Annotated in this window: 98 protein-coding genes, 1 tRNA gene and 5 pseudogenes (1 of these 104 running past the window's edge); 60 read left to right on the top strand and 44 right to left on the bottom strand. The window is 71.1% G+C overall.

The genetic code is table 11. From position 1 onward, the window contains the following. Positions 1-321: 321 nt before the first annotated feature. The 3 genes from QP939_RS03610 to QP939_RS03600 all read right to left on the bottom strand — a co-directional run bounded on the left by QP939_RS03610 (position 322) and on the right by QP939_RS03600 (position 2,390). Entirely contained in the window at positions 322-1,518 is a 1,197-nt protein-coding gene (locus tag QP939_RS03610) for a tyrosine-type recombinase/integrase (protein ID WP_285455090.1), read from the bottom strand. A 119-nt stretch (positions 1,519-1,637) separates the two neighbouring features. Further along, a complete protein-coding gene (locus QP939_RS03605; protein ID WP_285455089.1) occupies positions 1,638-1,958 on the bottom strand; it encodes a helix-turn-helix domain-containing protein in 321 nt (106 codons plus the stop codon). A 359-nt stretch (positions 1,959-2,317) separates the two neighbouring features. Beyond that, a tRNA-Ala gene (locus QP939_RS03600) sits at positions 2,318-2,390 on the bottom strand. Between the two features lie 280 nt (positions 2,391-2,670). On the opposite strand from QP939_RS03600, the gene QP939_RS03595 reads away from it, so the two are divergent. The 6 genes from QP939_RS03595 to QP939_RS03570 all read left to right on the top strand — a co-directional run bounded on the left by QP939_RS03595 (position 2,671) and on the right by QP939_RS03570 (position 11,084). Then, the gene (locus QP939_RS03595) at positions 2,671-4,851 is read left to right on the top strand and encodes an RICIN domain-containing protein (RefSeq protein WP_285459632.1); all 2,181 of its coding nucleotides are present in this window, start codon (positions 2,671-2,673) and stop codon (positions 4,849-4,851) included. A 149-nt stretch (positions 4,852-5,000) separates the two neighbouring features. Continuing rightward, on the top strand, positions 5,001-5,570 hold the full coding sequence (locus QP939_RS03590) for an HdeD family acid-resistance protein (protein ID WP_285455088.1): 570 nt from the start codon (positions 5,001-5,003) through the stop codon (positions 5,568-5,570). A 13-nt stretch (positions 5,571-5,583) separates the two neighbouring features. Next, positions 5,584-6,510: a ribonuclease Z gene (locus QP939_RS03585; RefSeq protein ID WP_285455086.1), complete on the top strand. Its 927-nt coding sequence runs from the start codon at positions 5,584-5,586 to the stop codon at positions 6,508-6,510. A 10-nt stretch (positions 6,511-6,520) separates the two neighbouring features. Next, complete coding sequence (locus tag QP939_RS03580) at positions 6,521-8,173, top strand: response regulator (protein WP_285455084.1); 1,653 nt, start codon at positions 6,521-6,523, stop codon at positions 8,171-8,173. Continuing rightward, a complete protein-coding gene (locus tag QP939_RS03575) occupies positions 8,170-9,591 on the top strand; it encodes an ATP-binding protein (protein WP_285455083.1) in 1,422 nt (473 codons plus the stop codon). The genes QP939_RS03580 and QP939_RS03575 overlap by 4 nt, the downstream gene beginning before the upstream one ends. Then, the gene (locus tag QP939_RS03570; RefSeq protein WP_285455082.1) at positions 9,591-11,084 is read left to right on the top strand and encodes a carboxylesterase/lipase family protein; all 1,494 of its coding nucleotides are present in this window, start codon (positions 9,591-9,593) and stop codon (positions 11,082-11,084) included. The genes QP939_RS03575 and QP939_RS03570 overlap by 1 nt, the downstream gene beginning before the upstream one ends. Positions 11,085-11,191: 107 nt before the next feature. Here the strand turns inward: QP939_RS03570 and QP939_RS03565 are convergent, their stop codons facing one another. The 3 genes from QP939_RS03565 to QP939_RS03555 all read right to left on the bottom strand — a co-directional run bounded on the left by QP939_RS03565 (position 11,192) and on the right by QP939_RS03555 (position 13,823). Continuing rightward, positions 11,192-12,010, bottom strand: a complete 819-nt coding sequence (locus tag QP939_RS03565; protein WP_285455081.1) for an LmeA family phospholipid-binding protein — start codon at positions 12,008-12,010, stop codon at positions 11,192-11,194. 58 nt (positions 12,011-12,068) lie between these two features. Further along, positions 12,069-12,320: a hypothetical protein gene (locus tag QP939_RS03560; protein WP_285455079.1), complete on the bottom strand. Its 252-nt coding sequence runs from the start codon at positions 12,318-12,320 to the stop codon at positions 12,069-12,071. A gap of 609 nt (positions 12,321-12,929) precedes the next feature. Beyond that, entirely contained in the window at positions 12,930-13,823 is an 894-nt protein-coding gene (locus tag QP939_RS03555) for an ornithine cyclodeaminase family protein (protein WP_285455078.1), read from the bottom strand. A 44-nt stretch (positions 13,824-13,867) separates the two neighbouring features. Here QP939_RS03555 and QP939_RS03550 point away from each other — a divergent pair, with 44 nt between their 5' ends. From QP939_RS03550 to QP939_RS03540, 3 genes are read left to right on the top strand one after another with little or no spacing between them, the layout of a single operon-like run. Continuing rightward, positions 13,868-14,476 (top strand): pentapeptide repeat-containing protein, encoded by a 609-nt coding sequence (locus QP939_RS03550; RefSeq protein WP_285455077.1) that lies wholly within the window; start codon positions 13,868-13,870, stop codon positions 14,474-14,476. 28 nt (positions 14,477-14,504) lie between these two features. After that, positions 14,505-15,104, top strand: coding sequence for a sulfite oxidase-like oxidoreductase (locus tag QP939_RS03545; protein ID WP_285455076.1), 600 nt, complete (start codon positions 14,505-14,507; stop codon positions 15,102-15,104). Continuing rightward, positions 15,074-15,817, top strand: a complete 744-nt coding sequence (locus QP939_RS03540) for a ferredoxin reductase (RefSeq protein ID WP_285455075.1) — start codon at positions 15,074-15,076, stop codon at positions 15,815-15,817. The genes QP939_RS03545 and QP939_RS03540 overlap by 31 nt, the downstream gene beginning before the upstream one ends. A 4-nt stretch (positions 15,818-15,821) precedes the next feature. Here the strand turns inward: QP939_RS03540 and QP939_RS51755 are convergent. Further along, a pseudogene (locus QP939_RS51755) lies at positions 15,822-18,510 on the bottom strand (helix-turn-helix transcriptional regulator). Further along, entirely contained in the window at positions 18,507-19,637 is a 1,131-nt protein-coding gene (locus QP939_RS03525; RefSeq protein ID WP_285455073.1) for an Hsp70 family protein, read from the bottom strand. Before QP939_RS03525 ends, QP939_RS51755 begins: the two are co-directional and overlap by 4 nt. Before the next feature lie 302 nt (positions 19,638-19,939). Here QP939_RS03525 and QP939_RS03520 point away from each other — a divergent pair, with 302 nt between their 5' ends. The 4 genes and pseudogenes from QP939_RS03520 to QP939_RS03505 all read left to right on the top strand — a co-directional run bounded on the left by QP939_RS03520 (position 19,940) and on the right by QP939_RS03505 (position 25,570). Next, on the top strand, positions 19,940-20,968 hold the full coding sequence (locus QP939_RS03520; RefSeq protein ID WP_285455072.1) for an IniB N-terminal domain-containing protein: 1,029 nt from the start codon (positions 19,940-19,942) through the stop codon (positions 20,966-20,968). Between the two features lie 1,880 nt (positions 20,969-22,848). Beyond that, positions 22,849-24,051 (top strand): GTPase, encoded by a 1,203-nt coding sequence (locus QP939_RS03515; RefSeq protein ID WP_285459631.1) that lies wholly within the window; start codon positions 22,849-22,851, stop codon positions 24,049-24,051. A gap of 75 nt (positions 24,052-24,126) precedes the next feature. Next, the gene (locus tag QP939_RS03510) at positions 24,127-24,735 is read left to right on the top strand and encodes a TetR/AcrR family transcriptional regulator (RefSeq protein WP_285455071.1); all 609 of its coding nucleotides are present in this window, start codon (positions 24,127-24,129) and stop codon (positions 24,733-24,735) included. A 74-nt stretch (positions 24,736-24,809) separates the two neighbouring features. Then, positions 24,810-25,570: pseudogene (locus tag QP939_RS03505) on the top strand (alpha/beta fold hydrolase). Positions 25,571-25,577: 7 nt separating this feature from the next. Here QP939_RS03505 and QP939_RS03500 read toward each other — a convergent pair. Further along, a complete protein-coding gene (locus QP939_RS03500; RefSeq protein WP_285455070.1) occupies positions 25,578-26,117 on the bottom strand; it encodes a dihydrofolate reductase family protein in 540 nt (179 codons plus the stop codon). A 122-nt stretch (positions 26,118-26,239) separates the two neighbouring features. Between QP939_RS03500 and QP939_RS03495 the strand changes: the two genes are divergently transcribed. Further along, on the top strand, positions 26,240-27,793 hold the full coding sequence (locus QP939_RS03495; RefSeq protein ID WP_285455069.1) for an acyl-CoA synthetase: 1,554 nt from the start codon (positions 26,240-26,242) through the stop codon (positions 27,791-27,793). Then, positions 27,793-28,335, top strand: a complete 543-nt coding sequence (locus tag QP939_RS03490) for a TetR/AcrR family transcriptional regulator (protein WP_285455068.1) — start codon at positions 27,793-27,795, stop codon at positions 28,333-28,335. The genes QP939_RS03495 and QP939_RS03490 overlap by 1 nt, the downstream gene beginning before the upstream one ends. Positions 28,336-28,378: 43 nt before the next feature. On the opposite strand, the gene QP939_RS03485 is transcribed toward QP939_RS03490, so the two are convergent. Further along, positions 28,379-28,774, bottom strand: coding sequence for a TIGR03618 family F420-dependent PPOX class oxidoreductase (locus tag QP939_RS03485; RefSeq protein ID WP_285455067.1), 396 nt, complete (start codon positions 28,772-28,774; stop codon positions 28,379-28,381). A 158-nt stretch (positions 28,775-28,932) separates the two neighbouring features. Between QP939_RS03485 and QP939_RS03480 the strand changes: the two genes are divergently transcribed. Together QP939_RS03480 and ybiA are read left to right on the top strand one after the other, a co-directional pair. Next, positions 28,933-30,138, top strand: coding sequence for a family 8 glycosyl hydrolase (locus tag QP939_RS03480; protein ID WP_285455066.1), 1,206 nt, complete (start codon positions 28,933-28,935; stop codon positions 30,136-30,138). Positions 30,139-30,207: 69 nt separating this feature from the next. After that, entirely contained in the window at positions 30,208-30,789 is a 582-nt protein-coding gene (gene ybiA / locus QP939_RS03475; protein ID WP_285455065.1) for a riboflavin biosynthesis intermediates N-glycosidase, read from the top strand. Here the strand turns inward: ybiA and QP939_RS03470 are convergent. Then, positions 30,750-31,733 (bottom strand): Gfo/Idh/MocA family protein, encoded by a 984-nt coding sequence (locus QP939_RS03470; RefSeq protein WP_285455064.1) that lies wholly within the window; start codon positions 31,731-31,733, stop codon positions 30,750-30,752. The two genes, ybiA and QP939_RS03470, sit on opposite strands and share 40 nt — an antisense overlap. A gap of 97 nt (positions 31,734-31,830) precedes the next feature. On the opposite strand from QP939_RS03470, the gene QP939_RS03465 reads away from it, so the two are divergent. From QP939_RS03465 to QP939_RS03440, 6 genes are read left to right on the top strand one after another with little or no spacing between them, the layout of a single operon-like run. Then, a complete protein-coding gene (locus QP939_RS03465) occupies positions 31,831-32,778 on the top strand; it encodes an ABC transporter substrate-binding protein (protein WP_285455063.1) in 948 nt (315 codons plus the stop codon). Further along, a complete protein-coding gene (locus QP939_RS03460) occupies positions 32,765-33,643 on the top strand; it encodes an amino acid ABC transporter permease (protein WP_285455062.1) in 879 nt (292 codons plus the stop codon). The genes QP939_RS03465 and QP939_RS03460 overlap by 14 nt, the downstream gene beginning before the upstream one ends. After that, positions 33,636-34,403: an amino acid ABC transporter ATP-binding protein gene (locus tag QP939_RS03455; RefSeq protein ID WP_285455061.1), complete on the top strand. Its 768-nt coding sequence runs from the start codon at positions 33,636-33,638 to the stop codon at positions 34,401-34,403. The genes QP939_RS03460 and QP939_RS03455 overlap by 8 nt, the downstream gene beginning before the upstream one ends. Further along, complete coding sequence (locus tag QP939_RS03450) at positions 34,400-36,118, top strand: aminotransferase class V-fold PLP-dependent enzyme (protein ID WP_285455060.1); 1,719 nt, start codon at positions 34,400-34,402, stop codon at positions 36,116-36,118. The genes QP939_RS03455 and QP939_RS03450 overlap by 4 nt, the downstream gene beginning before the upstream one ends. Positions 36,119-36,171: 53 nt before the next feature. Continuing rightward, entirely contained in the window at positions 36,172-36,555 is a 384-nt protein-coding gene (locus QP939_RS03445) for an effector-associated constant component EACC1 (protein WP_285455059.1), read from the top strand. Then, complete coding sequence (locus QP939_RS03440) at positions 36,548-37,879, top strand: caspase family protein (protein ID WP_285455058.1); 1,332 nt, start codon at positions 36,548-36,550, stop codon at positions 37,877-37,879. The genes QP939_RS03445 and QP939_RS03440 overlap by 8 nt, the downstream gene beginning before the upstream one ends. Here the strand turns inward: QP939_RS03440 and QP939_RS03435 are convergent. Continuing rightward, positions 37,867-39,039, bottom strand: a complete 1,173-nt coding sequence (locus tag QP939_RS03435; protein WP_285455057.1) for a macrolide family glycosyltransferase — start codon at positions 39,037-39,039, stop codon at positions 37,867-37,869. The genes QP939_RS03440 and QP939_RS03435 overlap by 13 nt on opposite strands. Before the next feature lie 271 nt (positions 39,040-39,310). On the opposite strand from QP939_RS03435, the gene QP939_RS03430 reads away from it, so the two are divergent. The 6 genes from QP939_RS03430 (at position 39,311) to QP939_RS03405 (ending at position 45,043) form a co-directional block, all read left to right on the top strand. Then, the gene (locus QP939_RS03430; protein ID WP_285455056.1) at positions 39,311-40,879 is read left to right on the top strand and encodes an alpha/beta hydrolase; all 1,569 of its coding nucleotides are present in this window, start codon (positions 39,311-39,313) and stop codon (positions 40,877-40,879) included. A 248-nt stretch (positions 40,880-41,127) separates the two neighbouring features. Then, positions 41,128-42,027, top strand: a complete 900-nt coding sequence (locus QP939_RS03425) for an ABC transporter ATP-binding protein (protein ID WP_285455054.1) — start codon at positions 41,128-41,130, stop codon at positions 42,025-42,027. Beyond that, the gene (locus tag QP939_RS03420) at positions 42,024-42,755 is read left to right on the top strand and encodes an ABC transporter permease (protein ID WP_285455053.1); all 732 of its coding nucleotides are present in this window, start codon (positions 42,024-42,026) and stop codon (positions 42,753-42,755) included. The genes QP939_RS03425 and QP939_RS03420 overlap by 4 nt, the downstream gene beginning before the upstream one ends. Before the next feature lie 44 nt (positions 42,756-42,799). Then, positions 42,800-43,426, top strand: a complete 627-nt coding sequence (locus QP939_RS03415; RefSeq protein WP_285455052.1) for a hypothetical protein — start codon at positions 42,800-42,802, stop codon at positions 43,424-43,426. Continuing rightward, a complete protein-coding gene (locus QP939_RS03410) occupies positions 43,423-43,734 on the top strand; it encodes a transcriptional regulator (protein WP_285455051.1) in 312 nt (103 codons plus the stop codon). The genes QP939_RS03415 and QP939_RS03410 overlap by 4 nt, the downstream gene beginning before the upstream one ends. Position 43,735: 1 nt before the next feature. Next, entirely contained in the window at positions 43,736-45,043 is a 1,308-nt protein-coding gene (locus QP939_RS03405; RefSeq protein WP_285455049.1) for a DNA polymerase IV, read from the top strand. 93 nt (positions 45,044-45,136) lie between these two features. On the opposite strand, the gene QP939_RS03400 is transcribed toward QP939_RS03405, so the two are convergent. The 5 genes from QP939_RS03400 to QP939_RS03380 all read right to left on the bottom strand — a co-directional run bounded on the left by QP939_RS03400 (position 45,137) and on the right by QP939_RS03380 (position 50,455). Beyond that, positions 45,137-46,216 carry a glycoside hydrolase family 88 protein gene (locus QP939_RS03400; RefSeq protein ID WP_285455048.1) on the bottom strand — a complete coding sequence of 360 codons (1,080 nt, stop codon included), beginning with the start codon at positions 46,214-46,216 and terminating at the stop codon, positions 45,137-45,139. Positions 46,217-46,286: 70 nt separating this feature from the next. Continuing rightward, positions 46,287-46,955, bottom strand: coding sequence for a FadR/GntR family transcriptional regulator (locus tag QP939_RS03395; protein WP_285455047.1), 669 nt, complete (start codon positions 46,953-46,955; stop codon positions 46,287-46,289). 2 nt (positions 46,956-46,957) lie between these two features. Next, on the bottom strand, positions 46,958-47,983 hold the full coding sequence (locus QP939_RS03390) for an ABC transporter permease (RefSeq protein WP_285455046.1): 1,026 nt from the start codon (positions 47,981-47,983) through the stop codon (positions 46,958-46,960). Beyond that, a complete protein-coding gene (locus tag QP939_RS03385) occupies positions 47,980-49,518 on the bottom strand; it encodes a sugar ABC transporter ATP-binding protein (RefSeq protein WP_285455045.1) in 1,539 nt (512 codons plus the stop codon). The genes QP939_RS03390 and QP939_RS03385 overlap by 4 nt, the downstream gene beginning before the upstream one ends. A gap of 73 nt (positions 49,519-49,591) precedes the next feature. Further along, complete coding sequence (locus QP939_RS03380) at positions 49,592-50,455, bottom strand: substrate-binding domain-containing protein (RefSeq protein ID WP_285455044.1); 864 nt, start codon at positions 50,453-50,455, stop codon at positions 49,592-49,594. Between the two features lie 460 nt (positions 50,456-50,915). Here QP939_RS03380 and QP939_RS03375 point away from each other — a divergent pair, with 460 nt between their 5' ends. Then, entirely contained in the window at positions 50,916-52,037 is a 1,122-nt protein-coding gene (locus QP939_RS03375; RefSeq protein ID WP_285455043.1) for a CapA family protein, read from the top strand. A gap of 55 nt (positions 52,038-52,092) precedes the next feature. Here QP939_RS03375 and QP939_RS03370 read toward each other — a convergent pair whose 3' ends face one another. From QP939_RS03370 to QP939_RS03355, 4 genes are read right to left on the bottom strand one after another with little or no spacing between them, the layout of a single operon-like run. Further along, complete coding sequence (locus tag QP939_RS03370) at positions 52,093-53,103, bottom strand: family 2 encapsulin nanocompartment cargo protein polyprenyl transferase (protein WP_285455042.1); 1,011 nt, start codon at positions 53,101-53,103, stop codon at positions 52,093-52,095. Next, on the bottom strand, positions 53,100-54,491 hold the full coding sequence (locus tag QP939_RS03365; protein WP_285455041.1) for a family 2B encapsulin nanocompartment shell protein: 1,392 nt from the start codon (positions 54,489-54,491) through the stop codon (positions 53,100-53,102). Before QP939_RS03365 ends, QP939_RS03370 begins: the two co-directional genes overlap by 4 nt. Further along, the gene (locus QP939_RS03360; RefSeq protein WP_285455040.1) at positions 54,488-54,652 is read right to left on the bottom strand and encodes a hypothetical protein; all 165 of its coding nucleotides are present in this window, start codon (positions 54,650-54,652) and stop codon (positions 54,488-54,490) included. The genes QP939_RS03365 and QP939_RS03360 overlap by 4 nt, the downstream gene beginning before the upstream one ends. Beyond that, a complete protein-coding gene (locus tag QP939_RS03355) occupies positions 54,652-56,073 on the bottom strand; it encodes a family 2B encapsulin nanocompartment shell protein (protein ID WP_285455039.1) in 1,422 nt (473 codons plus the stop codon). The genes QP939_RS03360 and QP939_RS03355 overlap by 1 nt, the downstream gene beginning before the upstream one ends. 387 nt (positions 56,074-56,460) lie before the next feature. Between QP939_RS03355 and QP939_RS03350 the strand changes: the two genes are divergently transcribed. The 3 genes from QP939_RS03350 to QP939_RS03340 all read left to right on the top strand — a co-directional run bounded on the left by QP939_RS03350 (position 56,461) and on the right by QP939_RS03340 (position 60,127). After that, the gene (locus QP939_RS03350; protein ID WP_285455038.1) at positions 56,461-57,225 is read left to right on the top strand and encodes a bestrophin-like domain; all 765 of its coding nucleotides are present in this window, start codon (positions 56,461-56,463) and stop codon (positions 57,223-57,225) included. Continuing rightward, positions 57,222-58,466 (top strand): DUF6923 family protein, encoded by a 1,245-nt coding sequence (locus QP939_RS03345; protein WP_285455037.1) that lies wholly within the window; start codon positions 57,222-57,224, stop codon positions 58,464-58,466. Before QP939_RS03350 ends, QP939_RS03345 begins: the two co-directional genes overlap by 4 nt. 92 nt (positions 58,467-58,558) lie before the next feature. Continuing rightward, on the top strand, positions 58,559-60,127 hold the full coding sequence (locus QP939_RS03340) for an esterase-like activity of phytase family protein (protein ID WP_285455036.1): 1,569 nt from the start codon (positions 58,559-58,561) through the stop codon (positions 60,125-60,127). Between the two features lie 3 nt (positions 60,128-60,130). Here the strand turns inward: QP939_RS03340 and QP939_RS03335 are convergent, their stop codons facing one another. Further along, positions 60,131-61,147 carry an autoinducer 2 ABC transporter substrate-binding protein gene (locus QP939_RS03335; RefSeq protein WP_285455035.1) on the bottom strand — a complete coding sequence of 339 codons (1,017 nt, stop codon included), beginning with the start codon at positions 61,145-61,147 and terminating at the stop codon, positions 60,131-60,133. A 357-nt stretch (positions 61,148-61,504) separates the two neighbouring features. Between QP939_RS03335 and QP939_RS03330 the strand changes: the two genes are divergently transcribed. After that, a complete protein-coding gene (locus QP939_RS03330) occupies positions 61,505-61,960 on the top strand; it encodes a DUF4396 domain-containing protein (RefSeq protein ID WP_285455034.1) in 456 nt (151 codons plus the stop codon). 45 nt (positions 61,961-62,005) lie between these two features. Here the strand turns inward: QP939_RS03330 and QP939_RS03325 are convergent, their stop codons facing one another. The 5 genes from QP939_RS03325 to QP939_RS03305 all read right to left on the bottom strand — a co-directional run bounded on the left by QP939_RS03325 (position 62,006) and on the right by QP939_RS03305 (position 70,289). Beyond that, positions 62,006-62,908, bottom strand: coding sequence for an IS5 family transposase (locus QP939_RS03325; protein ID WP_285449251.1), 903 nt, complete (start codon positions 62,906-62,908; stop codon positions 62,006-62,008). Between the two features lie 130 nt (positions 62,909-63,038). After that, on the bottom strand, positions 63,039-64,274 hold the full coding sequence (locus tag QP939_RS03320) for a glycoside hydrolase family protein (protein WP_285455033.1): 1,236 nt from the start codon (positions 64,272-64,274) through the stop codon (positions 63,039-63,041). 95 nt (positions 64,275-64,369) lie between these two features. Then, complete coding sequence (locus tag QP939_RS03315) at positions 64,370-65,758, bottom strand: FAD-binding oxidoreductase (RefSeq protein ID WP_285455032.1); 1,389 nt, start codon at positions 65,756-65,758, stop codon at positions 64,370-64,372. Positions 65,759-65,917: 159 nt separating this feature from the next. Then, a complete protein-coding gene (locus QP939_RS03310; RefSeq protein ID WP_285455031.1) occupies positions 65,918-67,141 on the bottom strand; it encodes a DUF8814 domain-containing protein in 1,224 nt (407 codons plus the stop codon). A gap of 205 nt (positions 67,142-67,346) precedes the next feature. After that, complete coding sequence (locus QP939_RS03305; protein WP_285455030.1) at positions 67,347-70,289, bottom strand: AfsR/SARP family transcriptional regulator; 2,943 nt, start codon at positions 70,287-70,289, stop codon at positions 67,347-67,349. Positions 70,290-70,399: 110 nt separating this feature from the next. Between QP939_RS03305 and QP939_RS03300 the strand changes: the two genes are divergently transcribed. The 4 genes and pseudogenes from QP939_RS03300 to QP939_RS03285 all read left to right on the top strand — a co-directional run bounded on the left by QP939_RS03300 (position 70,400) and on the right by QP939_RS03285 (position 75,041). Next, entirely contained in the window at positions 70,400-71,056 is a 657-nt protein-coding gene (locus QP939_RS03300) for a hypothetical protein (RefSeq protein ID WP_285455029.1), read from the top strand. 31 nt (positions 71,057-71,087) lie between these two features. Then, positions 71,088-72,658: pseudogene (locus tag QP939_RS03295) on the top strand (alkaline phosphatase D family protein). 142 nt (positions 72,659-72,800) lie between these two features. Continuing rightward, positions 72,801-73,310, top strand: a complete 510-nt coding sequence (locus QP939_RS03290) for a TetR family transcriptional regulator (RefSeq protein ID WP_352250216.1) — start codon at positions 72,801-72,803, stop codon at positions 73,308-73,310. A gap of 276 nt (positions 73,311-73,586) precedes the next feature. Beyond that, complete coding sequence (locus QP939_RS03285; RefSeq protein WP_285455028.1) at positions 73,587-75,041, top strand: glycoside hydrolase family 28 protein; 1,455 nt, start codon at positions 73,587-73,589, stop codon at positions 75,039-75,041. 53 nt (positions 75,042-75,094) lie between these two features. Here QP939_RS03285 and QP939_RS03280 read toward each other — a convergent pair whose 3' ends face one another. Both QP939_RS03280 and QP939_RS03275 read right to left on the bottom strand, forming a co-directional pair. Further along, the gene (locus QP939_RS03280; protein ID WP_285455027.1) at positions 75,095-76,282 is read right to left on the bottom strand and encodes a glycoside hydrolase family 88/105 protein; all 1,188 of its coding nucleotides are present in this window, start codon (positions 76,280-76,282) and stop codon (positions 75,095-75,097) included. A 362-nt stretch (positions 76,283-76,644) separates the two neighbouring features. Next, positions 76,645-77,859, bottom strand: coding sequence for an amylo-alpha-1,6-glucosidase (locus tag QP939_RS03275; protein WP_285455026.1), 1,215 nt, complete (start codon positions 77,857-77,859; stop codon positions 76,645-76,647). Between the two features lie 59 nt (positions 77,860-77,918). On the opposite strand from QP939_RS03275, the gene QP939_RS03270 reads away from it, so the two are divergent. Together QP939_RS03270 and QP939_RS03265 are read left to right on the top strand one after the other, a co-directional pair. After that, a complete protein-coding gene (locus QP939_RS03270) occupies positions 77,919-79,067 on the top strand; it encodes an ROK family transcriptional regulator (RefSeq protein WP_285455025.1) in 1,149 nt (382 codons plus the stop codon). Between the two features lie 305 nt (positions 79,068-79,372). Next, positions 79,373-81,304, top strand: a complete 1,932-nt coding sequence (locus QP939_RS03265) for a S53 family peptidase (protein WP_285455024.1) — start codon at positions 79,373-79,375, stop codon at positions 81,302-81,304. Positions 81,305-81,350: 46 nt separating this feature from the next. Here the strand turns inward: QP939_RS03265 and QP939_RS03260 are convergent, their stop codons facing one another. Next, on the bottom strand, positions 81,351-82,898 hold the full coding sequence (locus QP939_RS03260) for a sensor histidine kinase (protein WP_285455023.1): 1,548 nt from the start codon (positions 82,896-82,898) through the stop codon (positions 81,351-81,353). Positions 82,899-83,049: 151 nt separating this feature from the next. Between QP939_RS03260 and QP939_RS03255 the strand changes: the two genes are divergently transcribed. From QP939_RS03255 to QP939_RS03245, 3 genes are read left to right on the top strand one after another with little or no spacing between them, the layout of a single operon-like run. Beyond that, positions 83,050-84,411: a purine-cytosine permease family protein gene (locus QP939_RS03255; protein WP_285455022.1), complete on the top strand. Its 1,362-nt coding sequence runs from the start codon at positions 83,050-83,052 to the stop codon at positions 84,409-84,411. A gap of 44 nt (positions 84,412-84,455) precedes the next feature. After that, on the top strand, positions 84,456-85,127 hold the full coding sequence (locus tag QP939_RS03250) for an SDR family NAD(P)-dependent oxidoreductase (protein ID WP_285455021.1): 672 nt from the start codon (positions 84,456-84,458) through the stop codon (positions 85,125-85,127). Next, a complete protein-coding gene (locus QP939_RS03245) occupies positions 85,124-86,137 on the top strand; it encodes an S-adenosylmethionine:tRNA ribosyltransferase-isomerase (RefSeq protein WP_285455020.1) in 1,014 nt (337 codons plus the stop codon). The genes QP939_RS03250 and QP939_RS03245 overlap by 4 nt, the downstream gene beginning before the upstream one ends. A 17-nt stretch (positions 86,138-86,154) precedes the next feature. On the opposite strand, the gene QP939_RS03240 is transcribed toward QP939_RS03245, so the two are convergent. The 3 genes from QP939_RS03240 to QP939_RS03230 all read right to left on the bottom strand — a co-directional run bounded on the left by QP939_RS03240 (position 86,155) and on the right by QP939_RS03230 (position 88,306). Further along, positions 86,155-86,574 (bottom strand): FAD-dependent oxidoreductase, encoded by a 420-nt coding sequence (locus QP939_RS03240; RefSeq protein WP_285455019.1) that lies wholly within the window; start codon positions 86,572-86,574, stop codon positions 86,155-86,157. A 22-nt stretch (positions 86,575-86,596) separates the two neighbouring features. Continuing rightward, positions 86,597-87,474, bottom strand: a protein-coding gene (locus tag QP939_RS03235; RefSeq protein ID WP_285459629.1) for an IS5 family transposase whose coding sequence is annotated in 2 segments (ribosomal slippage) — positions 86,597-87,081 and positions 87,081-87,474 — 879 coding nt in all. Because the reading frame shifts where the segments join, the coding sequence is not laid out codon by codon here. 136 nt (positions 87,475-87,610) lie between these two features. Next, a complete protein-coding gene (locus QP939_RS03230) occupies positions 87,611-88,306 on the bottom strand; it encodes an FAD-dependent oxidoreductase (RefSeq protein WP_285455018.1) in 696 nt (231 codons plus the stop codon). Positions 88,307-88,392: 86 nt separating this feature from the next. Between QP939_RS03230 and QP939_RS03225 the strand changes: the two genes are divergently transcribed. After that, positions 88,393-89,112, top strand: coding sequence for a TetR/AcrR family transcriptional regulator (locus QP939_RS03225; RefSeq protein ID WP_285455017.1), 720 nt, complete (start codon positions 88,393-88,395; stop codon positions 89,110-89,112). 6 nt (positions 89,113-89,118) lie between these two features. Here the strand turns inward: QP939_RS03225 and QP939_RS03220 are convergent, their stop codons facing one another. Beyond that, positions 89,119-89,514: a hypothetical protein gene (locus tag QP939_RS03220; RefSeq protein WP_285455016.1), complete on the bottom strand. Its 396-nt coding sequence runs from the start codon at positions 89,512-89,514 to the stop codon at positions 89,119-89,121. A gap of 306 nt (positions 89,515-89,820) precedes the next feature. Between QP939_RS03220 and QP939_RS03215 the strand changes: the two genes are divergently transcribed. The 5 genes from QP939_RS03215 (at position 89,821) to QP939_RS03195 (ending at position 94,102) form a co-directional block, all read left to right on the top strand. Further along, positions 89,821-90,873: an ABC transporter substrate-binding protein gene (locus QP939_RS03215; protein ID WP_285455015.1), complete on the top strand. Its 1,053-nt coding sequence runs from the start codon at positions 89,821-89,823 to the stop codon at positions 90,871-90,873. A gap of 13 nt (positions 90,874-90,886) precedes the next feature. Next, positions 90,887-91,678, top strand: a complete 792-nt coding sequence (locus tag QP939_RS03210) for an ABC transporter ATP-binding protein (RefSeq protein WP_285455014.1) — start codon at positions 90,887-90,889, stop codon at positions 91,676-91,678. Continuing rightward, a complete protein-coding gene (locus QP939_RS03205; protein ID WP_285455013.1) occupies positions 91,665-92,618 on the top strand; it encodes an ABC transporter permease in 954 nt (317 codons plus the stop codon). The genes QP939_RS03210 and QP939_RS03205 overlap by 14 nt, the downstream gene beginning before the upstream one ends. A gap of 78 nt (positions 92,619-92,696) precedes the next feature. After that, complete coding sequence (locus tag QP939_RS03200; protein WP_285455011.1) at positions 92,697-93,074, top strand: DUF1761 domain-containing protein; 378 nt, start codon at positions 92,697-92,699, stop codon at positions 93,072-93,074. Between the two features lie 98 nt (positions 93,075-93,172). Continuing rightward, a complete protein-coding gene (locus QP939_RS03195) occupies positions 93,173-94,102 on the top strand; it encodes an acyl-ACP desaturase (protein ID WP_285455009.1) in 930 nt (309 codons plus the stop codon). 68 nt (positions 94,103-94,170) lie between these two features. On the opposite strand, the gene QP939_RS03190 is transcribed toward QP939_RS03195, so the two are convergent. Further along, positions 94,171-95,745 (bottom strand): DEAD/DEAH box helicase, encoded by a 1,575-nt coding sequence (locus QP939_RS03190; RefSeq protein ID WP_285455007.1) that lies wholly within the window; start codon positions 95,743-95,745, stop codon positions 94,171-94,173. A 236-nt stretch (positions 95,746-95,981) separates the two neighbouring features. Between QP939_RS03190 and QP939_RS03185 the strand changes: the two are divergent. The 4 genes and pseudogenes from QP939_RS03185 (at position 95,982) to QP939_RS03170 (ending at position 99,328) form a co-directional block, all read left to right on the top strand. After that, a pseudogene (locus QP939_RS03185) lies at positions 95,982-97,689 on the top strand (acyl-CoA dehydrogenase family protein). Further along, positions 97,689-98,135, top strand: coding sequence for a nitroreductase family deazaflavin-dependent oxidoreductase (locus QP939_RS03180; RefSeq protein WP_285455006.1), 447 nt, complete (start codon positions 97,689-97,691; stop codon positions 98,133-98,135). Before QP939_RS03185 ends, QP939_RS03180 begins: the two are co-directional and overlap by 1 nt. Beyond that, positions 98,132-98,893, top strand: coding sequence for a 2-keto-4-pentenoate hydratase (locus QP939_RS03175; protein WP_285455005.1), 762 nt, complete (start codon positions 98,132-98,134; stop codon positions 98,891-98,893). Before QP939_RS03180 ends, QP939_RS03175 begins: the two co-directional genes overlap by 4 nt. A 24-nt stretch (positions 98,894-98,917) precedes the next feature. Beyond that, a complete protein-coding gene (locus QP939_RS03170) occupies positions 98,918-99,328 on the top strand; it encodes a hypothetical protein (RefSeq protein WP_285459628.1) in 411 nt (136 codons plus the stop codon). 2 nt (positions 99,329-99,330) lie between these two features. Here the strand turns inward: QP939_RS03170 and QP939_RS03165 are convergent, their stop codons facing one another. From QP939_RS03165 to QP939_RS03155, 3 genes are all read right to left on the bottom strand, one after another. After that, positions 99,331-100,209: an SAM-dependent methyltransferase gene (locus tag QP939_RS03165; RefSeq protein ID WP_285455004.1), complete on the bottom strand. Its 879-nt coding sequence runs from the start codon at positions 100,207-100,209 to the stop codon at positions 99,331-99,333. Between the two features lie 68 nt (positions 100,210-100,277). Beyond that, the gene (locus QP939_RS03160) at positions 100,278-101,159 is read right to left on the bottom strand and encodes a helix-turn-helix domain-containing protein (RefSeq protein ID WP_285455003.1); all 882 of its coding nucleotides are present in this window, start codon (positions 101,157-101,159) and stop codon (positions 100,278-100,280) included. 110 nt (positions 101,160-101,269) lie between these two features. Then, positions 101,270-101,506, bottom strand: a complete 237-nt coding sequence (locus QP939_RS03155) for a DUF397 domain-containing protein (RefSeq protein WP_285455002.1) — start codon at positions 101,504-101,506, stop codon at positions 101,270-101,272. A 637-nt stretch (positions 101,507-102,143) separates the two neighbouring features. Between QP939_RS03155 and QP939_RS03150 the strand changes: the two genes are divergently transcribed. From QP939_RS03150 to QP939_RS03135, 4 genes are all read left to right on the top strand, one after another. Then, positions 102,144-102,677 carry a hypothetical protein gene (locus QP939_RS03150; RefSeq protein ID WP_285455001.1) on the top strand — a complete coding sequence of 178 codons (534 nt, stop codon included), beginning with the start codon at positions 102,144-102,146 and terminating at the stop codon, positions 102,675-102,677. Continuing rightward, complete coding sequence (locus QP939_RS03145; RefSeq protein ID WP_285455000.1) at positions 102,674-103,111, top strand: hypothetical protein; 438 nt, start codon at positions 102,674-102,676, stop codon at positions 103,109-103,111. The genes QP939_RS03150 and QP939_RS03145 overlap by 4 nt, the downstream gene beginning before the upstream one ends. Positions 103,112-103,663: 552 nt before the next feature. Continuing rightward, on the top strand, positions 103,664-103,789 hold the full coding sequence (locus QP939_RS03140; RefSeq protein ID WP_285454999.1) for a hypothetical protein: 126 nt from the start codon (positions 103,664-103,666) through the stop codon (positions 103,787-103,789). A 152-nt stretch (positions 103,790-103,941) separates the two neighbouring features. Beyond that, the gene (locus QP939_RS03135) at positions 103,942-104,232 is read left to right on the top strand and encodes a hypothetical protein (protein ID WP_285454998.1); all 291 of its coding nucleotides are present in this window, start codon (positions 103,942-103,944) and stop codon (positions 104,230-104,232) included. A 58-nt stretch (positions 104,233-104,290) separates the two neighbouring features. On the opposite strand, the gene QP939_RS03130 is transcribed toward QP939_RS03135, so the two are convergent. Next, complete coding sequence (locus tag QP939_RS03130; protein ID WP_285454997.1) at positions 104,291-106,699, bottom strand: Tex family protein; 2,409 nt, start codon at positions 106,697-106,699, stop codon at positions 104,291-104,293. A 103-nt stretch (positions 106,700-106,802) separates the two neighbouring features. Between QP939_RS03130 and QP939_RS03125 the strand changes: the two genes are divergently transcribed. Beyond that, entirely contained in the window at positions 106,803-108,275 is a 1,473-nt protein-coding gene (locus QP939_RS03125) for a chitinase (protein WP_285454996.1), read from the top strand. A gap of 82 nt (positions 108,276-108,357) precedes the next feature. On the opposite strand, the gene QP939_RS03120 is transcribed toward QP939_RS03125, so the two are convergent. From QP939_RS03120 to QP939_RS03110, 3 genes are all read right to left on the bottom strand, one after another. After that, entirely contained in the window at positions 108,358-110,016 is a 1,659-nt protein-coding gene (locus tag QP939_RS03120) for a GMC oxidoreductase (protein WP_285454995.1), read from the bottom strand. Further along, positions 110,016-111,479, bottom strand: coding sequence for a flavin-containing monooxygenase (locus tag QP939_RS03115; RefSeq protein ID WP_285454994.1), 1,464 nt, complete (start codon positions 111,477-111,479; stop codon positions 110,016-110,018). Before QP939_RS03115 ends, QP939_RS03120 begins: the two co-directional genes overlap by 1 nt. Before the next feature lie 75 nt (positions 111,480-111,554). After that, a complete protein-coding gene (locus QP939_RS03110; RefSeq protein ID WP_285454993.1) occupies positions 111,555-112,649 on the bottom strand; it encodes a winged helix DNA-binding domain-containing protein in 1,095 nt (364 codons plus the stop codon). A 79-nt stretch (positions 112,650-112,728) separates the two neighbouring features. Here QP939_RS03110 and QP939_RS03105 point away from each other — a divergent pair. Further along, a pseudogene (locus tag QP939_RS03105) lies at positions 112,729-113,785 on the top strand (AraC family transcriptional regulator). On the opposite strand, the gene QP939_RS03100 reads toward QP939_RS03105, so the two are convergent. Then, positions 113,706-114,377: a TetR/AcrR family transcriptional regulator gene (locus tag QP939_RS03100; RefSeq protein ID WP_285454992.1), complete on the bottom strand. Its 672-nt coding sequence runs from the start codon at positions 114,375-114,377 to the stop codon at positions 113,706-113,708. The pseudogene QP939_RS03105 and the gene QP939_RS03100 sit on opposite strands and share 80 nt — an antisense overlap. 191 nt (positions 114,378-114,568) lie before the next feature. On the opposite strand from QP939_RS03100, the gene QP939_RS03095 reads away from it, so the two are divergent. Beyond that, positions 114,569-114,880 (top strand): hypothetical protein, encoded by a 312-nt coding sequence (locus QP939_RS03095; protein WP_285454991.1) that lies wholly within the window; start codon positions 114,569-114,571, stop codon positions 114,878-114,880. A 53-nt stretch (positions 114,881-114,933) separates the two neighbouring features. Here QP939_RS03095 and QP939_RS03090 read toward each other — a convergent pair whose 3' ends face one another. Then, a protein-coding gene (locus tag QP939_RS03090) for a TetR/AcrR family transcriptional regulator (RefSeq protein ID WP_285454990.1) crosses the window boundary here: on the bottom strand, positions 114,934-115,343 show its 3' portion. Its footprint extends 184 nt past the window's final position; only the last 410 of its 594 coding nucleotides appear in the window; its start codon lies off the right edge, out of view — the gene reads right to left on this strand; its stop codon occupies positions 114,934-114,936.

The following is a 115,343-nucleotide window of genomic DNA, read 5'->3' as shown; positions in this document are numbered from 1 at the left end:
GCCAGGGTCCGCGTGGGCACCTCACGGGCCATCAGGTCAAGGAGCACTTCCAGGCGCAACTCATCGCTGTCGAGCTGCTGGCGACCGCATCGATGGCCGCTGGTGGATATACACCAGCTCCGCGCGCAACCTCGTTGAACGCTAACAATGCGAGTTCTACGCCGCGGGGGAGGCGTGAGTATCCAGACGCGCCGGCGCCGCACAATACGGTCACTCCCGAAGGGAGACGTGGCATGAATTCATTATGCTCCGCGTTGGCCTAAACCACGATCATTCTTCAAGGCCTCGTCGGCTACTCGGGGTGACAGCTAGTTGCACGACTCATGCGCAGGTGCGCCACAGTGCGTCTGCAGCTGTGGTCTTGGAGTCGGCGACTGCTTTGTCCCATCGTGCTTGCAGGCTGTCGAGGAGGCGTTGTTCGACTGCGGCGGCGACGTGGGAGTAGGTCTCTTGGACTTTGTCTTGGAGGACGTGGCCGAGGCGGAGGGCCTGGGCGATTTCGGGGATGCCGTCGTCGATCATCCAGGTTTTGTGGCTGTGGCGGAGGCCGTGGAAGGTGAGGCCGGGTTTGGTTGGTTGGAGGCGGATGGCGGGGTTGGGGATGTGGAGGTTGCCGTCGGCGGCGGGGCGGAAGGCTCGGCGGGAGAAGTTGCTGCGTCGGTGCCATTCGAGGTTGGGGGTGACGAAGACCTGGCGGTGGTTGTGGGTGGTCAGGTGCCAGCGGAGGAGGCGGACGAGGAACGGGGGCAGGCTGATGGTGCGTTCGGACTCGTCGGTTTTGAGGTGGCCGAGGTAAAGCGGGCCGCTGCAGGGTTCGTGGAGGGCGCCGATGTCGGGGTCGAGGTAGATGGAGCCGGTGTCGTCGTCGTAGAGGTGGACGTTGGCTCGGTCGAGGCCGGTGAGTTCGCCCCAGCGGGCTCCGGTCCAGCCGCCGGTGACGACGAGGATCGCTCCGCATGGTCCGTACTTGAGGGCGACCTGGTCGGCAACGTGGAGGACCTCGGCTGGTTCGCCCCAGATCTTGCGCGGGGTGCGCTGGGCGCGGCGGCGGCGCCCGCGGCGGCGGGCGACGAGAGGGTTCGCGGCGATCAGCTTCTCCGGCACGGCGTCGGAGAGCAGAAGCGAGAAACACTTGATGATGCTGTCGACCGTGGTCTTCGCCAGCCCGGAGGCGCGGAGCTTCTTCTCCCAGGTGCGGATGCCGAGGTTGGTGAGTTCGCCGAAGCCGGTGGTGCCCCAGCGGGGGAGGATGTGGACTTTGAGGAAGCTGCGGTAGTTCTCTTCGGTGCGTTGGTCGATGTCGAGGGAGTCGAGCCAGGCAGGGGCGAATTCGGCCACAGTTATGCGGCTGTCTTCGGGGTCGATCCAGGTTCCGGTGCGTTGTTCGTGGAGCATGGTGCTGATGTGGTCTTCGGCTGCGGTGGCGTCGGCGAAGCCGGAGATGGCGCCTTTGGTGCCGTCGGTGCGGCGGTAGCGGACTCGCCAGGTGTCGTCGCCGGCGGGTTCGGTCCAGGGCACGGTGAACTCCTGCGCTGTGGTGAGGGGGTCGCGTGGTGGTGCGTGTCCAGGACCGCTCCATAGGCGACAGAGGGGAAGCGTGTTCGGCGAAGAACCTCGTCGTGGTACCGGAACGGGTGTCAGCGACGGGTGCGGCGTCGGCGTCCGGGGCGGCCGGTCTGGTCGCGGTTGCTCGGTCCGCGGTGGCCGGCGGCGACGATGGAGCGGAGGTCGTCTTCGGTGAAGCGCAGGTGTTTGCCGACGAAGGTGCAGGGAATGAGGCGCTGGCCGGCTTTGCGGCGGAGCCAGGACTCGCCGACGGTCAGTCGCTCGGCCGCGGCTGTCGGCGTGTAGAGAAGCCGGCCCACTTCGTCGGTGGAGGAGTTGGTGGGCTGGGAGTGGCTCGGTGGCTCGAGTGCTATGGGGTCGGATCGCCGCAGGGCTTCATCGTCGGTCTGCATGGCTGCCTCGCAGTGAGCGACGGGTCGTGGTCGCTGCTAACTCCGTCCAGCCGCAGCGGAGGAGACAGGACTGCGCTGATGCGCGGCGAACCGCTTCGAGCCGAGACTCGACGAGGGAGCTGAGCTTGCCGCCGGCGGCACGAAGGTGCGCGCAAAGAACCTCTGGCGTCCACCCGTCCGGGGGACGCTACTGGGGCACTTTTCGTGACCCCATTTCTCCGCCATCCGGCCTGTGCCCCAGTTTTGCCCCAGCTACTAGCCGGTAGCTGGACTTGTCCTTGACGAAACTCAAGATCCGGCACAACGAAAAAACCGCCCTACCTGGATCTTCGGAACCGGTGGGCGGTGTTTCGTCACGGTGGAGCTAAGGGGACTCGAACCCCTGACCCCCTCACTGCCAGTGAGGTGCGCTACCAGCTGCGCCATAGCCCCGGAGCGAAGTTCAACTCCGCATCTCGTGTGTCCATACATTACACCCCGCCCAGAGCCCCTCCACACGGGGGTCCCCTCCGTCGCGCCCAGCCCCTGACCTGCGGTTTTACACCTTATTTTTAGTCGTGTATTGACTCCGGGTGTGGTCGCCGTTACATTTTGCGCGGTTGTGACGCCGAGGTCCCCGCCCGTTACGCCGCGTCTACCCCCAGACCGGGCACGCCTCTGCCGTTTCCTGCTCTACGCACGCCGCGATGCGCGGCAGAGGAGGTTTCGCATGATGACGAGACGGCGGGCGGTGGTGCTGCTCTCCGCGGCATCCGCCCTGGTCGCGGGCCTGCTGACGATGAGTCAGGCCCAAGCCGCGGTCACCCCCGACGGTTGGTACACCGTCACCGCCGCCAACAGCGGCAAGTGCGTCGATGCCCGGGCCGCCGGGACGGCGAACGGCACCGTCGTGCAGCAGTACTCCTGCAACCAGACCGCGTCGCAGGAGTGGCAGTTCCAGTCCACCGGTGACGGCTACTTCCGGGTGAACGCCCGCACCAACCCGGCCGCCGCCTGGGACGTCACGAACGTCTCCACCGCCGATGGCGGCCTCGTGCAGCTCTGGACCTACGGCGGCGGCGCCAACCAGCAGTGGCAGGCCGTCGACGAGGGCAACGGCCGCTACCACTTCGTCAGCCGCAACAGCGGGAAGTGCCTCGACGTCCCCGGCGCGTCCACCAGCGATGTCCAACTCCAGCAGTACGCCTGCAACGGCACCGCCGCGCAGTCCTTCACCCTGAACCCCGTGAACACGACGCAGCCCGGCCAGCCCGACTTCGGCCCGAACGTGGTCGTCTTCGACCCCTCCATGCCGAGCTCCACCATCCAGAGCCGGCTCAACAGCATCTTCAGCCAACAGGAACGCAACCAGTTCGGCGGCCAGCGCTACGCCGTCATGTTCAAGCCGGGCACCTACGCCAACGACGTCAACGTCGGCTTCTACACGCAGGTGCTGGGCCTGGGCTTGAGCCCCGACGCCGTCACGATCAACGGCGCCGTGCACGTCGAAGCCGACTGGTTCCCGCCGCAGAACGCGACGCAGAACTTCTGGCGCGGCGCCGAGAACCTGTCCGTGAACCCGAACGGGGGCACCGACCGGTGGGCCGTCAGCCAGGCCGCGCCGTACCGCCGCATGCACGTCCGCGGCAACCTGCAGCTCGACGACGGCGGCTGGGCCAGCGGTGGCTGGATCTCCGACACGAAGGTCGACGGCCAGGTCCGCTCCGGCTCGCAGCAGCAGTGGATCTCGCGCAACTCGCAGTTCGGCAGCTGGTCCGGCTCGAACTGGAACATGGTCTTCGCGGGCGTCCAGGGTGCTCCGGCCAACACCTTCCCGACCCCGCCTTACACCACGGTCGCCCAGACGCCGGTCGTGCGCGAGAAGCCGTTCCTCTACATCGACGGCTCGGGCAACTACCAGGTGTTCGTCCCCGGCGTGAAGACCAACGCGTCCGGCGCGACCTGGGCGGGCGGCGCCGCACCCGGCACCTCGATCCCGATCGACCAGTTCTACATCGCCAAGCCGGGCGCCACCGCGGCGGACATGAACGCCGCGCTCGCCGCGGGCAAGAACCTGCTGGTCACGCCCGGTGTCTACCACCTGAACCAGGCGCTGCACGTGACGCGGCCGGACACCGTCGTGCTCGGCCTCGGCATCGCGACCCTGGTGCCGGACGGCGGCGTCACCGCGATGAACGTCGACGACGTCGACGGCGTCAAGGTCGCCGGCCTGCTGATCGACGCCGGCACGACCAACTCGAACACCCTCATGCAGGTCGGTGCCGCGGGCTCGAGCGCGGACCACGCGGCGAACCCGACGTCGCTGCACGACGTCTTCTTCCGGATCGGCGGCGCCAACGTCGGGAAGGCGACGAACAGCCTGGTCGTCAACAGCAACAACGTGATCGGCGACCACATGTGGATCTGGCGCGCCGACCACGCCGACAACAACGCCTACGTCGGCTGGAACACCAACACCGCCGACACCGGGCTCATCGTCAACGGAAACAACGTGACGACGTACGGGTTGTTCGTCGAGCACTACCAGAAGACGCAGGTCGTCTGGAACGGCAACGGCGGCCGGACGTACTTCTTCCAGAACGAGATGCCCTACGACGTGCCGGACCAGGCGGGCTGGATGAACGGGTCCACGAAGGGCTTCTCCGCCTACAAGGTGGGCCCGAACGTCACCACCCACGAGGCGTGGGGGCTGGGCAGCTACTGCTACTTCAGCACCAACCCGTCGGTCGCCAGCGCGCACGCGTTCGAGGCGCCGAACACGCCGGGTGTCCGGTTCCACGACATGGTGACCGTGTCGCTCAACTACCAGGGCACGATCACGCACGTCATCAACACCACGGGTGACACGACCCCGACCGGCACCAAGCCGGTCAACCTGGTCAGCTACCCCTGAGCAACCGGCGTGCGCCGTGGTGGCGGCCGCGGCGCACGCCGGTCCTAAGTGTCCGGACACAAAGGACGCATGGCCCGAACGGGTGGTGAACCGCGCCAACCAGGCGTTTTGCCGCGATACTGGGTGCCCCGTCACCCGAGGAGCGGCGCATGACCTCCTTCGCAGCGTTTTCCGTCGTCGAACCCCGCAAGGCCTGGCCGATCGCCGCCGTCCGCGGCGTGTTCGCCGTGCTCTTCGGGCTCTTCGCGCTGATCTGGCCCGGTGCCACGGTGCTCGTCCTGGCCATCCTGTACGGCGTGTACGCGATCGTCGACGGCATCGGCGGCCTGATGCAGGCCTTCCGCCCGGGCGACGCCGCCCACCGCGCCGCCTACGGGATCCTCGGCGCGCTCGGCATCATCGCCGGGATCCTCGTCCTCGTCTGGCCCGGCATCACGGTGCTGCTGCTGGCCCTGCTCGTCGGCCTGTGGGCGATCGTCACCGGCATCGCCGAAATCGCCGCCGCGGTCCGGCTGCGCAAGCAGATCCGAGGAGAAGCGTTCCTCATCGCGGCCGGCGCCATCTCGGTGCTCGCGGGCATCCTGATCGTGATCAACCCGATCGCCGGCGCGTACGGCATCGCGCTGCTCGTCGGCATCTACGCCCTGCTCTACGGGATCATGCTGCTGGTGCTGGCCTTCCGGTTGCGCAAACTGGGGGACACCACGCCCGCCGCCTGAGTAGCGTGCGGGGGTGTCGACCCGCGAACTGGTGGTGCTGGGCACCGCGAGCCAGGCGCCCACGCGCCACCGCAACCAGAACGGCTACCTCCTGCGCTGGGACGGCGAGGGCATCCTCTTCGACCCCGGCGAAGGCACCCAGCGCCAGATGCTGCGCGCGGGGGTGGCGGCCACGGACCTCACGCGGATCTGCGTCACCCACTTCCACGGCGACCACAGCCTGGGCCTGCCCGGGGTGATCCAGCGGCTGTCCCTCGACAAGGTCCAGCACCCGGTCCACGCCCACTTCCCGGCGTCGGGCGCGCACTACTTCGCGCGGATGCGGCACGCGACGGCGTTCTACGAGCAGGCCGACCTGCGCGAACACCCGATCACCGACGACGGCCCGATCGCCACCGGGAAGTTCACCCTCGAGGCCCGGCGGCTGAGCCACCCCGTGGAGGCGTTCGGCTACCGGCTGGTCGAGCCGGACGGCCGCACGATGCTGGCCGAGCGGCTGCGCGAGCACGGCATCGAGGGCCCGGACGTCGGCCGGCTGCAGCGCGAGGGACGGTTGGGCGACGTCCGCCTCGAGGACGTCAGCGTCCCCCGCCGCGGCCAGCGGTTCGCGTTCGTCATGGACACCCGCCTCTGCGACGCGGTGTACGCCCTCAGCGAAAACGCCGACATGCTGGTGATCGAGTCGACGTTCCTCGCCGAGGACGCCGCCCTGGCGAAAGACTTCGGGCACCTGACCGCGCAGCAGGCGGCCCGTGTCGCGGCCGAGAGCGGCGTCCGCCAGCTCGTGCTGACGCACTTCTCGCAGCGCTACCCCGAGTCGGAGCGGTTCCTGGCCGAGGCCAAGGCCGAGTTCGACGGCGAGATCGTGGTGGCCGAGGACCTGGAGCGGGTCCAGGTGCCGAAACGCCGGTCCTCCCCAGCCGGCCACCGGGCGCCGTAGGCTGCACGTCGTGAGCCAGCCGATCCTGATGACCGTCGACGACGATCCCGCCGTGTCCCGCTCGGTCGCCCGAGACCTGCGCCGACGCTACGGGAAGGACTACCGCGTCATCCGCGCCGACTCCGGCCCGGACGCCCTCGACGCGCTGCGCGAGATCAAGCTGCGCGGCGACGCCGTCGCGGCCATCCTCGCCGACTACCGGATGCCGCAGATGGACGGGATCGCCTTCCTCGAGAAGGCGATGGACCTGTTCCCGCACGCCCGCCGCGCCCTGCTGACCGCCTACGCCGACACCGATGCCGCCATCCAGGCGATCAACGTCGTCGACGTCGACCACTACCTGCTCAAGCCGTGGGACCCGCCGGAGGAGAAGCTCTACCCGGTGATCGACGCGCTGGTCGAGACGTGGAAGGCGGTCGGCGACCGGCCGGTCGAGGAGGTCAAGCTCATCGGCCACCGGTACAACTCGCCGTCGTTCCAGATGCGCGACTTCCTCGCGCGCAACGCCGTGCCGTACCGCTGGTTCTCCGTCGACGACGAGGAGGGCGCCCGGATCCTGCAGGCCGCGGAGGCGACCGACAAGGACATCCCGGTCGTCGTCACGCCGGACGGCACCGTCCTCAAGAACCCCTCCGGCAGCGAGATCGCCGACGCCGTCGGGTTGTCGACCCGGCCCGCGCAGGAGTTCTACGACCTCGTCGTGATCGGCGGCGGGCCCGCCGGGCTGGGCGCCGCGGTGTACGGCGCGTCCGAGGGCCTGCGCACGGTGCTCGTCGAGAAGAAGGCCACCGGCGGCCAGGCGGGCACGAGCTCGCGCATCGAGAACTACCTGGGCTTCCCCGACGGCGTCTCCGGCGCGCAGCTGACCGACCGGGCGCGGCGCCAGGCGCAGAAGTTCGGCGCCGAGGTGCTGACCGCGCGCGACGTCGTCGGCCTGGAGGCCCGCGGGTCGCAGCGCGTGATCACCTTCGGCGACGGCAGCGAGATCGCCGCGCACTCGGTGATCCTGGCCAGCGGCGTCACCTACCGCGCGCTGGAGGCCGAGGGCATCGAGGAACTGACCGGCCGCGGCGTCTACTACGGCTCGGCGGCGACCGAGGCCCCCGAGTGCAAGGGCGAGCACGTCTACATCGTCGGCGGCGCGAACTCCGCCGGGCAGGCCGCGGTGTTCTTCTCCCGGCACGCCAGCGACGTCACGATCCTGGTGCGCGGCGCGTCGCTGGAGGCGTCGATGTCGCACTACCTGATCGAGCAGATCGCCGGCATCGAAAACATCCACGTGCGCACGCACACCACCGTCAAGCAGGCCCACGGCACCGAGCACCTCGAGCGGCTCACGCTGTGCGAGAACGGCGTCACCGAGACGGTCGAGACCGGGCACCTGTTCATCTTCATCGGCGCCGCCCCGCGCACGGACTGGCTGGGCGAGGGCATCCACCGCGACGACCACGGCTTCGTGTGCACGGGGCCGGACCTGCTGAGCGGCGGGCAGCGGCCGGCGGGCTGGCCGCTCGACCGTGATCCGCACTACCTCGAGTCGTCGATCCCCGGCGTGTTCGTGGCCGGTGACGTGCGGTCGCAGTCGGTCAAGCGGGTGGCCTCGGCGGTCGGCGAGGGCGCGATGGCCGTGACGCTGGTACACCGGTACCTGGAGGAACAATGAGCGCACTGCCGCGGGAGGAGCTTCGCGGGCTCTTCCTGTTCGAACACCTTTCCGAGGAGCAGCTCGACTGGGTCGCCGCCAACGGCGTCCTCGAGCGGTACGACGGCGACACCTTCGTCATCCGCGAGGGCGACGAGGCGACCTGCTTCTACGTGATCCTGTCCGGCGCCGTCCGGATGACGCGGCTGGTCAGCGGCACCGAAGTCGAGACGAACCGGTCCGACCAGCGCGGTGCCTACTTCGGTGCGACGCAGTTCTTCGTCCACCAGGAAGCCGAGCACCGCTACGGCGCTTCGGTGCAGGCGTTGAGCGACCTGACGCTGCTGGCGCTCCCGGCGAACGAGTTCGCCGTCGAGTTCCGCCAGTGGTTCCCGATGGCCACGCACCTGCTGGAGGGCATGTACCTCGGCTGGCGCAACAGCGACACGGTGATCGGCTCCCGCCGCCGCCTCCTGGCTCTGGGTGAGCTGTCGGCGGGCCTGACGCACGAGCTGAACAATCCGGCCGCGGCCGCCGTCCGGGCGACGTCCGCCCTGCGCGAGCGCGTCGCCGGGATGCGCCACAAGCTCGCCTTCCTGGCCAAGAAGGACATCGAACCCGAGCTGCTCTACCAGCTCATCGACGTCCAGGAACGCCTGGTCAAGCAGGTCGCGCAGGCCGAGAAGCTGACGGCGATGCAGCAGGCCGACCGCGAGGACGAGATCGGCGACTGGTTCGAGGACCGCGGCATCGACGGCGGCTGGGACCTCGCCGACATCTACGTCCGCGCCGGGCTGACCACGGCCGACCTGGACAACGTGCTGGAGCAGGTCGGCGACACCTTCATCGACGGCGCCGTCCGCTGGCTCGCCTACGCGCTCGAGACCGAGATGCTGATGGGCGAGATCGAGGACTCCACCACGCGGATTTCGGCGCTGGTCGGCAAGGCCAAGCAGTACTCCCAGATGGACCGCGCGCCGCACCAGTGGGTCGACGTCCACGACGGCCTCGACTCCACGCTGGTGATGCTGTCCGGCAAGATCGGCGACGGCGTCCGCGTCGTCAAGGAGTACGACCGGAGCCTGCCGAAGGTGCCGGCGTACCCGGCCGAGCTGAACCAGGTCTGGACGAACATCATCGACAACGCCCTCGGCGCGATGAAGGGCGAGGGCACGCTGACGCTGCGCACCTGGCGCGTCAACGACCAGATCCGCGTCGAAATCGGCGACACGGGCCCGGGCATCCCCGCCGACATCAAGCCGCGGATCTTCGAGCCGTTCTTCACCACGAAGCCGGTCGGCGAGGGCACCGGGCTGGGCCTGGACATCTCGTGGAAGATCGTCGTCGAGCGCCACCAGGGTGACCTGCGCGTCGAGTCCGAGCCGGGGAACACCCGGTTCGAGGTCTGCCTGCCGACGGTCGAGCAGGCCTCGCTCTGATGGCGGCCGTCCCGACGGTCACGACCGAGCTCGGGGCGCTGGTGGGGCTGGCGGGCGACGGCGTCCGCGTCTGGCGCGGGATCCCGTACGCCCGCCCGCCGGTGGGGGAGCTGCGGTGGAAGGCACCGCAGCCGCCTTCGCTGCCCCGCGGGGTGCACGTCGCGACGGAGTACGGCCCGCACGCGATGCAGGCGCCGGACCCGATGAACCCGACCGCGGTGTGCGACGAGGACTGCTTGTACCTCAACGTGTGCACGCCGGAAGGGCCCGCGCCGGAGGGCGGCTGGCCGGTGCTGTTCTGGTTGCACGGCGGCGGTTACCGCGTCGGGCACGGCGAGCAGCTGGGCGACGGCGAGGAGTTCGCGCGCGCCGGGATCGTCGTCGTCACGATCAACTACCGGCTCGGCTCGCTCGGGTTCCTGCACCTCGCCGGGATCTTCGGTGACGCCGAGGCGGACGCCGGGGTGTGCGGGCTGCTCGACCAGATCGAGGCGCTGAAGTGGGTGCGCCGCAACGTTTCCGCGTTCGGCGGCGACCCCGCGCGGATCACTGTTTACGGCGTTTCCGCGGGCGCGAAGAGCCTCGGGAACCTGATGGGCAGCCCGCTGGGAGCGGGGTTGTTCGCGCAGGCGATCAGCAGCTCCGGCGGCGCGGACCACGTCGCGACGCCGGAAGCCGGGACGGCGCTGGCGCGACGGCTCCTGGACGAAGTCGGCTGCCACGACCTCGAGGCGCTGCGGGCGTTGCCCGCCAAGGAGTTCGTCGAGGCGCAGGAGCGGATCCTGACGGGGTTCCAGGCGCTGTGGCTGTGGCGGCCGACGGTGCACCCGCGCGTGCTGCCCGAGGTGCCGATCGAGCCGATCCGGCGGGGGAGCGCGGCCGGGATCCCGCTGCTGATCGGCTGCAACAGCAACGAAGGCAGCACGTACGCCATGATGCTCGGCGACGACGTCGCGACGGCCCCGGCGTCCGGTGTGCTGACGGGCATCCTCGGCGTGGACGGGGCTTCGCACCTCCTCGACACTTATCTTCGCCGCGTGCCGGATTTGCGGGCCGCGAAGATCGCCGCGATGGGCGATGAGCGCTACGGCGTCCCGACGCAGCGGCTCGCCGACGCGCAGTCCGCGCACGCGCGGGTTTACCGCTACCGCATCGACATCGCCGCGCCCGGCGTGCCCGAGCAGCTCGACGGCGGCCACGGCACCGAGACGACCATGGCGTGGAAGACGCCGTTGCCGCTGTACGCGCAGGCCGCCGACGTCAATCCCGCGCGGGAGCGGGCGGCGTTGCTGATCCACCGCTGCTGGGTGCGGTTCATCCGGGACGGCGTCGCCTCCGCCGATGGTCCCGAGTGGCCGCCGTACGGGCCGGAACTGCGGCCCGTGATGGTGTTCCGGGAGGACACGGACCTGGTGCTGGATCCGCGGGCGGACGAGCGGAAGGCTTGGGGCGACACGGAATGGGCGTCCGGGACCTGGTTCCCGGTGGGCTGATCGTCCGTCCCTTGTGGACATACCTGTGTGGGTGATGATGTTCGAACGCGCGTTCGAGTAGCTTGGTCTGTGCGGGCCGGTCCGGGTCCGCGTGGACGGAGGGGAAGCTATGGACGCGTACCGAGTTTCGGCAGGGTCAGGGTCATGGCCGCGGTGGTCAGCCAGCTCAGCAGGTCGGCCAGCGGAATGCGGGAAAGCCGTTCCGGCCATTCCTCCGCCACTGTGTGCAGCACGAGCTCGTCGTGGCGCGGTTCGACCTTCGTCAGCTTTATCCCCGGCGGGAGTTCCGGCAGGGGGAGCACGATGGGGCGGAAGCGCTTCGGCGGCCGGAGTGACTTCTGTCCGATGTGGAGGGTTCGCGGTTCGAGCACGACGGCGTCGTCCGCCACGTGCGGCTCGAGGGTCAGGTGGCCCCAGTGCGGGCGCTTGGCCCAGTGGATCCGCAGCAGACCGTTTTCCGCCGGGGCCGCGACGATCCCGGGGCGGACCGCCGCCACCCGTTCCCGCAGCACGTCCGCGGACACCGCGATCCGCAGTTCGACCCGCGCGGGGATGGCGGCAGGCGTGGGCAGCGAGCGGAGGCGGACGTCTTCGGCGAGCACGGTGACCCGGCGCAGGAGGATGCTCCCGCCGTCGGGTTCGGGCTCGGGCCAGTCGACGTCCTCGGCGACGATCCGGACGTCGCCGACCCGTCCGGTGGCCAGCCGGAGGCTGTCGGCCGGGTAGTCGAGTTCGGCGAGGGTGAGGCCGACTTCGCGGTCCCCGACCTTGGCGGTGAGGCGGCGCCCGACGAGCTGTTCGGTGACGGTGCGCACGAGGGCCGCGGGCGTCACCGGGACGTTCGGGAGCAGCGAACGCCCGGCCGCGGCCAGCCCAGCCAGCTCAGGCCAGGGCGCCCAGCCGTCGAACCACCTGCCGTCGCTCATCCGTCCAGTGTCGCCGAAGAACACTGAAGGCGGCGACGGCGGGTGGTCCCGCGGGTCATCAACCCGCGAAGCGGGCGATGATGCCGGTGATGACCAGCCAGAACACCGCGGCCAGGCCGAAGTCGAGAATCACGGCCAGGCTCGGGTTGTCCACCGGGAACAGGCCCGGGAAGAACAAGGCGAGAGGAACCGCCAGTGACTTGATGAAAACGAAGAAGGCGTTCCCGGCGTTGGCACCGGCAAGCACCATGATCATGTAGAGCACTTCGATCCCCGCGAAGATCGCGCCGATCGCCGTGATGACCCGCACGGCCGTGTTCCGTCTGGTGGTGGTTCGCCAAGGAGACATGTCCAGAAAATTCCCGGATCGGGTGACCGATCAAACGCGCCAAGCCTCAGATTGCGCCGTTCGGCCGCTTCCGTTGCTCTCCGACGCCGGGATCGGAACGCTCAGTGAGCTGTCGCTCGCACTTGGGCGCCAGTTTGGCGGGGCTCGCCTCTACCGCTCGCGTGCGGCTGACGGCCGGGCGGAAGGCGGCCGGGGTGGGCGGGCGCCGATGCGGAGGTGTGCGCTCCGCGGCCGGAGGCGGCGCGGCGCGCCACGCGCGGCGGTTGGCCGCCCGCGCCTCGCGCACGCGTACCGGGTGCCGCGTGCCGCGCGCCATGTGCGGCAGTTGCCGCCCGCGCCCAGCACACCGCGCCAGCGCATCGCGGACCGCGCCGCGTGGCGCCCGCGATGTACGGCGGTTGGCCGCCCAGCGCTCCGCGCCCGCGGACCGCGCGGCCCGAGCGCCACGTGCGGCGGTCGGCCGCCTGCGGCCAGCGCACCGCGCCCCCGCAGACCGCGCGCGCCTGCACCCCGGTCGGCCGCGCATTACGTGCAGCGGCTGGCAGTCCGCACCGCAACCCCGACCGTCGCCTAGACACGGGCCTCGCCGAGTAACCGGGCGACAGCCCAGTCCTGCACGGCGAGCCCCACCGACTTGAACACCGTCCGCCCACTCACGACAGGAGGTTTCCGCAACGCATCCCCAAGCTCGATGAGCGAGTCCCGCGCCACCAACCCGTTCTCCACGGCATGGATCACCTCACCGGCTTCCTCGAGCACGGCGCTCACCTGATCCACCACCAAACACCCCGCGCTGGCGAGCAACTCCGCGGGAAGCTCCCGCATGGAGGGCAGATAAGACCCGATCGCGTTGACATGAACCCGCTCAGGCAACGCATCCACGTCGAAGAGAGGAGTACTCGACGAGGTAGCACAGCAAACGACCTCGGCATCAGCCACGGCATCCGCGGCGGAGGGAGCCACCACAACGTCCACCCCGGGAAACTCAAGCCGAATCCGCGAGGCGAAAGCGGAGGCACGAGCCCGATCGCGCCCGAACACCGCCAAGCTACGCACCGGCCGAACGGCAGCCACGGCACGCACCTGATCGGCGGCCTGCGCACCGGTACCCAGCAAGGCGAGCCGCGAGGCGGACGGCGGGGCCAGGAGATCAGTCGCCACACCCGAAGCAGCTCCAGTGCGCAGAGTGGTCACCTCGACGGCGTCAGCCACCACCTGCCCCTCGGCGGTGTTCCACACGAGCGTCCCCAGGATCATCGGCGTCCGGCCGGGGGCCAGGTTGAGCGTCTTCACCACCGTCGTGGATGTCGGCGTGTGACAGGCGCTCATCACCAATGTCGTGCCGCCGCCGAAGGACAACCGTTGGGGCACCTCGAAATGGCCCAACTCGAGAAATGCCTCGCGCACCGCGTTGACGGCGGCCGTCATCGGTACGGCCTTGCGGACGTCTTCGGCGTCGAGCATGCGCTGGCCCTCCGGGGTCGGGAACTTGCCGCTAGCCTGGCCGGGTGTCCGATGCCACGCAAGATCCCGTCGAAGAGCAGCGGTTCGTCCGTGACGACTGGTACGGGGAGGAGATCACCGGACGGCACTACCTGCGGTGTGAGTTCCACGAGGTCGACTTCTCCGAAGCCGTCACGCGGAACTCGACCTTCACCGACTGCGTGTTCGGCAACGTGCGCTTCAACGCGTCGCGGCACACGGACTCGGCCTTCACCGGGTGCTCCTTCAAACGGTGCAACTTCTTCGACGCCGAGTTCACCGGGTGCAAGCTCGTCGGCGCCTCGTTCAGCGAGTGCGAGCTGCGGCCGCTCCGGGTCACCGGGGGCGACTGGTCCTTCGCCGGGCTGGCGGGCGCCGACCTGCGGTCCGTCGCCTTCCACGGCGTGCGGATGCGCGAAGCCGACCTCGCCGGGGCGAACTGTGCCGACGCCGTGTTCGCGGACGTCGACCTCTCGGGCGCGGTGCTGCACGCCGTCAAGCTGGCGCGGGCCGACCTGCGGGGCAGTGACCTCTCTGCGCTCGACCCGGTGAACGCCGAGCTGGCCGGGGCGATCGTGTCACCCGAACAGGCTGCGGTGCTCGTCACGTCGCTCGGGCTGCACGTCCGGGCGTAGGCTCGACCGCGACCGGGAGGAGTGCCGCATGGGTGTCGTGACGCCGGGTTTCCAGGGCCGGTCCCGCGGGGGCGACCCGCGCCTGCCGCCCGGGCAGTACCTGGCGCAGGACTTCCCCGTTCTCTCCGCGGGCCCGACCCCGCGCGTGCGCACGGAGACGTGGGAATTCACCGTCACCACGGAGACCGGCGAGAAGCACTCCTGGAGCTGGGCCGACCTGATGGCCCTGCCCAGCGAGAAGCCCACAGTGGACATCCACTGTGTCACCCAGTGGTCCAAACTGGACACGCGGTGGCGGGGCGTCCCGGTGGACACGTTCGTCGGCGGGCTCGCCACCGAGGCCGACTACGTCATGGTGCACGCCTACGGCGGGTACACCACGAACCTGCCGCTCGCCGACCTGCTCGACGGGCAGGCCTGGGTCGCCTACGAATACGACGGCAAGCCGCTCACCCCCGAGCACGGCGGGCCGGCGCGGCTGCTCGTGCCGCACCTCTACTTCTGGAAGTCCGCGAAGTGGGTTCGCGGACTCGAACTGAAGACCCGGGACGAGCCGGGCTTCTGGGAGAACGTCGGCTACCACGACTACGGGGATCCATGGCGCGAACAGCGGTATCAGGGCGACTAGCCTGGCGGGTCGCCCGCCTGGCCGACATCCGCGACGAGACCCCGACGGCCCGCACGCTCGTCTTCGACCTGCCCGGCTGGCCGGGGCACCTGGCGGGCCAGCACGTCGACGTCCGGCTCACCGCCGCTGATGGCTACCGGGCGCAGCGCAGCTACTCGCTCGCCGCGCCCGCCGACGGCGACCGGGTCGAACTCACCGTCCAGCGCGTCGCCGGCGGGGAAGTCTCCGAACACCTCACGGGCCCGTACGCGATCGGGGACCCCGTCGAGATCCGGGGCCCGGTGGGCGGCTGGTTCGTCTGGCGGCCGACGGACCCGGCGCCGGTGCTGCTCGTCGCCGGTGGCTCGGGCATCGTGCCGCTGATGGCGATGATCCGCGCCCGGCGGGCGGCGGGCGTCCGGACGCCGTTCAAGCTGATCTACTCGCTGCGCACCCCGGCGGAGCTGTACTACGCCGAGGAGCTGCGCAAGCCGGTGGCGGGCTTGGACGTCACCTACGTCTACACGCGGGAGCTGCCGGAAGGCCGCCCCGGGATTCCGCGGCGCATCGACGTCGCCACGATCAACACCGCCGGGTGGCCCGCGGAGTTCGGCGCGTCGTGCTTCGTCTGCGGGCCGACGGGGTTCGTGGAGACGGTCGCGGACATCCTCGTCGCGCTCGGGCACGACCCGCACCGGGTCCGCACCGAACGGTTCGGCCCCAGCCGGGACTGAGCGGCTACGGGGCGTCCGGGCGGGACAGCAGCTCCCGCAGCGTGGCCAGCAGCTCCCGCCGGTCGGCCGCACCGAGCTTGCCGCGGATGCGGGCCATGTGGTGCTCGACCGTCTTGCCCGAGATGAACAGCTTGCTGCCGGCCTGCTTGTAGGTCAGCCCTTCGACGACCAGGCGGGCCACCTCCAGCTCGCGCTCGCTCAGCGCCGCCAGGCCCGTCCCGGCCGCCGCCGGCTCGGCGGTGCCCGGGTCGCGGCGGGCCGCCGTGCCCTGGAACTGGCGGGCCGCCTCCAGCAGCTGGACCATCGCCTTGCGGTCCGATGTCCGGATCGCGGCTTGGCCGGCCAGCCGGGACGCGTCCCAGCGCAGGCCGAGGTCGTGCAGCTCGGCCGCGGCCGCGGAGATCGTGTCCGGGTCGAACGAGCCGCTCAGCACGGCCAGCCAGCTCTGGGCCGCCGTCGCGAGTGCGCGTGGGTGGCGGCCGCAATGGGCGTGTGTCATCAACGTCGCCAGGTGGGCCTTCGCCGCGTCCGCGTCCTCCAGCGTGATCGCCGCGTGGAGCTCGTGCCAGACCAGCCACACCGTCCACAGTGGAGGCTCGCCGAGCCGGGCGAGCAATCCGTGGGCGCGTTCGAGCTGGCCGGAGAGTTTGGCGAACGCTCCTGTGCGGGCCGCCGCGATCGCCAGCTCGCCCAGCGGCAGCAGGGTGAACAGGTCCGTCTGCTGCCGCATCGAGGCCTGGTACGCGCGGTTCCACGACCGCTGCAGGCCGACCAGGTCGCTGGCTCGTCGTGCGAGGCCGAGTTCCAGCGTCGCGAAGAACAGCTCGTCGCGGGCCTCGAGTGGCTGTCCGGCGACGGCGTCGTGGTGCTCCGCGGCCGCGGCGAGATCGCCGGCCGTCATCGCGACCCAGCCGAGCAGCAGCCGGTGGCGGGCTTCGAGGAGGTCGCCACCGATCCGGCCGTCCAGTGCGCGCGTCAACACGGACTCCGCCAGCGCCAGCTCGCCGGTGTGCAGGGCGGCGAGCCCGGCGAGCGCCGCCGGGCTGTCCGGGAGCAGGGTGCCGCCCAGCGCGGGCTCCAGCATCGCGGCCGCGCCGAGCAGGGTGGACAACGTCTCGGTCGCGCAGCCGGACACGGAATCGGCGATGCCGCGGGCCATCCGGGTGGCCGCGCCCGCGAACAACGTCGGGGCGACGCCGGGCGCGGGCGAGTCGAGCAGCCGCCGGGCACCGTCGAGATCACCGGTGCCGAGCAGAGCGATCGCCGCGAACGCATCGGCGCCCGCCCAAGTGCCCGCCCAGGTGCCCGCCGAAGCGGCGCTACTCGCCCAGGCGCCCGCCAGGTTCGCGGGAGCGCTGCCCGCCCAGGTACCTGCCGAGGCTGGAGCGGCGCCGCCCGTCCAGGTGCCCGCCGCAGGGTTCGCCGATGCAGTGCCGCCCGTCGAAGGGTTCGCCGAGGCTGCGCTTCCCGACGCATCCGCGGCGGCCCACAGGTTGCCCGGCGCGCTGGCACTGCCCGGCGCCCCGCCACCGCCCGGCGCTCCACCGTTGCCCGGCGCGTTCGCGGCACCCCAACCGTTGCCCGCGGCGGCGCTACTGCGCGAAGCCCAGTGATACAGCTCCGCACTCCGCGCCAGCTCGCCCCGGTGGGCCAGCACGGTCGCCGCGATCGCCGCGCCTACCGCGCGGGTTGCCGGGTCCGCCGCGCCGAGCATTCCGTCGCCCAGGCGCAGTGCCGTGTCCAGGTCGCCGGACAACGCCGCCGCTCGGGCCCAGCCCGCCGTCACCACCGCTGACCTGTCGCCCGCCTCGGCCGCCGCTTCGAACAGCCTGGTCGCCAGGCGGGCGTCCGTCGGCAATGCCTCGGCCGCCGCCGCTGCGAACGCCGCCGCCGCCGATGTTCCCGAGCTTCCCGTGCCGAGCAGCGCTTGGGCCAAGTCCAGCACCGGCAGGCCGTTCGCCAGCTGGAAGCTCGACCAGCCGCTGCAGCGTCGTGAGCCGACGGGCGGGTGGCCCGAAGTCGCGGACCGCCACCGCCGCCAAGGGGAGGAGCGTGTCGTCCGGGGCCAGCAGGCCCGTTGCGCGGGCGCCCTCGACGATCGTGGGCAGCTGGTCCGGGCCTCGGTCCAGCAGCGCGCACAGCAGGTCGAGATTGCGGCCCGCCCCCGCTTCGGCCGCTATCAAGTAGCGGAGCACGTCGTCGTCCAGCTCGTCGAGCTCCGGGCGGAACTCCTCCAGCCGCCCGCGCAGCGCGCGCTCGGCCAGCCTCGGCACGCCGCCACTGCGGGCGTGCAGGTCGGCCGCCGCGGTGGGGTCGGCCGGCTTTCCCGACACCGTTGTCATCAGCCGGGCGATGTCCTCGACGCCCAGCGGGCCGAGCTGCAGCAACGTCCAGCCCGGGGCCACCGCCGCCGGCCGGTGCGCGACGACGATCGGCCCGTCCGCGCCGGTGAGCAATTCCTCGAGCTGGTCGGGGCCGAGCCGGTCGGCGTCGTCGACGAGCAGGGCCTCGATGCCGGCTTCCCGGTACCGCTGGTCGAGCGCGGCGAGCAGCACGCTCTTGCCGTACCCGCCGGGCGCGACGACGGCGAGCCGCAACGGCGTGGCCGGGGCGGCCGCGACCTGGTCGAGCAGCTGCCGGGCGGCCGGGTGCACGGGGACGAGCGGGGAGACCTGCGTGAGCAGTGTGTTCAACAGTGACCTTCACCGGAGGGGGCGCCGGACTGGGCGCAGTGGCTCGGAGCGGGGGACTGGTCGGGGCCGGCGGTGGCTTCGCGGGCGGTGACGGTGATCAGCACGGCCGAGACGGCCGCGGCGAGCACCAGGATCGCGGCGGCGAGGGGGCGCCGCCGCCGGAACAGGTTCAGCGGGCTGCTGCGCTCGGGCAGTTCGAACGGCGTGATGTCGACCGGCGGCCGGGGTGGCCGCTCGCCGAGATCACCGAGCGTGTCCACCTTGGGCAGCAAGGTGGTCTCGACCGGCGGGGGCTCCTGCGGGGTGCCCCGGTGGTCCGCGCGCAGGGCCGCGAGGGCGGCCGCGCCGAGCGCGGTGGTCGCCGGCGGAACCGGTCCCGCGAACACCGGGCACGGCGGGCGGGCCGGCAGCGCGTGCGGGGGGACGTCGCCGCAGAACACGACACCGGCGAGCCCGGCAGGCGACGTCGACGCCGCTCCCGCCAGGGCGAAGAGGGTGCTGAGCGCCGCCGCGGGGGCGACGCCTTCGGCGCTCGCGCCCGGCTGCCAGCCGCTCGCGCCGGTCGCGGTGGCCAGTGTCACGTTCACGCCGTCCGCGCCGAACTCGCACACCCCGGCCGCCGTCGCGCCCGGGCCGGGCTGGGGCAGGTGCGCCCCGAGTGCGGCGACCGAGCCCGGGACCAGCGTGACCGCGGTGAACCCGGCGTCGGCGAGCGCGCGCCGCAGCACGTCGCGGCGGTAGGCGCCCCAATCGCCGGGGTGGGTCAGCACCAGGTGGTGCGGGGGTCCGCCGAACAGGTTCGCCGCGTGCTCGGCGATGCCTTCGACGAGCACGGTGGTGAGCGTCTCGGGCGGGAACGCCTCGCCTTCGACGAGCATCGGGACGTCGTCGCCGATCCGCCGGTGGAAGCCGGTGAGCAGCCGCGACGGCACCCGGGCGCCCGCCTGCGCGGCGGCGTCGCCGGTGAGCAGGTACCCCTCGTCGTCCAGGAACAGCGCGGACGCCGCGGCCGGGGAGCGCTCGCCCAGCCAGAGGGGTTCCGGGTCACCCCAGCCGGGGCCCTGTCGACGGCAGGTCGCGGCGTGGGTCCGTCCCTGTGCCACATCGATCCCGAGGACGTAGGGCAACGGCGCTTCCTCCTCACCTCGTGGGGCCGAACAGGGGAACGAAATCCCCCTAGGGCTCGGGGCATCCTCACCCAAACGGGTTAGTCAGGCAAGGGGTTGGAGGGATTTAACCCAACTGAGCGCGTCTCGGATGAGCCCCTAACTCCCTAACGATGACATATCGATCCCCTATCGGCTGATCGGAGTGCGACTCGGAGTGATCCCCGATGTGCGCTGGGGGACGGTCTCCCTACCTTGATCACGGAGCACCGGTCCCTGCGGCCGATGCTGTCCCCCGAACCACCGGACCAGGAGAAACCCCCATGGACTCCGTGCAGACCTTGCACGACTTCGCCCTGAACCTGCTCAACGACCCGACCGCGCTCGCGGCCTTCGGGACGGACCCGCAGGGCGCCCTCGCGGCCGCCGGCCTCGGCGACGTCAGCGCCGCCGACGTGCACGAGGTCATCCCGCTGGTGCTCGACTACGTGCCGGTCGACAGCCTCCCGGCCGTCGGCGGCCTGCCGCAGGCCGGCGACCTGTCCGCGCTGGGCACCGACGCCCCGCAGGCCGGGATCCAGGGCGCGATCGACCAGCTCACCGCCCTCACCGCGGGCCTCGGCCTGCCGGCCACCCCGGCGCTGCCGGGTGTCGGCGACCTCGGCGTCGGCGAGCTCCCGGCCGTGGGCGACCTGCCCGCCGTCCCGGGCGTCGGCTCCCTGCCGGGCGTGAACGACATCACCAACGCCGCCAACGTGACCGCGCTGGCCGGCAACGCGACCGGTGCGCTCCTCGGTGGCGACCTGGCGAACGGCCTCGACTCGGCCGCGCTGTCGAACCTGACCGCGGCGCCGGCGTACCTGACCGACGCCAACCAGCTCGCGCAGGTGACGACGCTGGCCGAGCAGCCGCTCGTCGGTGGCGTGGGCACCGCCCACACCGTCGGCACCGAGGTGCTGGGCGCGACCGCCGGCCCGGTCGGCGAGGTCGCTTCGCACGTCGGCGACCTGACCGGCACGGTCGAGAACCTCACCGGTTCCGTGACGCACGTGGGCGACTTCACCGGCATCCTCCAGGGCGCCGGCGACCTCGCCTCCGCCCGCTCCGAGGGTGGCGAGCACCACGGTGGCCACGGTCACGGCCCGCTCGGCGAGGTCACCAACGTCGTGTCGAACGCCACCGGCATCAACGTCGACCACAACGCGGTCGGCCAGGTCGGCGAGCTCGCCAGCGGCAACGGCTCGGCCGTGCACGACGTGGTCTCCGACGTCGCGGACGTCAGCCACAACGCGCTGGGCAACCTGCACATCGGTGACATCGCGTCGAACAACGACATCCACATCGGGCACTGATCCCCGAACCGGTCACCGGTGCCCGTCCCGCGGTCTGGGTGCAGCCGCGGGACGGGCACCCGGTGTGCGCACGGGGAGTGAACCGGGGACACTCGTCCATCGTGACCGCACCGGCTTGGCTCGAAGTGCTCAACGAGACCCTGGACGCGTGCCGCACCCACGGCCGCGCCGATCTCGCCGAGCGCCTGCGCAGACGCCGGGACGCCCCACCGGGGCAGACCCGGCTCGGCGTGCTCGGCTTTCCCAAACAGGGCAAGGGTTACCTGCTCAACGCGGTGCTGAACGCGCCCGTGTGCGCGGTCGGCGACGCCCCGACCCCGGCGGTGCCCACCGAAATCGGCTACGCCGCCGAACCCGCCGCCACGCTCGTCGGCCGGTCCCGCGAACGGATCCCCGTGGCGGTCGACCGGCTCTCCGGCGAGCTGGGCGCCCGGCCCGCCGGCACGCTCAGCCGCGTCGAAGTCGGTGTGCCGCGCGAACTCCTTTCGGCCGGGCTCGTCCTGATCGACACCCCGCCGGTCGGTGACCCGCGGGCGCCGCGCACCGCCGCCGCGCTCGACGTGCTGGCCGAAGCGGACGCGGTGATCCTCGTCTCCGACGCGACCGCGCCGTTGAGCGCCGCCGAACTCGCGCTGGCCCGGCACGTCCGCACCTGGTGCCCGCACGTCCTGCTGGCCTTGACCAAGATCGACGCCAGCCCGGGCTGGCGCGCGGTCGCCGAGCGCAACCGCGCGATGCTCGCCGAAGCCGGGATCGACGCGCCCGTGCTGCCCGTTTCGGCCGTGGTGCGCCAAGCCGCCGCGAAGTCCGGTGACGCCGAACTCAACGCCCGCTCGGGTTTCCCCGAGCTGCTCGCGTGGATCGCCGAGCAGGCCGCGCGGCCGCCGGAGCAGTCCAGGGCGCTGCTCGCCGCCGTGGGCGTGCGCGCCGCCGCCGCGGAACTCGTCGAGTCGCTGCGCGATCGCATCGAAGCCGCGGGACAAGACGCCGGGCTCGGCCAAGCGGCGTTGCTGCAGCGGGCCCAGCGCCGCGCCGACGACCTCCGGCGGCAGAACACCCGGTGGCAGAACCTGCTCGCCGACGAGATCGCCGACCTGATGGCCGACGTCGAGTACGACCTGCGCGAGCGGACCCGCAAGATCGTCAACACCATCGACCAGACCTTCGACGAGGGCGACCCGGCGAAGGTCTGGGACGAGTTCGCGCCCTGGCTCGACGGCGCGCTGGCCGACGCCGTCGAAACGAACTACTCGTGGCTGACCGAACGAGCGCAGTGGACCGCGCAGGCGGTCGCCGCGTGCTTCGGCGCCCAGTACGACCGCGCGCTGCCGGACCTCCCGCTCGACGGCTCGGGCGTCGACAGCCTCGACGACGTCCGCCGGCCCAAGATCGAGAAGTTCAAGATCGGCCAGCAGGCGTTCACCGGCCTGCGCGGCTCGTACGGCGGTGTGCTGATGTTCGGCCTCGTCACCAGCCTGCCCTGGCTGGGCCTGCCGCTGATCAACCCGGTGTCGATCAGCGCCGGTGCCGCGTTCGCCGTGAAGACGATCCGCGACGAGGGCGGGATGCGGCTGCAGCGGCGCCAAGCCGTCGCCAAGCAGGCCGCGCAACGGCACGTCGACGACGTCTTCCTGCGGTTCAGCAAGGAAAGCCGCGACGCGATCCGCGTCGTGCAGCGGCGGCTGCGTGACCACTTCACCGGGCTGGCCGAGGACCTCGCCGACGAGCTGACGCGCGAGCGGGAGACGATCCTGGCCGGCTCGGCCGAGCGCGAGCGCCGGACCGGGCACATCCGCAAGGAGATCGACCGCCTCGCCGGGTTGCACCAGCGCGCGGGCGAGCGGCACGATCGCCGGACGGCGGCGGCGGGAGCTTTCGGCGTGACGCAGGACGTCCGCGACCTGCTGCACGCCGCGGCCGGGCTCTACCGCGACGACCCGCGCGCGTCGGCGATGCTGCACGACTGCCTGAACCGGCTGGAGCAGCCGCTGCGCGTCGCGTTCGCCGGGGCGCCGTCGTCGGGCAAGACGACCTTGGCCGCCGCGCTCGGCGAGTGGCCGACGCGCGCCCTGCGCGACCTGGTGCTGCTGGACGACCCCGGCCCGGCCGACGAAGTTCCCGACGCGACGGTGCGGCTGGTGCGTCACCTCGAACCCGACGAGCTCGCCGCGGCCCACCCGCCGGGCGGCTCGGCGTTCGCGCGGCAGAGCGCGGTCAACTCCGTGCTGGTGCTGTCCCGGGCCGACGAGGTCGGGGCGGGCCGGATCGACGCGCTGCTGACCGCGAAGCAGCTGGCGCGCCGCGCGTGGCGGGAAGACCCGCTGTGCACGGGGTTCCTGGGCGTGATCGCCGTCGCCGGGCAGCTGGCCTACGGCGGCCGGTCCCTGCGCGACGACGAGTTCGACCTGCTCGCCGCGTTCGCCGCGGTGCCGCGCGAAGAGCTGGAACGGCACGTGCTTTCGGTGGACTCGTTCACCGATCCGGCGTTCCCCGGCCCGATCCCGGTGGAGACGCGCCGGTCGCTGGTGGTGCGGTTCGGCATGTTCGGCGTCCGGCTGGCGCTCACCCTGATCCGCACGGGCTGCGACGACCGGCTGAAGCTCTCGGCGGAGCTGGTCCGCCGCAGCGGTCTCGGCGAACTGCGCGACACGCTGGCCGGGTGTTTCGTCGCGCGGGCCGACGCGTTGAAGGCCCGCACGGCGATCATCCGGCTGGAGGCGCTGCTGGCGGCCCAGCCCCGCCCGGGCGGCGACCGGCTCGTGTCCCGGGTGGAGCGGTTCGCCGCGGCCGCGCACGACTTCCGCGAGCTGCGGCTGATCGCCGACATCCGCGGCGGCCGGACGGCGTTGTCGGGCGAGCCCGCGGAGGAGGCCGTCCGGTTGCTGGGCGCCGAGGGCACGGCCCCGGCGGACCGCCTCGGCCTGGAGCCGGACGCGGACGCCGGCGAGATCTACGAAGCGGGCCTGGACGCGTTGCGGCGCTGGCGGCACGAGGCGGAGCGCCCGGACAAGCCGCACGCGGAGCGGACCGCGGCGCACGTCGTCGTCCGCTCGACCGAAGGGCTCTTGGCGTTGTTCGCGTAGGTGCCGGGGCCGGGCGGCGGGAGGACGCCGTGGCACACTGCGTCGACCACGCAGCCAGTCAGGGGAGCACGACGCATGACCGACCGCCCGGCCAGGCGAACGCAGGAGCAACGACGCGCCGAGACCGAGCGGCGGGTGCTGGACGCGGCGATGGCGCTCATCGCGCGCAGCGGGTCCCGCGCCGTCACGCTCGCCGAGGTCGGGGAGGCGGCCGGCTACAGCCGCGGCATCGTCTACCACCACTTCGGCAGCCGGGAACGCCTGCTGGAGGCCGTGGTCGACGAGGCGCAGCGGTTCGACGTCCCGGCCTACCAGGGCGACGGCCTCGAGCACCTGGTGCGGATTGTCGAGGCGTACTTGCGCAACGTCGTGCGGCGGACGCCGTCGGCGCGCGCGTTCCTGCAGCTGTGGGGCGAGGCGATCGCGGCCGACCCCGTGCTGGCGCCGCTGTTCGCCCGCCGGGACGCCGACTTCCGGCTGCTGCTGGCGAACGTGGTCCGCCAGGGCGTCGCCGACGGGTCGATCCGGTCCGACGCGAACCCGGCCGCGGCCGCCGTGCTGGTCGTCGCCCTGGTCCGGGGGACCGGGCTGCAGCTCATCGCCCAGCCCCCAGTGCGGGGCGTCCCGGCCCTCATCCGCGAGGCGACGCGCTCGGTGCGCGCGGCCTTCGCGGTCACGCCGTAGCTTCCGGCAGTGGTCTCGGGGTGCCGGACGCTGCTACAGTTACTTGCGTACATGCACGCAAGTTAGGAGTGAAAATGGCTGTTCCCCTGGTACTCGTGCACGGCAACCCGGAGAACTCCGGCGTGTGGGGCCCGCTGATCGAGGCACTCGGCCGGGACGACGCGATAGCGCTGTCCCCGCCCGGCTTCGGCGTGCCCGCGCCGGACGGCTTCGCCGCCACCGTCGACGGCTACCGCGAGTGGCTCGCCGCGCGGCTGGAGCAGTTCCGGGAACCCGTCGACCTCGTCGGCCACGACTGGGGTGGTGCGCACGTCGTCCAGATCGCGATGCACCACCCGGACCTGATCCGCAGCTGGGCGTCGGACGCCCTCGGCCTCTTCGACCCGGGCTACGTCTGGCACGCGCGAGCCCAGGTGTGGCAACAGGAAGGAGCGGGCGAGGCTTCGGCGAAGGAGATCTTCGGCGGCACGCTGGCGCAGCGGCTGGAGGTCGTCCACGCGCTCGGCATGACCGGCCCGTTCGCGGAACGCGTGGCCGCCGGGATGGACGACGGCATGGGGCGGGCGGTGCTCTCGCTGCTGCGGTCGGCCGCCCAGCCGGTGATGGCCGAGGCGGGCCGCGACCTCGCGAAGGCGCGACAGCGGCCCGGCCTGGCGCTGATCGCCCTCGCGGACGTCGACCAAGCCAGCGGAACGCCCGCGCAGCACCGGGCCGCGGGCGAGGCCGCGGGGGCCGGCTCGCCGAGCTCGCCGACGTCGGGCACTGGTGGCCGGTGACGGACCCGCACCCGGTGGCGCGCGCCCTGACCGCGTTCTGGTCCCGTTTGGACGGTTAGGCCGACGTCAGCGCTTCCGCGCGTACCGCATCGCCACCACGCCCGAGCCGATCTCGGACTGGCTCACCAGTTCCAGGTCGACCGGCTTGGGCAGGCCCGCGAACACCGTCGGCCCGTGACCCGCGACGACCGGGTGCACGGCGAACTCGTACTCGTCGATCAGGTCCAGCTCGGCCAGTGCGCGCGGCAGCCGCACTCCGGAGACGAGCAGCCCGTCGCCCGGCTCCCGCTTGAGTTCCTCGACGGCTTCGCGCAGATCGCCGCGCACCAGCTCGGCGTTCCAGTCGACACTCTCGAGGGTGCTGGACACGACGTACTTCTTGGTCGCACTGATCACCCTGGCGAAGGGCTCCATCCACTCGGGTCTGCCGCCCACCGGCCGCCACGCCGTTTCCATCATCTCGTAGAGCACCCGGCCGTAGAGGACCGCGTCGGCCTGCTCGAGGTTCTCCCGGTGGTAGCGGTGCAGGTCCTCGCTCGGGATCCCGGCCTGCGGGTCACAGCACCCGTCCAGCGTGATGTTGATCGAATATCGAAGGGGTCGCATTTCGCCACACTACTGCCCGAGAACGGGAAAAATCGCCCAAAACACCGGTATTGACGGCTGGGGGACCGCGGCGCACCATAGAGCGGTCTATGGTCCAGCGCCGGCCCGAAGGGAACCCCGCCATGCCCGAAGACACCCGCCCCCGGGTCCGGTTGTTCGGCGACCTCCTCGCGCACTGGGCCCGGGAACGGCCCGCGGACACGGCGCTCATCTTCGGGGACCAGTCGTGGACGTGGGCCGAGTTCGACGAGCGGGTCCGGCGGCTGGCGGGCGCCCTCTCGGTGGCCGGGGTCGGCAAGGGCGACCGCGTCGCGTTCGTCGACAAGAACCACCCCGCCTGCCTGGAGACGACGTTCGCGGCGGCCGGGGTCGGCGCGGCCAACGCCGTGGTCAACTGGCGGCTCTCCGGCGACGAACTCGCCTACGTCCTCAAGGATTCGGGCGCGAAGGTGGTCTTCGTCGGCGCCGAGCTGCGGGACGCGCTCGACGCCGTCCGCGACCGGCTGCCCGCCCTCGAGCGCGTGGTGGTGGTCGGCGGGGAGCACGACGAGTACGAGCCGTTCCTGACGTCGGCCGCGCCGCACACCGAGTCCGGCCTCGACCCCGACGACGGTGTGCTGATCATGTACACCAGCGGCACCACCGGCTTCCCGAAGGGCGCGGTGCTGACCCACCACAGCGTCCTGGCGCACGGCCTCGCCGCGGGCACCGCGTTCCCGATCGGCCCCGGCGACGTCAACCTCGTCGCGATGCCGCTGTTCCACGTCGGCGGCAGCTGCTACGCGGTTTCCGGGTTCCTCTACGGCGAGCCGTCCTACCTCACCCGCGAGCCCGACGCGGCTTCGCTGTTCGCCGCGCTGCAGGCCGGGATCACGCACGCGTTCCTGGTGCCCGCCGTGGTCGCCGGGATCGCGCAGGCCGGGGAGGCCGCGATGAAGGCGTTCTCGCGGCTGAAGTACCTCTGCTACGGCGCGTCGCCGATGCCGCTTCCGTTGCTGCGCACCGCGTTGGCCGCGTGGCCGGACACCCGCTTCGCCCAGGTCTACGGCATGACCGAGCTGTCCGGCGCGGTCACCGCGCTGACCCCGGAGGCGCACCGCGACACCTCTCGCCCGGAACGGCTCGCCTCGGCGGGCACCGCACTGTCCGGAGTGGACATCCGGATCGCCGACCCGGTGACCTTCGAGGACACCGCCGTCGGCGAGGTCTGGATCCGCACCGAGCAGCGGATGGCGGGCTACCTCGGCAAGCCCGAGGCGACCGCGGAGACCATCGTGGACGGCTGGGTCCGCACCGGCGACGTCGGGCGCCTCGACGACGGCGGGTTCCTGTTCCTCGAGGACCGCGTCAAGGACATGATCATCACCGGCGGCGAGAACGTCTACTCGCCGGAGGTGGAGCGCGTGGTCGCGGAGTACCCCGGCGTCGCCGAGGTGGCCGTGATCGGCGTACCGGACGACCGGTGGGGCGAGCAGGTCAAGGCCGTCGTCGCGCCCGCGCCGGGCGAGCAGCTCGACACCGACAAGCTCGTCGAGTTCTGCCGCGAACGGCTGGCGCACTACAAGTGCCCGCGCAGCATCGACGTCATGGAGGCGTTGCCGCGCAACGCGACCGGCAAGATCCTCAAGCGGTCTCTGCGCGAGCCGTATTGGCGGGACCGCAGCCGGAACGTCTGATGCCGGCGGCGACCCGGCGCGCGTACTTCGACGCCGCGCTGGACCTGCTGGCGGAGCACGGGTTCACCGGGTTGAACGTCGGCGCGTTGTGCCGGGCCCTCGGCGTCACGAGCGGGTCGTTCTACCACCACTTCGGCGGCTGGCCGGGGTTCGTCGACGGGCTGCTGGAGCACTGGGAGAACCGGCAGGTGCTGATCCTGCGCGAGCGGAACTTCGGCACCGGCGGCCCGGCGGCGGACTTCGCGGCCCTGATGGACCTGACGCTCGGGCTGCCGCACGAGGCCGAGGCGGCCATCCGGGCGTGGGCGATGAACGACGAAACCGTGCGCGCGGCCCAGAAGCGCGTCGACCAGGCCCGGCTGCGGACGGTCGGCCGCGCGGTCGAGGGCATCGTCGGCGACCGGGCACTGGCCAGGACGCTGACGTCGCTCGGGATGGCGATGCTGGTGGGACACCAGCAACTGGCGTCGGCGGGCGAGCACACCGAGCTGGCGACGCTGTTGGCCGAGTACACGAGCCTGGTCCACTCCCGCGCGTCGTGAGTGGCGATTAGGGTTCTAACCCGAATTGCCACTCACGACGGCGTCAGGCGTTGCCGAGCACCCGGGTGATGGCGATCTCCAGGACCACGCGCTGGGGGTTCGGCTTGGGCTGCCGGTAGCGGGCGGCGTAGCGGTTTTCCGCGTCGCGCACCGAGTCCGGGTCGTCGCGCAGCACCGCGCGTCCCTCCAAAGTGGACCACTTCGGGCCCTCCAGCTGGCAGACGGCGACCGGGACGCCCTCGGCGCCCGCGGCCCGCACCAGCCGGGCCTTGACGGACGTGCCGAAGGTGATCACCCGCGCGAGCCCGGCCTCGAAGTCCACGGTCACCCCGACCGCGACGACGTGCGGCGTGCCGTCCGGGCGCACCGTGGTGAGGGTGGCCAGGCGCCGTTCGGTCCAGAAAGCGCGGAAGTCGTCGCCGCGGTCGTCGATCTTCATGGCCTCCACGCTAGTCCGTCCGGGTGGCGGAACGGGGCGCGGGACCACTCACCGTCATAGTAAGGAAAGTTTCCTAACAGTCTTGACCTGGTCTCGGGCCGTCTGTCAGGCTCGGAACCGCCGTCGCCGCAGACAACGATGTCCATTACGGAGGAGCGATGAAGAAGAGCTTCCGGGCGGTGGTGGCCACGGCCGCGCTCGCCGCCGGGCTGCTGAGCGTGCCGACGACCGCGTTCGCGGCGGGCACGCCGTACGTGCCGGGAACCCTGCGGCCGTCCGTCTCGCAGGCCACGCAGGACGCCGCGCTGCAGAAGTACTACGACTTCTGGAAGCAGAACTTCCTGACGACCAAGTGCGGCTCCGGCACCTACGCCGTGCTGTCGAAGGACGCCGACCACTCGTTCGTCGCCGAGGGCGAGGGCTACGGCATGACGATCTCGGCGATGATGGCGGACAAGGACCCGCAGGCGCGCTCGATCGTCGACGGGATCCTCAAGTTCGTGAAGGCGCACCCGTCGGTCAACAACAGAGACCTGCACGCGGCTGAGCAGGACTCGAACTGCCGCAGCGTCAACGGCAGCGACTCCGCCACCGACGGCGACCTCGAAATCGCCTACGGCCTGCTGATCGCGGACAAGAAGTGGGGTAGCGCGGGAACGGTCAACTACAAGGCCGAAGCCGTCCGGATCATCAACGCGATCAAGGCGAGCGAGGTCAACGGCAGCACGAAGTTCACGCTGCTCGGCGACTGGGGCAACGACGCGGAGTACCGGAACAGCTCCCGGTCGTCGGACTGGATGCCGGGTCACCTGCGCGCGTTCGCGAAGGCCACCGGCGACAGCTTCTGGGACTCGGTGCGCACCCGCTCCGAGACGGCGGTGAGCCAGCTGCAGTCGTCGTACGCGCCGAACACCGGACTCCTGCCGGACTTCGTGGTGAGCACGAACACGACGCCGAAGCCGGCGCCGGCGGACTTCCTCGAGGGCCCCTACGACGGCAAGTACAGCTGGAACGCCTGCCGCGACCCGTGGCGCCTCGGCGCGGACGCGATCTCGTTCTCCGGCAGCGCGGCGGCGGCGCAGGTCCGCAAGATGAACACGTGGATCAAGTCCGCCACGGGCGGCGACCCGGCCAAGATCCAGAGCGGCTACTCGCTGTCGGGCTCGCGGACCGAGAGTGGCCGGCACCCGTGCTTCACGGCGCCGTTCGCGGTGGCGGCGATGACGGACCCGGGCAGCCAGGCCTGGCTGGACAAGCTGTGGACGGCGGTGTCGTCGTGGTCCCCGGACGCGACGGACTACTACGGGACCGGCATCACGATCCAGGTCCTGCTCATCCTGAGCGGCAACTACGTGGCCGCGTAGCTCGCGAACCGGCCGCCTCGCCCGCTATTTCGGGTGCGGGGCGGCCGGTCCGTGCGTGAGACTGGCGGCATGACCGGTCACCCGCGCAGTGTCGAGGAGCTGACCCGCGCCCTCGACGCGGGGAAGCGGTTCAAGTACGTGTACTTCTGGGGCCACCAGCCGCCCCGCGGGGGCGGGGTGGGCTCGGGATGCTTCAGCCAGTGGTGGCCGTCGCCGTTCGAACTCGACGGTGTCCGGTTCGCGACCGCCGAGCACTACATGATGTGGCGCAAGGCCCGGCTCTTCGGCGACGACGAGGTGGCCGCGCAGGTGCTCACCGCCAGGCACCCGAAGCAGGCCAAGGACTTCGGCCGCCGGGTGCGGGGCTTCGACGAGGCCACGTGGACCGCACACCGCTTCGAGATCGTGGTCGAGGGCAACGCCGCCAAGTTCGGGCAGCACGCCGAGCTGGGCCGCTACCTGGCCGGGACGGGGCAGCGCGTCCTCGTGGAGGCCAGCCCGGTGGACCGCGTCTGGGGAGTCGGCCTCGCCGCCGACGATCCGCGCGCCGGTAAGCCGCGTGCGTGGCGAGGACTCAACCTGCTCGGCTTCGCCCTGGCCGACGTCCGGGCTCAGCTCGGTTCGCGCAGCGGGAGCCCGGCCGCGCGGTAGATCTCGTCGATCACCGTCATCGTCTCGACCGCGTCCGCCGCCGACGTCTTCACCGGTGCCCCCTCCAGCACCGCCGCCGCGAACGCGTCCAGCTGGTAGTCGTACGACGCCCGGCGCGGGAACTTCTCCGTGCGCCGGTGCCCGCCGACCCGCACCGAAAACCGGTGGTACGCCTGGGGCATCACCGGGTTCAGCACCGACAACGACCCCTTCGAGCCCACCACCTTCGCGCTGATCCGCAGCAGCGACGACGACCACATCGAGCACGTCACCCGCCCGGTGTGCCCGGACGGAAACCGCAGCTCCGCCGTCATCGCCCGGTCGATCCCGGGTGACCGCAGCTTCGCCGACGCCGAGACCACCGACGGCGTCTCGCCGCCGAACACCCGGGCCATGTGGACCGCGTAGCAGCCCGCGTCCATCGTCGCGCCGCCCGCCAGGCGGTAGTCGTAGCGGATGTCCGAGAACTTCGGCAGCGGGAAGCACAACGCCGTCTCGACGCGGACGAGAGAACCCAGCTCGCCCGACGCCACGATCTCCTCGGCCCGCAGCGCCAGCGGGTGGTAGCGGTAGTGGAACGCCTCCATCACGACGCGGCCCGAGGTCTCAGCCAGCGAAGCGATCTCCCGGGCCTCCGCCGCGTTCGCCGTGAACGGCTTCTCGCACAGCACGTGCTTGCCCGCTTCCAGCGCCGCCCGGGTCCAGCGGCCGTGGAGGCCGTTCGGCAGCGGGTTGTACACGGCGTCGATGTCCGGATCCGCCAGCAGCTCCTCGTAGGACCCGTACGCGGCCGGGATCCGATGCCGCGAGGCAAACGCTTGCGCGCGCTCGAGAGACCGGGCGGCGACCGCCGTGACCGAGACCGTCGACAGCGATGAGGCGGGCTTGACCAGGGCGGCCGGAGCGATGCGGGCCGCGCCCAGGATGCCGATCCGCAGGTTCATGCCGCGAAGCTAGCAGTGGGCAAAAACTTCAACAGCCAGTTGACCTCTTCAACAACGAGTTGTAGCGTTCCGGCCAGCCGAACAGTGGAGGTCCGTTATGTCCCGTTCCCGTGCCGCGCAGGCGGTGTTGCTCGCGAGCCTTGCCGTCCTCGTGACGGCTTGTGGTGGCGGTCCGGACGGCGCGGGCGGGACGTCGCAGGCCGCCGGCGCGCCCGCGTCCGGCATCCCGGACACCGCCGCGATCGTCCAGGGCGTGCAGAAGGACGCCCAGCTCAACGCGGGTCTGCCGGACACCGTCAAGCAGGCGGGCCTGCACCTGGCGTCGAACCTGCAGTCCGCGCCCAACAACTTCTACGCCGCCGACGGCAAGACGCCGATCGGCTACGAGGTCGACCTCGCCAAGGCCATCGCCGCCAAGCTCGGCGTCACCGTGAGCCATCAGGACATGGCGTTCGGCTCGCTGATCACCAGCCTCCAGTCCGGCCGCATCGACCTGACCATGGCCGGGATGAACGACACCAAGGCCCGCCAGGCGCAGATCGACTTCGTCGACTACTTCACCTCGGGCATCACGATCATGATCCGCAAGGGCAACCCGGACGGCATCACCGGCCCGGACACCCTGTGCGGCAAGAACGTCGCCGTCGTGCAGGGCACCAGCCACCAGAAGTTCGCCGAGGCGCAGAGCACGAAGTGCACCCAGGCCGGCAAGCCCGCGCTCACCGTCACCGCGACCGACAGCGACAACCAGAACCAGAACCAGCTGCGCACCGGCCGCGTCCAGGCGATCCTCAACGACCTCCCCAGCGCCGTCTACATCTCGCGCACGGCCGGTGACGGCAAGTTCTTCGAGGTCGTCCCGGGCGAGCCGATCGACGGCGGCCCGTACGGCATCGGCGTCAACAAGGCCAACACGGCGTTGCGCGACTCCGTGCGGAAGGCGCTGCAGGCCCTGATCGCCGACGGCACCTACGGCAAGATCCTGCAGGCCTGGGGCGTCGAGCAGGGCGCGATCAAGGAGGCTGCCATCAATGGCGGCTCCTGAGCCATTGCCCATCGTCCGGCTCCGCCACTGGGGCCGGTGGGTCGCCGCGGCGATCATCATCGCGCTGCTCGTGCTGCTGGGCATCGCCCTCGGCAACGCGCAGATCGCGTGGGACCAGGTCCCGGACTTCGTCTTCTACAGGGTGATGGCGACCGGCCTGCTCAACACGGTCGTCCTGGCGGTGCTGTCGCAGGCCGTCGCGATCGTGCTGGGCATCGTCATCGCCCTGCTGCGGCGCAGCGCCAACCCGGTCGCCCGGTGGTTCGCCGCCGGGTACATCTGGATCTTCCGCGGGCTGCCGGTGCTGCTGCAGATCCTGCTCTGGTACAACCTGGCGCTCGTCTTCCCGGTGATCGACATCCCGTTCCTGGTCCACGAGCAGACGAACGTGCTGATCAGCGCGTTCACCGCCGCGTTCCTCGGCCTGGCGCTCAACGAAAGCGCGTACATGGCCGAGATCGTCCGGGCCGGGCTGAACAGCGTCGACAACGGGCAGACCGAGGCGGCGAAGTCGATCGGCATGACCCCGGCGGCGACGCTGCGCCGGGTCGTGCTGCCGCAGGCCATGCGCGTGATCATCCCGCCGACCGGCAACGACTTCATCAACATGCTCAAGGGCACGTCGATGGCGTCGGTGATCGGCGTGACCGAGCTGATCCACGCGGCCAACAACATCTCGTCCAACAACCTGCTGGTCATGGAGACGCTGCTGGCCGCGGCCGTCTGGTACATGGTCGTGGTGACCGTCGCCGGGGTCGGCCAGCACTACCTGGAACGCGCGTTCGGTCAAGCGGACCGCGGGCCGCTCGCTCGCGCGGGCAAGGCGTTGCGCGGCGTGCCGCTGGTGAGGAGTGCCCGTGTCTGAACCACTGCTGCGCGCCGTCGGCGTCCGGAAGTCCTACGGCCACACCGAAGTCCTCGGCGGCATCGACCTCGACGTCCACAAGGGACAGGTCGTCTGCCTGCTCGGGCCGTCCGGCGCCGGGAAGAGCACGTTCCTGCGCTGCATCAACCACCTGGAGACGATCGACGCCGGGCAGATCTGGGTCGACGGCGAGCCGATCGGGTTCCGGCAGCGCGGCGGCAAGCTGTACGAGCTGCGCGAACGCGACGTGGCGCGCCAACGCCGGGACATCGGGATGGTGTTCCAGCGGTTCAACCTGTTCGCGCACCGGACGGCGCTGGAGAACGTCGTCGAGGGCCCGATCCGGGTGCTCGGCCTGCGCGCCGAAGACGCCCGCAAGCAGGGCCTCGAACTGCTGGACCGGGTCGGGCTCGCGCACCGCGCCGACGCCTACCCGGCGCAGCTGTCCGGCGGGCAGCAGCAGCGCGTCGCGATCGCGCGGTCGCTGGCGATGAAGCCGAAGCTGATGCTGTTCGACGAACCGACGTCCGCGCTGGACCCGGAGCTGGTCGGCGAGGTCCTGGAAGTGATGAGTACGTTGGCGGGGGAGGGGATGACGATGGTCGTCGTGACGCACGAGATGAGCTTCGCCGCGGAGGCCGCCGACGAAGTGGTGTTCCTGGCCGACGGCGCCGTCGTCGAGACCGGGCCGCCGTCGCAGGTGCTGAGTGCGCCGAAGCACGAACGGACCCGGCAGTTCCTGGCGAGGATCCTCGCGTGACGCGGATTTCGCCCCGGTACCTGCTCCAGTTCGACGAGCCCGCCGGCTACCTCGACTTCGCCCGCTTCGGGCCGCCGTCGCACGCGGTGCTCGACACGACGGCCGCCCTGCTCGACCAGGCCACCACCTCCGGTCCGTCCACTGTGGACAAGCTGATGCGGCAGGAGGTCCGCGCCAAGGCCGCCGCCGCGCGGCTGTCCGGTTCGGACACCGACCACACGGTCCTGCTGCCGCACACGAGCCTCGGCTTGTTCCAGGCCGCGTTCCACAGCTCCGGCGAGGTGCTCGTGTCGGCGGCGGAGTTCCCCGCCAACACCTACCCGTGGGCCCGGGCCGAGCAAGCCGGGCGGCTTCGCGTGCGTCGCCTGACCAGCGGTTATGTCACGCCTGAGCGCGTCGCCGAAGCGCTGACGCCGGAGATCACGACCGTCAGCGTCAGCGCGGTCGACTTCCGCACCGGCTACCGCGCCGACCTCGCCGCGCTGCGCGACGTCGTCGGCGACCGGCTGCTGGTCGTCGACGGCATCCAGGGCTTCGGCGTCGTCGAGGAGCCGTGGGAGGTCGCCGACGTCCTGGTCGTCGGCGGGCAGAAGTGGCTGCGCGCGGGCTGGGGCACCGGCTTCGCGGTGCTTTCGGACCGCGCTTTGGACCGGATGGACCCGATCCTGTCGGGCTGGACCGGCGCCCGCGACCCGGGCCTGTTCGACGACGAGATCCACCCGCCGGACGGCACCGCGCAGGCGTGGTCGATCTCGAACCTGAGCCCGATCACGTCCGGCGCGTTCGCCGAGGCCCTCGAACTGGTCGAGGACGCCGGGGTCGGCGCGATCGCGGCCCGCATCGCCGAACGGCTCGCGTCGTTCGAAGAGGTCCTGGCCTCGTGCGGCGCCGAAGTCGTCTCGGCGGTCGACCGCCGCGCCGGAATCCTGGCGTTCACCCTGCCCGGCCACCCGGCCGAGCAGGTCGGGGCGGCGCTGGCCAACGCCGGGATCGCGGCGACCGTGCGGCCCGAGCACGTCCGGCTGTCCCCGCACGCCTCGACCCCGGCGGCCGCGGCCGACCTGCTGCGCTCGGCGCTGGAAACCCTGACCGCGCCGCGGGAGCCCCTGGTCGTCCCGGCGGCCGGGGCGACGACGCACGACGTGCTGACCGCGCTGGTCCCGGCGATCCCGGGGCTGGCGGCGATGCTCGGGCCGGGCAACGAGGTGCTGCTGCACGACCTGAGCAGGCTGCCGGACTCGATCATCGCCATCGCGGGCGACCTGACCGGCCGCAGCGTCGGCGGGCCGATGACGGACCTGCTGCTCGGCCTGGTCCGCCGCGGCACGACACAGGACCTGACGAACTACCGCACGCACGGCCCGGACGGCCGCCCGATCCGCTCGTCGACGCTGTTCCTGCGCGACGCCGACGGCGTCGCGGTCGGCTGCCTGTGCGTCAACAGCGTCGACACGGGTGCGTCCCCCGGCGGCAACGGCGAGCCGGAGACTTTCCCACCGGACGTCGACAGCCTGCAGCGGTTCCTGGTCGACCGGGCGGTGGCGAAGGCGGGCATCCCGGTGGACCTGATGAAGAAGCGCCACAAGGCGGCGGTGGTGCGGGAGCTCGACGAAGCCGGTTATTTCCTCATCAAGGACGCGGTCGACCACCTGGCCGGGCGCCTCGACGTCACGCGCTACACGATCTACAACTACCTCAACGAGATCCGCGCCTGACGTTGCCCGATCGGCCCTTGTCCCCCGGGCACTCCGGGCGGACCATGGCGCGCATGACCGAACCGGACACGCGCCGGGCGTTGCTGAGCCTGTCGGCGGACGACTCGGACGCCGAGGAGCTGGACCTGCTGTCCCGGCGGCTGCGGGCCGAGCTGGGCGAGCTGGACGTCGACGTGCGGGCGGCCGTCCCGGCGGGTGAGCTGCCCGAAGGGGCGAAGGGCGCGGACCCGGTGACGATCGGGTCGTTGATGGTGGCGTTCAGCGCGGCGGGCGGGGTGTTCCCGGGGCTGGTGGAGACGCTGAAGGACTGGCTGGGCAGGCAGTCGGGCAAGCACAGGATCAAGCTGACGATCGACGGCGACACGGTCGAGCTGGAGCGCGCGTCCTCGGCGGAGCGGCAGCAGCTGATCGACGCCTTCGTCCGGCGCCATGCCTAGCCGGCACGCGCTGCTGATCGCCACCGAAACGTACGCCGACCCGGCGTTGAAGCGCTTGACCGCCCCCGGCGGGGACGCGCGCGAGCTGGCTTCGGTGCTGCGCGACCCGTCGATCGCGGGCTTCGAAGTCACGACGCTGATCGACCAGCCGCACCACGTGGTGGGGGAGGCGATCGGCGAGTTCTACCGCGGCCGCCGTCGCGACGAGCTGACGTTGCTGTACTTCACCGGCCACGGCGTCAAGGACGACGACGGGAGCCTGTACCTGGCGATGACGAACACGCGCCGGGACAGCCTGATGTTCACGGGACTGGCGGCGGAGCTGGTCGACCGGGCGATGGCGGGCTGCGCGTCGCGGCAGAAGGTGCTGGTGCTGGACTGCTGCTACAGCGGGGCGTTCCCGGCGGGAAGGCTGGCGAAGGCGGGCACGGACGTGCACACGCTGGAGCGGTTCCAGGGCCGGGGCCGCGCGGTGCTGACGGCATCGGACGCGACGCAGTATTCGTTCGAAGGCGACGCGGTGGTGGGCTCGGCGGCCCGTTCGGTGTTCACGAGGCACCTGGTGGCGGGCCTGCGAGACGGAAGCGCGGACCTCGACGGCGACGGCGACGTGACGGTGGACGAGCTGTACAGCTACGTCCACGAGCGGGTGGTGGCGGAGATGCCCCGCCAGCGGCCGAAGCACCAGTCCGATGTGGAGGGACGCATCGTGCTGGCGAGGAACCCGCGGTGGACGTTGCCGGAGTACTTGGGACACGGTCTGTCGAGCCCGATCGCGGCCGACCGGTTGAGCGCGCTCGAGGGGTTGAAGCGGCTGAACCGGGTGGGGAATGACGTGGTGCGGGAGCGGACCGCGGCGGAGATCCGGAGGTTGGTCGAGGACGACAGCCGGACGGTGTCGGGAGCCGCGGCCGCCTGGGTGGCGGAGGCGGCCGGGCCGGGCGAATCCGGCGGGACGGCGGAAGTGCAGGTGGTTGCCGAGGTGCCGCCGGTAGCCGAAGTTCCCGCTGCTGATGAGCGACCGGCAGCCGCAGTGGCGCCGAATCCCTCTGTGCCTGCTCGCGAAGTCCCACCCGCCGGGCGACCACCCCGGCCCACCGCTCAGGCGGCCGCGAGCCCGCCGCAACCTGCTGCGAAGAGCCCCGAGGCCGAGAAAGCCATCCGGAACGCGAAGATCCACTTCATCCAGGCCGGGCTGCTCCTCGTCCTGATCGTCGTGTACTTCGCGTCCGGCGCCGCGGGAAGCTGGCTGATGCTGCTTCTCGTGGTGCTCTTCGGGATCTTCCTCGGCCTCGGGGTTTTCGCCCTCCGTCACTCCAAATAGGACTCAACGGCATCAGCCGCGGCGGACACGCCACCGTGACTGCGAACCTCAGCCTTCAGCTCGGCCAGCCGCGCCGCCACCGAAGCCGGCGACGCGACCTCCTCGACCGCCGCCCGCAGCGAAGACTCCGTCACCGACGCCGCCGGAAGATGACGGCCCACTCCGAGCGCTTCCAGCCGGTCCGCGTTGCCGAACTGGTCCGCCGCCTGGGGGATCGCCACCGTCGGGACGCCGAACCACAACGACTCCGTCGCCCCTCCCATGCCCGCGTGCGTGATGAATGCCGACGCCGCCTCGAGCACCGCCAGCTGCGGCACCGACTCGTACACCTCCACCGAATCGGGCAACGGCCCCAGCGAAGCAGCGGAAACATGTTTCCCCAACGAAATCACCACGTGCCAATCCGACGCGAACGCCGAAACGCACGCCCGGTATACGTCTAGCTGGTCCGTGAAAGCCGTCCCGAACGACACCAGCAGCACCCGCCGCCCGGACTCCGGCGGTGTCCAGCTCCGGTCCGCCAACCGCGAGGGATCCAGGCACGGACCCACGAACCGGACGTGTGCACCGACCCGGTCGGCGTTCGGCTGCATCGCCCGCGGGATCAGCGACAGGATCCGCGCCGGGCGGCTCAGCCACTCCCACGCGTCGGCGACGATGCCGTTCGACTCCAGCCAGCGGGTGAACGTCGCCGCGTAGTCCACTCCGGACGGTGACGTCTTGATCGGGTCCATCACCTCGGCCATGTCCTCGTCGTAGCCCTCCCAGGCCACCAGCGTCGGCGACAGCTGGACCGCCGGGACGCCGTACCGCTCGCCCAGCAGCGGCGCGCCCAGCCCGCCGATGTCGTACAGCAGCAGGTCGGGCCGGTCGGTGTCGAACCGGGCCGTCAACGCCGGGTGGATCGCGATCGCCTCGTCCAAGAACACCCGCATCGCGTCGGCCGGGTCGTCCGGCCAGACCGCCGCCTCGCTCAGCGGGAAGATCGTCGGGTGCTCGACGACGTCGGCGCCCGTCGGGGAAACCAGCGACGCCAGCGGCGAACCGACGACGTAGGACACCCGGTGCCCGCGGCGCACCAGCTCGCGGATCACGCCCAGCGACGGGTAGACGTGGCTCGGCGCGGTGCAGCCGACCATGACGATGTGCTTGCGCAGCATGACGCTCCTTCGAACGAAAGGAAGAACGACGGCGCGCAGATCAGGGGCTCACCCGGTACGCGGGGAGCCCGGCGGTCACGCCGTCTCAGGCGGAGCGGAGCCGGATGAAGAAGATCATGACCGGACCGTACGGGATCCCGGATGTCCCGCGCCACCCGATTTCCCCCTTTCGTAGGGCATTCGCGCCGCCACCACCATTTGCCGTCCCGGCGCGCCCGGCGCGGGTCTAGGGTTCACCCGCTTTCTTCGGAGCGAAAAGAGGGAGAAAACCGTGAGACGTGCCTTGATCGGCGCGCTGGCCGCCGCTTCGGTGGCGGCCGCGCTCGTGACCGCGCCGGCCGCCACCGCGGCGCCCGCCGAAGGACCGGCGACGATCGCTTGGGGCCCCTGCACCGATCCCACGCTCGCCGGCGCCGGTGCCGAATGCGGGTACCTCGGGGTGCCGCTCGACTACGCGAAGCCCGATGGCGCGCAGGTCCAGCTCGCCGTCAGCCGCGTCAAGCACAAGGTCGCCGACGCGCAGTACCAGGGCGTCATGCTGACCAACCCCGGCGGCCCGGGCGGTTCCGGCCTGCTGCTGGCCACCCGCGGCTCCCGCGTGCCGAACCACGCCGGTGACGCCTACGACTGGGTCGGTTTCGACCCGCGCGGTGTCGGCGCCAGCAAGCCCGCGCTCAGCTGCGACCCGGACTACATGGACTACGACCGGCCGGAGTACGTGCCGTTCACCCCGCAGCTGGAGCGAACCTGGCTCAACCGGGCCAAGGGTTACGCCGAAGCATGCGCGAAGAACAACCCGAAGGCCCTGCTCGAGAACATGAAGACGACCGACACGGTCAAGGACATGGACTCGATCCGCCAGGCGCTCGGCCAGCGGCAGCTCAACTTCTACGGCTACTCCTACGGCACCTACCTCGGCCAGGTCTACGGCTCCCTCTACCCGCGGAACGTGCGGCGGATGGTGCTCGACTCGACGGTCGACCCGCGTGGTGTCTGGTACGGCGACAACCTCAACCAGGACGTCGCCTTCGACAAGAACATCCTCATCTGGTTCGGCTGGCTCGCCCAGCACGACGACGTCTACCACCTCGGCAAGACGCAGTCCGCGGTCCGGCACGTGGTCGACGAGCAGCTGCTCAAGACGTCCTTCACCCCCGCCGGCGGGGTGATCGGCCCGGACGAGATCCTCGACGTCATCCAGCAGGCGTCGTACTACCAGCTGCGGTGGACGCTGCTCGGCGACGCGCTTTCGCGGTTCGTCAACCAGGGTGACTGGCAGAACTGGAAGTCGCTCTTCGAGGCCTTCGGCGGCCGCGGCGACGACAACGGCTACGCGGTGTACCTCGCCGTGCAGTGCACCGACGTCCAGTGGCCGCGGAGCTGGAACCAGTGGAAGCGCGACAACTGGAAGACCTTCGCCAAGGCGCCGTACTTCACCTGGCAGAACGCGTGGTTCAACGCGCCCTGCCTGTACTGGCCCGCGAAGCCGGGCAAGCCGACGAAGATCGACGGCAGTGGCGTGCAGAGCGTGCTGATGATCGACGAGACGCTCGACGCGGCGACGCCGTACGAGGGCAGCCTCGAGGTCCGCAGCCGCTTCCCGGGTGCGTCGCTGATCGCGGAACCGGGCGGCACGAGCCACGCGATCACCCCGCGCGGAAACGCGTGCGTCGACACGAAGATCGCCGACTACCTGGCGACGGGCGCGCTCCCGGCCCGCAAGCCGGGCCGCACGGCCGACGTCGAGTGCGCCCCGCTGCCGCAGCCGACGCCGCCCGCGCCGACGGCGGCCGCCGCGCGCGCCGACACCGGGCTCGTCGCCGGACGGTTCACCGGCTGAACCCCCGATTGACGGGGTGTCGGGCACTGCGCCCGGCACCCCGTTTTCGCGTGGTCACCTCAAGCGCCCCAATGTGGCCTTCGGTGCGTGAGACGCAACCAAGGCGGCCTTCGGTGCGTGAGACGCAACCAAGGCCGCCTTGGGGCGCTCGGGTGCTCTCCGACGCCGCGTGCTTTGAACTCACGTCGACTTTGTGTTACAAAGTGCGAGTCGAGTTTGCGTTTCAAAGTTCACGAAGGGAGAACGCCATGACTGGGGGACCGGCGTTCGCGCTGCGCGGCCTGACCAAGCGGTTCGGCCGGGTCACGGCCGTGTCGGGGGTCTCGGTCGAGGTCGCGCGGGGCGAGGTCGTCGCGCTGCTCGGGCCGAACGGCGCGGGCAAGTCGACCACCGTCGACATGCTGCTGGGCCTGACCGCGCCGGACGCGGGGGAGGTCGCCGTCGCCGGCGGCAGCCCGCGCGAAGCCGTCGACCGGGGGCTCGTCGGCGCGATGATGCAGAACGGCGCGCTGCTGCCGGACGTCACGGTCGGCGAGATCGTCGGCCTGGTCGTCTCGACGCACGCGAACCCGCTGCCCGCCGCCGAGGTGATCGCCCGCGCGGGGCTCGGGCACCTCGTGAAACGCCGCTGCGGCAAGCTTTCCGGCGGCGAACGGCAGCGCGTCCGGTTCGCGCTCGCCCTGGCGGGCGATCCCCAGCTGCTGGTGCTGGACGAGCCCACCGCGGCGATGGACGTCGACGGCAGGCGGGCGTTCTGGGCCGCCATCCGCGAGTTCGCCGCCACCGGCCGGACCGTCCTGTTCGCGACGCACTACCTCGCCGAGGCCGAGGACTACGCCGACCGCGTCGTGCTGATGCGGCACGGCACCGTCGTCGCCGACGGCCCGGTCGCCGAGGTCCGGGCCGCGGTGTCCGGGCGGGTGCTCAAGGCCGTCGTGCCCGGCGCGACCGAAACCGAACTGGCCCTGCTGCCCGGGGTCACGAGCGCGCAGGTGCGTGCCGGGCGGGCCGAGCTGGCCTGCGCCGACTCCGACGCCGCGATCCGCGCGCTGCTGACCGCGCACCCGGACGCGGCCGACATCGAAATCACCGCGCTCGGCCTCGAAGAGGCCTTCCTGGCGCTGACCGCCGAGGAGGCCGCCGCGTGAACCCGACCTACCTGAGCCTCGAGATCAAGCGGATCGTCCGCAGCCCGCAGTTCACGATCTTCACCATCGGCATGCCGGTGGCGATGTACCTGCTGTTCGGCTCGATCTTCGGCGACGTCGTCCTGGACAACGGCCTGCGCTCGAGCACCCAGACGATGATCGGGATGGCCGCCTACGGCGCCAGCGGCGGCGCGCTGTTCACCGGCACCCGGGTGGCGCAGGAACGCACCGACGGCTGGCAGCGCCAGCTCCGCCTGACGCCGATGCGCGGTGGCGGTTACCTGGCCGTCAAGGTCGCGTCGGCGATGGCCGTCGCGCTGCCGGTGCTGGTGGCGATCTTCCTCGTCGGCTTCCTGCGCGGCGAGCCGCTCACGATGGCCGAGTGGGGGCGCCAGCTCGTGCTCCTGTGGGTGGCCACGCTGCCGTTCGCGGTCCTCGGCCTGGCGATCGGGCTGTTCGGCAAGGGCGACACCGTCGGCGCGGTCACCGGCGCCCTGATGATGCCGCTCGGCATGCTCGGCGGGCTGTGGATCCCGCTGGAGATCCTGCCGGGCTGGATGGCGACGGTCGCGCACTTCGTGCCCACCTACTGGCTGCGCCGCGTCGGCCTCGACCCGCTCACGCACGCCTCCGGGACCTGGGTCGCGGCGGTCGTGCTGGCGGGCTGGCTGGTCGTGCCCGCACTGGTCGTCCTGCGCCGGTTCCGGCTGGACACGGCACGGCTGTAGGAGCGTGTTAGCTTCCGTGCAGCGGACGGGAGGAGGGCGATCAGGTGGATGACGAGCCGATGTCGGCCGAGGAGTCACTGGACCTGATCGCCCGGCAGAACCGGCGGATGCGCCGCGAACTCGGCGGCGGCCCGGCGCGGATGCTCCTCGCCTGGGCGCTCGCCTGGCTGGTCGGCTGGGGCTTCACCTACGTGACGACGTTGCCCGGCGTGGGCGTGCCCGGCTGGGTCGCCGGCGGCGTCGTCGTCCCGGTCCTGTTCCTCGGCGCCATGGCGTACACGACCTACACCGGCATCCGCACCGGCCGCGGGATCCGCGGGCCGTCCCGCACGGTCGGCGCGATGTACGGCTACGGCTGGGCGCTCGGCGCGATCGGCCTGATGGCCGTCGACATCCGGATCACGCAGTTCCAGGCGCTGGCCTCCGACCAGGTGTCGCTGCTGTGGACCGGCACGTGGCTGCTGTTCACCGGCGTCATGTACCTCGCGGGCGGGATGGTCTGGCAGGACAAGCTGATGTACGGCCTCGGCGCGTGGATGATCGTGTCGGCCGCGCTCAGCGTGTGGGTCGGGTACCCGGCGAACTTCCTCGTGCTCACCGTCTGCGGTGGCGGCGGGTTCCTCCTCGGCTCGATCGTCTACTTCGTGCGCGAAAAGTCCGGCCGCCGATGAGCGAACTGCCCCAGCTCGACCCGGTCATCCACGCCCAGGCGCGGTTGCGGGTCACGGTCGCGCTCGCCGGGCTGCGCGCGGGCGACCAGATCACGTTCCCGCGGCTGCAGCAGCTGCTGGACATGACGGCGGGCAACCTGTCGACGCACCTGCGCAAGCTCGAGGACGCCGAGTACGTCGAGATCACCAAGGCCTACGAGCACCGCACGCCGGTCACGCTGGTCCGGCTGACCGCGCGCGGCCGGGCCGCGTTCGAGAGCTACACGAAGGCGTTGCACCAGCTGCTGGACGCCACCGGCGGGGACTGACGTGGCCCGCTGGGTGATCCACCTCGACCTGGACGCCTTCTACGCGTCGGCCGAGCAGCTCACCCGCCCGACGCTGGCCGGGCGGCCGGTGCTCGTCGGCGGCACCGGGCCGCGGGGCGTCGTCGCGGGCGCGAGCTACGAGTCGCGCGTGTTCGGCATCCGGTCGGCGATGCCGATGGCGCAGGCGCGGCGGTTGCTGCCGGCGAACGGCGTGATCGTGCCGCCGCGGTTCCGCGTCTACGAGCGGCTGAGCCAGGAGGTCTTCGCCGTCGTCACGGCGGTGGCGCCGGTGCTGGAGAAGATCTCGCTCGACGAAGCGTTCGCCGAACCGCCGTCGCTCGTCGGCGCTTCTCTTGAAGAGGTGACGTCGTTTTGCGCGTCGTTGCGCGCGCGGATCCGCGCCGAGACGGGGCTGGTGGCGTCGATCGGCGCGGGCAACGGCAAGCAGATCGCGAAGATCGCGTCGGACGAGGCCAAACCGGACGGGCTGCTCGTCGTGCCGCAGGGCACCGAACGCGAGTTCCTCGCGCCGCTGCCGGTGCGCGCGCTGTGGGGGATCGGGCCGGTCGCCGAGGGGAAGCTGCGGTTCATCGGCGTCCAGACGCTCGGGCAGCTGGCGGCACTGTCCGAACAGGACGCCGTGGCGACGCTGGGTGGCGTGGTGGGCCGCGACCTGCGTCGTCTGGCGACGGGGTTCGACGACCGCCCGGTCGCCGACCGCGGCGAGACCAAGCAGGTCAGCGCGGAGACGACGTTCGACACGGACATCATCGACCTGGCCACGCTGCGCGCGGAGGTCCGCCGGATCGCGGTGGGCGCGCACAAACGGCTGGTGAAGGCCGAGCGGGTGGCACGGACGGTGGTGGTCAAGCTGCGCCACACGGACATGCACACGGTGACGCGGTCGGAGACGATCTCGGCCCCGACGGACGACCTGGCGGAGCTGTCGGCGGTGGCCGAGCGGCTGCTGCTGGACCCGGCGGAGTTCGGCGGGATCCGCCTCGCGGGCGTGGCGTTCAGCGGCCTGTCGGTGCCGCACCAGGACGCGCTGTTCACGGTGGCGGCGCCCGCGGCTCCCTCGACGTCGACGGTGGTGGCCGCTCCGGCGCCGGTCGCCCCGCCTTCGGAGTGGCGCCAGGGCGACGACGTCGTCCACGCCGACTACGGAACGGGCTGGGTCCAGGGCGCGGGCCACGGCCGCGTGACGGTCCGTTTCGAGTCCCGCTCTTCGGGCCCGGGCGTAGCGCGCACGTTCCCCCAGTCCGACCCGGCCTTGACGCGCGGCGACCCGGGCGACTGCCTGGCCTGAAGCGCCCCAATGTGGCGTTCGGTGCGTTGGACGCACCGAACGCCACATTGGGTGCGTTGGACGCAACCAACGCCACATTGGGGCGCTTGGGGCCTACTCGGCTGAGCAGCCTTGGAGCTTGGCCACTTCCTGGCCCGCCAGCAGGAACGCGCCCACGCCGTACGCCGCCGTGTCGGTCGGGTGGGCCGTTGCCGGGCGGTCACCGACCGGCTGGACGTAGCCCACCTTGCCGTCGGCCTGCAACGCCTTCGTCGACAGCGCCGTCCACGCCTTGTCGACCACCGGGCGGTAGCGGGCGGCGTCCAAGATGCCCGCGTTGACGCCCCAGCCGATGCCGAACGTGAACAGCGCCGTGCCGCTCGACTCCGGGCCGCGGTGGTCCCACGGGTTCAGCAGACCGGAGTTCCAGAAGCCGTCACGCCGCTGCAGCAAGGACAACGAGAACGCCATCTTCTTGAACACCCGCAGGTACTCCGGCCGCCTCGGGTCGTCCGTCGGGAGGACCTGCAGCACCTTCGCCAGGGCGGCGAGGGCCCAGCCGTTGCCGCGGGACCAGAACACGGCCGAGCCCTTGAACCGCTCGTCGCGGTACCAGAGGCCGGTGAACTCGTTGAACAGCTTGTGCTCGGCGGCGGCGAACAGCTGGTCCATTGCGTCCAAATAGGACGGATCGTGGTCGATCAGGCTCATCCGGGCGAACGACGGCATCGCCATGTTCAGCGCGTCGACGTAGTTCCAGTAGTCGCGGTGCCCCGCCTGCACGGACGCCACTTCGGCCTGGATCCGGGTGCGGATCGAATCCAGGGGGATCTCCGGGTGGAAGTACGTGTACAGGTCCAGGTACGCCTCGCCCGCCGCCTGGTCGTCCGGGAAGAACGGCCGGTCCGGGTCGGACGGCAGCTGGTAGCCGTTGGCCTGCGCCCACGGGTACGTCTTGTGGTTGGACTGGCCGGTGGTCCGGACCAGTGCCAGGTTGCCGACGTGGAACGTCGCGTTCTGCCAGTCGGCGGGGTCGGGGTTCGTCCCGTTCGCGGCCCAGTAGTTGCCCGCGGCGACCATTTCGTCCGAAACGGCGCAGGAAGCGGCCGCCGAAGCGACCGGCGCCGTCAGCAGACTGCCCGCCACGGCCGCGGCCGCGAGCACGCCGAAGCCACGAATACCCGGGAAACGCATGGAAGCGTCCTCCTCAGCACGTCATGGCGGCGGTCATTCGGAGCGAGTGAAGCGCTTCCCGGTGGGCGTGTCAAGGTGCCGGTGAGCGGTACGGCGCAAGGGTTTCCAGCAACCGGCGCGCGGCCGACTCGGCGCCGTCGGCGTTCTTCGCGAGCACGAGCGTGAGCACGCGGGAATGCGCGACCAGCTCCGGCGGTTCGCCGTGCGCGGTCAGTGCCGCGACGACCGGGACCTGCAGCTGCGCGATCAACGGGTTGCCGGACGCGCGGATCAGCGCCGCGTGGAAGCGCGAATCGGCGGCCCGGAACGCTTCCGCGTCGGCCCGTTCGACCGCGTCGGCCATCAGTTCGTAGGCCGCCGCCATCGCGGACAGCTCGTCCGGACGCCGGTGCTGTGCCGCCATCCGCGCCGCCTGCGGCTCGATCGCCAGCCGCAATTCCGCCAGCTCACGCAGGTGGCGGGGCCGGTCGGGACCGTTGACGCGCCAGGCGATGACGTCCGGGTCGATCGCGTCCCACGCGTCGGGCGGCAATGTCCACGTGCCGACCCGCGGCCGCGCGGTGACCATGCCCTTGGACTCCAGCACCCGCAGCGCCTCGCGGACCACCGTCCGGGACGCGGAAAATCGGCGGCCGAGCTCCTCGGGGACGAGCGGCTGCCCGTCCCCGAGAACGCCTTCGACGATGAGCCTGCCCAGTTCGTCCACGATCCGGGCGTGGAGGTTCCGCGGCGCGCCCACCGCTACTCGGGCAGGCCGACGCGACGCTCCCCGCTGCGCAGCTGCTGCAGCACGACCGCGATCACCAGCAGCGCGCCGTGGGCGACGTTCTGCCAGAACGGGTTGATGCCCAGCCCCGACATGCCGTTGTCGAGCACGCCCAGGATGACCACCGCGAGCACCGTCGAAATGATCGACCCGCGGCCGCCCTTGAGCATCGTGCCGCCGAGCGCGGCGCCGGTGACGGCCTGCAGCTCCAGGCCCTCGGACCCGGACACGGGCTGGCCGGAGCCGGTGCGCGCGGTGATCAGCACGCCGGCGACCGCCGCGACCACGCCGGCGAGGGCGTAGACGCCGATGATGTACCGGTTGATGTTGATGCCGGCCAGCCGCGCCGCGGTGTCGTTGCCGCCGATGGCGTAGACGTTGCGGCCGATGTCGGTGTACTTGAGCAGGAAGTGCAGCAGCGCCGCGACGATCAGGAACACCCACACCAGCGACGGCAGTCCCAGCACGGATCCCTTGGCCAGGAAGATGAACAGGTCGTCGCCGCCGGTGTAGCCCTGCGACTTGCCGTCCGAGATCACCTGCGCGATGCCCTTGTAGGTGGCGAGCATCGCCAGCGTCGCGACGACCGGGTTGACCCGGCCGAAGATGATGATCATTCCGTTGACCAGGCCGCACAGGATGCCGATGCCGACCGCGGCGAGGATGCCGACCTCGGCGTTGCCGGTCGAGGTGAACACCATCGCCGAGACGACCGAGGCGAGCCCGGCCATCGAGCCGACCGAGATGTCCAGCGCACCCAGGATGATCACCAGCGTCTGGACCAGGGCGAGCAGCCCCATGATGGTGATCGCGCTGCCGATCAGCAGCAGGTTGTTGGTGCGGAAGAAGTTCTCGTTCAGCACGCTCAGCAGGATCACCAGCGCGATCAGCGTGATGATCAGGCTGGAGTTCTGCACGCCGATGCCGGTCAAGACCCGGCGCGCGGCGCTCGGTTGCGCGGGGGCGGCGGGGGCCGACGTTTCCTTCGTGGGGGTGCTCATGCGCCGATCTCCTGGGCTTCTTCCACGGCTGGTTCGGTTTCGGGGATGGCGAGGGTCAGCACGGCTTCCTCGGTCGCTTCTTCGCGGCCGATCTCCCCGGCCAGGCGCCCGGCGCGCATCACGAGGATGCGGTCGGCGAGCGTCAGCACCTCGGGCAGGTCGGAGGAGATGACCAGCAGCGCGATGCCCTCGGCGGCGAGGCCGTCGATGATCCGGTAGATCTCGGCCTTCGCGCCGACGTCGACCCCGCGCGTCGGCTCGTCGAGGATCAGCAGCTTCGGCCGCCGCGCGAGCCAGCGCGCGAGGACGGCCTTCTGCTGGTTGCCGCCGGAGAGCTTGCGGACTTCCTGCTCCATCGACGGGGTCCGCACGCGAAGCTCGCGTACGTACTCCTCGACGAGCGCGCGTTCCTTCGCCCGCTTCACCACGCGGAAGCGGCGAAGCCGGTCGAGGACGGCGATGGAGACGTTGTCGCGTACGGACCGCTGCATGAGCAACGCGTCCGTCTTGCGTTCTTCGGGCGCGAAGCCGATGCCTGCCTTCACGGCGTCACCGGGGTTGTGCGCGCGAAGCCGCTTCCCGTCGAGCGTGACGGTCCCGGACCGGATCGGCAGGTCGCCGACGATCGCGCGGGCCAGCTCCGAGCGTCCGGCGCCGACCAGCCCGGCGAGGCAGACGACCTCGCCCGCGCGGACCTGCAGGGAGATGCCGGTGACGTCGTCGGTGGTGACGTCGTCGAGCTTCAGCACGACGTCGCCGGTGTCCTGGGTGACGCGACGCTCCAGCGCCGAGAGGTCGCGGCCGATCATCATCCGCACCAAGCCGGGCTCGTCGGTCTCCGCGACCTGCTGGACGCCGACGAGCTTGCCGTCGCGCAACACGGCGACGCGGTCGGCGAGCTGGAAGATCTCCTTCATCCGGTGCGAGACGTAGACGACCGCGACACCGCTGTCGCGCAGCCGCCCGATCAGCCGGAACAACGCCTCGACCTCGTGCTCCGACAGCGACGACGTCGGCTCGTCGAACGCGATCACCTTCGGCGGCGTCGCCGCGGTGAGGACGCGCAGGATCTCGACGAGCTGGCGCTGCGCGGGCGAGAGGGCGACCCCGAGCGTCGCCGGGTTGAGGACGCCCTCGAAGCCGTACTCGACGAGCGCGTCGTGCGTCGCCTTCATGAGCGTGCGGCGGCTGAACACGCGCGCCTTCGCGGGGAGTTCGCCGACGAAGACGTTCTCCGCCACCGAAACGTGCGGGATGATCTCCGGTTCCTGGTAGATCACGCGCACCCCGGCGGCCATCGCCGCGCGCGGGGTGTCGAACGCGACCTCGGTGCCGTCGAGCAGGAGCCGCCCGTCGTCGGGGCCCTGGTCGCCGGAGAGTACGCGCAGCAGCGTCGACTTCCCGGCGCCGTTCTCGCCCATCAGCGCGAGCACCTCGCCGGAGCGGAACTCCAGCGAGACGTCGTCGAGGGCGGTGACACCGGAGAAGCGCTTGCCGATGCCCTCGACGGCGAGCGCGGGAGGAGAGCTGGACATGGTCGCCTTCCGTACGGCGGTCGTGAGTGTTTAGGGCGGTTAGAACCGCCCTAAACACTCACGAGGGGGTCGGTCAGGTGCAGTTGACGCCGGCCTGCTTGTAGTTGTCCTTGTTGACGATCGTCGTCTTCGCGATCGTCTCCGCGGGCAGCTCCTTGCCGTTCTTCACCTTGTCGACGAGCACCTGGATCGCCGAGCGGCCGACCTCGGCGCCGGAGATGTAGAGCGCGGCCTTGTTGCCGGTGTCCTTGCCCGCGGCCCAGTCCTTGCAGTCGAGGTACGCGCCGAGCCCGACGCCGATGATGTTGTTCGCCGCCACGCCGGAGTTGGCCAGCGCGGTCACGACACCGGTCTCGTTCTCGTCGTTGCAGCCCCAGACCACCCAGTGCTTGACGCCCGGGTTGGAGCCGATCACGGCGCCGGAGCGGTTCTGCGCGTCGACGGGGGAGTTGTCGGTGCCGACGTCGATGACCTGGACGTCCGCGCCCGCGGCCTTGGCGAATGCCGACTTCGCGGCGGTGACGCGGTCGGTGCAGACGGTCAGGTCCTGCTTGTAGGCGCTGATGATCTTCGTGTCGGCGGCGGTCCAGCCCGCGGCCTTGAACAGCTTCCCGGCCTCGGTGCCGACCGAGTCGCCCATCTGGCTGCCGTTGAAGCCGACGAACGGGGCCTTCGCGCCGGTGCCGTCCTTGATGACGTCGTCGGAGGCGATGAGCGGGATGCCCGCGCTCTTGGCCTTGTCGATCACCTGCGGGCCGATGGCCTGGTCCGGCACGACGATGGCGACGCCGTTGGCGCCCTGCGCGACCGCCGCGTCGAGTTCGGTGATCGCCTTGTTGGCGTCCTGGCCGAGGTTGACGACCTTGCAGCTCGACGCCGAGCTCCTTCGCCTTCTCCTGCGCCCCCTGCGCCTGCTCGACGAAGTACTGCTGGTCACCCTGTTTCTGCAGGTAGTAGAGGGTGATCTTGCCGTTCGCGGGCGCCTGCTGCTGCGGTGCCGCGGTGTCCTTGCCCGAGGAACACGAAGCCATCAGGACACCGGAAATCAAACAACAACCAACAGCGCTCCAGGCACGCAGCCTGTGCGGGTGTGGGGACATCGTTGCTCCCAAGGAGGCCGGGGGTCGAGTGGCGCGCGAGAGCGCCGCTGAGTGACTCGTATTACAAAACACCCGTTCGTGGAGCGTCAAGCCGCAGTTAGCGGAGCGAGACCTACTCTGTGTAGTTGCATCGTGGCACGAGTGGCCGCCATTTATCGTATTTTTTCCGCGCTGTCCTGCGCGTTGTCCGGTTTTGTCCTGTGGGAATGTTCTGATCGGTGTTGTCGACTGTGGTGGAAGTTGGGGGTGACCGGACTGCCCTCTCTGCCGGATTCGCCCGGCTGGCAGGATGGCCCGATGACGAAGCACCGCGTCGCCGCGCTCGCCGGAGTCGCCCTCCTGGCGGCCGCGTGCAGCAGCCCGCCGCAGTCCGGCCCGGCGCCGACGCCGTTCCCGGAGTCCGCTCCGTCGAGCGCCGCGCCCGAAGGGTCGTTCAGCGTGGTCGCGACCGGGGACGTCCTGATCCACCCGGTGCTGACCGAGCAGGCCGAGGCCGACGGCGGCGGCAAGATCGACTACCGGCCCCTGCTGGCCGGGGTCAAGCCGCTGATCTCCGGCGCCGACCTCGGGATCTGCCACCTCGAGACGCCGCTCGCGCCGGAAGGTGGCCCGTACAGCGGCTACCCGTCGTTCAGCGCGCCGCCGGAGATCGCCGACGCGCTCAAGGACACCGGCTACGACACGTGCTCGACGTCGTCCAACCACACGATCGACCAGGGCTCCGACGGCGTGAAGCGGACGCTCGACAAGCTCGACGAGACCGGGATCAAGCACACGGGCTCGGCGCGCTCGGCGACGGAAGCCGCGAAGCCGCTGATCCTCGACGTGCACGGTGTCAAGGTCGCGCAGGTGTCCTACAGCTTCGGGTTCAACGGCATCAAGGTGCCGGCCGGGAAGCCGTGGCTGGCCAACCAGATCGACGTCGACGACGTCCTGGCGGCGGCGCGCAAGGCGAAGCAGGCTGGGGCGCAGGTCGTGATCGCGAGCCTGCACTGGGGCGTCGAGTACCAGCACGACCCGACGGCCGAGCAGCGCTCGCAGGCCAAGAAAATCCTGGCCTCGGACGACGTGGACCTGATCATCGGCCACCACGCGCACGTGGTCCAGCCGTTCGAGAAGCTCGGCGGCAAGTGGGTGGCGTACGGGCTCGGCAACAGCATCGCGCGGCATTCGGAACCCCGAGGCGACACGGAGGAAGGCACGGCGGCCCGCTTCCGCTTCATCCGCGACGGCGACGGCTGGAAGGTCGACAAGGCGGAATACATCCCGACGCTCATCAAGTTGGACGCCCCGATCCGCCTGGTCGACTTGTCGACAGCGGAGGCGTCCGCGCAGGTCACGAAGGCTCTTCAGGACACGGACAAGAACGTACTGGCGCTGGGCGCGGACAAGGACGGCTTGACTCGCCCCGGCAAGTAGCCGCTTCGGGCCGCGGCCGCCAGTTGGCGCGCTCGCGTGGGTGAGGGGCAGGGCTTCAGTGCGTCCGGGTGGTGACCGTGCGGGCCATGGCCGCCAGTTCCGCACCCGCGCGCGGCACGGGATTCACCGCCGCCAGCTCGCGCATCCCCTTGGCCAGCAGCGCGTCAGCCTGGGCCTGGCTCCACTGGCGGCCCCCGGCGGCCTCGACCAGCTCGGCCGCGCGGGCCAGCTCACCCCCGTCCAACGGCTCCCTTCGCCGGTAAAGCGCCGCCAGCTCGGCCCCCGCCGCCGTGCCTGAACACAGCGCCGTCACCACCGGGAGCGACTTCTTGCGGTTCTGGAGGTCCGAATACACCGGCTTGCCCGTGACCGCCGGGTCGCCCCAGATGCCGAGCAGGTCGTCGATGTGCTGGAACGCCAGCCCGACCGCCCGGCCGAACGCGCCGAAGCGGTCCGTGTCCCGGTGTCCCGACGCCGCGCCCAGCACGCACGACGCGCCCAGCAGCGCCGCCGTCTTGCCCTCCGCCATGCGGACGCACTCGCCCGGCGTCACGTCGTCGCGCTGCTCGAAGTCCAGGTCCGCCGCCTGCCCCTCGAGCAACGCCAGCACCGCCCCCGACAGCACCTTCGCGCCTTCCGTGGTCAGCTCTTCGAACGCCAGGCTCAGCAGGGCGTCCCCGGCCAGGACCGCCGGGCCCGTGCCGAACACCGTCCACGCCGTCGCTCGATGACGCCGGGTCGTGTCGCCGTCCATCACGTCGTCGTGCAGCAACGAAAAGTTGTGCACCAGCTCGACCGCGACCGCCGCCGGCACCGCGTCCGCCGGGTCGCCGCCCGCCGCTTCCGCGCACAGCAGGACCAGCGCCGGCCGCAACGCCTTGCCACCGTCCGCTGTGGACGGTGTGCCGTGCGCGTCCCACCAGCCGAGGTGGTAGCCGGCGATCCGCCGCATCACCTCGGGCAGCCGCTCGGCCGCCGTGCGCAGCGCCGGGTCGACCAGGCCCTTGCTCCACGCGAGGACGTCGGTGAGCGGCCGGGCCGGGGTCCTCGTGTTCATCGCCGTCATGAGCGGCCGATCTCGACGTGGTCGAGCACGCCGAGGGCGTCCGGCACGAGCACCGCGGCCGAGTGGTACGCGCTGACGAGGTACGTCGTGACGGCGCGGTCGCTGGTGCCCAGGAAACGCACGTTGAGCCCCGGCTGGTACTGGTCCGGCAACTCCTTCGGACGAAGCCCGATGACCCCCGCGTCGTCTTCGCCGGTGCGCATCGCCAGGATCGACGTCGTGCCGCTCGGCGTGACCGGGATCTTGTCGCAGGGCAGCAGCGGGACGCCGCGCCAGGTGTGGACGCGCTTGCCGTCCAGGACCGTCGTCGCGGGGTAGATCCGGCGGCGCGTGCATTCGCGGCCGAACGCGGCGATGGCGCGCGGGTGGGCGAGGAAGAACTTCGTCTTGCGGCGGCGGCACAGGAGGTCGTCGAGGTCGAGCGGGGTCGGCGGCCCGATGCGGGTGGCGAGGCGGTGCTTGAGGTCGACGTTGTGCAGGAGCCCGAAGTCCGTGTTGTTGACCAGCTCGTGCTCCTGCCGCTCCCGCAACGCTTCCACGGTCAGCCGCAGCTGCTGTTCGAGCTGGTTCATCGGCTGGTTGTAGAGGTCGGCGACGCGGTTGTGCACCCGCAGCAGGGTTTGCGCGACGGCGAGCTCGTACTCCCGCGGCGCGGGGTCGTAGTCGACGTACGTGCCGGCGAGGATCGGCTCGCCGTCGTGGCCCGCGGACAGGTCGATGGCGGCTTCGCCCTTGCTGTTCTGCGGTTTCCGCGGCCGCGCGACCGCGTCGGCGAGGTGCGTGCGCAGGGACTCCGAGCGGCCGTTGAGCCGGGCGTACGCGGCGGCCGTGAGGACGAGCGCGGTGACCGGCGTGGCGGCGCGGCCGGTGAACGACCACGTCGCGTCGGTGCCCGTGAGGACTTCGGCGCCGAGGTGGTCGCCGTCGGTGGCGGTGCCCAGCAGGAGGTCGTCACCGTACGGGCCCGGACGGTGGCGGGTGATCTTGCCGTGGGCCACCAGGATCAGCGTGTCGACGGGCGCACCGGCCGTGGTGATCGTGTCACCGCGTTCGTACTCGCGTTGCTCGAACGCGTCCGCGAGCGCGCCGAGGGCCTGTTCGTCGCCGAAGTCGCGCAGCAGGGCGAGCTCGGTGAGTTCGGCGGGGACGACCTGGACGCGGGCTCCGGTGTTGTAGAAGGAAAGCTTGCCGTCGCCGACGGTGTAGGTCAGGCGGCGGTTGGCGCGGTAGCTGCCCGCCGGGACCTCGACCCACGGCAGCTGGGACAGCAGCCAGCGCGTGCTGATGCCGCGCATCTGCGGCGGGGTCTTGGTGGTCGTGGTCAGCGTCCGCGCCGCCGTGACGCTCAGGGACAGCTGCAGCGACGTCGTTTCTTCGGTGGTGGTCACGGTTTCGCCTGCCGATCAGGTGCGCCGGCGGGTGGCCGGGGGACGACCCGGGCGGCGGTGGTGCCCAGCCCGGTCGGGCCGAACGCCGACGCGGGCAGGCCGGTGCCGGGACGCGGTGGCTCGCGGTCGGGGGTGCGCGGGGGCGTGACGGGCTCGGGCATTACCCCTCCCGGCCGAGTTCGGCGTTGTCGAGGATGGCGAGGGCGTCGGGGACGAGGACGGCGGCGGAGTAGTAGGCGGAGACGAGGTAGGAGATGAGGGCTTGGTCGTTGATGCCCATGAAGCGGACGTTGAGGCCGGGTTGGTATTCGTCGGGGAGGCCGGTTTGGTGGAGGCCGACGACGCCTTGGGTGTGTTCGCCGGTGCGCATGAGCAGGATGGAGCTGGTGCGGGTGTCGGTGACGGGGATTTTGTTGCAGGGCAGGAGGGGGATGCCGCGCCAGGCGGGGACGTGGTGGCCGCCGAGGTCGACGGCGTCGGGGTAGAGGCCGGCTTTGGTGCATTCGCGGCCGAAGGCGGCGATGGTGGCAGGGTGGGCGAGGAAGAAGGCGGGGTCTTTCCAGACCAGGGTGAGGAGTTCGTCGAGGTCGTCGGGGGTGGGTGGGCCGGTGCGGGTGGGGATGCGCTGGGCGAAGTCGGCGTTGTGCAGGAGCCCGAAGTCGGGGTTGTTGATCAGTTCGTGTTCTTGGCGTTCGCGGAGGGCTTCGATGGTGAGGCGGAGTTGTTGTTCGATCTGGTTCATGGGCTGGTTGTAGAGGTCGGCGACGCGGGAGTGGACGCGGAGGACGGTTTGGGCGACGGAGAGTTCGTATTCCCGCGGTTGGGCTTCGTAGTCGACGAAGGTGGCGGGCAGGACGGGTTCGCCGTCGTGGCCGGAGGCGAGGGAGATCTCGGCTTCGCCGTGGTCGTTGCTGGCCGCGGAGCCGCGGGCCCGGTAGCGGTCGAGATGGGCTTGGAGGGTGTCGGAGCGGGTGAGGAGGTCGTCGAAGGCGGTGCGGGGGAGGGTGAGGACGGTGCAGGTGGTGACGGCTTTGGCGGTGAATTCCCAGATGCCGTCGGGGTCGACCAGGGCGGTTTCGCCGAAGTGGTCGCCGTCGGCGAGGGTGCCGAGGACGGTTTGGTCGCCGTAGGCGCCGGTGCCGGTTTTGGTGATTTTGCCGTGGGCGATGAGGAAGACCTGGTCGGCGGGGGAGCCGAATTCGACCAGGGCGTCGCCGGGGGCGTATTCGTGCTGGGTGAACCGGCCCGCCAGCTCAGCCAGGACGTCTTCGTCGTCGTAGCCGCGCAGGGGGGCGAGTTCGCCGAGTTCGGGTGGGATGACGCGGACGTCGGTGCCGGTGGTGGTGAAGGTGACGCGGCCATCGCCCACGGCGTAGGAGAGGCGGCGGTTGACGCGGTAGGCGCCGCCGGAGACTTCGACCCAGGGCAGCAGTTTGAGCAGCCAGCGGGAGGAGATGCCCTGCATCTGCGGGACCGACTTGGTCGTGGTGGCCAGTGTCCGGGCCGCGGCCCGGCCCAGGCTCGAGGGCGCCTGCTCGGCATCCACCGGGTCGGTGACAGTCACAGCGAAACCACCCATCATTCGCTCGTTTACCCAATTTGACGCGGTTATTCCGAAGCCGCGAATTCAACATAGCAACGGCGGCCGTGCACACAATGCCACGATCGGGTCACCGGACGATTCACCTGATCGCCGACCGGGCATTCCGGGACGCCGGGCCCGTGCGGTGGTGACCCCGGGTGCCCGGCCGTCACCCGGTCGGGAAGTTCCCAGCTCAGAAGGGGAATAAGCGGTCGCCCCGGGAGACGGCGGAAGCCCTCGTGAGGCCGATAACTGCGCCGAACCGGCGACGGCGGGGCCGCAGGTGAGGCCACCCGGATGAATTCCGCATTCGCCGGTTGTCCGACCGGAAATGGGTGGCTAACTTGGGCCCTCCGGCGTGAATGCGCCCGGTGGGAAAGGACGTGGATGAACATCTTCGTGGCCGGCGGTCTCTGGGTGGCCGGCGCGGCCCTCGTCGGGGGCGTGATCGCGTACCTGGTCCGCCGGTTCGGCTGGGACGAGGGCAGGCCCGACAACAACGACGCGGCGGGCCAGGTGTTCACCATCGTCGGCGGGCTGCACGCGGTGCTCGTCGCGTTCGTCCTCATCTCGCTGTTCGACTCGGTGGGCTCGGCGAGCCAGGACGCGCAGACCGAGGCCGACAGCCTGGTCGCGGCGACCTGGGCGGCCGACGCGCTGCCGGGCGAGACGAAGGACCGGGTGCACCAGCTCGCCGTCGCCTACGCGCAGACCGTCGAGCAGCGGGAGTGGCCGCGCCTGGCCGACGGCGGCGAGCTCCCCGCCAACGGCTGGACGCAGCTGGACCAGATGCGCCAGGCCGTCGCGGCGGCCGAGGCCGACGGCGACTGGCAGATCGACCGCAAGACCGAGGCCAGCGACCAGCTCTGGGCGGTGTACCAGGCCCGCCAGCAGCGGCTGGCCAACGCCGGGGGCGGCGGGGTCGGCGCGGTCGTCTGGTTCGCGCTGATCCTCGGCAGCCTGATCACCGCGATCCTGCTGCCCAACCTGTTCGGCGGCACCCGGCTCGCCGCGCACATCATCATCGTCTCGACGCTGGCCGGCACGATCACGTTGCTGCTGTTCGCGATCTACCAGCTGCAGAACCCGTTCAGCGGCGGCGCGCGGGTGCCGCCGGAGGCGTTCACCTCGGCGCTGGAAAGGCTGGCTTGACCGGCGCGCGGGCCCGCTGGGCGGCGATGCTCGGCGTGGCCGCGGCGGTATCGGCGGCCTTGGCGGCGACGGGCTGGCTCGCCCCGGCGTCGTCGAAGCACCCGGCGGCCGACGAGCCTGGTGGCTGCACGATCCTGCAGGCGGAGAACCAGCGGGCCGGCGCGCCGACGACGTTGCGGCTGCTGGACCTGCCGGGCGGGACCACGAAACGCCTGTCCCAGGCCGGGTTCTGGATCAACGCGATGGGGTACTCGGCCGAGCAGGACGTCGTGTACGGCGTCGCGGACGGCACCCGCCTCGGCCGCTACGACCACGGCGCGCACGCCGTCCGGATCGACGCGGCCGGGACCGTGACCGACCTGGGCGTGATCGGCCGCGCGGGCGCCCGGCGTCCGGTGTGGAGCCAGGTCGCCGGCGCCACCGCGGGCGCGATCGCCGGGAACCGCTGGTACGTCCGGCAGAACAGCGATCTGTACACAGTGGACATCGACCCGGCGAGCGCGGACTACGTGCGGGTGGTGCACCGGACGGCCCTGCGGCCGGTCACCCTCGCGGCCGCGGTCGACGACTTCGCGTACGACCCGCCTTCCGGCTTGCTCTACGGCGTTTCGACCACCACGCGCGGCGACGGTTCGGTGGTCACCCTCGACCCGGCGACGGGCAAGGTGGCTGCAGTGCCGGACCTGCGTTTCCCGCACGGCGGCGCGTACGGGTCTTTGGTGCTCGCTCCCGACGCGATCTATGCGACGGCCAACCGCGACGGCCTCCGCAGTATCACCTACCGCCTGCCCCGCGACGGTTCGGGCCCGGCCGTCGAAGTGGCCACCGGGCCGCCTCTGGTGAGCGGCGACGCGGCCGGGTGCTACGTGGCAGCGACGCCGCCGCCCACGTCCTCGCCGTCTCCTTCGCCCACGCCGACCACACCCACCACGCCGCCTACCTCGGCTCCGACGCCGACCCCGGAGCCGCCTCCGCCGTCGCAGCCGCCGCCGGTGGAACAGCCGGTGGCGCTGGCCCCGACTCCCGCGCCGACCCCGACCCCGGTGGTCACGCCGACGCCGGGGTCCCCGAAGCCGACGGTGCCCAAGGCGGTCCCGCACGCGCGTCCGGCGGAGAAACCGCAGCCGGTGGCGGAGGACGCGGGAGAGCGGACCAAGGAGAAACGCCGGTGGGGCCTCACGGCGTTGATCCTGGTCCTGGGCAGCGGCGGGGCGGTCGCCCACGGCCGGCGCCACCGTTAACGCCCCGGCCTCCTCGAAGACGGCCGTTGTCCACTTCGGCCACCCAGACTCCTCCTCCGGCGCAGTGCACGCGCCGGAGGAGGAGAAAACCGATGAAGCGGGTACGAATCGCCCTGCTGGCCGCCGTGCTGGCGGTGCCGCTCGCGGCGGGCCCGGCCGCCGCCGCCCACGACCGCGGGGTGCGGGCGGCCGACGACCACTACCGGGTCCGGGCCGGGGACACCTTGCGGGCCCGGGTGCTCGGCAACGACCGGTCCGCGACCGCCGTCGTCCGGCACTCCGCGGCCGCGCACGGCAGCGTGTCGCTCGAGCCCGACGGCACCCTCCGCTACACCCCGGCGCCCGGCTTCACCGGCCGGGATTCGTTCACCTACACCGTTTCCGACGCGGTGACGCTCTACCCGACCGACCTGCCGCCGCTCACCACGATCGGCGGGGTGCCGGTCAAGGGCGGGGCCTACGGCTCGGCGCTCACCCCGGTGCCCGGGGAGCGCGGCGCGTTCTACGGCCTCACGGACCGCGGCCCGAACGTCGACGCGCCGGGCGGCGGCAAGATCGAGCCGCTGCCCGCGTTCACCCCGGCGATCGGGAAGTTCCGGTTCCGCGGCGGGAAAGCCGTGCTGGAGAAGACGATCCCGCTGCGCGCCGCCGACGGCACCCCGTACAACGGCCAGGTCAGTCCGCAGGCCGACACGGGCGAGCGGATCGTCGACCTGAACGGGAACGCGCTGCCGAAGTCGCCGTACGGCTACGACCCCGAAGGCCTGGCCGCCCAGCGCGACGGCACCTTCTGGGTGTCGGACGAATACGGGCCGTTCATCACGCACTTCGGCCGCGACGGCCGCGCGCTCGAACGCCTCTCGCCGTTCGACGGCTCGCTGCCCGCCGAGCTGAAGTACCGCGTGCCGAACAAGGGCATGGAAGGCCTCGCGCTGACCCCGGACGGGCGGACGCTGGTCGGCGTCATGCAGTCGGCTCTGCAGCAGCCGGACCTGACGAAGAAGCCCGGCAACGTGACGACGCTGCGGATCGTCGCCGTCGACCTGGCCACCCGCGTCACGCACGAGTACCTCTACCTGCTCGACGACCCCGACACGACGGGCACCGCGGTCAGTGAGATCACCGCGTTGTCCTCGACGCGGTTCCTCGTGGACGAACGCGACGGTGACCTCGAACCAGGCGCCTTCAAGAAGCTGTTCGAGATCGATCTGGCCGGAGCCACCGACGTCGGACCGCGGGCGGCGGACTACGACGCCGTCAAGGGCGGGCTGCTGGTCGGCGGCCGGAGCATCGACGCCTACGTCGGCAAGGACACGACGGCCGAGGCGACGGCGGCCCTGGCCGCGGCCGGGATCAAGCCGGTCGCCAAGAAGCCGCGCCTCGACCTCGGCGCTCTGGTCACCGCGCTCGACCCGAGCGGCGGCTTCTTCGGGCACGACAAGGTCGAAGGCGTCGCGACCACCGACGGCGGCCGGACCCTGGTGATCAGCAACGACAACGACTTCGGCATCGACGGCGTCGCGAACGCGGCGCCGCCGTACGCGCTGCACCCGAAGACGCTGCCGGACGGCCGTCAGGACGACGGCGAGTACCTCGTGGTCGACACCGCGAAGCTCCCGGCGGCCACCAGCACCGCGACGGTCACCATCGACGTCCGGTAGCGGTCAGTACTTGAACTGGTCGACGTTGTCGGCGGTGATGAGCAGCGGATCGCCCAGCAGGACGGTCTTCGACGCGGCGTCGTACTTCACCGCCGGCAACTCCAGGCTCACCTTGTTGACCGGGCTCAGCGGCTTGCCGTCGGCCACCTGCTTCGCCGTCCACGCGGTCAGGTAGCCCAGCGACTCGACGTTCCACAGGACCGAGAGCGAGGCCGAGCCGTCGAGCAGGTAGGGCTTGATCGCCTGCGGCGTCCCGACACCGACGGTGAAGACCTGGCCGATCTTCTGCCCGTCCCGCACGGCCTGCGCGACGGCGGGCGCGGACGTCGTGCACTCGCCGATCAGCCCGGTGAGATCGGGGTGGCGGGCCATCAGCTCCTTGGCCAGGCTCGTCGCGTTGGCCTGGTCCTCGCCCGCGTAGGCGATCTCGGCGAGCTGCGCCTTCGGGTACCGCTTGGCCGAGTAGGCCTTCTGGACCGCGATCCACGCGTTGAGGTTCGCCGCGGCCGGGCCGCACGAGACGATCGCGTACTTGCCGGCGCCGCCGGTCTTCGCCATCAGCGCGTCGGTGAGCGCGGTGCCGATGCCTTCGGCGCTGGCCTGGTTGACGAACACCTCGCGCTGCGTGCCCGGCGCGTCGGTGTCGGAGGTGAGCACGTGGATGCCCTTGGCCCTGGCCTCCCCGATCACCTGCGCGAGCGCGGCGGGGTCGTTCGGCGCGACGACGATGACGTCGACCTTCTTGGCGATGAGGTCACGCAGGATCCGCACCTGGGCGGCCGGGTCGACGGTCGCCGGGCCGACGGTGGTCCACTCCACGCCCAGCTGCTTCGCGGCTTCGAGCCCCCCGGTGTTCATCGCCTCGAAGTACGGGATGTCCCGGATCTTCGGCACGAAGGCGACCCGCGTCGGCTGCGGCGCGGGGGCACTGCCCAGCTGATCCGAGCAGCCACCGAGCGCGAGCGCCGCGCCGAGCAGCAGCGTCGCGACCAGCCGGAACGTCTTCGTCGGCCCTCGCATCCCCACCCATTCCTCAGGACTTTCGGACGGTCTGCGCACGGTGGAGACCAAGGGCGAACGTAGGGCCCCGCGTAACGGAGGTCAACGGGATGTGCGCAAAGGGTTACGGAAGTGAGTTCTGCTTGGGCGGAAATTTACCGGAGATCGCCTGGTCGGCGGTTCCGGCTACGTTCGGTGACGCCGATCGGCCAGGCCGTGGTCGCCAGCGGTGGTCGCCCAAGCGCCCCAATGTGGCCTTCGGTGCGTCAGACGCACCCAAGGTGGCCTTCGGTGCGCAAGACGCAACCAATGTGGCCTTGGGGCGCTTGTGACGCGCGGAACACGTTATAGGTACCCCCAGGGGGTATAGTCACCGGCATGAACGAACAGCACGGGGCATCCTGGTCGACGGCGATCCAAGCGACTCTGCACTGCCTCACCGGCTGCGCCATCGGGGAAGTGCTCGGCATGGTCATCGGCACCGCGCTCGGCCTGCACAACGCGGCGACCGTGGTCCTCTCGATCGCGCTCGCCTTCGTCTTCGGCTACGGCCTCACCATGCGCGGGGTCCTGAAGTCGGGGCTCGCCCTGGGGGCGGCGTTCAAGGTCGCGCTGGCCGCGGACACCGTGTCGATCGCCGTCATGGAGCTGATCGACAACACCGTCGTCGTGGGGATCCCGGGTGCGATGGACGCCGGGCTGGCCAGTTTCCTCTTCTGGCTCGCCCTGGTGCTCTCGCTGGCGATCGCGTTCGTGGTCACCGTGCCGGTGAACAAGTGGATGATCGGGCGCGGCCTCGGCCACGCCAAGGTGCACGCGCACCACCACCACTGACGCGCGGGGAGGTGGCGGCCTCCCCGGCGTCGGCTAGAGCCTGTTTCAATGTCGTAGCCACTCGTTGATCGCCGCGATGTGGACGGTTGCCTCGTAGCGGACTGCGAGTTTGTCGAACCGTGTGGCCACCGCCCGGTTGCGTTTGAGCCGGTTGATGCCGCACTCGACCGCATGCCGTTGCTTGTAGATCTCTGGGTCAAATGCTGGTGGTCGCCCACCGGCCCGGCCGCGGTTGCGGCGATGCCGGACCTGATCAGAAGGCTGGGGAATCGTGCACGCGATCCCGCGCCGCCGCAGATAGGCCCGGTTGGCGCGGGAACTGTAGGCCTTGTCCGCCAGGACACGATCCGGCCGGGTCCGGGCTCGCCCACCACCAATCCGGGCGACCCGGACCCTTGCCAGCACCGCCTCGAACTGCGGCGAGTCACCGCGTTGACCGGCGGTCACCAGCAACGACAGTGGTTTCTGGCCTTGCTCGGTGGCCAGGTGCAGCTTGGTCGTCCAGCCTCCCCGCGACCGGCCCAGCGCGTGGTCGGCTGGTTCGGGCTCGCCGATACCGCCTGGCGGTTCTTTCTGCAGGTCACACTCGATGCGGGCACCTGCTGCGTGCTGGTGCGCCCGGTTGATCGTGGAATCCACGCTCACGTCCCAGGTGATCAGCCCGGCGGCGTCGGCCCGGGTCTGCAACCCGGCCAGGATCAGCGCCCACACACCGGCGCGCTGCCAGCGCCGGAACAAGCCATAGACGGTTTGCCAGCAGCCATACTCGGGTGGGACGTCACGCCACGGCGAGCCGACACGGACCCGCCAGCGGATGCCGTCCAGGAGCTGGCGTTTACTCCACAGTGGCGGGCGGCCGGGCTTCTTACCGACGGGCAGCAGCGGTTCCAGGATCGCCCACTGCGCGTCAGTCAGATCGGCTCGCCCCGCCGCCGCTACGCTGGGCACGAGGTCTCCGGTGTTCTTGATCAGCTTGGTCGTTGATCGGTCTACCGGAGACCTCGTCTATTTGATCCAAGACACGCCGCACCCACAACGCCGGCCAGAAACTCCGCTGGTCAGCACATCAAAACAGGCTCTAGACGCTCGAAAGGTCGATCGCGCGGTCGACCTTCGCCCGGTCGAGCACCCGCAGGATGCCTTCCAGCAGGTAGTAGTCGGCGTAGGGGAGCGACACCTCGACGCCGTCCTCGGCCGGGCGGTTGCGGGTGCAGCGGGCGACGCTCGCCTCGGCGCGGGTGGACTTCGTCGTCAGGCACGTCTGCGAAACCGCGGTCAGGATCCGCAGCGCGCTGTCCCGGTACTGCGGGCGGCGGGTCAACTCGGCCAGGTCCAGCAGGCCGCACGCCATGATCACGCCGGCGGACGCGTCCTTGATGTCGTTCGGCGCCTGCGGGGCCAGGTAGTCCCAGACCGGGACGTGGTCGGGCGTCAGCTTCGCCAGGGCGAAGTCCGCCAAGCGGCGGGCCGTGGCCAGGAATTCCGGGTCGCCGGTCCGCCGGTGGATCGTGGTGAATCCGTAGATCCCCCACGCCTGCCCGCGCGACCAGCAGGACGCCGGGCTGTAGCCCTGCACGGTGTTCGGCCCGATCGGCGCACCCGTGACCGGGTCGAAGTCGAACACGTGCGGGGTCGAGCCGTCGGGGCGCGGGAAGGTGCGCTGCGCCGTTTTCGCGTGGGCGACGGCGATGTCGAGGTACTTCGGATCCCCGGTCTGCTCGGTCGCGAACGCCAGCAGGTCCAGGTTCATCATCGTGTCCATGATGACGCGGCCCGCGTTGTTCGGGGCGGTGAGCGAACCCCAGGCGCGGATGAACCGCCCCGCCGCGTTGTAGCGCTTGATCAGCGACGACGCCGCCTGCACCGCGCCGTCCCGCCACTTCGCGTCGCCGGTGAGCCGCCAGGCCGTCACCCACGACGGGTAGAAGAGGAAGCCGAGGTCGTGCGTGCCGGTGTCGTTCTGCCGCGGCGCGAGCTTTTCCGCGGACGCCAGCGCGAGTGTCTTGAATTGTTCGTCGCCGCTGTGCAGCCAGGCCAGCCACAACTGGCCGGGCCAGAATCCGCCGACCCAGTCGCCATTCTGCGAATAGGTCCATTTCTCGAACTTCGTGCCGACCGGAAACGCGGTGACGCCGGGGGCCACCGCGCGCAGCTTGCCCACCGCGTAGTCGGCCGCTTGGCGGAGCGTCCGGCTGACCGATGCCTGGTCGGAGACATCAAAAGGAGCCGCGGAAGCGGTCGTGGAGGTGCTGGCGCTCGCCGCCACCGCGGCACCGGCCGCGGTGGTCAGCAGGGTTCTCCGGGTAATGCTCACAGGGTGCCCGCCATTCCGTGTGGGGAAATGCCTCAGGTGCCCGGAATTTTTACACGAGCGTGCCACGGATGTACACCTTGTTCACGGTTGTGAATTCATGTTCCGGTGGGCGGGATATTGGCATTGTGGTGAAAGACGTTCCCGGGGTCGTAGGCGGCTTTGATCCGCCGCAACCGCGCGTACTTCTCGGCGCCGTAGGACGCGCGCACGCGGTCCTCCTCGTACTCGGCCATGAAGTTGACGTACCCGCCGACGTTCGCGGCGAACGGCGTGAGCGCCGACCAGAACGCCCGCGTCCAGGCCCGGTCCGCCGCGTGCAGCTCCGGGGTGGGCGCGACCGTGGCGATGCCGAACACGAAGCCGTCGCGGCGGGCGCCGCCGAACGCCGTCGCCTCGTCGGGCACCGCGGAAAACGCGCCGCGGACCGGGAAGACCGGCATCAGCGACAGCGGCGAGGACTTGCCGGGCAGGTGCGCGGCGACGACGTCGAGCACGTCGTCGGTGAGTTCGTCGAGGTACAGCGACTTCTCGTAGGCCAGCAGCCCGCGCGGCGCACCGCCGTCGAGCAGCTTCTGCAGCTCGGTGTAGGGGATCGGCGTGACGAGCTCGAACCGCGCGGGCAGTCCGGCCCGGATCCGCGTGACGACCTCGGCGTGCCGCTCGGGGCCGTCGAACCCGGCGACGACGAGCGCGACGCCGGGAGCGCCGTGGTGCTCGGCCGGGACGAACGGGGCCGGGGGCGCGGTGAGCCCGGCGAGCATCGCGCCGGTGCCGTCGGGCAGGTCCGCCAGCACTTCGCGGGCGAACCGCAGCGCTGCCGGGGCGTCGTCGAGGCCCCAGAAGAACATGCCCAGCTCGACCAGCGGCCCGACCGGGTGCAGCCGGAACTCGAACTCGGTGACCACGCCGAAGTTGCCGCCCCCGCCGCGCAGGGCCCAGAACAGGTCCGGGTGCTCGGTTTCCGACGCGCGCAGCACGCGGCCGTCGGCGGTGACGACCTCGGCGGAGACGAGGTTGTCGATCGTGAGCCCGTGCCGCGGGGTCAGCCAGCCGAACCCGCCGCCCAGGGTGAGCCCGCCGACGCCGGTGTCGCTGACGGTGCCGCCCGGGGTCGCGAGGCCGTGTTCCTGGGTCGCCGCGTCGAGTTCGGCCCAGGTGGCGCCGCCGCCGACGCGGGCGGTGCGGCGGCCCGCGTCGACCTCGATGGTGCGCAACGCGCCGAGGTCGATCAGCAGCGCGCCGTCGGCGACGGCCGCGCCGCCGAAGTCGTGCCCGCCGCCGCGGACGGTGACGTCGAGACCGGTCTCCCGGGCGTGGGCCAGCGCGGTCGCGACGTCGTCGGGCCCGGCGACGCGGACGATCAGTGCGGGCCGCCGGTCGATTTCGCCGTTCCAGACGCGACGGGCCGCGTCGTAGCCGTCGTCACCTTCGCGCAGCACGGTGCCCCGGATCCGCGCCGGGAAGGTGTCACTGGTCGTCGTCATCGGCCCAGCTTCACCCGGGGCGGCGCGCTCCGGCCCGGTCGGCCGCGCCGCCTTCGGGGCGCCACCGGACGCGCGAAAGGGCGAAGGCCCGGCGTCGTGACGCCGGGCCTTCGCGTGTCGCGGGGATGAGGGCAGTCAGCCACGCGACGATCGGGGGGATCAGCAGTGCGGCGCGACCGGGAGGTCGGAGCCGGTCTGGAGGTAGGTGTCCGACACGTAGTGGCCGGGGCCGATGCGGTCCCAGATGTTGCTGGTGCCGAACTTGCCGGTGACGGTGTCGCCCTCGACGTAGCACTCGATGTTCACCTTGGCGTAGTTCGCCGCGAGGCCCTTGATGGTGGCCGAGGTGCTTGCGCTCGCCCGGACGTTCATCGGGTCGCCCGCGGTGCTGACGACGCCGGTCGGGCCGGAGCCGGTCCACAGGTAGGTGACGTTCACGTTGCCGTTGTCGGACATGCCGAGCCCGTCCCAGAAGACGCCGTCCGCGAGGTCGATGCCCGCCGGGTTCGCCACCTTGTAGCCGAGGCCGCTCTTGCCGCCGTTGTAGCCGTTGTAGTACGCGGCGTACGCCTCGGGCTGGCCCTGCGGCAGGTCCTTGAACTTGGTCCGGACCGACGCCGGGTTCCAGTAGTCGTCCTGCTCGTTCCACGGGCCGATGTCCCACACCGGCGCGTACTCGCAGCGGCTGCCGTCGGTCTTGCAGACGCGGACCGAGTAGGTGCCGGTTCCCTTGCTGGACAAGCCCTTCCCGGACGGCAGGGCGACGAAGTGGTCGCGGCTGGTGATGACGTGGCCGTTGGCGGTGGTCCCGCCGATCAGGCCTTCGCGGGTGCCGTAGATCTTGTAGGTCAGGGCGGCGGTTTCGGCCAGCGCGTTGACCTGCGGGGCGCTGTCGGCGGCGAGGGCGACGCTCTTGACGGCCGGGCGCACGCCGTCGGTGGTGCTGTGCAAGGTGATCCGCACCTGCACGGAGCTGACGGTGGACTTGAGCGCGGTGCCCGCGGGCGTCCACTCGGTCCAGTCGTTCGCGCCGGTCCGGCCGCGGACGTCGACGTCGACAGAGGTGCCCTTCGGCGTGTCGGCGGTCAGCTCGGCGCTGACGCGGTTCGCCGCCGAGCCGAGCGCGTGCTCGGCGGTGACGAGGCTGCCCTCGCTGCCGGCGAAGACGCGCGCGGTTCTGTGCCACGCCGCGTCGGCCAGGGTGAGCGTTCCGCCCGCGGCGGTGACGTTGACGTCATCGGTGTCCACAGTGGACAAGTCGGCGGTCCAGCTCGCGCCGCCCGCCGGCGTCGCGGCCTGGGCCGGAGCTCCGGCCAGCGCCGTCACCGCCCCCGCGGCCAGAACCGCCGCGGTCACGCGGCCGGTCTTCCTGATCCGGATCATCCCCGGGTCTCCCTTCGCACCTGTTCACTCGAACGTGGCGAAAGACTGACGGGACGGCGTACATGATCCGTACAAGCTGTCACCCGCGGAGTTGTGCCCAAGCGCCCCAAGGCGGCCTTGGTTGCGTCTCACGCACCGAAGGCCGCCTTGGTTGCGTCTGACGCACCGAAGGCCACATTGGGGCGCTTGGGCCGGGCCGGGTGGGTCAGGCGGAAACGATGTGCGGTGGCTCCTCGACCGAGCCGGCCGGGTTGGCGGACTCCGCCGGACGGGTCGAGAGTTCACGCCAGATCGCCAGCGCGCGCTCCGAGTAGTCCCGCGATCGCTCCGGCTGCGACAGCGCCCGGTGCAGCTCGCCCAGCAGCTGCGACACCTCCGCCTCCGAGCGCCGGTCGCCGTTGCGGCGGTGGACCGACAGGGAGTTCACCAGCAGCAGCTGCGCGTGCGCGAAGTCGCCGCTGTGCAGGCACAGCTCGCCGAGGTTCTGGTTCGCGTAGCCGACGCAGTGGTCGTCGCCCAGCTCGGTGAAGATCGCGATCGCCCGGTCGACGTGCTCGCGGGCCGCCGCCAGGTTGCCCTGGTGCTGGAACAGCAGCCCGAGCCGCTTGAACGCGTGCGCCTCGCGGTGCCGGTCGCCGATCTCCGCCGACAGCTCCAGCGCGTCGGTGAACCAGCGCTTCGCCGCCGCGTAGCAGCCGCGCGACATCCAGACCGCGCCCGCGCCGAGCCGGGCCACCGCCTCGCCGTGCGGGTCGTCCGCTTCCGCGAACAGCTTCAGCGCCTCGTGGCAGTGGTCCAGCGCGAGGCCGTCCTCGCCTTCCATGCGCCGGATCGTCGCGAGCCCGGTCAGCGCGACGCCGATGCCCTGGGCGTCGCCGTCTTGCTCGAACAGCCGCTTCGACTCCTCGAACGCCACCCGCGAACCGGCGTATTCGTCCTGGTAGAGCAGGTACTGGCCGACGTTGCGCTGCACGATCGCCTCGGCGCGCACCGAGCCGGTGCGCCGCGCGGCGGCCAGCGCGATCGTGTGCGTGCTGTGCCAGTCGTCCTGGTGGCCGCGCAGGTCGAAGTACGGCGTCAACGCCGACGCCAGCTGCCAGGCCAGGTCGTCGAACCCGTGCTCGGCGGCCAGGGAAACCGCCGCGACGCTGGTGTGCCGCTCGGCGGCGAACCACGCGGCCGGGTCGTCCGGCAGCACGTCGGCGGGGACGGCCGGGAGCGGCAGCTCGCCGTCGTAGTACATGCCGAAGAAGTAGATCGGCATCCGGCGCGCGGCTTCCAGCGCCAGCCCCAGGTAGCCCTCGAGCACCCGGCGAAGCCCGGCGCGTGTCTTCGCCGCGTCACTCTGCTCCGCCAGCTCCACGGCGTACACGCGCAGCAGGTCGTGCAGCCGGTACCGCGGCTGCCCGGCCGCGTCGGAGCCGACCAGCTCGACGAGGTGGCCGTCGACCAGCACGTCGAGCACGTCCTCGGCGTCGCGGCGGCCCAGCACGGCCGCGACCGCCCACGCCGGGAACTGGACCGGCCCGAGCAGGCCGAGCCCGCGGAACGCCGTCGCCGCCGACATCGGCAGCAGGTCGTAGGACAACGTCACGCTCGCGCGGACGGCGAGGTCGCCGACGCGCAGCTCGTCGAGCCGCCGGTGCTCGTCGCGCAGCCGGTCGGCCAGCAGCCGCAGCGTCCAGCCCGGGCGATGGGTCAGCTTCGCGCCCGCGACCCGGATCGCCAGCGGCAGGTGCCCGCACTGGCGCAGGATCGCCGCGGCGCTCTCCGGCTCGGCGGCGACGCGCTCGGCGCCGACGATGCCCTCCAGCAGCCGCGCGGCCTCGGCCTCGGGCAGCAGGTCGACGTCGACCGGCTTGGCCCCGGCGAGCCCGGGCAGCCGGATCCGGCTGGTCACCAGCACCGCGCACGCCCCGGCGCCCGGCAGCAGCGGCCGCACCTGGGCGGCGCTCCCGGCGTCGTCGAGCACGACGCACATCCGGCGCCCGGCCAGCCGCGAGCGCAGCAGCGCCGACCGTTCGGCCAGCTCGCGCGGCAGGCCCGCGTCCGGGATGCCGAGCGCGTGCAGGAGTTCGGCGAGCACGCCCATCGGCGCCCGCGGCGACGACGACGTGCCGGCCAGGTCGACGTGCAGCTGCCCGTCGGGGAAGTCGTCGCGGACCGCGTGCGCCACCCGGATCGCCACCGCCGACTTGCCGACGCCGGGGGCACCCGAGAGCACGATCACGGCGGGTGCGCCCGAGTCCGCGCGCTCCCGCATCAGCGTCACGACCTCGCGGATCACGTCGTCGCGGCCGGTGAAGTCCGGCAGGTCGAGCGGCAGCTGGCAGACCGGCGCGACGTCGGCGGGGCGCGGCGCGAGAACGCTTTCCGGCACCAGCGTCGCGCGCAGCTCCCGCAGCCGGGCGCCGGGTTCGGCGTCGAGCTCCTCGCGCAGCACGCGCTCGGCCGACTCGTACGCCTCGACGGCGTCGGCGGTCCGCCCGGCGGCGCGCAGGGCGACGATCAGCTGCGCCCACAGCTCTTCCCGCAGCGGGTGCTCGGTGACGAGCCCGCGCAGCTCGGCGACGGCTTCACCGCAGCGGCCGAGGTCGATCCGCGCGCGCAGCCGCTGTTCCTGAACCGACAGCCGCAGCTCGGCGAGCCGGGCGACGGTCGCGCCCCAGCTGTGGTCGTGCGGGAGGCCTTCGAGGACTTCGCCGCGCCAGAGCGCGTCGGCGCGGTCGAGGAGTTTGAGAGCGCTCTCGGCTTGGCCGCGATCGAGCGTCTCCTGCGCTTCGCCCGCCAACGCGGTGAAGGCGAGGTGGTCGAGTTCTTCCGGCGACGCGGTCAGCAGGTAGCCGGAGGCCCGGCTGCTGATCCGGTCGCCGAGGGCGGGGTCGATCTCGGCGAACCGTCTTCGCAGCGAGTGGACGTACGTGCGGATGTTCGCCGCGGCCGACCGCGGTGCCGAGTCCGGCCACAGCACTTCCACCAGCACGTCGGTCGACACGACGACGTTCGGCTGCAGCGCCAGGGCGGCCAGCAGCAGCCGCGGCTTCGGCCCGCCCAGCGGGATCACCCGCCCGGCGGCGGTGACCTCCAGCGGGCCGAGGACGCGGATGGTCAGCGAGGTGGTCTCAACCTGCCCGATGAGTTCCCCCATAGCCGGATGCTATGGCCGCTCCGGCCCAGCGGATAGATCCATTCGGAGTGTCTGTACACCTGGTGAGTTTTTTGTACGAGACGTGTACGCCTGCGAGTCACGCTCCCGCCATGAAGCGTTTGAACCTCCGGCGCATCGCCGGCTTAGGGGTGGTCCTGGCGGCGGTCGGCACGCTCGCGGTGGGCGGCGCGCTCGAGGCGTCGGCCGCGGCGACCGGCACCGTGAAGACCGCGGGCGACCCCCTCAACGTCCGCCGGGCGCCGACCGCGAGCGCCACGGCCGTCAAGACCGTCGCGAACGGCGCGTCGGTGACCATCGACTGCCAGACGATCGGCACGTCGGTGACCGGGACCTACGGCACGAGCACGTTGTGGGACTACGTGCCCGCGCTCGGCGGGTACATCTCGGACACCTACGTCTACACCGGCTCCGACCAGCGGGTCGCGCCCGACTGCGGGGTCGGCACGGGCAGCGGCCAGTGCGCCGACGCCTGCGCGGGTGAGGCGACGTACCGCTCGGCCGACTCCCACTTCCTCGTCTACGACAAGAACGCCGACGGCTACTCCGCCGTCGTCGCCTACTGGCTCAAGGGCGGCGCCGGGCCGTTCTACGTCTGGAACTCCGGCGGCGAGGGCTCCTCGGTGGACAAGGCCGTGAGCGTCCCGCACGGCGGCTGGGTCTACTACAAGGTCTGCGTCGCCAACTACACCACCGCCAAGCCCGCCTTGCTGTCCTGCAGCGACGGCATCACCGACTTCGCGGCCTGACCGCGTCTCCCCTCCCGAAAGGCATTCCGACATGGTTCAGGTCAACCGGCGCAAGGTGCTCCTCGGCGGGCTCGCCGCGGTCACCGCCACCGCGGCTTCGGCGGCGCTGCCGTCCTGGGCGAACGCGCTGACCACCGCGGCCGCCCCCACCATCCACGACCCCTTCCAGCTCGGCGTCGCGTCCGGCGATCCGCTCCCCGACAGCGTGGTGCTGTGGACGAGACTCGCGCCGGCCCCGCTCAACCCCGACGGCTTCGGCGGCATGCCGGACGCCACCTACGCGGTCGACTGGGAGATCGCGAACGACGAGGCGTTCACCTCCGTCGTGCAGCGCGGCTCGGTGGACGCGGCCCGCGCGACCGCGCACAGCGTCCACATCGAACCGACCGGGCTGCAGCCCGCGCGCGAGTACTTCTACCGGTTCAGAGCTCCGGCTACATCTCGCCGGTCGGCCGCACCCGCACCGCGCCCGCCGCCGGGGCCGCGGTGAACCAGCTCAAGTACTGCTTCAGCTCCTGCCAGCACTGGGAGGAGGGCTACTACCACGCGTACAAGGGCATCGTGGCCGACGACCCGGACCTGGTGCTGTTCCTCGGCGACTACATCTACGAGAAGAAGTCGGGCCGGGCCGCGCAGGAGCGCAACCCGCGCAGCCTCGCCTTCACCGAGGACGTCACCACGCTGGCGCAGTACCGCGCCCGCCACGCCCAGCACAAGACCGACGCCGACCTGCAGGCCGCGCACGCGATCGCGCCCTGGATCGTCGTGTTCGACGACCACGAGGTGATGAACAACTGGAACGGGACGACCTCGCCCGCCTCGGCCGCGCGCAAGGCCGCCGGGTTCCAGGCCTTCTACGAGAACACCCCGATCCGCTCGACGGCCAAGCCGAACGGCTCGTCGATCCAGCTCTACCGCCAGTTCGTCTGGGGCAACCTGGCCCGCTTCCACATGCTCGACACGCGCCAGTACCGCAACGCCCAGGTCGCCGACCCCTCCGGTGACGCGGGCCCGGCCTGCACGGACATGCGCAGCACCTCGCGCAGCATCCTCGGCAGCACCGAGGAAGCCTGGCTGCTCAAGCAGTTCGAGTCGCACCCGACGACGTGGGACTTCCTCGGCCAGCAAGTCTTCTTCGCCCAGCGCGACGGCGACGGCAACAAGGCCACCTGCGAGAGCCCCGACTCCTGGCAGGGCTACGAGGCCTCGCGCAACCGGATCCAGCAGGGCTGGGTCGACCGCAAGGTGGCCAACCCGGTCGTGCTGACCGGCGACGTCCACCGGCACTGGGCCGCCGACCTGCGCCTGGACTACTTCGACCACAGCGACCCGATCATCGGCTCGGAGCTGGTCACGACGTCGGTGACGAGCAACAGCGACACCGCGACGGCGCCCAGTTCGACCTGGTACGCGAACAACCCGCACGTGAAGTACTGCAAGGGCGAGCGCGGCTACGTCCGCGTCACGACCACGCCGACGCAGACGCGAGCGGATTTCATGACGACGTCCGACACGAGCGTGTACGACCCGGCGTCGGTCGTGATCAAGAACGACCGCAGCTACGTTGTGCAAGCGGGGCGGCCCGGCCTCCAGCAGGTCTGACCTCCGGGCGCTACGCTGCGTGACGTGAACGACGAACCGGGCCTGCGGGAGCGCAAGAAGCTCCGCACGCGGGCGGCCATCTCGACGGCGGCGATCGAAGCTCTTCCTCGAGCGCGGATTCGACGCCGTCGGGGTCGCCGAAGTGGCGAAGGCGGCCGAAGTCTCCAAGCGGACGCTCTTCGCCTACTTCCCGACCAAGGAGGACCTGGTGCTGCACCGGTTCGCCGACCACGAGACCGACGCGGCGGACGTCGTCCGGGCCCGCCGGGCCGGGCAGGGCCCGCTGGCCGCGCTGCGGGAGGCGTTCCTGCGCGGGCTCGAAGACCGCTCACCGGTGACGGGGCTGAGCGACGACCCCGCGGTGCTCGCGGTGTTCCGGCTGGTCACCGGAACCCCGGCGCTGGTGGCCCGGCTGGCGGAGTTCTCGTCGGCGGGGGAGGCGGCGCTGGCTTCGGCACTGGCGGACGCGGGCGTCCCGGCGCCGGACGCGGACCTCGCCGCCGCGCAGATCGCGGCGGTCCGCCGCCTGCTGGCCACGGCGAACATGGCGGCGGTCGCGGCCGGAGTGCCCGCGGCGGAACGGTTTCCCGAAGCCGTCGCGACCGCCGAACGGGCGTTCTCCTTGCTGGCGTCCGGAGTAGGGTTCGCCTGACCGCCGTCCCCGTGCCGGATTCATGGTCCGGACCATGACGAATGCACGTTTTCCCCGGGCCCCGCGAAGGTAGACTGCGGAAATCCGGAACGGGCGCCGGGTCTCCCGGGCGCCACGCCACACGAACAACTGGGGGACCCGCGTCCGCACTGGGGGTGGCGCGGGTCCCCCGAGCCCGACGATCTTGACACCCCGTTCGCGGCGCTCATAAGCTGAGTTCTCCGCCGTCATGCCGAGTTTTCTCGATTCCATGACAAGGGCGGTTCCACGGTGAAAGTGAAAACATCCCTCCTGGCGGTCGTCGTCGCGCTGCTGGCGGTTCCCGGAGTTTCGTCGGCCGCGCCCGGCGGTGTCTACGACGTGAAGCACTACGGCGCCAAGGGAAACGGGTCCGCGAACGATTCCGCGGCCATCGACAAGGCCATCACGGCGGCCAACGCGGCGGGTGGCGGCACCGTCCGGTTCACCCCGGGCACGTACAAGTCGGCGAACACGGTCCACCTCAAGAGCGACGTCACGATCCAGCTCGACGCGGGCGCGACGATCACCGGGTCGGGCGCGGACACCTACGACAAGCCCGAGGCGAACCCCTGGGACGACTACCAGGACTACGGCCACAGTCACTTCCACAACGCCATGTTCTCCGGCGACAAGCTGAAGAACATCGGGTTCACCGGCGCCGGGACCATCGACGGCGGTGGCCACCTCATCACCGGGAACCCGAAGTCCGGCGAGGCCGACAAGATCCTTTCGATCACCCGCTGCGACGGGCTCACGTTGTCCGGCGTGAAACTGCGTCGCGGCGGGCATTTCGCGGCGTTGATCAACGGCTGCACGAACGTCGTCTCGGACGGGCTGCGGATCGACACCGCGAGCGACCGCGACGGCTGGAACATCATCAGCACCACGAACGTCACCATCACGAACGCCACCATCGCGGCGAACGACGACGCGCTGGTGTTCAAGAGCGACTACGCGCTCGGCGCGAAACTGCCGAACGGCAACGTTTCGGTGAACAACGCGAAACTGTCGGCCGTCTGCTGCAACGCGCTGATGTTCGGCTCCGAAACGTGCGGTGACTTCACCGGCTACCACTTCTCGGACATCACGATCACCGGCGCGCACAAATCGGGGATCGGGATCGTCTCGATGGACGGCGCGAAGATCTCCGACGTGCACTACCGGAACATCACGATGTCCGGCACGTACTCGCCGGTCATGATGAAGATCGGGACGCGCAAACGGTGCGGGGACAACCCCGGCGTCGGCTCGATCAGCGGCATCACGTTCGACAACGTCACCGGCACGCACACCGGAAGCGACTTCAGCCCGACGATCTGGGGTGCCGACGGCGGTCACCGGGTCTCCGACGTCACGTTCACCGGCGTGAAGCTGTCGGTGCCCGGCGGCAGCGGCACCACGGACACCGGCGTGCCGAGCAACAACCCGGCGGACTACAACCCGAAGAGCATCGGCACCCGCCCGTCGTACGGCTGGTACCTGCACTACGCGTCCGGCATCCGGTTCGTGGACAGCTCGGTCCAGTTCGCGAAGGACGACGGCCGCCCGGCGAGCATCGTCAACAACAGCTCGGACGTCACGTTCGACCACTTCACCGCCGAGAAGGGCGGCGGAAGCCCGTACGACATCGGGTTCCAGTCGGTGGCGGGCTACTGCGTCAAGGACTCGGCCGTCCGCGTGAACGCGACCGGCTCCTCTTCGGACTGCTGACGAAGGGGCCCCGGCCGGTCGGCCGGGGCCCCTCCTGCGGCGTGCCGGGTGGTCTAGTGCGAGAACTGCTCGTTCATGATCAGGAACGCGCCGAGGCCGTGGAAGTCGTTGGTCCGGCGGGCCCGCGCGTAGTAGTAGGAAAGGTCGCCGACGTTGGTGCCTTCGCAGATATCGGTGATGTTCGTCAGGCCGTCCGAGCCGACCGACACCTTCTTCAAGACGCCTTCGTAACCGCGGTCCGCCACCGCCTGGTACGACGACGGCAGGTAGCCGCGCTGGACGCCGCGGGCGAGGGTGAACGTGTACATCGACGACGCCGACGTCTCCAGCCAGTTCTTCGGGTCGCCGCCGCGGTCGACGACCTGGTGCCAGCGGCCCGTGGCCGGGTCCTGGTACCGCTGGTAGCCCGCGGCCAGGAAGCGCACGATGTCGACGAGCGCGGCCCGCCGCGGGTGGTCGGCCGGGAGCACCTCGAGGATGTCGATCGCGGCCATGCCGAACCAGCCGATCGCGCGGGCCCAGTGGTACTTCGAGTGGTGCCCGGCGCCGGACGCCCACGACTCGGAGCCGTCTTCGTCGTAAGCGTGGTACAGCAGGCCCTTCGCCGGCTCGCGCAAGTGTCCGAAGTAGACGACGAGGTTCTTCGCCGCCTCTTCGAAGCAGTACGCGCCGTCGCCGTAGGCCGCGCCGTAGAGGGCCAGGAAGGGCTGGGCCATGTACACGCCGTCGCCCCACAGCTGGCCGACCTTGCTCGTGGCGTGGAACATGCCGCCGTCGGACGTGCGGGGGTAGGCGGGGAACCGCTTGCGCAGCTGGTCGGCCGCGGTCTTGTATTTCGTGCGGCCGGTTTCCGCGTGCAGGAGGGGCAGCATCTGACACGAGCGCATCGCGTCGAGGTTGGTGAAGCTGTTCGAGATGCCGCTGTCGGTGATGAAGCGGTCGTACCAGGCGACGACGTAGTCGAGGTACTTCTTCTCGCCGACGCGTTTGTAGAACAGGTACTGGCCGTAGAGGTACAGCCCGAGGGTGTAGCCCCAGCCGCCGAGCTTGTCCGGCGTGTACCGCTTCATGGTCGAGTCGATGACGGCCCGGGACCAGTCGGTCGGCGGGGCCGCGCCGCCGACCGGGGGCAGCCGGTCAGCCGCCCGCGCGACGGGCCCCGCCGCGGCGAGCGCGCCGAGGGCACCGAGGGTGCCGGCCAGGACCGCGCGCCGGGTCGGGCGAAGGGGGTGCTCGGACATGCGTCGTCCTTTCGTGCACTGGCCCCGCGACGCGGTCACAGTGAGGGTGGCCGGGATGCCGATCCGCCGTCCGTCGGCATCCCGGCCGGCTCTGGGGCGCGGCGTGCTGCCCGTGTCGCCGGAGCGGTGGTCGTCGAGCGAAAGCGCTCTCCGGGGAGAAGATGTACTCGCCCTGCGGAGATCGAGTCAAGAGAGATCAGACCTCTTCGCTCATATATCAGATACTTGACTCGAATGGCCGCAAATTCCGTGTACCGGCCAGCGAAACGGTACCCACACATCGGATCTCAGTCTTGACTCGTTCGCCACGGCAGGAGTATCGCTCCGGGTGGACCAGACCACTGGAGGTCGTTCGCCTCGGACTACGCGGGCTGAGCCAGGTCGAGCGTCACCGCGGCGGTCCAGCTGAACGACCGGGTGCCGTGACCGGTGCCGGTGAGCGGGTCGCAGTACTCGGCGAAGTCCGTCGCCGCCGCCGTTTCGAGCAGATCCGTACGCAGCCGCTCCGCCAGTGCGTGCTCGCCGTGGTGCAGCAGCCCCTGCCGGACCAGCCAGCCGATGTTGAACCACGACGGGCCGCGCCAGTAGCGGCCCGGGTCGAAGTCCGGCGCCGTCAGGTCGTAGCTCGGGACGCCGTGGACGCGGCCGAGGCCGAACCGCGGGCCGGTGGCCGTCGCCAGCAGCGCCGGGGCGACGGCCAGGTCCGGCAGCACCAGCGGCAGCAGCCCGGCGCACGTGTACTGCGGCGTCAGCGAACCGGTCCGGACGTCACGCGCGAAGAAGAAACCGTTGTGCCACAACGTCTCCTGCAACGCCTTCGCGACGCGCGCCGCGGCTTCGCGGTGGGCGTCCGACGGCAGGCCGAGCCGCTCGGCGATCTCGGCCAGCGCCAGTTCGGCGTCGGCCAGCAGCGCGTTGAAGCCCGGGTCCTCGACGACGAACGCGCCGCCGTCGGTGTAGTCGCTGTCCCGGTAGTCCGCGGCGAGCCGGACGTACCGGCCGTAGTCCTCGTCGCTCGGGCGGTCCGCCGCGTGGCCGTGCTCGAGGTCGCGGCGGACGAACCCGGCGGCGGGCGGGACGCGCGAGAGCGGGCCGTCCCACGCTGGGCTGTTGTCCATCCCGGACTCCCACGGGTGCACGATCGCCGCCAGCCCGTGGCCGCCGAAGTCGCGCTTCCCGCGCAGGTACTCGTGCCACGCCACCAGCTTCGGGTACAGCTCGGCGAGGAACGCGCGGTCGGGCTCGGCTTCGTGCACCGCCAGCACCGCCCGCGCGTGCACCGGTGCCTGGACGATCCCCGACGTCCGCCCGGCGCGCCAGAACCCCGGGCCCGGGAAGTACGCCTCCGGCGGGGTGGCGGGGTCGAAGACGATGTGCGGGACGCGGCCGTCGGGCCACTGCGCCGAAAACAGCGTCACCAGCTCACGCCGGGCCCGCGCGGGCGAGCGGTGGCGCAGGCCGATCGCGATGAACGCGGAGTCCCAGCTCCACTGGTGCGGGTAGAGCGCCCGCGACGGCACGGTCGACGTCCCGAGCCAGTTGGCGTCGAGGACGGCCGTGGCTCGTGTTACGTCCATATGTCCAATCTATCTCCATCTTGTGTATTGTCAATGGACAAAAGTCCGAAGGAGCCGCCATGACCACGCCGACCAGCGCGGGAGAGCTGCTGCGGCTGGTCCGGACGGGGCAGGCGACCACCCGCAAGGCCCTCCAGGAGCGCAGCGGGCTGTCGCGCTCGACGCTGACCGCGCGGCTCGACCAGCTCCAGGCGGCCGGGCTGCTGGCCGAGGGCGGCCAGGAGGACTCGACCGGCGGCCGTCCCGCGCGCCACCTGCGGTTCGACGACCGGCACGCCGTCGTGCTCGCCGCCAGCATCGACACGACGCACGCCGAAGCCGCGCTCACCGACCTGTCCGGACGGCGGCTGGCCCACCGCGAAGGGGAACTGCGCGTCGCCGACGGCCCGGAGCCGGTGCTGGGCCGGATCGCGGCGTGGTTCGAGGCGATGCTGGCCGAGGCGGACCGGCCGGTGTGCGGCATCGGCCTGTCCGTGCCGGGCCCGGTCGAACCCGGCCACGCCCACGTGACGCGGCCGCCGATCATGCCCGGCTGGGACGGCTACCCGATCGACGCCTTCCTCGGCCCCCGCTTCGCTGCCCCGGTGCTGGTCGACAACGACGCGAACCTGCTGGCGCTCGGCGAGCACCGCACCCGGTTCCCGGACGCGGCCGCGCTGGTGGCGGTCAAGGTGTCCACCGGGATCGGTGCCGGGCTGGTGATCGGCGGCGAGGTCTACCGCGGGATCGACGGCGGCGCGGGCGACATCGGGCACATCCGGCTGCCGGGTTACCCCGAGGCGCGGTGCCTGTGCGGTTCCCACGGCTGTCTCGCCGCGGTCGCCGGTGGTGGCGCGCTCGCCGCGCGGCTGACCGAGCTGGGCCTGCCGACGACGTCGGGTTCGGGGGTCCGCGACCGGATCCTGGCCGGGGAGCCCGAGGCGGTGCGGCTCGCGGAGTTCGCCGGGCGCCAGGTGGGGGAGGTCCTCGCGACGCTCGTTTGCGTGGTCAACCCGGGGGTGCTGGTGATCGCCGGAGACCTCGCCGAGCCGCACTTCGTCGCCGGAGTTCGCGAAGTGCTTTACAAGCTGGCGCTGCCGCGGGCGACCCAACGTCTGCGCGTCGAGATCGGCGGCCGCGGCGAAGCGCTCGGGGGAGCGGTGGCGATGGTCGTCGAAAGCGTCTTCTCGCCGGCCTCGGTGGACCGCGAGCTCGCCGCCCGGGCTTGACGGCCGAAGTACCGCCATGTCCCGCACTGTCCGGAGTGGACAGAGCATCCGACTTTAGTAGGTGGCAGGCGCCGCTCCGGCGTGGTCCGCAATACCACGGCGAATCGGACGTAATGCACATCGCGGAGCATTCCTCGCGTTTTCCGGGTGACAAATCGGATTTCCGCGCCACCCGTCCCGGCTCGTGAATGCCCGCCCAGATAACGGTTCCGCAAGCACTTCCCCGCGAGCGGAACACCGATCTAGTCTCGTCCGGTGTTCCGGGCCCGTTCACTCCGGGGCCGCATTCGAAGAGGGAGATTTCTGTGCGAAGAAGCTCCACCCTGCTCCTTTCGCTCGCGGTGGTGGGTGGTCTCACCGCGGCCGTGCCGGCCACGGCGTCGGCGCAGGGGCGTTCCGACATTCCGCAGTCGCACCCGTTGTGGGCCAACGCGCAGGCGAAGGTCGCCGACACCGCGCCCGCCGCGAAGCTGAGCTTCCGGGTTTACCTGAACCAGCGCGACAACGCCGGTGCCGAAGCGCTGGCGCAGGCCGTGTCCGATCCGGACAGCCCGGCCTACCGCCAGTACCTCAGCCCCGACCAGGTGCGCGACCGGTTCGCCGCCAGCGACGCCACGGTCGACGCCGTCAAGGCGTGGCTGTCCGGCAACGGCTTCAGCATCGGCGAGGTGCCGTCGAACCGCGCCTACGTCGAAGCCACCGGCACCGCCGACCAGACGCAGAAGGCGTTCTCCGTCAAGCTGGGCAAGTACAAGGTCAAGGGCCAGACCCTGCGGGCCGCCGACAAGAACCTGTCGGTGCCGTCGAACCTGGCCGCCGACGTCCTCGGCGTCGTCGGGGTCGACCAGGCGACCAACCTGTTCAAGCCCGACCACGCCACCGGTTCCGGGACGCCGTCCGACGTCGCCCCCGGCCCCGGCTTCCGCAACGCGCCGCCGTGCAGCGCGTACTACGGCGAGAAGGTCGACACGACCGACCCGGCGTACAACGGCAAGCAGGTGCCGTACGCGCCGTGCGGCTACACCCCGGCCCAGCTGCGCTCGGCCTACGGCGTCGACAAGGTCGGCGCGGACGGCAAGGGCACCACGATCGCCATCGTGGACGCGTTCGCCTCGCCGACCATCTACGCCGACGCGAGCACCTACGCGCAGAAGAACGACCCGGCGCACCCGCTGAAGCAGAGCCAGTTCTCGCAGCACGTCTTCCCGGCGAACCCGGTCCTCGAGCCGCCGGACCAGTGCGACGCGGCGGGCTGGTACGGCGAGGAGACCCTCGACGTCGAGGCCGCCCACGGTCTCGCGCCGGGCGCGGACATCCTGTACGTCGGCGGCGAGTCCTGCGAGGACAACGCCCTCGACGTCGCGCTGAACTACGTGATCGCCGGCCACAAGGCCGACATCGTGTCGAACTCCTACGGCGACACCGGCGAGGACATCCCGGCCGACGAGGTCAAGGTGTTCAACCAGATCTCGCTGCAGGCGGTCATGGAGGGCATCGGCGTCTACTTCTCCTCCGGTGACAACGGCGACGAGGTCGCGCGCCTCGGCACGCCGTCGCCGGACTTCTCCGCCTCGGCGCCGTGGATCACCGCGGTCGGTGGCACGTCCATCGCGATCGGCAAGGACGGCAAGCGGATCTTCGAGACCGGCTGGGAGACCAGCAAGTCGACGCTCACCAACGGCGTCTACGGTCCCGCCGCCTACACCAGCGGTTCCGGTGGCGGCACGAGCCGCCTGTTCGAGCAGCCCTTCTACCAGAAGGGCGTCGTGCCGGACGCGCTGGCGACGAAGAACCAGAAGGGGCACAAGAAGGGCCGCGTCGTCCCGGACATCTCCGCGGTCGGCGACCCGAACACCGGCTTCCTGGTCGGGCAGACGCAGACCTTCCCGGACGGCGCCTACTACGACCAGTACCGGATCGGCGGCACGAGCCTCGCGTCGCCGGTGTTCGCCGGGATCATGGCGGTGGCCGACAGCCTCGACCACTTCCACCACGGCTTCATCAACCCGGTGATCTACAAGCTGGGTTCGGGCAGCCGCGCGATCAACGACGTGAAGCACGTGGACGGCGCGGTCGCCCGCGTCGACTACGCGAACTCGGTCGACGCCACGGACGGCCTGCTCCACTCGGTCCGCACCCTGGACTACCAGGGCCTGACCATCCACACCGCCCCGGGCTACGACGACGTGACGGGCCTCGGCGCGCCGAGCGGCCTGCTGTTCCTGCTCCTCGTCTAGTTCGCACTCCGTGAAGGCCACCTCGGGGCACTCCCCGAGGTGGCCTTCACGGCTTTTCGGCCAGGGGGATGACGGCGCAGACCGTGGTGCCGCCGGGGCCGCTGCGGACGTTCAGCTCGCCACCCAGGGCTTGGACGCGGTCGCGGAGCCCGGCCAGGCCGGTGCCGCCCTCGACGTCGGCGCCGCCGACCCCCGGGTCGGTCACCTCGACCCGCAGCTCGGCGCCCTCGACCGCGATCCGGACGGCCACGTGCTCGGTCTGCGCGTGCTTCAAGGCGTTCGTCAACGCCTCCGACGTCACGAAGTACGCCGTCGCCTCGACGGCCGAGTCCAGGCGGGGCACCGTGCCGACGGTCAGCACCACGTCCATCGGGATGCGGTCGGCCAGTGACCGGACCGCCGCGACCAGGCCCGCCTCGGTGAGGATCGCCGGGCGGATGCCGCGGGCCAGCTCCCGCAGCTCGGTGATGGCCGTCTGCAGCTCGTCGACCGTGCCGGCCAGCAGCTTCCGGACCTCCGGCGGCAGCTCGTCGCCGTACCGGCGCCCGGCCATCCGCAGCAGCAGCACGACGCTGACCAGCCGCTGCTGGGCGCCGTCGTGGAGGTCGCGCTCGAGCCGCCGCCGCTCCTCGTCGCCGGCCGCGACGAGCCGCGCCCGGGACGCCCGCACCTCCGTCAGCCGCTGCTCCAGCTCGGCCGCGAGCCGCTGGTTGTCGAGCACCAGCCCGGCCGCCGCGTTCAGCGCGTCGATCGACCGGCTGTCCTTCCACACCTCGTCGTCCTGCACGAGCGCGGCCAGCCCGGTGCCGTCGCGTTCGAGCAGCAGCCGGATCATCTCGGCGTTGCCGACGCGGGCGCGCAGCACCCCGGCCAGGAACGCCAGCGGCCACAGGCAGAACAGGATCCGGTAAGCCTGCAGCAGCGGGGCCGACAGCGGGTGCGCGTCGCCGAGCGCGGTGCCCACGCCCGAGGTCAGCGCGCCGAACAGGGCGATGACGATCACCGGCGACAGCAGGCGCCGCTGCGGCAGCCGCCCGGTCAGCCACCGGTAGAGCAGCACGACGACCACCCCGGCGCTGATCGCCGTCGCGGCCAGCTCCAGCGCGCGGTCGGCGACCGCGCCACCGACCGAGTCGGGCGAGATCGCCAGCAGGTCGCGCGGGTCGTCGTTGTACAGCAGCCCGACCACGCCCGAGCCGAGCACCACCGCGTAGGCCGCGCCGACGAGCAGCCGTTCCCACCGCGAGCGCAGCCGGCCGTGCGGGAACGCGAGCACCAGGTGCGCGATCACCGGGCTGGACGCGGCCCGCAGCGGCACCGCGATCGTGTACAGCACCGGGTTCCGGGTGAACTGCAGGTCTTCGAGGAAGAGGGCGACCCCGGCGAGCGCGATGAGCACGCCGATCGGGTTGGCCGGGCGCCGCACGTGCGCGACCGCGCCCGCGAGCAGGAAAAGGAACCCGGTGGCGGCGCTGAGCGCGGTGTCGAGCCCGGAATGGCTGCCTTCGGCCGCTTTCAGCGTCACCGCGATGACGCCCAGCGCGAACCCGGCCCCGAGCAGGCCGGTCATCGCGAGCGTCCGCGGCTGCTGCACCGAGCTGCCTCCCGGGGGTGTGCCTCGCTCCGGGCAATCCTGGCGGGAGCGCGCGGCGGTCCGGCAACGGCTAACCGTGATTCGCCCGTTCGGGCCGTCGCGTTACACCGCGCGGGTGCGCTTTAGGGTGACCCGGGACAGGAGGCAGCACATGAACGGACTGGGTGCCGAGGTCTTCGGCGGGCGGATGCCCGCGGGCGGCCGTGACCTGGCGATCGAAACCCACGGCATCAAGCCGGTGCCGGAGGGCAACCGGTTCGGGCGGCCGTGGCGGCTGTTCAGCGTGTGGTTCGCGCCGAACCTGACGATGACGGCGGTGTTCACCGGCACGCTCGCCGCGTCGCTCGGCCTCGGCTTCTGGACCGGGCTGGCCGCGATGCTCGCCGGGACGGTGCTGGGCTCGCTGCCGGTGGCGTACCTGTCGACGTGGGGGCCGCGCACCGGCACCGGGCAGCTGCCCCTGGCGCGGCTGCCGTTCGGCGCCGGCGTGGTGCTGCCGGGCCTGGTGCAGTGGCTCGGCTCGATCGCCTGGGACGCGCTGGTCGGGCTCTTCGGCGGCGAGGCGCTGGCCGAGCTGACCGGGCTGCCGTTCTGGGCGGCGGTGCTGATCGTGCTGGTGCTGCAGTGCGCGCTGGGCGTGTTCGGGTACGCGCTGATCCACCGCGTGCAGGCGGTGATGAGCGTGCTGCTGGTGCTCGCGTTCGCCGCGCTCGCCGTGAAAGTCCTTTCCGGACACCCGATCGCCACGGCCGACACGGCGTCGGGTGCCGACCTCGCGGGCGGGATCGTGCTGTTCACGACGATCGCGTTGTCGCTGGCGATCTCCTGGGCGCCCTACGCCTCGGACTTCAGCCGCTACCTGCCCGCCACGACGTCTTCGCGCGGCGTCTTCTGGGCGACCCTGCTGGGTCTCGTCGCGTCGTACGCGATCGGCGAAGGACTCGGCCTCGCGCTGGGGTCGTCGCTGGGCGACCAGACGGCGTCCGGCGTCGCGCACCTGCTCGGCGGCGGGTTCCTCGGCGCGCTGGCGCTGGCGGTGATCGCGCTGGCGGCGGTGTCTTCGAACGCCATGAACGACTACAGCGGCTCGCTGGCGCTGCAGACGGTCGGCGTCCGGCTGCGGCGCCCGGTGTCGGCGGTGGTCGTCACGGTGCTCGCGTTCGCGCTGATCCTCTGGATGCACAGCGGCGACCTGTCGGCGAAGTTCGAGAACGTGCTTTTGTTCGTCAGCTACTGGATCCCGCCGTTCCTCGGCGTGGTCATCCCGGACTGGCTCGCGCGCACCCGCGGTGGCCGGCGCGTGGACGTCCTGGAGTCGGTCCCGGTCCGCCCGTGGGCGGCGCTGGTGGCGTTCGTGCTCGGGTTCGGCGCGGCGGTGCCGTTCATGAACACGTCCCTCTACAAGGGGCCGGTCGCGGCGGCCCTGCACGGCGCGGACCTCGCGTACTACGTCGGCCTGGTGGTTTCGCTGGCAGCGTACTTCCCGCTCCGGCGCGTGGTTGACCTCAAGTAATGTAGAGGTTTCACGATGGTGGGGTAGCCCTCGAAGGAGGAACCATGCCCACCGCACTCGTCACCGGCGCGTCCGCCGGGCTCGGCCGAGCACTGGCGGCCGCCCTGGTGAGTCGACAGTGGACGGTCATCGGCGACGCCCGCGACGCGGCCGCGTTGGCCGGAGCCGCCCGGGAGATCGGCTTCACGGCCGTGCCCGGCGACGTCGCCGACCCGGCGCACCGCGCCGCACTGGCCGACGCCTGCCCGGCACCCGACCTGCTGGTCAACAACGCCAGCTCGCTCGGCGTCAGCCCGCTGCCGCCGCTGTCCCGCTATCCCTTGGCGGAACTGGAAAACGTCTACCGCGTCAACGTCTTCGCGCCGCTGGCGCTGACCCAGCTCCTGCTGCCCGCTCTGACGGAAGCGCGCGGCACGATCGTGAACATCAGCTCCGACGCCGCGGTCGAAGCGTACGAAGGCTGGGGCGGCTACGGGTCCGCGAAGGCCGCGCTCGACCACGTCACGGCGGTGCTCGGGGTGGAGCACCCGGAGCTGGCGGTGTACGCGGTGGACCCGGGTGACCTGCGCACGGCGATGCACCAGCGCGCGTTCCCGGGCGAGGACATCTCGGACCGGCCGTTGCCGGAGACGGCGGTCCCGGCGTTCCTGCGGTTGCTGGACGAGCGCCCGCCGAGCGGCCGCTACCGCGCCGCCGACCTGACGGTGGCGGCATGAACATCCGGTTCGACCTGCCGGAGGAGCTGTCGGCCTCGGCCCCGCCCGAGGCCCGCGGCCTGGCCCGCGACGAGGTCCGGCTGCTGGTGGCTTCCCCATCGGCAGTCCACCACACGGTGTTCTCGTCGCTGGGCGACCACCTCCACCCCGGCGACCTCTTGGTGGTCAACACATCGGGCACGCTTCCGGCGGCGGTCGAGGCCCAGCGCGCCGGACGCCCGGTGCTGGTCCACTTCGCGACGGAACTCGACGACGGTTCGTGGATCGTGGAGCTGCGCGCGCCGGGCGGGCCGGTGCTGGACGGCCGCGCGGGCGAGCGCCTGGAGCTGCCGGGCGGGGCATCGCTGACGTTGCTGGCTCCCGCCGACCCGGGCGCGGCGAGGTTGTGGCGCGCGGAGGTGGCGGTCGAGGGCAGCGTGACGGGCTACCTGACGGCGACGGGCCGCCCGATCCGCTACGGGTACGTGCCGCGAGCGTGGCCGATTTCGGACTACCAGACGGTGTTCGCCCGCGAGCCGGGCAGCGCGGAGATGCCGTCCGCGGCTCGCCCGTTCACGGCGGAGCTGGTGACGCGGCTGGTTTCCGAAGGAGTGTTGTTCGCGCCGCTGCTGTTGCACACGGGGGTGTCATCGCCGGAGGCAGGCGAGCCACCGCAGGCCGAGCGGTTCCGGGTGCCGCCCACGACGGCGGCGCTGGTGTCGTGGGTCCGCGACCGCGGCGGCCGGGTGATCGCGGTCGGCACGACGGCGGCACGGGCGCTGGAGTCCTCGGTCTCGGACGGCGTGGTCCGCGCGGCCGAGGGGTGGACGAATCTGGTGCTGGGGCCGGAGCGTCCGGCTTCGGTGGTGGACGGGATCGTCACCGGGCTGCACGCTCCGGAGGCCTCGCATCTGCTGCTGCTGGAGGCGGTGGCGGGCCGGTCGCTGGTCCAGGCCGCGTACGACGCGGCGGTCGAGCGCCGGTACCTGTGGCACGAGTTCGGCGACGTGTCTTTGCTCCTGCGCCGCTGACCGGAAGGCGGACGAGGTCAGGCGGGCTCGGCTCGGGGGACGTAGGCGGGGAGCGCGTCGAGGCTGTGCCGGACGGCCTCGGCGCCGTACTCGAACATCTGCCGTTCGTAGTCGCCGACCGCGCCGAGGAAATCCCGGCGACCCTCGGTCAGGCAACGGCGCAGCAGGTCCGCGTCGCGCAGGGCGGTGTTCGCGCCGTTGCCGCCGGTCGGGGAGGTGGCGTGGATGGCGTCGCCGAGCAGCGTGACCGGGCCGGGCGCCCAGCGCTCGCCGGGCTCCACCACCCGGATGGACAGCAGCGTGCTGTTGTCCGGATCGGACTGCTCGACGAGCGCTCGCAGGTCCGGGTGCCAGCCCTCGATCCGGGACAGGACGGACTCCCGCGGGGAGAGCGTGCCGGCCGGGCCGTCCGGCGGCAGGATCATGGCCCAGCGCACGTAGGGCGTGTATCGAAGTGGGTCAGAGCCATTCGTTGATCGCGGCGACGTGGACGGTGGCTTCGTAGCGGACGGCGAGTTTGTCGTAGCGGGTGGCCACCCCACGGTGGCGTTTGAGTCGGTTGATGCCGCACTCGACCGCGTGCCGCTGCTTGTAGATTTCGGGGTCGAAGGCCGGTGGCCGGCCGCCCTTCGACCCCTTGGCCTTGCGATGCGCATCCTGGTCGGTCTTGCTCGGAATGGTCGCCTTGATCCCGCGACCGCGCAGGTGAGCACGGTTGGCTTTCGAGGTGTAGGCCTTGTCCGCAAGGACCCGATCAGGACGTGTCCGCGGCCGCCCACCGGCCGGTCGGGGCACCCGGATCCCGGCCAGGACCGGAATGAACTGCGGGCTGTCGCCACGCTGGCCGGCGGTCAGCACGATCGACAACGGCTTCTGCCCCTGCTCACACCCCAGATGCACTTTCGTGGTCAAGCCGCCCCGCGACCGGCCCAACGCATGATCCTCCGGCTCGACGGTGACCCCGCCCGGTGGCTCGGCCTGCAGATCCCCCTTTTCCGCGCACCCGCCGCATGCTGATGCGCCCGCGCGATCGTGGAATCCACGCTGACATCCCACGTGATCCGCCCTGCCGCCTCGGCCAGAGCCTGCAACGCGGTCAGAATCTGCTGCCAGACACCAGCCCGTTGCCAGCGCCGAAACAGGCCATAAGCCGCTGCCCAGGACCCATATCCCTCGGGCATGTCCCGCCACGGCGCGCCGGTGCGCACCCGCCACCGGATCCCGTCGATCAACTGCCGTCTGCTCCACAACGACGGCCGACCCGGCCGTGACGGCACGGGCAGCAACGGCTCCAGCGCCGCCCACTGCTCGTCGGTCAGGTCGAACCGCCTCGTCACCGCTAGGGTGTCCACGAGGTCTCCGGTGTTCAGGTTCTTCTTGGTCGACGAACCACCTACCGGAGACCTCACCCATGTCGGCCACCGACACGCCCAACACCAGCTCAACCAGCCCGAGACGACTTCGATACAGGCCCTAGTCCCCGACGTCGGGGAGGACGACCTCGGGCGCCAGTTCTTCGGCCGCGCGCTTCGGCGGGGTGCGGAACCGCATCGCGCCGAGCAGCAGGCTCACGCCGTCTCCGGCGATCTTCGAGCCGAACGCCCGTGCCAGTCCGGCGAACTGCCCGGTCAACGGCGTGCGGCCGATGACGAACCGGACGCCGGTGTCGGTCGGCGTGGTCCGCGGTGCCAGCACCGCGCGGACCGCGGAGCCGACGCCGTCCGCCCCGACGAGCAGGTCGGCGGCGACCGGGTCGCCGTGCGCGAACCGGGCTTCGACCCGCCCGTCGGCCAGCACGGCGTAGCCGGTCAGCGCGGCCCCGGTGCGCACGGTGAGCCCGGTCAGCAGCAGGTGGCGGAGCACGTGCCGGTCGATCACGGTCCCGCTCCGGCCGGGGCCGAGCTCGCCGATCTTGTTCAGCCGCGGGTCCAGGACCAGCCGCTCGCCGTAGGCGTCGCCGGAGATCGCCTCCAGCAGCGCGTGCCAGCGCCGGGGCAGACAGCCTCGCAACGCCGTCAATCCGGTCTGGCTCAGCACGAGCCGGTAACCCTGGAACCGCGCGGTGATCGCCGGGTCCCGCTCGTGCACCTCGGCCTCGATCCCGGCCTGGCGCAGGCCCTGCGCCAGGCACAGACCGCCCAGTCCGGCTCCGGCGATGGCAACGCGCATCTCGCACCTCAAGAACTTAGTTCGTCGTGGACGAACTAAGTTCTACCAGTCGAACTTAGTTCGTTTCAAGTGCTAGGGTGGCCCGCATGCCCTCCGATCCGCGCCAGCGCCGGGCATCCCGGCACGCCCAGGCCGCCGGTGACCCCGCCGTCCCGTCGCCGAAGAAACCCATCACGGTCGACCGGATCACCGACGCGGCGCTGCGGGTCGTGGCGACCGAGGGCTACGACGCGCTGACCATCCGGCGGGTGGCCGCGGTGCTCGGCACCGGGCCGTCGTCGCTGTACGCCCACATCGTGAACAAAGACGACCTGGACGACCTGCTCGTCGGAAGGCTTTGTGCCGAGATCGTGCTGCCCGAACCGGACCCGGACACGTGGCGGACGCAGCTCCTTGACGCGTACACGCAGATCCGCGACCAGTACTTGAAGTACCCCGGTGTTTCCCGGGCCGCGCTGGGCATGGTCCCCACCAACCTCGACGCGCTGCGGGTTCGCGAAGGGCTCTTCGCGATCCTGCTCGCCGGGGGCATCGAACCGCGGACGGCCGCGTGGGCCCTCGACGCCCTGTCTCTCTACGTCAGCGCGTACACCCTGGAGCAGTCGCTGGTCCAGCGGCGGCGGAAACACCCGGACGACGAATGGGTCCTCGGCCGCGAAGAACTGCTGAGCCGCTTCACCGCGCTCCCGGCCGACACGTTCCCGCAGACCCGGCGTCACGCCGCCGAGCTGACCTCCGGCACCGGGCACGACCGGTTCGAGTTCGCCCTCGGCCTGATCATCGGCAACCTCAGGCCGTCGGCTTGATCCCCGTCACCGCCGCGCTTCGACGTTCTCCCGCCGGGCCCGCAGCACCCCGGCCACGGCCACCACGGCGATCCCGAACCCGACTCCGGTGACCACCGAAGCCACCAGGCTCGCCGTCCCAGTGGCCAGCCCGAAGGCCCCACCCAGGTAAACCGGGATGCTGACCGCCACCGGCAGCCAGTTGCGCAGCGCGAAGGCCCGATCCGAAGCCAGCCACAGGACGAGCGTCACCGCCGCCCCGGTGGCGACCGGGATCGCCCACACGACCAGGCTCGTCACCGCGTCCATGCCGAGTGACCGGAACCACTCGAACGTCGCCTGGCCGAGTCCGATGAACAGCACGACCAGCGCCACGCGGACGCCGGCGACCCCCTGGCCCCGTCGGTGTGCGGTGCTCGTCATGGCTTCCCTCCCGTTTTCTCGTGGTCACCCATACCACGTCCGGGTGACGCGGGAGGTTGTCCGAACCGCCGGGTTTCTGCCGTCGCGACTCCCGTGCCCACATCGCGGGACCCCTCGCGCCGGGGGCCGCGGACCCGCCATGCTGCCTCCCGCACCACCTCCGAGCTGGGCGAACGGTCACTAGGCGCAACCGTCACCGATGTCAAGGAATCTCACCAGAATTCCCGGGATGCGGATGGCTATGCGCCTCAGTGGGTGACCGTGCGAACCTCGCCCCGACACCGACCCCCGAAAGGTGACCCCGCCGTGCGCACCCATCACCGCTTCCTGGCCTCCGCGCTCGCCGCGCTGACCGCCGTGGGCGTGCTCGCCGGCTGTACCCGCGCGGACAGCAGCACCGCGCCGGCCGCGAACCAGGGCACCGCCGGGGAGGTGCGGGTCGGGTTCTTCCCGAACGTCACCCACGCGCCCGCGCTGATCGGCGTCAAGAAGGACTTCTTCAAGGCCGAGCTCGGCTCGACCAAGCTCACCACCCAGACGTTCAACGCCGGCCCCGAAGAGGTCAACGCCCTGCTGGGCGGCTCCCTCGACGTCGCCTTCATCGGCTCCGGCCCGGCCATCAACGCCTTCACCAAGTCGAAGGGCGCCATCCAGCTGATCTCCGGCGCCGTCTCCGGGGGCGCGCAGCTGGTCGTCAAGCCCGACATCACCAGCGTCGAGCAGCTCAAGGGCAAGAACATCGCGACGCCGCAGCTGGCCAACACCCAGGACGTCGCGCTCAAGAAGTTCCTGGCCGGCAAGCAGCTGACCGACCAGGTCAAGATCACCAACCTCGACAACCCGAAGACCCTGGACGCCTTCAAGAAGGGCGAGGTCGACGGCGGCTGGCTGCCCGAACCGTGGGCGTCCCGGCTGGTCCTCGACGCCGGCGCGAAGGTGCTGGTCGACGAGAAGACGCTGTGGCCGGGCGGCCGCTTCCCGAGCACCGTCGTCATCGTGCGCAGTGAGTTCCTGCAGCAGCACCCGGACACCGTCCAGGCCGTCCTGAAGGGCGAGCTGGCCGCGATCGACTGGGCCAAGGCCAACCCGGCCGAGGCGAAGACCGTGGTCAACGGGGCTCTCAAGGAGTTCGCCGGCAGTAGCCTGAGCCAGGGCGTCATCGACCGCGCGTTCTCCGGCATCGAGCTGACCACCGACCCGATCCCGGCCGAGTTCCCGCAGCTCGCGCAGGACTCGGTGACGGCGGGCGTGGTCAAGTCGGCCGTCGCGCTGAAGGGCTTCGCCGACTTCGGCCCGCTGAACGAGGCGCTCAAGGCCAAGAACCTGCCCGCCGTGAACGCGCCCGAACTCGCCAAGTGAGAGGCAGCCAGCGATGACCACGACCCTCCCGACCGGCCGGACCAGTTTCACCGGCGCGACCGCGGTGCGTCTCGACGGCGTGCGCAAGACGTTCGGCCCGGCGGGCCGCGCGGTGGTCGCGCTCGACGGCGTCGACCTCACCGTCGCGCCCGGCGAGTTCGTCTGCCTGCTCGGCGCTTCCGGCTGCGGCAAGAGCACGCTGCTGAACCTGGTCGCCGGGCTGGACGCGCCGTCGGCGGGGGAGATCACGCTGAACACGTCGCGGCCCGCGGTGATGTTCCAGGAGGCCGCGCTGATGCCGTGGCTGACCGCGGCCCGCAACGTCGAGCTGCCGCTGCGGCTGGCCGGGTTCGGGCGCGCCGAGCGCCGCGAGAAGGCCGCCGAGCTGCTCGACCTGGTCCGGCTGAACGGCGCGGGCGGCAAGCGCCCGCACGAGCTGTCCGGCGGCATGCGGCAGCGCGTCGCGCTGGCCCGCGCGCTGGCGGCGACCCTGCGCGTCGGCGGCGACCCGGAGCAGTCGCTGCTGCTGATGGACGAGCCGTTCGCCGCGCTCGACGCCATCACCCGCGACGTCCTGCAGGGCGAGCTGCTGCGCGTCTACCGCAGCACCGGCACGTCGGTGCTGTTCGTGACCCACGACGTGCGCGAGGCGGTCCGGCTCGGGCAGCGCGTGGTGCTCCTGTCGTCGCGGCCGGGCAAGGTCGTGCGCGAGTGGACGGACGTACCGCTGGCCGACGCCGAGGAGCTGACCGAGGAGATCACCGGGCACCTGCGAGAGGTGATCAGCACCCATGCCGCAGCTTGACTCGGCTTCCTGGGGGGCGAACCCCCAGCCCCCCGCCCAAGGGGGCTCCGCCCCCCTGGGGACCCCCCACGGTGGTGCCGAAGCCGACCTGGACGCGGTCGGCGCCGGACTGGACTCGCTAGACGCCCCGGTGGGCGAGCGCCGTCCCGGGTTCTGGAAGCGCTTCGCCTGGGGTTTCCTGCCGCCGGTGCTCGCGCTGGTCCTGCTGGTCGTCGTCTGGCAGATCCTGTGGGCGGCGGCGTTCTGGTCCGAGGCGCAGCTGCCCGCGCCGCTGGCGGTGTGGGCCGAGTTCTGGAGCCGCGTCACCGACGGCGAGGTGTTCGGCTTCGTCTGGACGTCGGTGCACCGCGCCGCGCTCGGGTTCGTCGCGGGCGTGCTCATCGGCACGCCGCTGGGCCTCGTCGTGGCGAAGGTCCGCGTGGTCCGGGCGGCGCTCGGGCCGCTGCTGACCGGCCTGCAGAGCCTGCCGTCGGTCGCCTGGGTGCCCGCGGCGATCCTGTGGTTCGGGATCAACGACGCGGCGATCTACTTCGTCGTGCTGCTGGGCTCGGTGCCGTCGATCGCGAACGGCCTGGTGTCCGGCATCGACCAGATCCCGCCGATCCTCCCGCGTGTCGGCCAGGTGATGGGCGCGAACCGCCTCACGTCGGCGCGCCACATCCTGCTGCCCGCGGCCTTGCCGGGGTTCCTGGCCGGGCTCAAGCAGGGCTGGGCGTTCTCGTGGCGCTCGCTGATGGCGGCCGAGCTGATCGCGCTGTCGCCGCAGCTGGGCGTCGGGCTCGGCGCGTACCTCAACCAGGGCTCGTCGCTCAACAGCATCGAGACGGTGATCGCCGCGATCTTCCTGATCCTGCTGGTCGGCGTGGGGATCGAGCTGCTGGTGTTCCGGCCCCTGGAACGCGCGGTGCTGCGGGCCCGCGGACTGACTTCGTCGCTCTAGAAGATTTTCGCCGCCGGATGTCGAAGCCGGTTCTTCGGCGCCGACGTCCCCTTCGAAAGTCGACGAAGGGAGTGGGCGATGGTTCTCTCGGTGCTGGTGGCGTCGGTGGCGGCGTTCGTGGTGAGCTCGGTCTGGTACGCGCTGTTCGGGAAGGTCTGGGCGCGGCTCAGCGCGGCGGGCGCCGGGGCGCGGCCGACGCCGTGGCGGATGGGCGCGGAATTCGGCCGGACGCTGGTCCTGGTGGCGGTGTTCGCGGCGCTGGCCGCCGCCGTCGGCGTCACGGGCGTGTCCGGCGCGCTCGGCTTGGCGCTGCTGGCGTGGGCGGGCTTCCCGGTGGTGATCCTGGCCGGTTCGGTGCTGCACGAGCGTGTCCCGGTCGGGTTGGCGGCGCTGCACGCGGGGGACTGGCTGGTGAAGATCGCCGTGGTGGCCGTGGTCCTGGGGATCGCCCGGTGACGTCGCTCACGGAACGATGCCCGGCCGGCGTTCGTTGACGTTACCTACGGCACCGTAACTTACGGTCGCGTAGGAACCGATCACCGGGAAGGACGCGCATGACCGTTTCCGAGAGCACCGCACTCATGTACGAGCTCGAGGGGACGGTCGAGGAGAACCTCAACCGCCACCTCGCCGCCGCCCAGGACTGGATGCCGCACGAGTTCGTGCCATGGAGCGAGGGCCGGAACTTCGCCGACCTGGGCGGGGAGGCGTGGGACCCCGAGCAGTCGCGGGTGTCGCCGATCGCCCGGACCGCGCTCGAGGTCAACCTGCTGACCGAGGACAACCTGCCGAGCTACCACCGGGAGATCGAGCGCGCCTTCGGCCGCGACGGCGCCTGGGGCACCTGGGTGCACCGCTGGACGGCGGAGGAGGGCAGGCACGGCATCTGCATCCGCGACTACCTGCTCGTGACGCGGGCGGTCGACCCGGTCGAGCTGGAGCGGATGCGCATGGCGACCATGCAGGCCGGCTACGAGACCGGCGACAAGCCGCTGCTGCGGGTCTGCGCGTACGTCTCGTTCCAGGAGCTCGCGACGCGCCTTTCGCACCGCAACACCGGCCGCTACACGCAGGACCCGCTGGCCGAGAAGCTGCTGACCCGCGTCTCCACCGACGAGAACCTGCACATGGTCTTCTACCGGAACCTGGTGAAGGCGTCGCTGGAGATCGCCCCGGACGCGACGATGCGCGCGATCACCGACGAGGTGCTCGACTTCGCGATGCCCGGCGCGGTCATCCCGAGCTTCGCCCGCAAGGCGGCGCTGATCGCCAAGGCGGGCATCTACGACCTGCGCATCCACCACGACGACGTCGTGATGCCGTTGCTGCGGTACTGGAAGGTGTTCGACCGCGAGGGGTTCGGCGAGGTCGGCGAGACCGCGCGCGAGGAGCTGGCGGCGTTCCTCAAGACCCTCGACACGCAGGCCGCGCGCTTCGAGGAGCGCCGCGACGCCGCGGCCGCCCGGGCTGCCGCTCGACGCTGATCACCGAAGTGCGTGAAGGCCACCTTGAGTTCTTCAAGGTGGCCTTCACGGTTTTGGGTCGAGGTGGGTCAGCGGCCGGTGCGCCGGGAGCCCGCGCGGGTCCCTGACGAGAATGCCGCCGCGCCGCCGGAAGCCGCGCGGTTGCCCGCGGCCGGGGCGCCGGAACGCCGGGAGCCGCCGGAAGCGCCGCCCGAGGCACCCGAGCGCCGTGCACCGCCCGCGGCCGCCGGGGCGCCGGAGCGCCGGGAGCCGCCAGGAGCACCGCCGGAGCGGCCGGAGCCGCCCGCGGCACGGCCGTTGCCCGAGCCCTGGCGCTCCGACCTCGGCTGGTCCTCGCGCCGGGCCTGACCCGCCGCGCGGGACCGCTGGCCGCCGCGGTTCTCCTTCGGTGCGCCGCCTCGGCGGCCCCGGCCCGAACCCGGTGCCGCACCCGTCGCGGTCACCTTCTTCGGGCGGTTGTCCACCGCTGGGGCCTTCGAGAACGTGCGCTCACCCGGTGCCAGCTCCGCCAGCAGCGGGTGACCCGGGCCGAGCTGGGTGGTCGTCGGCTTGATGCCCGCCTTGCGCGTCAAGTCCCGCACGTCGCGGACCTGCGCGTCCGTCATCAGCGTCACGACCGTGCCCGACGCCCCGGCCCGCGCCGTGCGGCCGGAGCGGTGCAGGTACGCCTTGTGCTCGACCGGCGGGTCCGCGTGGATGACCAGCCGGACGTCGTCGACGTGGATGCCCCGCGCCGCGATGTCGGTCGCCACCAGCGTCTTCGCCGTGCCCGAGCTGAACGCCTCGAGGTTGCGCGTCCGCGCGTTCTGGCCGAGGTTGCCGTGCAGCTCCACGGCCGGGACGCCCGAGGCGACGAGCTTGCGCGTCAGCGCCTTCGCGCGGCTCTTCGTCCGCGTGAACACCAGCGTGCGGCCCGGCGCGGCGGTCAGGTCGACCAGCACCGGCAGCCGGTGGGTCTCCTCGAGGTGCAGGACGTGGTGCTCCATCGTCGACACCGGCGACTGCGCCGAGTCGACGCTGTGCGTGACCGGGTCGTTCATGAACCGCTTGACCAGCACGTCGACGCCGTTGTCCAGGGTCGCCGAGAACAGCAGCCGCTGGCCGCGCGCGGGCGTCGCGTCCATGATCCGCCGCACTTCGGGCAGGAAGCCCAGGTCGGCCATGTGGTCGGCCTCGTCGAGCACGGTGATCTCGATCGCGTCGAGCTTCACGTGCCCGGAGCGCATGTGGTCGGCGAGCCGGCCGGGGCAGGCGACGACGATGTCGACGCCGTCGCGCAGCTTCGTGATCTGCGGGTTCGCGCTCACGCCGCCGAAGATGGTGGTCGTGCGCAGGCCCAGCGGCTTGGCCAGGGGCAGGATCGACGCCTCGATCTGGGTCGCCAGCTCGCGCGTCGGCGCCAGGATCAGCGCGCGGGGTCGGCCGGGCTTGCGCCGCGTCGGGCCCGCGGCGAGGCGGGTCAGCACGGGCAGCACGAAGCCGTAGGTCTTGCCGGAGCCGGTCCGGCCGCGGCCGAGCACGTCGCGCCCGGCGAGGGTGTGCGGCAGGGTCGCCGCCTGGATGGGGAAGGGCTCGGTGACGCCCTGGGTGGCCAGCGCGGCCACGAGGGGCGTGGGCAGGCCCAGTTCAGCGAAAGTGCTCATAAGTGCGTGCGGGCGCACGAAACGCCCTGGTCTCCATTACCTGAGAAGGGTTGTCCTGCCCGGCGCAGACCGGTCAACGGCCGCGGCGCGTGGTAGTCGACAACAGCAGCGGGCCGAGGCAGAACTGAGCGGCCCGCATGATCAGTGTACCCAACCGGAGTGACCTGGCCCCAGTGAGATTGCCCGCACTCGCGGCGCCTTGCTAAGTTACCGGTCGGTAATCGAGGAGGACGACCATGCTGCTGAACCCGCGCGAGTACGACCCGGCGCACTTCGACGCCGAGACGCGGCGCCTGCTGCGCGCCACCATCGACTGGTTCGAACAGCGCGGCAAGGCGAAGCTGACCGAGGACTACCACAACCGCGTCTTCTACGCGGACTTCCTCGAGTTCGCGGGCAAGGAGGGCCTGTTCTCGACCTTCCTGACGCCGTCCGCGAACGCCGACGGCAACCCGGACAAGCGCTGGGACACCGCCCGCATCGCGGCCCTCGCGGAGATCCTCGGGTTCTATGGCTTGAATTTTTGGTACCCATTTCAAGTCACCGTTCTCGGACTCGGCCCGGTCTGGCAGAGCGGCAACGACGTCGCCCGCAAGCGCGCGGCGGACGCCCTCGACGCCGGCGGCGTCGGCGCGTTCGGACTGTCCGAAAAGGACCACGGCGCCGACATCTACTCGTCCGACATGGTGCTCACGAAGGACGGCGACGGGTACCGCGCGACCGGCTCGAAGTACTACATCGGCAACGGCAACTGCGCGCGCACGGTGTCGGTCTTCGGCCGCATCGACGGCGTCGAAGGCCCGGACCAGTACGTGTTCTTCTACGCCGACTCCGAGCACCCGAACTACCACGTCGTGAAGAACGTGGTGCCGTCGCAGATGTACGTCGCGGAGTTCCGGCTCGAGGACTACCCGGTGCACGCCGAGGACATCCTGCACGTCGGCGCCGAAGCCTTCAGCGCCGCGCTGAACACCGTCAACATCGGCAAGTTCAACCTCTGCTTCGGCGGCATCGGCATGGCGACGCACTCGCTGTACGAAGCCATCACGCACGCGCACAACCGCGTCCTGTACGGCAAGCCGGTCACGGACTTCCCGCACGTGCGCCGCGAGTTCGTCGAGGCCTACGCGCGGCTGACCGCGATGAAGCTGTTCTCCGACCGTGCCGTCGACTACTTCCGCAGCGCCAACCCGGACGACCGCCGCTACCTGCTGTTCAACCCGATCACGAAGATGAAGGTGACGACCGAGGCGCAGAAGGTGATCGGCCTGGTCGCCGACGTCGTGGCCGCCAAGGGCTTCGAGGCCGACACGTACCTCGCGATGTCCAAGAACGACATCGACGGCCTGCCGAAGCTCGAAGGCACGGTGGCGGTGAACCTCGCGCTGATCGCGAAGTTCATGCCGAACTACCTGTTCGCGCCTAAGGAGTACGCGCCGGTGCCGACCCGCACCGACGCCGCGGACGACGAGTTCCTCTTCCGCCAGGGCCCGGCGCGCGGGCTGTCGAAGGTGAAGTTCCACGACTGGAAGACCGCCTACGCGCGAGGTCAGCACATTCCGAACGTCGCACTGTTCACCGAGCAGGCCGGGTACCTGGTCAAGCTGCTCACCGAAGCCGCGCCGGACGAGGCCCAGCAGGCCGACCTCGACTTCGGGCTCGCGCTGACCGAGCTGTTCACGCTGATCGTGTACGGCCAGCTGATCCTGGAGCAGGCCCGGATCACCGGCCTGGACGACGAGGTCGTCGACCAGATCTTCGCGGTGCTGGTGCAGGACTTCAGCGTCGCGGCGGTGGACCTCAACGGCAAGGCGAGCTTCGACCGGGGCCCAGCAGGCGATCGCGCTGGCCGCGCTGCGCAAGCCGGTGGTCGACAAGGAGCGGTTCGAGAACGTGTGGGCGCGCGTGCGCGACCTCTCCGGGGTCTACGCTATGACCCCGTGATGGCCAGGGAGTACCGGCTCGGGGTGACGCGCAAGGTGGCCAACGCCGCCGTGAAGCTGCTGGTGGGCCGGGGAATCCCGATCGCGGGCCGCACCGGCTGGCTGCTGACCACGACCGGCCGCCGCTCCGGCGCCGATCGGACGACGCCGGTCAACGTCATCGAGGTCGGCGGCGACCGGTGGCTCGTTTCGCCGTACGGGCAGGTCGGCTGGGTGCACAACCTGCGCGCCGACGCCACCGCCCGGCTGCGCCGCGGCCGCACGCGCGAGACGTGGGAGGTCGAGGAGGCCGACGCCGCCACAGCCGGTCCGGTGCTGCGCGCGTACGTCCGCAAGATCCCGGTGACGGCGCCGTTCTTCGACGCCAAGCTCAGCGACCCGGCCGAGGCGTTCGCCGCGGAAGCCGATCGACACCCGGTGTTCCGGTTGGCAAGATCACGAGCGTGAACCGAGAGCGGGCGGCGGAGCTGATCTGGGACGCGTGGCTGACGGGCAAGCGGCTGGACGGCCTCCCCGGCGACGCCCGCCCGCGCGACACGGCCGAAGGCATGGCGGCGCAGGCGTCGCTGGCCGAGCTGGCCGGGCCGGTGTCCGGCTGGAAGATCGCCGCGACCACGGCGTACGCGCGCCAGTACCTCGACGTCCCCGGGCCGCTGCCGGGCGTGATGTTCGAGCGGTTCCACCACGCCGAGGGTGAGCCGGTGCCCGCCGACACGATGACGATGGGCGTCGCCGAGCCCGAGTTCGCGTTCCGGCTGAAGGCCGACCCGGGCCTGTCGCCGTCGCTGACGGCGGTGCTCGACGCGGTCGACACGATGGTGCTCGCGCTGGAGATGCCGGACAGCCGCTACACCGACCACCAGCACGCGGGCGGCCCGCAGCTGCTGGCGGACGTCTCGTGCGCGGGCCGGTTCGTCGAAGGGCGGCCGGTGCCGGGCTGGCGTGACCTCGACCTGCCGCGCCAGCCGGTGGTCCTGCACGCCGACGGCGAGGAGTTCGCGCGCGGCAGCGGCAGCCTGGTCCTGGGCGACCCGCGGCTGGCGTTGCACTGGCTGGCGATGGAGCTGCCCCGCCACGGCCACCGGCTCCGCCCCGGCGACCTGGTGACGACGGGAACGGCGACCCCGCCGTGCCCGATCCACGCGGGCGGCCACGTGCTGGCGGACTTCGGCGCGCTGGGGAGCGTCGAGGCGCGGTTCGCCTGACCGACGGCCTAGGGTGAGCGCGTGATGACGTTCCGTGCCGGGTTCGTGGCGCTCGCACTGGTGGTGGCGGCGCTGGACGCGGGGTTCTGGTGGTTCACGCGAAGCCAGCACCAGACCACGGCGCGGGTGGGTTTCCTGGTGGCGTTCGTGCTGCTGCTGGCGGTGCTGGCAGCGGCGGCGGGCGTGGTCCGCTGGGAGGTGGCGGCGCCGTTGGGAGCGGCCTCGACATCGGGGCTGTTCATCGTCGGAGCGGCGGCGATCTTCAGCGTGGGCTTGGGTTTCCTGCTGACGGCGGTGGTCGCGGCGGCGCTGGTCCGGCGGCTGGTGCTGGAGTCGTCACCCCGCGGCTGGCGCGGCGGGACGGGGTTGATCAGCGCGTCGGCGGCGGTGGTCCCGGCGTTCCTCTTCGCCGCGGGACTGGTTTTCCTGCGCTGATTTCACTCCTTCACGGCCGCGCCGGCCAAGGCGATGGACTGGTTGGCTTGGTCGAGCTGCGGTGTCTCGTCCGTGACCGTCGCCTCTTCGGGGTGCCACTGCGGCGTCCACACCAGCCCCGGCTCGATCATCCGGAAGTCGCCGAAGAGGTCCTGGATCTCCTGCTTCGTCCGCCAGAGGACGGGGCTGCCGACGCTGTCGTACATCGCCTTGATCCGCGCCAGCATCTCGGCGGTCCCGTCCGGGACGCCTTCGCCGGTGACGTGGGAGATGCCGAGGTAGGAGCCGCGGGCGAGCAGACCGCGATAGGTGTCGACCACCCGCGGCCCGAGGTCGTCGGCCGCGGGGCTGTCCGGCGTCGGCAGTTGGCGGATGTGCAGGACGGCGATCATCAGCAGGCCGACGGGCCGGTCCAGGTCGATCACGCCGGTCGCCGCGATCTTTTCCCACAGACCCGCGGGGTCGCGGAGATCGGCGTGGATGGCGGTGTGCCGGTCTTCGTCGCCGTACTGGCGCAGGAGGCTCCGCGAGTGCGCGACGGCGACGGGGTCGTGGTCGACGTAGGCGACCCGGACCTCGCCGGGCGCGACCTGGTCGGCGACTTCGTGGGCGTGGCCCATCGTCGGGACGCCGGAGCCGAGGTCGACGAACTGTCGGATCCCCAGCTTCGTGAGGTGCCGGACGAGCCGGTGCAGGAACAGCCGGTTCGAGCGGGCGATCAGCCGCATGATCGGGAACTGCTCCAGCAGTTTGTCGGCGAATTGGCGATCGATTTCCCAGTTGGCGTCACCCCCCAGGAAGTAGTCGTAGACCCGGGCGACACTGGGCTGGCTGAGATCCACCCCGGCGGGTGGGAACTGTTCTTTCCCCGGCGTTTTCACTGTCCGCTCCCCGTAGTGTGCACTATTGGAAACATCCTATTCTTCGGTATTGCTCTTCGCAGGCGGCATCAGGGTGACAGCCGGTGCCGATGGAGGGCTTTTTCGAGAACAGCGCGTGTTTGTTCCGCGGTCAGCGCGGACCGGTGCAGCCGGTCCCAGCATTCGCGGAGGTGGTCGAGGTCGAGCCCGCCCTCGTCGGTCGTGACCAGGGTGCGCAGGAGGTCGCTGTAGCCGAAGGTGGGTTCCGGCTCCGCGAATTCCATGATCGTGAAGTCCGGGCTGACGTGCAGGCGGTTCGCGTAGGGCACGACGCGGAGGTCGATGTTCGGATTCCGGTCCACCAGGTCGAGGAGGTGTTTCAACTGGTCGACCGCGACGTACTGGTTCACGGTCACGCACTGGACGACTCGTTCGATCGCGCTCTCGCTGATGAGGAATTCGTACCGGCATCCGGGGTTTTCGGTGAACGCCCTGACCGTGCGTCCCGCGCGGTCGGCCACCGCGTCGGCGATGTCGTGGACGTCGTGCTCGGAGAATTGCGCGATCATGTAGCTCTCGGCTTGCAGCAGGCCTTTCAGGCGTTCGCCGGTCCAGCTCAGGATTCTGGTCGCGGCCGGTTCGCGTTCCAGGACCGGGCGGAACCACGGAGCGCCCGCCTTGAGCAGTTCGTGGTCCCGTTTCGCCCGCCCGGGTTCGTTGGCGTCGTTCAAGCTCCGGAGCTCGGCTTGTTCGGCGGTGGTCGCACCGAGGCACGGCAGTACCTGTTCGAGGACACCCGGGCTGAGCTTGTACCCCTGCTCCAGGCGGCTGATCACGGTCTGGTGGTACTTGACCTGCTCGGCCAGCCGCTCCTGGGTGAGCCCGGCTCGCTTCCGCAGCGCGCGCACCTTCAACCCGAGCTGACGGCGCGACGCGCTGTCGTCAGGTGAGGGGGAGGGCGGCCGCGCCACGTCAGGTCGTCCAATCGGGAGGCGTGATGCCCCCGATGATAGTAGGCGCGGTAGCCGGACACGCACGCTCAGTTGACCGCGGCCGTCCCTCCCGCCAGCTGGGCTTACCGCTATCGGACCTCGGGTTTCACGGTCAGACCGCGGGTGAAGGTGTCCCACTCGGCCGCCGAGAACACGAGGACGGGGCTGTCGGCCAGCTTCGAGTCCCGGATCGCGACCAAGCCGGGCCGGTCGAGGTTGATCTCGACGCAGTCCCCCTTGTCGGGGCCGCAGAGCGGGCTCCGCTGCCAGCCGCCGGCCGCGAACACCTTCCCGGTGTCCATCGGGTCGTAGTCGTCGATGTCCATGGCTCCCCCTCGTGTCAAGCGTGAGACGCACAGTCGAATATTTGGCTTATTCAGCCTTAGATCTTGAATATTCCAATGGCAAGCGCGCGGCCGGAAAGGTCCCGCCTGGAGTGAAATATTCACCCGATCGGCGTGGTGCAGGCTCCGAAGCTGCGGGGAGCCCCCGCATATTCCGGCGGAATCTGGAATATTTCGGCTTTCGGGTATCGGGGGAGCCGAAGGAGCAAGCCCGCTAGGCCGTTGGGTGGAGTGCGACTGTCTTTTCGCGGTACCCACGGTGAAGCCGGGCGGCTGATCGGGCGGTCAGCTGTCGCGAGAGTGTGACACCTTACTGCGTTGGGGTGATTCGAGGTGGGGTCCACCGCCGGGGCGAGAACAGGCGCACGGTGGGGGCCGGACGGCTAGGTTGGGATTCCACCAAGGGCGCATCCCGCGCCTCGATTCCTTCGTTTCACGGAGTGCGTGCGATGCGACCCACCGTTTTGCCGCGGCGGCCGACGCCGAATGGGCCTGAGGCCGGTACCGAATGACGCCGCGCCCGGCCGGAGCGCGGAAATCGCAGACCTCGCTGTCGGGGGCGAGTGGTGCTGCTGGGCGGACCTACGCGGAAGTACCACGACAGCAAAGGTGAACCACTATGCGCATTACGACGCCTGGCGTCGGCGCGCCCGAAATCCCGGAGAAGGGCCTGGGGGCCCCAGGTCGGCGAGGTCCGCGCACCAGGGGACGCACCGCGCTGGGGCGGCTGCCTTCGACGGCGGCGTTCGACACGGCCAAGAAGGCATCGCCGCTGACGCTCGACGAGCGCAAGCTGGTGCTCTTCCTGCTGGTCACCCTGGCCGACGACCGGGGCAGCCTCGCGAGGACGCGGCAGCGGCTCGTCGACGCCTACGGAAACCGGGAAGGCCATTGGTGCGCGGGCAAGACCGAGGACTCGCTCCTGCACCTGCTGGCCAAGTCCCTCGGCCAGAGTGCCGCGAGCCCGCCGCCGTGGGAGCGGATCGTCGACATCATCGAAGCGGCGGTGCCGCGCGCTCGCCGGAACGCGGTGCTGGGCCAAGCCGCGGCTCTCTTCGCGCGAAGCGTCGGCTGGGACCGCCCGGCCCGTGACTACGCCGGCCGTTTTCGCCACCGGCTTGGATCGACGAACCGGTCGTCACCGTCGAGATGATCACGGCCGGCGGGGAAACCGGGGCCGACGAAGCCGGCGGGGACGTTGAGGTCGATCCGGGGCAGTCGGTTCCCGCACCGCGCGTGCCCCCGGGGTCGAGGACGCGCTCCGGCGGCGAAGGACCTCCGCGGACGTCCGATGGCGCGCATCCGATCGACGATCCGGATGCCCTGCGGAAGGTGATGCTGGCGATGGCCGAGACGACCCGCCGCCTCGACGAACAGGTCGAGGCGCTCAGGGCGTCGCTCAAGTCGCACCAGATCGCGAACTGGAGGCTGCGGTCGGAGAACCAGCGGCAGCGGAGCCTGCTCGAGCAGTTGCTGCGCGAGAAGTGCCCGGGTGTGTCCACCGACACCATCCGGCAACTGATCAGCGAGCAGTTGCGCTCGATCATTACGTCCGATCCGCCCCACCCACGTCCGCTGCACGGGTGACCTCGCCCTCGGTGGTCCGGGTGACCCGCTGACCTGCCGGGGAAGTAAACGGGAACTGATGAGCCACTGGTGACGGCACCAATGTCCGTTCAGTTCCCGTTCAGTGTCCGACCACGTGAAGAACAGTTCCGGTCAAGTGAAAGAACCGTGGCCGATTACTTTCACGCATTCAGTGCCGGTGGAAAGTGAACGGTGACATACGTTCCACTGGTCGAGGCGGAGACCGGTCGTCGCGCGTATCAACCGTTGGTCGTGAAATGCTTTCCCGGTGAATTGACCGGGCGATACGCTCGAAAGCGACGCTGAGCTTCGCCGCAAATCAAGGAAAAGAACCACGAGGGGCGCCGTGTCCGACGACTCGGAAACAGGGCCGTCCGGCGGTGCCGGACCGGCTTCGCGCGGCACCGTCCCGGGCCGCGCCCGGCAGGTGGGCCGCAAGAACCTTGTGTGCAGCCACATCCCGACGACCTCGGCGCACGTCGCGTCGAGGCTCCTGCCGTACGGAGGAGCCACCGGGCTGCGCGTGCAGCCGCAAAAAATCAGGAGAACGAAGTGGCGGGAAAACACCGGAAAAAGGCGGCCAGCAGGACCGGCTGCGTGGTCATCGTCGTATTCACGATGCCCCTGCTGATCCTGCTGACCACCGTCGCTGACCAGGCTCGCCACCTGATCGGCTGAGTTCGGTCCCTCTCCTGGAAGAACCGCGGCGCGGGGCCGGAACACCCGGTCAGCACCCGGCCGGTCCCGCGCCGCTCAGTATCGCATCTTCGCCGCCACCTGGGAACAGTCGCGCACCCCACGGGTGACCACATCGACGAACAGGAACACGGATGTCCACCGAACGCCGCAACTCGAACCGCCGCGTCGTCGCCGCCCGGATCCGGCTCGGCGTTCCTCGCGCCGACGGACGCCGGGCGGGAGAACGCGACCGGCAAGTCCACTTCGTTTCACTGCCCGCGGACCAGCCCGCTCCGCTCGTGCTGAGAACGCTGTGCGGTGATCCGCTGGCCCGTGAAGCCACGGACCTGCTCGACCACATCGCCGGTATGCCGTGCGTTCGGTGCCTGGCGCGCGTCCCGCAGGCCGCGGAGACGGCTCAGGACAGCCGTCGTTCGGCGTAGCGGAGCCGCCGGGACGCGAAAGGCGGGCCACCCGAGGTGACCCGCCTTCCGTCTCGTCCTACTTGCCGAACCCGGCCCGCCGCAGCGCGTCCGCCATGGCGCCGCCGCCGGAGTTGCCTCCGCGGTCCCGGCCGCCGCCTCCGCCGCCGCGACGCTGGTCGCCGCTCCGGCGCTGGCCACCTCCGCCGCCGCCGCCCTGACCGCGGTCGCGACCGCCGCCGCCGCGGTTGCCGGCCGGGGCGCCCGGCTCGTCGTCCAGCCTCAGCGTCAGGGAGATCCGCTTGCGCGGCACGTCCACGTCGAGGACCTTCACCTTCACGATGTCCCCGGGCTTCACGACCTCGCGCGGGTCCTTCACGAAGTTCTTCGACAGCGCCGACACGTGCGCGAGGCCGTCCTGGTGGACGCCGACGTCGATGAACGCGCCGAACGCCGCCACGTTCGTCACCACGCCCTCCAGGCGCATGCCCGGCTTGAGGTCCGAAATCTTGTCCACGCCCTCGGCGAACGTCGCCGTCTTGAACGCCGGGCGGGGGTCGCGGCCCGGCTTGTCCAGCTCCGCCAGGATGTCCGTCACCGTCGGGAGCCCGAACTGCTCGTCGACGAACTCGGCTGGCCGCAGCGACGACAGCGTCCGCGTGTTGCCGATCAGGGCCCGGATGTCCGTGCCCGTCTTCGACAGGATCCGGCGGACCACCGGGTACGCCTCCGGGTGCACCGCCGACGAGTCGAGCGGGTCGTCGCCGTCCGGGATGCGGAGGAAGCCCGCGCACTGCTCGAACGCCTTCGGCCCGAGGCGCGCGACCTCCTTCAGCGCCATCCGGGAGCGGAACGGCCCGTTCGTGTCGCGGTGCGCCACGATGTTCTCCGCCAGCCCCGTGGTGATGCCCGAAACCCGGGTCAGCAGCGGTGCCGACGCCGTGTTGACGTCCACGCCGACCGCGTTCACGCAGTCCTCGACCACCGCGTCCAGCGAGCGCGACAGCGAAACCTCGGACAGGTCGTGCTGGTACTGGCCGACGCCGATCGACTTCGGGTCGATCTTCACCAGCTCGGCCAGCGGGTCCTGCAGGCGCCGGGCGATCGAGACCGCGCCGCGCAGCGAGACGTCCATGTTCGGCAGTTCCTGCGAGGCGAACGCCGACGCCGAGTACACCGAGGCGCCCGCCTCGGAGACGACGGCCTTGGTCACCTTCAGCTCCGGGTGCTTCTTGATCAGCTCCTGCGCGAGCTTGTCGGTCTCGCGCGACGCCGTGCCGTTGCCGATCGAGATCAGCTCCACCTTGTGCTTCGCGCACAGCACCGCGAGCTCGGCGATCGACTGGTCCCACTTGTTCGCCGGCTGGTGCGGGTAGATGACGTGCGTGTCGACGACCTTGCCGGTCGCGTCCACGACGGCCACCTTGACGCCGGTGCGGAAGCCCGGGTCGAGACCCATCGTGGCGCGGGTGCCGGCCGGCGCGGCGAGCAGCAGGTCGCGCAGGTTGGCCGCGAACACGCGCACGGCGTCGTCCTCGGCCGCCTGGCGCAGCCGCATCCGCAGGTCGATGCCCAGGTGCAGGAGGATCTTGGTGCGCCACGCCCAGCGGACGGTGTCGCCGAGCCACTTGTCGGCCGGGCGTCCCTGCTGGGTGATGCCGAACTTCGCGGCGATGCGCTGCTCGTACTCGGTCGGGCCGACCTGCTGTTCGTCGCTTGGCTCGTCCGGCGCCATGGTGAGGTCGAGGACCTCTTCCTTCTCACCGCGCAGCATCGCGAGGATCCGGTGCGAGGGGAGCTTGGTGTACGGCTCGGAGAAGTCGAAGTAGTCGGAGAACTTCGCGCCTTCCTCCTCCTTGCCGGACCGGACCTTGGCGACCAGGTGGCCCTGGCCCCACATCTTCTCCCGCAGCTCGCCGATCAGGTCGGCGTCCTCGGCGAAGCGCTCGACGAGGATCGCGCGGGCGCCGTCGAGGGCCGCCTGCGCGTCCGCGACGCCCTTGTCCGCGTCGACGAACACCGCGGCCGCCGCCTGCGGGTCCGTGTTCGGGTCGGTCAGGAGGCCGTCGGCCAGCGGCTCGAGACCCGCTTCGCGCGCGATCATGGCCTTCGTGCGGCGCTTCGGCTTGTACGGGAGGTAGATGTCCTCCAGGCGGGACTTCGTGTCCGCGGCCAGGATCTGGGCCTCGAGGGCGTCGTCGAGCTTGCCCTGGCCGCGGATGGACTCCAGCACGGCGAGCCGCCGCTCGTCGAGTTCCCGCAGGTAGCGCAGCCGCTCCTCGAGCGTGCGCAGCTGCGCGTCGTCGAGCATGCCGGTGACTTCCTTGCGGTACCGCGCGATGAACGGCACGGTCGAGCCGCCGTCGAGCAGCTCGACGGCGGCCTTGACCTGTCCTTCGCGCACGCCCAGTTCTTCGGCGATCTTCTGCTCGACCGACACGCTCACTGCTACACGCTCCTGCTTCGCCCTCGGGTGGATCCTCTGCATTCTGCCGTTCACGCCGCCCCGACTTTCGGATGGGGTTCCTTGACATTCAGATTGGTCTAGTCCATTTTGTGGTGACCTGCCTCACCCGTAGCGGAGGTCGCCCGTGGTCCCCAAGGTTCGCTTCGCCCTGCTTTCCTTACTTTCCGTGGTCGCGCTGAGCCTCGGCGTGACGTTCGTGCTCGCCGGCAGCGCTTCGGCGGCGAACATCCTGGCCAACCCCGGCTTCGAGGCCGGCACCACCGGCTGGACGTGCACCGCCGTCCCGACGGCGGTCAGCACGCCGGTCCACAGCGGGAGCCGCGCCCTGAGCGCGACGCCGACGTCGTCGGACAACGCGCAGTGCTCGCAGTCGCTCGCCGTCTCGCCGAACACCGCCTACAAGCTGTCGGCGTGGGTCCAGGGCAGCTACGTCTACCTCGGCGTCTCCGGCTCGGCGACGGCCAGCACGTGGACGCCGGGTACGAGCGGCTACCAGCAGCTGTCGCTGAGCTTCACGACCGGCTCGAGCACGTCGCTGACGGTGTACCTGCACGGCTGGTACGGCCAGCCGACGTACTACGCCGACGACGTCAGCCTCGACGGCCCGGGCACCCCGCCCACGACGACGACTCCGCCCACCACCACGACTCCGCCGACCACCACCACGACCCCGCCGACGACGACCACGCCGCCGCCGACCCAGGGTGACCTGCCCAAGCACGTCCTGACCGGCTACTGGCAGAACTTCTACAACGGCGCCAAGGCCCTGAAGCTGGCCGACGTCCCGACGAAGTACAACATCATCGCGGTGTCGTTCGCGGACGCCACCGGCACGCCGGGCGCGGTCGACTTCACCCTCGACTCCGGCCTGTCCTCGCAGCTCGGCGGCTACACGGACGCGCAGTTCAAGGCCGACGTGAAGACGGTGCAGGCCCGCGGTCAGCGGGTGATCATCTCCGTCGGCGGCCAGAACGGCACGATCAGCGTCAGCGACTCGACGTCGGCGACCAACTTCGCGAACAGTGTCAAGGCGCTGATCTCGGAGTACGGCTTCGACGGCGTCGACATCGACCTCGAGAACGGCATCAACGCCACGTACATGGGCCAGGCGCTGCGCAGCATCTACAACGGCGGCGGCAAGGTCATCACGATGGCGCCGCAGACGATCGACATGCAGTCCACCCAGGGTGGCTACTTCCAGCTGGCGCTGGGCATCAAGGACATCCTGACGATCGTCAACATGCAGTACTACAACTCGGGTTCGATGAACGGCTGCAACGGCAACGTGTACTCGCAGGGCACGGTCGACTTCCTGACGGCGCTGGCGTGCATCCAGCTGCAGGGCGGCCTGCGCGCCGACCAGGTCGGGCTGGGCCTCCCGGCGTCCCCGCAGGCGGCGGGCGGCGGCTACCAGGCCCCGGCCAACACGGTGTCGGCGCTGAACTGCCTGGCTCGCGGGACTTCGTGCGGTTCGTTCAAGCCGTCGACGACGTACCCGTCGATCCGCGGCGCGATGACGTGGTCGATCAACTGGGACGCGTCCCAGGGGTACGCGTTCGCCAACACGGTCTCGGCCGGGCTCGCGGGCCTGCCGTGACCGTGCGCTGAACGGGTGCCGCCCGGTCGTGAGTGGAAAACAGTGTTAGAACACTGTTTTCCACTCACGACGGCGACCCCGCTTACTTCGGCGTGATCGGCAGCCGCAGGGCGGCGGGGGCTTCCGCGGGGACCACCGGGTTCTTCGGGGCCACCGCCGCCACGCGGCGGTACTCCGCGCCCAGCGGGGGCCGCGGGTCCGCTTCCCCGCGGTTCGGCCAGAACGCCATCGCCCGCTCCGCCTGCGCGGTGATCGTCAGGGAGGGATTGACTCCCAGGTTCGCCGAGATCGCCGAGCCGTCCACCACGTGCAGGCCCGGGTAGCCGTACAACCGCTGGTACGGGTCGACGACGCCGGTCGCGGGGGAGTCGCCGATCGCGCAGCCGCCGATGAAGTGACCCGTGATCGGGATGTTCGCCAGGTCCGTCCACGCGCCCTGCGGCAGGCCGCCGATCTTCTCCGCGACCCGGCGCGTCACCTCGTGGCCCGCCGGGATCCACTCCGGGCTCGGCGACCCCGCGCCCTGCTTCGTCGTCATCCGGCGGCCGAACAGCCCGCGTTTCGTGTACGTCGTCACGGAGTTGTCGAGCGTCTGCATCACCAGCAGCCCGATCATCCGCTCCGACCAGTGCCGCGGGTTGTGCAGCTTGAGCAGGTCACGCCGTTGCCGCCACAGCTCGCGCAACCCCAGCACCCAGCGCCGATGCCCGGTCTGCGCGTCGACCAGCACCGTCGTCATCAGGCCCATGAAGTTGCTGCCGCGCCCGTACCGCACCGGCTCGACGTGGGTGACCTCGTCCGGGTGGATCGACGACGTGATCGCGACGCCGCGCGTGTAGTCCGTGTCCTTTCGCAGTGACCGCGCCGCCAGCACGGCTTCGGAGTTCGTCCGCGCCAGCAGCCCGAGCCGGGGCGACAGTCCGGGCAACGTCCCCTTGTCGCGCATCCGGTGCAGCAGCCGCTGGGTCCCCAACGCCGCGGCCGAAAAGACCACCTGCGCCGCGGTGAACGTCCGGCGGGAAAAGCGGCCGGTGCGCACCGTGTCCACGGCGTACCCGCCGTCGATCGGCCGCACCGACACCGCCGTCGTCAACGGGTGCACGACCGCGCCCGCCTTCTCGGCCAGGTACAGGTAGTTCTTCACCGTGGTGTTCTTCGCGCCGACGCGGCAGCCGGTCATGCATTCGCCGCACAGCGTGCACTTCTGCCGGACAGGGCCCACGCCGCCGAAGAACGGGTCCACCCCGGACTGTCCGAAGTAGACGCCGACTGGCGTGCGGCGGTAGGTGTGCCCGATGCCCATGTCGTCCGCGACCTCGCGCAGGACCCGGTCCGCGGCCGTCGTCGCCGGGTTCTCGACCACGCCGAGCATCCGCTTCGCCTGGTCGTAGTACGGCGCGAGCTCGTCCTTCCAGTCGGTGATGTGCGCCCACTGGGGGTCCTCGTAGAACTTGTCCGGCGGCTCGTACAGCGTGTTCGCGTACACCAGCGAGCCACCGCCGACGCCGGAGCCGCTCATCACGAACGTGTTCTTCAGCAGCGTGAGCCGCTGGATGCCGAAACACCCGAGCTTGGGCGCCCACAGGTACTTGCGCAGCCGCCACGACGTCTTCGCGAACTCGTCGTCGGCGAACCGGCGGCCGGTCTCCAGCACGCCGACGCGGTAGCCCTTCTCGGTCAGCCGCAGTGCCGTGACGCTGCCGCCGAAGCCCGAACCGATCACCAGGACGTCGTAGTCCATCACGCCACCACCCGGTAGTCGCTGACGTCGAGCCGCCGGGTCCGGCGGTCGTACTCGGTGACCAGGCCCGGCCAGTTGGTCGTCACCCGGCCGTCGGCCTGGCGGTACCAGCTCGTGCAGGCACTCCACACGCTCCGGCCCAGCCGCTTCTGCACCTCTTCGTCATACCGCCGCTCGACCTCCGGCCGCACGTCCACATAGGACACACCGGGGCGGGCGAGCTGCTCCACGGCCTGGCGGATGTAGCGCGCCTGCCGTTCGATCATGTAGATGATGGACCCCGCGCCGAGGTTCGTGTTGGGCCCGTAGACGCAGAACATGTTGGGGAACCCGGGCACGGTGATGCCGAGGTAGGCCCGCGCGCCGCCGGACCACGCGTCCCGCAACGACCGGCCGCCGAGGCCGAGCACCTTGATCCGGCCGAGGAAGTCGGTGGCGGCGAACCCGGTGCCGTAGACCAGGACGTCGGCCTCGATCTCGGTCCCGTCGTCCACCCGCACGCCGCGCGGGGTGATCTCGGTGATCCGCCGAGTCTCGACGTCGACGTCCGGCTGTGCCAGCGCGGGCAGGTAGTCGTTGGTGAAGAGGATCCGCTTGCAGCCCAACGGGTAGTCGGGTGTCAGCTTCGCGCGCAGCCGCGGGTCCTTGATGTGGCGGCGGCGCAGCTGCGCGGTCCGCAGCTCGAACATCTTCGCGAGCAGCGGGTGCTTCGTCATCGCGTACGTGGCGTACTCGGCGAGCAGGAAGATCCGCAGCCGCCCGAGCAGCTGCGTCGGCGGCAGGTGCTCGAACAGCCAGTGCTGCCACCGCCGGTAGGCCGGGTCGGACTTCGCCATGACGTAGGGCGGCGTGCGCTGGAAGACCGTGACGTGCTCGGCGTGCTTGCGCAGTTCGGGCACGAACTGGACGGCGCTGGCCCCGGTCCCGATGACGGCGACGCGCTTGCCGGCCAGCTCGACGTCGTGGTCCCAGCGCGCGGAGTGGAAGGCGTCGCCCGCGAAGGTCTCGCGGCCGGGGATGTCGGGCAGCACCGGCCGGGACAGCTGCCCGACGGCCGGGACGAAGACGGTGGCCTCGAAGGTTTCGCCGCTTTGGGTCTCGACGCGCCAGACGCCGCGCTCCTCGTCGAAGGCGGCGCCGGTGACCTCGGTGCGGTACCGGATGTGCGGCTCGAGGCCGTACTTCCCGATGACGCCGCGCAGGTAGGCGAGGATGTCCGGCTGGTGCGAGAACCGCTTCGGCCACCGCGGGTTCGGCTCGAAGGAGAACGAGTAGAGCGGCGACGGGATGTCGCAGGCGGCCCCGGGGTAGGTGTTGTCCCGCCAGACCCCACCGGCCGCATCGGCGCTCTCCAGGATCGTGAAGTCGGTGAACCCGGCGCGTTTCAGTTCGATCGCCGTCCCGATGCCGCCGAAACCGGTGCCCACGATCAGCACCGACGGCCCCTTCGCCGAACTACTCATGCTGGAAAAGCTACGCACCGGGCCCCTGTGACAACAGGACACGAACGGTCACCCGATCGAGAATTCCGGCCACCCTCATTCGGGCGGGTGGACGCGCACCTCCCGCGTCTCCGCGCCCGGCTCGGCCCACTTCATCAGCTGCCCCGCCGCGCTTTCCAATGCCGCCAGATCCTTCTTCGGCAGCTTCTCGAACGGCGACAGCTCCACGACCGCCGCCTTCTTCGACGTCTTGATCTCCCAGAAGCCGCGGACCGTCCCGCCCGCCAGCAACGTCCCCTTGACCAGGCCGTTCTGCGTGATCACCCGCCTGCGGTAGTCGTCGGAGATCACCCGCGTCCGGTCCGCGTACGACAGGATCATCTGGTCGAACGGCCCGAGCAGCCGCGGCGGCGCCGGGACGTCCTCGTCCGGGATCGTCAGCTCCGGCAGGTCGATCAGCTCGCGGCCGTCCGGGTCGCGGTAGCGCCGCAGGTCCATCGACGCGGCCACCTCGCCGAGGCGCGTGATGCCCGCCCACGCCTGGACGTCGGCCATCGTGGCCGGGCCGAACGCGCGCAGGTACCGCGCGATCAGTGAAGACGGCGAAGGCGGAGACAGGGGAGCGCCCACCCACTCGTCCAGGCACGCGTAGGTCGTCTGGCCCGCCTTGCCCCAGATCGCCCGCGGCGGCACCTGGACCAGCGGCAGGCGGGCCCGGGCGAGGTGGGTCAGGGACGCCGCGGGGACGTCCCAGCGCTGAGCCAGTTCGGTGCCCAGCTTCGTGCTCGACAACGGCGACTCGGCCAGCAGCTCCCGCGCCGACTTGACGACGACGTCGTGGTCGAGCCCGGCGAGCGCGCCCGCGTGCTGGGTGTTCGTCTTCAGGTCGCGGTCGTAGAGCACCTGGACCACCGGCCGCCACGCGAGCGCGTCCGCCGCCGTCACCAGGTGGACCGTGCCGCGCATCAACGCGATCCGCACGACCTGCCGGTTCTCCAGCAGCGACGCCAGCTCGGCCGGCTGGAACCCGTGCAGCCGCGTCCACAGCGCGTAGTACGGCGGGAACGGCGCCTGCGCCTGCAGTCCCGCGAGGTGCGCCACGGCGTCGAGGGCGGACATCTTCGCGCGGCCCAGCAGCAGCTGGCGCTCCAGCGTCGCCCGGTTCAGGGCCCGTCGGCTCAAGGTCTCCACGGCGTCACCCTAACGACGAACCCGGTCAGTTCCGGTCCTCGATTCGACGCCCGAATCGCCGTGATCCATAATTCCGGCCATGGCCGAGCTCGCCGTGCCCGCCGTCGGGGACTGGGACTTCCCGCGCGGCACCGCGAGCATCGAGCTGATGACGCGGTTCGCCGCCGAGCGCGGCCTGGCCGCGGAGAAGCTGCTCGGCGCGACGACGCTGTCGCCGGACCTGCTCGCCGACCCGGGGGTGCAGGTCGACGCGCGCCAGGAGCTGGCCGTCGTCCGGGCGCTGGCCGAGCTGGACGGCTCGGACGCCACCGCGCTCGAGCTGGGGCGCCGCTACCGCGTCACCACCTTCGGGATCTTCGGCTTCGCCTGCATCAGCAGCCCGACCCTGCGCGACGCCATGCTGTTCGCGCTGCGCTACTTCGACCTGAGCTTCGCCTTCTGCATCCCGCACGTCGGCCTCGACGGCGACCGCTTGACCCTGGAGTCTCGACGACAGCCGCGTCCCCGCCGACGTCGCCCGGTTCCTCGTGCTGCGGGACCTCGCCGCGATCTTCACCGTCATGCGCGACCTGCTGCCGGAGATCGCGCTCGACGAGCTGAGCTTCCGGCACGACTCGTCCACAGTGGACGCTTACGTGGCCGCGTTCGGGCTGGCGCCGCGGTTCGGCGCCGACGCCTGCCGCGCGACGCTCGACTCGGCGCTGCTGACCCGGCCGCTGCCGCAGGCCAACGAACAGACCGTCGCCCTCTGCGCCACGCAGTGCGAGGCGCTCGTCGCGCGCAAGCGGCAGCGTTCGGGCATTTCGCAGCAGGTGCGGGAGCGGCTCGTCCGGCTCGGCGGCGTCGACGCCGGCATGGACGAGATCGCCCGCCAGCTGACGCTCAGCGCGCGCACGCTGCGGCGTCGCCTGACCGAAGCGGGCACCAGCTACCGCGCGCTGGTCGACGAGGTCCGCCAGACGCTGGCCGAGGAGCTGCTCGACACCGGCGTGCTGTCCGTCGAGGACGTCGCCTACCGGCTCGGGTACGCCGAGGCGTCGAGCTTCATCTACGCGTTCAAGCGCTGGACCGGGATGACGCCGGCGGCGTTCGCCCGGCGCTTCCGCGCCGCTCGGCAAGCACCGCCGGGTAGGTGAGCTTCAGCAGGTTGAGGATCGAATCGGTGAGGAAGGTGCGCAGCTCGGCGCGTTCGAGCGTGCCGCGGATCAGCCACTCGCGCGACGCCGCCCGCAGCATCCCGCCGAACGACCGGATCATCGCGCGCAGCTGCTCGCGGCCCTCGGTGACCCCGGTCATCAGCGCGGCTTCGAGGACGCGGTCGGCGGCGATCTCGTCGGCCTCCAGCATGATCCGCTCGATCTCCGGGTCGCGCCCGGCCGACTCCGGCCCGATCACGGTCAGCCAGGCGTCGCGGTTGCGGTCGACGACCTCGATCCACCGCTCGACGCCGATGGCCAGCCGCTGCTCCATCGTGGTGTCCGGCAGCGCCTCGGTGACCGGGGCGGGCACGATCATCATCTGCCGCACCACTTCCAGGTACAGCTCGCGCTTGCCGCCGAAGTAGTGGTTGATCAGCGGGCGCGCCACGCCGGCGGCGGCCGCGATGTCCGAAGTGGACACCGACGCGTAGCTGCCCGCCCCGAACAGGTGCCGGGCGGCGGCGAGGATCTCCGCGCGCCGCTCGGCGGGCTCGAGCCGGCGGCGCCGGGGCCGGGTGCCACTCGTCATGCGCTCAGCCTCGCGGGGGATCGGCATGGTGTCAACAAGCAGTTGACCTCTCGTCAAAAGAGTGGCTCCGGTGGCGGGCAACGGGTGTTTCGCGCCAACCTTTGTCGTTACGCAACCGGAACAACCCGCCGGTAACTTCCCGGGACCCGGACGCGACGTGACGGCAGGGACCACGACCGGGGCAGGAGCAGATGAGCGAAGAAGACGCGCCGATCCGGCCGGCCGGACGCTGGGTGAGCGTCCGCCTGCAGCATCGCCACGTCAGCTTCGACGACGTCTTCGAAGCGGACGAACCCCTTCCGGACGGCGACTGCGCGGACGACGCGTCGGTGTCCTACTCGGGCATCGTGATCACCGGCTACGACCACGGCGAGAAGGTCTCCGAGCAGTGGATCCCGCTCGGCGTCGACCCGTCCGAAGCGGACGACGAGCGCCTGATCGAGCAGCTGCGCGAAGCGTTGCTGTGGCAGGCGGAGCGCCCGCCGCGCCCCGCAAGCGAGTAACGCGCCGCACCCCCGTCGTGAGTGTTTAGGGCGGTTCTAACCGCCCTAAACACTCACGACGTCGTACGCAAGCCTTCGAAGGCCACTTTGCACACCGCGTCGGCCACTTCGGTCGCCGCCGAGCCCCGGCGCGGCTTGTACCACTCGATCAGGGAGTTGACCATGCCGAAGATCAGGCGGGCCGTCACCGAGGGGTCGACGTCCGGCCGGAGGTCGCCCTCCGCTTCGGCCTGCTTCACCAGGTCGGTCACCAGCCGGTCGAACTCGCGCCGCCGGGCCAGCGCCGCCCGCTCCACCTTCGTGTTGCCGCGCACGCGCAGCAGCAGCGTCACGAACGGCAGCCGGTCGGCGAGCACCAGCACGCTGCCGCGCACCAGGTGCTCCAGCCGGTCGATCGCGCGCCCGTCGAGCCGGTCCGTCGACTCCGCCACCTCGAACAGCCCGTCCAGCGCCCGGTCCACGG

The sequence above is a fragment of the Amycolatopsis nalaikhensis genome (assembly GCF_030264295.1).
Classification (GTDB): domain Bacteria; phylum Actinomycetota; class Actinomycetes; order Mycobacteriales; family Pseudonocardiaceae; genus Amycolatopsis; species Amycolatopsis nalaikhensis.
This window is presented reverse-complemented; position numbering and strand designations above follow the sequence as displayed.

Coding starts and splice junctions, on each gene's coding strand:
- QP939_RS03300 (WP_285455029.1), top strand. CDS start 70,400: ATGAAGCGTTTGAACCTCCGGCGCATCGCCGGCTTAGGGGTGGTCCTG.
- QP939_RS03270 (WP_285455025.1), top strand. CDS start 77,919: ATGACCACGCCGACCAGCGCGGGAGAGCTGCTGCGGCTGGTCCGGACG.
- QP939_RS03205 (WP_285455013.1), top strand. CDS start 91,665: ATGCCGCAGCTTGACTCGGCTTCCTGGGGGGCGAACCCCCAGCCCCCC.
- QP939_RS03130 (WP_285454997.1), bottom strand. CDS start 106,699: ATGCAGAGGATCCACCCGAGGGCGAAGCAGGAGCGTGTAGCAGTGAGC.
- QP939_RS03485 (WP_285455067.1), bottom strand. CDS start 28,774: ATGAAGATCGACGACCGCGGCGACGACTTCCGCGCTTTCTGGACCGAA.
- QP939_RS03255 (WP_285455022.1), top strand. CDS start 83,050: ATGAACGGACTGGGTGCCGAGGTCTTCGGCGGGCGGATGCCCGCGGGC.
- QP939_RS03570 (WP_285455082.1), top strand. CDS start 9,591: ATGGCGGCCGTCCCGACGGTCACGACCGAGCTCGGGGCGCTGGTGGGG.
- QP939_RS03540 (WP_285455075.1), top strand. CDS start 15,074: ATGGCGCGAACAGCGGTATCAGGGCGACTAGCCTGGCGGGTCGCCCGC.
- QP939_RS03335 (WP_285455035.1), bottom strand. CDS start 61,147: ATGCGAGGGCCGACGAAGACGTTCCGGCTGGTCGCGACGCTGCTGCTC.
- QP939_RS03225 (WP_285455017.1), top strand. CDS start 88,393: ATGCCCTCCGATCCGCGCCAGCGCCGGGCATCCCGGCACGCCCAGGCC.
- QP939_RS03495 (WP_285455069.1), top strand. CDS start 26,240: ATGCCCGAAGACACCCGCCCCCGGGTCCGGTTGTTCGGCGACCTCCTC.
- QP939_RS03115 (WP_285454994.1), bottom strand. CDS start 111,479: ATGAGTAGTTCGGCGAAGGGGCCGTCGGTGCTGATCGTGGGCACCGGT.
- QP939_RS03445 (WP_285455059.1), top strand. CDS start 36,172: ATGACCGAACCGGACACGCGCCGGGCGTTGCTGAGCCTGTCGGCGGAC.
- QP939_RS03170 (WP_285459628.1), top strand. CDS start 98,918: ATGACGTTCCGTGCCGGGTTCGTGGCGCTCGCACTGGTGGTGGCGGCG.
- QP939_RS03545 (WP_285455076.1), top strand. CDS start 14,505: ATGGGTGTCGTGACGCCGGGTTTCCAGGGCCGGTCCCGCGGGGGCGAC.
- QP939_RS03340 (WP_285455036.1), top strand. CDS start 58,559: ATGAAGCGGGTACGAATCGCCCTGCTGGCCGCCGTGCTGGCGGTGCCG.
- QP939_RS03470 (WP_285455064.1), bottom strand. CDS start 31,733: ATGAACCTGCGGATCGGCATCCTGGGCGCGGCCCGCATCGCTCCGGCC.
- QP939_RS03500 (WP_285455070.1), bottom strand. CDS start 26,117: ATGCGACCCCTTCGATATTCGATCAACATCACGCTGGACGGGTGCTGT.
- QP939_RS03410 (WP_285455051.1), top strand. CDS start 43,423: ATGAGCGAACTGCCCCAGCTCGACCCGGTCATCCACGCCCAGGCGCGG.
- QP939_RS03310 (WP_285455031.1), bottom strand. CDS start 67,141: ATGATCCGGATCAGGAAGACCGGCCGCGTGACCGCGGCGGTTCTGGCC.
- QP939_RS03490 (WP_285455068.1), top strand. CDS start 27,793: ATGCCGGCGGCGACCCGGCGCGCGTACTTCGACGCCGCGCTGGACCTG.
- QP939_RS03370 (WP_285455042.1), bottom strand. CDS start 53,103: ATGACGGCGATGAACACGAGGACCCCGGCCCGGCCGCTCACCGACGTC.
- QP939_RS03245 (WP_285455020.1), top strand. CDS start 85,124: ATGAACATCCGGTTCGACCTGCCGGAGGAGCTGTCGGCCTCGGCCCCG.
- QP939_RS03360 (WP_285455040.1), bottom strand. CDS start 54,652: ATGCCCGAGCCCGTCACGCCCCCGCGCACCCCCGACCGCGAGCCACCG.
- QP939_RS03315 (WP_285455032.1), bottom strand. CDS start 65,758: ATGACGACGACCAGTGACACCTTCCCGGCGCGGATCCGGGGCACCGTG.
- QP939_RS03355 (WP_285455039.1), bottom strand. CDS start 56,073: ATGATGGGTGGTTTCGCTGTGACTGTCACCGACCCGGTGGATGCCGAG.
- QP939_RS03425 (WP_285455054.1), top strand. CDS start 41,128: ATGACTGGGGGACCGGCGTTCGCGCTGCGCGGCCTGACCAAGCGGTTC.
- QP939_RS03155 (WP_285455002.1), bottom strand. CDS start 101,506: ATGGACATCGACGACTACGACCCGATGGACACCGGGAAGGTGTTCGCG.
- QP939_RS03150 (WP_285455001.1), top strand. CDS start 102,144: ATGCGCATTACGACGCCTGGCGTCGGCGCGCCCGAAATCCCGGAGAAG.
- QP939_RS03195 (WP_285455009.1), top strand. CDS start 93,173: ATGACCGTTTCCGAGAGCACCGCACTCATGTACGAGCTCGAGGGGACG.
- QP939_RS03565 (WP_285455081.1), bottom strand. CDS start 12,010: ATGAGCGACGGCAGGTGGTTCGACGGCTGGGCGCCCTGGCCTGAGCTG.
- QP939_RS03230 (WP_285455018.1), bottom strand. CDS start 88,306: ATGCGCGTTGCCATCGCCGGAGCCGGACTGGGCGGTCTGTGCCTGGCG.
- QP939_RS03275 (WP_285455026.1), bottom strand. CDS start 77,859: ATGGACGTAACACGAGCCACGGCCGTCCTCGACGCCAACTGGCTCGGG.
- QP939_RS03595 (WP_285459632.1), top strand. CDS start 2,671: ATGACGAGACGGCGGGCGGTGGTGCTGCTCTCCGCGGCATCCGCCCTG.
- QP939_RS03465 (WP_285455063.1), top strand. CDS start 31,831: ATGTCCCGTTCCCGTGCCGCGCAGGCGGTGTTGCTCGCGAGCCTTGCC.
- QP939_RS03435 (WP_285455057.1), bottom strand. CDS start 39,039: ATGCTGCGCAAGCACATCGTCATGGTCGGCTGCACCGCGCCGAGCCAC.
- QP939_RS03280 (WP_285455027.1), bottom strand. CDS start 76,282: ATGTCCGAGCACCCCCTTCGCCCGACCCGGCGCGCGGTCCTGGCCGGC.
- QP939_RS03220 (WP_285455016.1), bottom strand. CDS start 89,514: ATGACGAGCACCGCACACCGACGGGGCCAGGGGGTCGCCGGCGTCCGC.
- QP939_RS03460 (WP_285455062.1), top strand. CDS start 32,765: ATGGCGGCTCCTGAGCCATTGCCCATCGTCCGGCTCCGCCACTGGGGC.
- QP939_RS03510 (WP_285455071.1), top strand. CDS start 24,127: ATGACCGACCGCCCGGCCAGGCGAACGCAGGAGCAACGACGCGCCGAG.
- QP939_RS03135 (WP_285454998.1), top strand. CDS start 103,942: ATGTCCACCGAACGCCGCAACTCGAACCGCCGCGTCGTCGCCGCCCGG.
- QP939_RS03480 (WP_285455066.1), top strand. CDS start 28,933: ATGAAGAAGAGCTTCCGGGCGGTGGTGGCCACGGCCGCGCTCGCCGCC.
- QP939_RS03385 (WP_285455045.1), bottom strand. CDS start 49,518: ATGTCCAGCTCTCCTCCCGCGCTCGCCGTCGAGGGCATCGGCAAGCGC.
- QP939_RS03305 (WP_285455030.1), bottom strand. CDS start 70,289: ATGGGGGAACTCATCGGGCAGGTTGAGACCACCTCGCTGACCATCCGC.
- QP939_RS03375 (WP_285455043.1), top strand. CDS start 50,916: ATGACGAAGCACCGCGTCGCCGCGCTCGCCGGAGTCGCCCTCCTGGCG.
- QP939_RS03350 (WP_285455038.1), top strand. CDS start 56,461: ATGAACATCTTCGTGGCCGGCGGTCTCTGGGTGGCCGGCGCGGCCCTC.
- QP939_RS03575 (WP_285455083.1), top strand. CDS start 8,170: ATGAGCGCACTGCCGCGGGAGGAGCTTCGCGGGCTCTTCCTGTTCGAA.
- QP939_RS03590 (WP_285455088.1), top strand. CDS start 5,001: ATGACCTCCTTCGCAGCGTTTTCCGTCGTCGAACCCCGCAAGGCCTGG.
- QP939_RS03100 (WP_285454992.1), bottom strand. CDS start 114,377: ATGACGAGTGGCACCCGGCCCCGGCGCCGCCGGCTCGAGCCCGCCGAG.
- QP939_RS03145 (WP_285455000.1), top strand. CDS start 102,674: ATGATCACGGCCGGCGGGGAAACCGGGGCCGACGAAGCCGGCGGGGAC.
- QP939_RS03095 (WP_285454991.1), top strand. CDS start 114,569: ATGAGCGAAGAAGACGCGCCGATCCGGCCGGCCGGACGCTGGGTGAGC.
- QP939_RS03250 (WP_285455021.1), top strand. CDS start 84,456: ATGCCCACCGCACTCGTCACCGGCGCGTCCGCCGGGCTCGGCCGAGCA.
- QP939_RS03440 (WP_285455058.1), top strand. CDS start 36,548: ATGCCTAGCCGGCACGCGCTGCTGATCGCCACCGAAACGTACGCCGAC.
- QP939_RS03520 (WP_285455072.1), top strand. CDS start 19,940: ATGGACTCCGTGCAGACCTTGCACGACTTCGCCCTGAACCTGCTCAAC.
- QP939_RS03605 (WP_285455089.1), bottom strand. CDS start 1,958: ATGCAGACCGACGATGAAGCCCTGCGGCGATCCGACCCCATAGCACTC.
- ybiA (WP_285455065.1), top strand. CDS start 30,208: ATGACCGGTCACCCGCGCAGTGTCGAGGAGCTGACCCGCGCCCTCGAC.
- QP939_RS03210 (WP_285455014.1), top strand. CDS start 90,887: ATGACCACGACCCTCCCGACCGGCCGGACCAGTTTCACCGGCGCGACC.
- QP939_RS03120 (WP_285454995.1), bottom strand. CDS start 110,016: ATGGACTACGACGTCCTGGTGATCGGTTCGGGCTTCGGCGGCAGCGTC.
- QP939_RS03190 (WP_285455007.1), bottom strand. CDS start 95,745: ATGAGCACTTTCGCTGAACTGGGCCTGCCCACGCCCCTCGTGGCCGCG.
- QP939_RS03390 (WP_285455046.1), bottom strand. CDS start 47,983: ATGAGCACCCCCACGAAGGAAACGTCGGCCCCCGCCGCCCCCGCGCAA.
- QP939_RS03555 (WP_285455078.1), bottom strand. CDS start 13,823: ATGCTCGACGCCGAAGACGTCCGCAAGGCCGTACCGATGACGGCCGCC.
- QP939_RS03330 (WP_285455034.1), top strand. CDS start 61,505: ATGAACGAACAGCACGGGGCATCCTGGTCGACGGCGATCCAAGCGACT.
- QP939_RS03200 (WP_285455011.1), top strand. CDS start 92,697: ATGGTTCTCTCGGTGCTGGTGGCGTCGGTGGCGGCGTTCGTGGTGAGC.
- QP939_RS03180 (WP_285455006.1), top strand. CDS start 97,689: ATGGCCAGGGAGTACCGGCTCGGGGTGACGCGCAAGGTGGCCAACGCC.
- QP939_RS03400 (WP_285455048.1), bottom strand. CDS start 46,216: ATGCGTTTCCCGGGTATTCGTGGCTTCGGCGTGCTCGCGGCCGCGGCC.